Origin of the sequence: Massilia polaris, from assembly GCF_012927275.1 — a bacterium.
Lineage (GTDB): Bacteria > Pseudomonadota > Gammaproteobacteria > Burkholderiales > Burkholderiaceae_D > Telluria_A > Telluria_A polaris.
The window spans coordinates 113,755-213,160 of record NZ_JABBGG010000009.1 but is presented as its reverse complement, the minus strand read 5'-3'; the positions used below and the strand labels follow the sequence as shown (position 1 = coordinate 213,160).

92 protein-coding genes and 1 riboswitch (1 of these 93 cut by a window edge) are annotated in these 99,406 nt (G+C 63.1%); of the genes, 40 read left to right on the top strand and 52 right to left on the bottom strand.

The annotated features are described in order from the left end of the window. A partial coding sequence (locus HHL21_RS21440) for a hypothetical protein (protein WP_206085819.1) occupies positions 1-181 on the top strand: 181 nt, incomplete at its 5' end. Here the strand turns inward: HHL21_RS21440 and HHL21_RS16650 are convergent. Next, positions 156-875 carry a PEP-CTERM sorting domain-containing protein gene (locus HHL21_RS16650; protein ID WP_169467874.1) on the bottom strand — a complete coding sequence of 240 codons (720 nt, stop codon included), beginning with the start codon at positions 873-875 and terminating at the stop codon, positions 156-158. The genes HHL21_RS21440 and HHL21_RS16650 overlap by 26 nt on opposite strands. A gap of 422 nt (positions 876-1,297) precedes the next feature. Here HHL21_RS16650 and HHL21_RS16645 point away from each other — a divergent pair, with 422 nt between their 5' ends. After that, positions 1,298-3,568 carry a S9 family peptidase gene (locus HHL21_RS16645; RefSeq protein ID WP_229496492.1) on the top strand — a complete coding sequence of 757 codons (2,271 nt, stop codon included), beginning with the start codon at positions 1,298-1,300 and terminating at the stop codon, positions 3,566-3,568. A gap of 228 nt (positions 3,569-3,796) precedes the next feature. Continuing rightward, positions 3,797-3,883, top strand: a riboswitch (cyclic di-GMP riboswitch). 132 nt (positions 3,884-4,015) lie between these two features. After that, the gene (locus tag HHL21_RS16640; RefSeq protein WP_169467870.1) at positions 4,016-5,842 is read left to right on the top strand and encodes a S8 family serine peptidase; all 1,827 of its coding nucleotides are present in this window, start codon (positions 4,016-4,018) and stop codon (positions 5,840-5,842) included. Positions 5,843-5,894: 52 nt separating this feature from the next. Here the strand turns inward: HHL21_RS16640 and HHL21_RS16635 are convergent, their stop codons facing one another. Both HHL21_RS16635 and HHL21_RS16630 read right to left on the bottom strand, forming a co-directional pair. Further along, positions 5,895-7,124: a M20/M25/M40 family metallo-hydrolase gene (locus tag HHL21_RS16635; RefSeq protein ID WP_169467868.1), complete on the bottom strand. Its 1,230-nt coding sequence runs from the start codon at positions 7,122-7,124 to the stop codon at positions 5,895-5,897. 8 nt (positions 7,125-7,132) lie between these two features. Further along, a complete protein-coding gene (locus HHL21_RS16630; RefSeq protein ID WP_169467866.1) occupies positions 7,133-8,350 on the bottom strand; it encodes a urate hydroxylase PuuD in 1,218 nt (405 codons plus the stop codon). Positions 8,351-8,476: 126 nt separating this feature from the next. Between HHL21_RS16630 and HHL21_RS16625 the strand changes: the two genes are divergently transcribed. From HHL21_RS16625 to HHL21_RS16615, 3 genes are all read left to right on the top strand, one after another. Then, positions 8,477-9,415: a LysR substrate-binding domain-containing protein gene (locus HHL21_RS16625; RefSeq protein WP_169467864.1), complete on the top strand. Its 939-nt coding sequence runs from the start codon at positions 8,477-8,479 to the stop codon at positions 9,413-9,415. Positions 9,416-9,453: 38 nt separating this feature from the next. Then, positions 9,454-11,205 (top strand): allantoate amidohydrolase, encoded by a 1,752-nt coding sequence (locus tag HHL21_RS16620; protein ID WP_169467862.1) that lies wholly within the window; start codon positions 9,454-9,456, stop codon positions 11,203-11,205. A gap of 87 nt (positions 11,206-11,292) precedes the next feature. Then, a complete protein-coding gene (locus HHL21_RS16615) occupies positions 11,293-12,579 on the top strand; it encodes an MFS transporter (protein ID WP_169467860.1) in 1,287 nt (428 codons plus the stop codon). A 7-nt stretch (positions 12,580-12,586) separates the two neighbouring features. Here HHL21_RS16615 and HHL21_RS16610 read toward each other — a convergent pair whose 3' ends face one another. From HHL21_RS16610 to aptA, 7 genes are all read right to left on the bottom strand, one after another. Continuing rightward, entirely contained in the window at positions 12,587-13,828 is a 1,242-nt protein-coding gene (locus HHL21_RS16610) for a Zn-dependent hydrolase (RefSeq protein WP_169467858.1), read from the bottom strand. A gap of 30 nt (positions 13,829-13,858) precedes the next feature. Then, positions 13,859-15,250, bottom strand: a complete 1,392-nt coding sequence (hydA, locus tag HHL21_RS16605; RefSeq protein ID WP_169467856.1) for a dihydropyrimidinase — start codon at positions 15,248-15,250, stop codon at positions 13,859-13,861. A 21-nt stretch (positions 15,251-15,271) separates the two neighbouring features. Then, entirely contained in the window at positions 15,272-16,756 is a 1,485-nt protein-coding gene (locus HHL21_RS16600) for an NCS1 family nucleobase:cation symporter-1 (protein WP_169467854.1), read from the bottom strand. Positions 16,757-16,839: 83 nt separating this feature from the next. After that, a complete protein-coding gene (gene preA / locus HHL21_RS16595; protein ID WP_169467852.1) occupies positions 16,840-18,144 on the bottom strand; it encodes an NAD-dependent dihydropyrimidine dehydrogenase subunit PreA in 1,305 nt (434 codons plus the stop codon). Beyond that, on the bottom strand, positions 18,144-19,511 hold the full coding sequence (locus HHL21_RS16590; protein ID WP_169467850.1) for an NAD(P)-dependent oxidoreductase: 1,368 nt from the start codon (positions 19,509-19,511) through the stop codon (positions 18,144-18,146). Before HHL21_RS16590 ends, preA begins: the two co-directional genes overlap by 1 nt. A gap of 28 nt (positions 19,512-19,539) precedes the next feature. Further along, positions 19,540-21,042 (bottom strand): CoA-acylating methylmalonate-semialdehyde dehydrogenase, encoded by a 1,503-nt coding sequence (locus HHL21_RS16585; protein WP_169467848.1) that lies wholly within the window; start codon positions 21,040-21,042, stop codon positions 19,540-19,542. Positions 21,043-21,044: 2 nt separating this feature from the next. Beyond that, on the bottom strand, positions 21,045-22,361 hold the full coding sequence (aptA, locus tag HHL21_RS16580) for an omega-aminotransferase AptA (RefSeq protein ID WP_169467846.1): 1,317 nt from the start codon (positions 22,359-22,361) through the stop codon (positions 21,045-21,047). A gap of 169 nt (positions 22,362-22,530) precedes the next feature. Here aptA and HHL21_RS16575 point away from each other — a divergent pair, with 169 nt between their 5' ends. Then, positions 22,531-24,009 carry an aminotransferase-like domain-containing protein gene (locus HHL21_RS16575; protein WP_169467844.1) on the top strand — a complete coding sequence of 493 codons (1,479 nt, stop codon included), beginning with the start codon at positions 22,531-22,533 and terminating at the stop codon, positions 24,007-24,009. A gap of 13 nt (positions 24,010-24,022) precedes the next feature. Here the strand turns inward: HHL21_RS16575 and HHL21_RS16570 are convergent, their stop codons facing one another. Beyond that, on the bottom strand, positions 24,023-25,069 hold the full coding sequence (locus HHL21_RS16570; RefSeq protein WP_169467842.1) for an RNA-guided endonuclease InsQ/TnpB family protein: 1,047 nt from the start codon (positions 25,067-25,069) through the stop codon (positions 24,023-24,025). A gap of 158 nt (positions 25,070-25,227) precedes the next feature. Here HHL21_RS16570 and HHL21_RS16565 point away from each other — a divergent pair, with 158 nt between their 5' ends. The 7 genes from HHL21_RS16565 to HHL21_RS16535 all read left to right on the top strand — a co-directional run bounded on the left by HHL21_RS16565 (position 25,228) and on the right by HHL21_RS16535 (position 29,231). Next, a complete protein-coding gene (locus HHL21_RS16565) occupies positions 25,228-25,863 on the top strand; it encodes a TetR/AcrR family transcriptional regulator (protein ID WP_169467840.1) in 636 nt (211 codons plus the stop codon). Between the two features lie 129 nt (positions 25,864-25,992). Beyond that, on the top strand, positions 25,993-26,274 hold the full coding sequence (locus HHL21_RS16560) for a hypothetical protein (RefSeq protein ID WP_169467838.1): 282 nt from the start codon (positions 25,993-25,995) through the stop codon (positions 26,272-26,274). Position 26,275: 1 nt separating this feature from the next. Then, on the top strand, positions 26,276-27,169 hold the full coding sequence (locus tag HHL21_RS16555) for a sensor histidine kinase (RefSeq protein WP_169467836.1): 894 nt from the start codon (positions 26,276-26,278) through the stop codon (positions 27,167-27,169). Continuing rightward, on the top strand, positions 27,166-27,930 hold the full coding sequence (locus HHL21_RS16550; RefSeq protein ID WP_169467834.1) for a LytR/AlgR family response regulator transcription factor: 765 nt from the start codon (positions 27,166-27,168) through the stop codon (positions 27,928-27,930). The genes HHL21_RS16555 and HHL21_RS16550 overlap by 4 nt, the downstream gene beginning before the upstream one ends. 74 nt (positions 27,931-28,004) lie before the next feature. Then, complete coding sequence (locus tag HHL21_RS16545; protein ID WP_169467832.1) at positions 28,005-28,436, top strand: VOC family protein; 432 nt, start codon at positions 28,005-28,007, stop codon at positions 28,434-28,436. A 13-nt stretch (positions 28,437-28,449) separates the two neighbouring features. Further along, positions 28,450-28,842 (top strand): VOC family protein, encoded by a 393-nt coding sequence (locus HHL21_RS16540; RefSeq protein WP_169467831.1) that lies wholly within the window; start codon positions 28,450-28,452, stop codon positions 28,840-28,842. Then, a complete protein-coding gene (locus tag HHL21_RS16535) occupies positions 28,839-29,231 on the top strand; it encodes a YybH family protein (RefSeq protein WP_169467829.1) in 393 nt (130 codons plus the stop codon). Before HHL21_RS16540 ends, HHL21_RS16535 begins: the two co-directional genes overlap by 4 nt. A 47-nt stretch (positions 29,232-29,278) precedes the next feature. On the opposite strand, the gene HHL21_RS16530 is transcribed toward HHL21_RS16535, so the two are convergent. The 8 genes from HHL21_RS16530 to HHL21_RS16495 all read right to left on the bottom strand — a co-directional run bounded on the left by HHL21_RS16530 (position 29,279) and on the right by HHL21_RS16495 (position 38,231). Continuing rightward, on the bottom strand, positions 29,279-30,499 hold the full coding sequence (locus tag HHL21_RS16530) for a nucleoside deaminase (RefSeq protein WP_169467827.1): 1,221 nt from the start codon (positions 30,497-30,499) through the stop codon (positions 29,279-29,281). 3 nt (positions 30,500-30,502) lie between these two features. Beyond that, positions 30,503-30,907, bottom strand: a complete 405-nt coding sequence (locus HHL21_RS16525) for a cytidine deaminase (RefSeq protein WP_169467826.1) — start codon at positions 30,905-30,907, stop codon at positions 30,503-30,505. Positions 30,908-30,917: 10 nt separating this feature from the next. Then, the gene (deoA, locus tag HHL21_RS16520; RefSeq protein WP_169467824.1) at positions 30,918-32,240 is read right to left on the bottom strand and encodes a thymidine phosphorylase; all 1,323 of its coding nucleotides are present in this window, start codon (positions 32,238-32,240) and stop codon (positions 30,918-30,920) included. Positions 32,241-32,356: 116 nt separating this feature from the next. Further along, the gene (locus tag HHL21_RS16515; protein ID WP_370659745.1) at positions 32,357-34,738 is read right to left on the bottom strand and encodes an aldehyde dehydrogenase family protein; all 2,382 of its coding nucleotides are present in this window, start codon (positions 34,736-34,738) and stop codon (positions 32,357-32,359) included. Positions 34,739-34,751: 13 nt separating this feature from the next. Continuing rightward, on the bottom strand, positions 34,752-35,708 hold the full coding sequence (gene deoC, locus HHL21_RS16510; protein ID WP_169467822.1) for a deoxyribose-phosphate aldolase: 957 nt from the start codon (positions 35,706-35,708) through the stop codon (positions 34,752-34,754). Beyond that, the gene (locus tag HHL21_RS16505; protein ID WP_169467820.1) at positions 35,705-36,898 is read right to left on the bottom strand and encodes a phosphopentomutase; all 1,194 of its coding nucleotides are present in this window, start codon (positions 36,896-36,898) and stop codon (positions 35,705-35,707) included. Before HHL21_RS16505 ends, deoC begins: the two co-directional genes overlap by 4 nt. Positions 36,899-36,922: 24 nt before the next feature. Beyond that, the gene (gene xapA / locus HHL21_RS16500; RefSeq protein WP_169467818.1) at positions 36,923-37,765 is read right to left on the bottom strand and encodes a xanthosine phosphorylase; all 843 of its coding nucleotides are present in this window, start codon (positions 37,763-37,765) and stop codon (positions 36,923-36,925) included. Positions 37,766-38,045: 280 nt separating this feature from the next. Next, entirely contained in the window at positions 38,046-38,231 is a 186-nt protein-coding gene (locus tag HHL21_RS16495; protein WP_169467816.1) for a hypothetical protein, read from the bottom strand. A gap of 161 nt (positions 38,232-38,392) precedes the next feature. On the opposite strand from HHL21_RS16495, the gene HHL21_RS16490 reads away from it, so the two are divergent. The 7 genes from HHL21_RS16490 (at position 38,393) to HHL21_RS16460 (ending at position 44,975) form a co-directional block, all read left to right on the top strand. Beyond that, a complete protein-coding gene (locus tag HHL21_RS16490) occupies positions 38,393-39,535 on the top strand; it encodes a carbohydrate kinase family protein (protein ID WP_169467814.1) in 1,143 nt (380 codons plus the stop codon). Between the two features lie 2 nt (positions 39,536-39,537). Next, positions 39,538-40,467 carry a pseudouridine-5'-phosphate glycosidase gene (locus HHL21_RS16485; RefSeq protein ID WP_169467812.1) on the top strand — a complete coding sequence of 310 codons (930 nt, stop codon included), beginning with the start codon at positions 39,538-39,540 and terminating at the stop codon, positions 40,465-40,467. 15 nt (positions 40,468-40,482) lie between these two features. After that, positions 40,483-41,385, top strand: a complete 903-nt coding sequence (locus tag HHL21_RS16480) for a LysR family transcriptional regulator (protein ID WP_169467810.1) — start codon at positions 40,483-40,485, stop codon at positions 41,383-41,385. Positions 41,386-41,415: 30 nt separating this feature from the next. Next, the gene (locus HHL21_RS16475; protein WP_169467809.1) at positions 41,416-41,970 is read left to right on the top strand and encodes a GNAT family N-acetyltransferase; all 555 of its coding nucleotides are present in this window, start codon (positions 41,416-41,418) and stop codon (positions 41,968-41,970) included. A 91-nt stretch (positions 41,971-42,061) separates the two neighbouring features. Continuing rightward, positions 42,062-42,337 carry an alpha/beta hydrolase gene (locus HHL21_RS21775; RefSeq protein WP_229496490.1) on the top strand — a complete coding sequence of 92 codons (276 nt, stop codon included), beginning with the start codon at positions 42,062-42,064 and terminating at the stop codon, positions 42,335-42,337. A gap of 250 nt (positions 42,338-42,587) precedes the next feature. After that, on the top strand, positions 42,588-43,403 hold the full coding sequence (locus HHL21_RS22055; RefSeq protein ID WP_169467807.1) for a helix-turn-helix domain-containing protein: 816 nt from the start codon (positions 42,588-42,590) through the stop codon (positions 43,401-43,403). A 405-nt stretch (positions 43,404-43,808) separates the two neighbouring features. Beyond that, positions 43,809-44,975 (top strand): alpha/beta fold hydrolase, encoded by a 1,167-nt coding sequence (locus tag HHL21_RS16460; RefSeq protein WP_229496488.1) that lies wholly within the window; start codon positions 43,809-43,811, stop codon positions 44,973-44,975. Positions 44,976-44,987: 12 nt separating this feature from the next. Here the strand turns inward: HHL21_RS16460 and HHL21_RS16455 are convergent, their stop codons facing one another. From HHL21_RS16455 to HHL21_RS16430, 6 genes are all read right to left on the bottom strand, one after another. Continuing rightward, the gene (locus tag HHL21_RS16455) at positions 44,988-45,167 is read right to left on the bottom strand and encodes a hypothetical protein (protein WP_169467802.1); all 180 of its coding nucleotides are present in this window, start codon (positions 45,165-45,167) and stop codon (positions 44,988-44,990) included. Between the two features lie 88 nt (positions 45,168-45,255). After that, positions 45,256-45,900: a pyroglutamyl-peptidase I gene (gene pcp / locus HHL21_RS16450; RefSeq protein WP_169467800.1), complete on the bottom strand. Its 645-nt coding sequence runs from the start codon at positions 45,898-45,900 to the stop codon at positions 45,256-45,258. 13 nt (positions 45,901-45,913) lie between these two features. Then, on the bottom strand, positions 45,914-46,870 hold the full coding sequence (locus HHL21_RS16445) for a DUF979 domain-containing protein (protein WP_169467798.1): 957 nt from the start codon (positions 46,868-46,870) through the stop codon (positions 45,914-45,916). Further along, positions 46,867-47,559, bottom strand: coding sequence for a DUF969 domain-containing protein (locus tag HHL21_RS16440; RefSeq protein ID WP_169467797.1), 693 nt, complete (start codon positions 47,557-47,559; stop codon positions 46,867-46,869). Before HHL21_RS16440 ends, HHL21_RS16445 begins: the two co-directional genes overlap by 4 nt. A gap of 127 nt (positions 47,560-47,686) precedes the next feature. After that, on the bottom strand, positions 47,687-48,100 hold the full coding sequence (locus HHL21_RS16435; protein WP_169467795.1) for a hypothetical protein: 414 nt from the start codon (positions 48,098-48,100) through the stop codon (positions 47,687-47,689). A gap of 138 nt (positions 48,101-48,238) precedes the next feature. Next, positions 48,239-50,536, bottom strand: a complete 2,298-nt coding sequence (locus HHL21_RS16430; RefSeq protein WP_169467793.1) for a TonB-dependent receptor — start codon at positions 50,534-50,536, stop codon at positions 48,239-48,241. A 692-nt stretch (positions 50,537-51,228) separates the two neighbouring features. Here HHL21_RS16430 and HHL21_RS16425 point away from each other — a divergent pair. The 5 genes from HHL21_RS16425 to HHL21_RS16405 all read left to right on the top strand — a co-directional run bounded on the left by HHL21_RS16425 (position 51,229) and on the right by HHL21_RS16405 (position 56,710). Beyond that, a complete protein-coding gene (locus HHL21_RS16425; RefSeq protein ID WP_169467791.1) occupies positions 51,229-52,224 on the top strand; it encodes a BMP family lipoprotein in 996 nt (331 codons plus the stop codon). A gap of 88 nt (positions 52,225-52,312) precedes the next feature. Beyond that, on the top strand, positions 52,313-53,842 hold the full coding sequence (locus HHL21_RS16420) for an ABC transporter ATP-binding protein (RefSeq protein WP_169467789.1): 1,530 nt from the start codon (positions 52,313-52,315) through the stop codon (positions 53,840-53,842). Then, complete coding sequence (locus tag HHL21_RS16415) at positions 53,839-54,939, top strand: ABC transporter permease (RefSeq protein ID WP_169467787.1); 1,101 nt, start codon at positions 53,839-53,841, stop codon at positions 54,937-54,939. Before HHL21_RS16420 ends, HHL21_RS16415 begins: the two co-directional genes overlap by 4 nt. A 4-nt stretch (positions 54,940-54,943) precedes the next feature. Beyond that, positions 54,944-55,912 (top strand): ABC transporter permease, encoded by a 969-nt coding sequence (locus tag HHL21_RS16410; RefSeq protein ID WP_169467785.1) that lies wholly within the window; start codon positions 54,944-54,946, stop codon positions 55,910-55,912. 126 nt (positions 55,913-56,038) lie between these two features. After that, positions 56,039-56,710: a hypothetical protein gene (locus HHL21_RS16405; protein WP_169467783.1), complete on the top strand. Its 672-nt coding sequence runs from the start codon at positions 56,039-56,041 to the stop codon at positions 56,708-56,710. Here the strand turns inward: HHL21_RS16405 and HHL21_RS16400 are convergent. After that, on the bottom strand, positions 56,707-57,597 hold the full coding sequence (locus HHL21_RS16400) for a LysR family transcriptional regulator (protein WP_169467781.1): 891 nt from the start codon (positions 57,595-57,597) through the stop codon (positions 56,707-56,709). The genes HHL21_RS16405 and HHL21_RS16400 overlap by 4 nt on opposite strands. A gap of 94 nt (positions 57,598-57,691) precedes the next feature. Between HHL21_RS16400 and HHL21_RS16395 the strand changes: the two genes are divergently transcribed. Then, a complete protein-coding gene (locus HHL21_RS16395) occupies positions 57,692-58,477 on the top strand; it encodes a dioxygenase family protein (RefSeq protein WP_169467779.1) in 786 nt (261 codons plus the stop codon). Between the two features lie 80 nt (positions 58,478-58,557). Continuing rightward, positions 58,558-58,980, top strand: a complete 423-nt coding sequence (locus HHL21_RS16390) for a DoxX family protein (RefSeq protein WP_169467777.1) — start codon at positions 58,558-58,560, stop codon at positions 58,978-58,980. A gap of 1 nt (position 58,981) precedes the next feature. Here HHL21_RS16390 and HHL21_RS16385 read toward each other — a convergent pair whose 3' ends face one another. The 10 genes from HHL21_RS16385 to puuE all read right to left on the bottom strand — a co-directional run bounded on the left by HHL21_RS16385 (position 58,982) and on the right by puuE (position 74,677). After that, positions 58,982-59,803, bottom strand: a complete 822-nt coding sequence (locus HHL21_RS16385; protein WP_169467775.1) for a MipA/OmpV family protein — start codon at positions 59,801-59,803, stop codon at positions 58,982-58,984. A gap of 66 nt (positions 59,804-59,869) precedes the next feature. After that, the gene (locus tag HHL21_RS16380; RefSeq protein ID WP_169467773.1) at positions 59,870-60,952 is read right to left on the bottom strand and encodes a S1/P1 nuclease; all 1,083 of its coding nucleotides are present in this window, start codon (positions 60,950-60,952) and stop codon (positions 59,870-59,872) included. A gap of 18 nt (positions 60,953-60,970) precedes the next feature. Next, a complete protein-coding gene (locus tag HHL21_RS16375; protein WP_169467772.1) occupies positions 60,971-62,659 on the bottom strand; it encodes a bifunctional metallophosphatase/5'-nucleotidase in 1,689 nt (562 codons plus the stop codon). An 81-nt stretch (positions 62,660-62,740) separates the two neighbouring features. Then, the gene (locus HHL21_RS16370) at positions 62,741-65,122 is read right to left on the bottom strand and encodes a TonB-dependent receptor (RefSeq protein WP_169467770.1); all 2,382 of its coding nucleotides are present in this window, start codon (positions 65,120-65,122) and stop codon (positions 62,741-62,743) included. A gap of 533 nt (positions 65,123-65,655) precedes the next feature. Then, complete coding sequence (locus HHL21_RS16365) at positions 65,656-67,149, bottom strand: adenosine deaminase family protein (protein WP_169467768.1); 1,494 nt, start codon at positions 67,147-67,149, stop codon at positions 65,656-65,658. Between the two features lie 33 nt (positions 67,150-67,182). Further along, entirely contained in the window at positions 67,183-68,502 is a 1,320-nt protein-coding gene (gene guaD / locus HHL21_RS16360) for a guanine deaminase (RefSeq protein ID WP_169467766.1), read from the bottom strand. After that, positions 68,502-69,458: a xanthine dehydrogenase accessory protein XdhC gene (xdhC, locus tag HHL21_RS16355; protein WP_169467764.1), complete on the bottom strand. Its 957-nt coding sequence runs from the start codon at positions 69,456-69,458 to the stop codon at positions 68,502-68,504. The genes guaD and xdhC overlap by 1 nt, the downstream gene beginning before the upstream one ends. Continuing rightward, the gene (xdhB, locus tag HHL21_RS16350) at positions 69,458-71,797 is read right to left on the bottom strand and encodes a xanthine dehydrogenase molybdopterin binding subunit (protein ID WP_169467904.1); all 2,340 of its coding nucleotides are present in this window, start codon (positions 71,795-71,797) and stop codon (positions 69,458-69,460) included. Before xdhB ends, xdhC begins: the two co-directional genes overlap by 1 nt. Before the next feature lie 10 nt (positions 71,798-71,807). Beyond that, positions 71,808-73,274, bottom strand: coding sequence for a xanthine dehydrogenase small subunit (gene xdhA, locus HHL21_RS16345; protein ID WP_169467762.1), 1,467 nt, complete (start codon positions 73,272-73,274; stop codon positions 71,808-71,810). Between the two features lie 449 nt (positions 73,275-73,723). Continuing rightward, entirely contained in the window at positions 73,724-74,677 is a 954-nt protein-coding gene (gene puuE / locus HHL21_RS16340; protein WP_169467760.1) for an allantoinase PuuE, read from the bottom strand. A gap of 95 nt (positions 74,678-74,772) precedes the next feature. Here puuE and uraH point away from each other — a divergent pair, with 95 nt between their 5' ends. The 5 genes from uraH to HHL21_RS16315 all read left to right on the top strand — a co-directional run bounded on the left by uraH (position 74,773) and on the right by HHL21_RS16315 (position 80,365). Further along, on the top strand, positions 74,773-75,126 hold the full coding sequence (gene uraH / locus HHL21_RS16335; protein ID WP_169467758.1) for a hydroxyisourate hydrolase: 354 nt from the start codon (positions 74,773-74,775) through the stop codon (positions 75,124-75,126). A 66-nt stretch (positions 75,127-75,192) separates the two neighbouring features. Then, positions 75,193-75,753, top strand: coding sequence for an ATP-dependent Clp protease proteolytic subunit (locus HHL21_RS16330; RefSeq protein ID WP_169467756.1), 561 nt, complete (start codon positions 75,193-75,195; stop codon positions 75,751-75,753). A gap of 189 nt (positions 75,754-75,942) precedes the next feature. Further along, positions 75,943-77,229: an HlyC/CorC family transporter gene (locus tag HHL21_RS16325; protein WP_169467754.1), complete on the top strand. Its 1,287-nt coding sequence runs from the start codon at positions 75,943-75,945 to the stop codon at positions 77,227-77,229. 211 nt (positions 77,230-77,440) lie between these two features. Continuing rightward, positions 77,441-79,129, top strand: a complete 1,689-nt coding sequence (gene pilB, locus HHL21_RS16320; protein ID WP_308640245.1) for a type IV-A pilus assembly ATPase PilB — start codon at positions 77,441-77,443, stop codon at positions 79,127-79,129. A 9-nt stretch (positions 79,130-79,138) separates the two neighbouring features. Next, positions 79,139-80,365: a type II secretion system F family protein gene (locus HHL21_RS16315; RefSeq protein WP_169467750.1), complete on the top strand. Its 1,227-nt coding sequence runs from the start codon at positions 79,139-79,141 to the stop codon at positions 80,363-80,365. Between the two features lie 246 nt (positions 80,366-80,611). Here the strand turns inward: HHL21_RS16315 and HHL21_RS16310 are convergent, their stop codons facing one another. From HHL21_RS16310 to HHL21_RS16275, 8 genes are all read right to left on the bottom strand, one after another. Continuing rightward, positions 80,612-80,998, bottom strand: coding sequence for a hypothetical protein (locus HHL21_RS16310; RefSeq protein WP_169467748.1), 387 nt, complete (start codon positions 80,996-80,998; stop codon positions 80,612-80,614). 170 nt (positions 80,999-81,168) lie between these two features. Further along, positions 81,169-81,984, bottom strand: coding sequence for a TOBE domain-containing protein (locus HHL21_RS16305; RefSeq protein WP_169467746.1), 816 nt, complete (start codon positions 81,982-81,984; stop codon positions 81,169-81,171). Further along, positions 81,981-82,709, bottom strand: coding sequence for an ATP-binding cassette domain-containing protein (locus HHL21_RS16300; protein ID WP_169467744.1), 729 nt, complete (start codon positions 82,707-82,709; stop codon positions 81,981-81,983). Before HHL21_RS16300 ends, HHL21_RS16305 begins: the two co-directional genes overlap by 4 nt. A gap of 10 nt (positions 82,710-82,719) precedes the next feature. Further along, positions 82,720-83,391 (bottom strand): molybdate ABC transporter permease subunit, encoded by a 672-nt coding sequence (gene modB / locus HHL21_RS16295; RefSeq protein WP_169467902.1) that lies wholly within the window; start codon positions 83,389-83,391, stop codon positions 82,720-82,722. Positions 83,392-83,399: 8 nt separating this feature from the next. Then, the gene (gene modA / locus HHL21_RS16290; RefSeq protein WP_169467742.1) at positions 83,400-84,158 is read right to left on the bottom strand and encodes a molybdate ABC transporter substrate-binding protein; all 759 of its coding nucleotides are present in this window, start codon (positions 84,156-84,158) and stop codon (positions 83,400-83,402) included. A gap of 104 nt (positions 84,159-84,262) precedes the next feature. Then, the gene (locus HHL21_RS16285; RefSeq protein ID WP_169467740.1) at positions 84,263-84,964 is read right to left on the bottom strand and encodes an MBL fold metallo-hydrolase; all 702 of its coding nucleotides are present in this window, start codon (positions 84,962-84,964) and stop codon (positions 84,263-84,265) included. A 25-nt stretch (positions 84,965-84,989) separates the two neighbouring features. Then, positions 84,990-85,418, bottom strand: coding sequence for a YeeE/YedE family protein (locus HHL21_RS16280; RefSeq protein ID WP_169467738.1), 429 nt, complete (start codon positions 85,416-85,418; stop codon positions 84,990-84,992). Between the two features lie 10 nt (positions 85,419-85,428). Next, the gene (locus HHL21_RS16275) at positions 85,429-85,860 is read right to left on the bottom strand and encodes a YeeE/YedE family protein (RefSeq protein ID WP_169467736.1); all 432 of its coding nucleotides are present in this window, start codon (positions 85,858-85,860) and stop codon (positions 85,429-85,431) included. 105 nt (positions 85,861-85,965) lie between these two features. Here HHL21_RS16275 and HHL21_RS16270 point away from each other — a divergent pair, with 105 nt between their 5' ends. Then, positions 85,966-87,357 carry an acyltransferase family protein gene (locus HHL21_RS16270; protein ID WP_370659744.1) on the top strand — a complete coding sequence of 464 codons (1,392 nt, stop codon included), beginning with the start codon at positions 85,966-85,968 and terminating at the stop codon, positions 87,355-87,357. A gap of 15 nt (positions 87,358-87,372) precedes the next feature. Here HHL21_RS16270 and HHL21_RS16265 read toward each other — a convergent pair whose 3' ends face one another. Then, entirely contained in the window at positions 87,373-88,248 is an 876-nt protein-coding gene (locus HHL21_RS16265) for a class I SAM-dependent methyltransferase (protein ID WP_229496486.1), read from the bottom strand. 214 nt (positions 88,249-88,462) lie between these two features. Between HHL21_RS16265 and HHL21_RS16260 the strand changes: the two genes are divergently transcribed. The 4 genes from HHL21_RS16260 to HHL21_RS16245 all read left to right on the top strand — a co-directional run bounded on the left by HHL21_RS16260 (position 88,463) and on the right by HHL21_RS16245 (position 91,012). Beyond that, entirely contained in the window at positions 88,463-89,332 is an 870-nt protein-coding gene (locus HHL21_RS16260; protein ID WP_169467732.1) for a prepilin peptidase, read from the top strand. Positions 89,333-89,334: 2 nt separating this feature from the next. Beyond that, the gene (coaE, locus tag HHL21_RS16255) at positions 89,335-89,994 is read left to right on the top strand and encodes a dephospho-CoA kinase (RefSeq protein ID WP_169467730.1); all 660 of its coding nucleotides are present in this window, start codon (positions 89,335-89,337) and stop codon (positions 89,992-89,994) included. Positions 89,995-90,058: 64 nt separating this feature from the next. After that, positions 90,059-90,814 (top strand): cell division protein ZapD, encoded by a 756-nt coding sequence (gene zapD, locus HHL21_RS16250; protein ID WP_169467728.1) that lies wholly within the window; start codon positions 90,059-90,061, stop codon positions 90,812-90,814. 15 nt (positions 90,815-90,829) lie between these two features. Further along, a complete protein-coding gene (locus HHL21_RS16245; protein ID WP_206085817.1) occupies positions 90,830-91,012 on the top strand; it encodes a DNA gyrase inhibitor YacG in 183 nt (60 codons plus the stop codon). Positions 91,013-91,062: 50 nt separating this feature from the next. Here HHL21_RS16245 and HHL21_RS16240 read toward each other — a convergent pair whose 3' ends face one another. The 7 genes from HHL21_RS16240 to secA form a co-directional block, all read right to left on the bottom strand. Continuing rightward, the gene (locus tag HHL21_RS16240) at positions 91,063-91,476 is read right to left on the bottom strand and encodes an NUDIX domain-containing protein (RefSeq protein ID WP_169467726.1); all 414 of its coding nucleotides are present in this window, start codon (positions 91,474-91,476) and stop codon (positions 91,063-91,065) included. Further along, positions 91,473-92,348: an ATP-binding protein gene (locus HHL21_RS16235; protein WP_169467724.1), complete on the bottom strand. Its 876-nt coding sequence runs from the start codon at positions 92,346-92,348 to the stop codon at positions 91,473-91,475. Before HHL21_RS16235 ends, HHL21_RS16240 begins: the two co-directional genes overlap by 4 nt. 6 nt (positions 92,349-92,354) lie before the next feature. Then, entirely contained in the window at positions 92,355-93,593 is a 1,239-nt protein-coding gene (gene argJ, locus HHL21_RS16230) for a bifunctional glutamate N-acetyltransferase/amino-acid acetyltransferase ArgJ (RefSeq protein WP_169467722.1), read from the bottom strand. 78 nt (positions 93,594-93,671) lie between these two features. Continuing rightward, a complete protein-coding gene (locus tag HHL21_RS16225; RefSeq protein ID WP_169467720.1) occupies positions 93,672-93,902 on the bottom strand; it encodes a hypothetical protein in 231 nt (76 codons plus the stop codon). 136 nt (positions 93,903-94,038) lie between these two features. After that, the gene (locus HHL21_RS16220; protein ID WP_169467718.1) at positions 94,039-94,500 is read right to left on the bottom strand and encodes an RES family NAD+ phosphorylase; all 462 of its coding nucleotides are present in this window, start codon (positions 94,498-94,500) and stop codon (positions 94,039-94,041) included. Then, positions 94,497-94,979 carry an Xre family toxin-antitoxin system antitoxin gene (locus HHL21_RS16215; RefSeq protein WP_169467716.1) on the bottom strand — a complete coding sequence of 161 codons (483 nt, stop codon included), beginning with the start codon at positions 94,977-94,979 and terminating at the stop codon, positions 94,497-94,499. The genes HHL21_RS16220 and HHL21_RS16215 overlap by 4 nt, the downstream gene beginning before the upstream one ends. 165 nt (positions 94,980-95,144) lie before the next feature. Further along, the gene (gene secA, locus HHL21_RS16210; RefSeq protein ID WP_169467714.1) at positions 95,145-97,904 is read right to left on the bottom strand and encodes a preprotein translocase subunit SecA; all 2,760 of its coding nucleotides are present in this window, start codon (positions 97,902-97,904) and stop codon (positions 95,145-95,147) included. A 284-nt stretch (positions 97,905-98,188) separates the two neighbouring features. Here secA and HHL21_RS16205 point away from each other — a divergent pair, with 284 nt between their 5' ends. Both HHL21_RS16205 and HHL21_RS16200 read left to right on the top strand, forming a co-directional pair. Then, positions 98,189-99,295 carry a DegT/DnrJ/EryC1/StrS family aminotransferase gene (locus tag HHL21_RS16205; RefSeq protein ID WP_169467711.1) on the top strand — a complete coding sequence of 369 codons (1,107 nt, stop codon included), beginning with the start codon at positions 98,189-98,191 and terminating at the stop codon, positions 99,293-99,295. Then, on the top strand, positions 99,280-99,406 hold the start of the coding sequence (locus tag HHL21_RS16200) for a glycosyltransferase family 2 protein (protein WP_370659743.1). The gene runs 824 nt beyond the window's last position; the window shows 127 of its 951 coding nt (coding positions 1-127); the start codon lies at positions 99,280-99,282; the stop codon falls past the right edge of the window. The genes HHL21_RS16205 and HHL21_RS16200 overlap by 16 nt, the downstream gene beginning before the upstream one ends.

Here is a 99,406-nt window from a genome sequence, read left to right as displayed (position 1 = left end):
GGGCGACCAAATTGTAGCCGGCGGTGCCGGACAAATACTGCTGGACGACAGCGAGCTTAAATTGTTCGGTGTACTTCGACATGAAAAACCCCAAAAGTTGGTGTCCAACTTTTGGGGTTCAGTTCAGTTCGACCGGCGTTTTTTAGCACTGCTTCTTACGCTTTGCGGCGACGGCGCCTGAGGGCGCCCGCACCGATCAGGCCGATGCCGAGCAGTGTAAGCGTCCCTGGCTCGGGAATTTCCTGTGGACCGCAGACTTCGATCTCAGGATTGCAAGGCGGAACGGTAGTGCTGCGGAGGATGAAGAAGGTTTCAAGCCCACCCTGGGCCATTGACGTTGCTGCCGACAGGCCGATGCGGTTTAACGCTGAAACGTGGGGTTCTGCCAGCGCGGCTTGCAACAAGTCGAGCTCGAACGCGAAGCCCGACTTTCCGGTACCCGGTTGGGTATCGGGGAAGAAGATCGGGCTAAAAGCGCCTGATGTGAACAATATCGTGCCGTCCGGCGCGAAGATGTTCAGTACCAGGTCGTCGAGCGAGATCGAACCGCCACTTGGCTCTGAAGCGTTGAAGATAATACGGATATCGGCCGCATTATCAATACCGACGTCGCCAAACAATTGCGTTTTCGTCTGTACGTTGGGCCCGACGACGTTGCCGGTGGCTACGTCACCGCCGGGGGTCCAATGCACTTCCCCTGCCTCGGTACCGTCATTATCGTGAATCGTGAGGATGGTCGATACCGCACCGATTCCCGTGCCCGACAGGGAAACCAACCCTGCAGGAACAAGCGATGCTTGACTGGACGACGCTGCAACAATGCTGCCTGCAATCGCAAGAAACTTTAGCAGGACAATCCTTGATTTTTTCATCATGTTCCCCTCGTTATATGAATGAGAAACTTTTTAATCGCCATGATCGACGATCATTCATTAGGTGTGCATGAATCGTGCCAGTTTATCTAAATCGCTGATTCATTGTTACATTATTTAAAAGCATCGCTTTAACGTGGCAGCGTTGTAAATATATTCGACAAACTTAAAGCTTTTAGTAAATGTTTCGCATCGTTTAATAAGAAATATTTCCGCCCGCTCGATATGCCCACTCTCCCGCTCGACTATTGATCAGCTCGCGCATGAAACGGCAGGTGCGCTAAAATGCGCCTTGGCAATCCCGATGGCATAAGCCGTCCCAACTTTACCAGCCAGGACAAATGCGTCTCTTCGTACTCCCTTTACTCGCTGCAATCTTGGCAATTCCCGCCGCAGCCTCTACGCCAATCAGCCTCAACCAAGCCATGTCCCACCCCGACTGGATCGGCACCCCTGCGGAAGACGCATGGTGGAGCTGGGACGGCAAGCAGGTCTTCTATAAACAGAAGCGCACCGGCTCGCAGCTGCGCGACACCTTCCAGGCGATTCCCGGCAAGCCGCGCCGCGTGGGCGACGCCGAACTGTCGAACATGGACGGCCCCAACGTCACGTACAACCGCGAGCGCACCCGCGCCGTGCTGCTGCGCAACGGCGACCTGTTCGAGCGCGACCTGAAGTCCGGCGCGCTGACCCAGATCACGCGCGGCAGCAGCGGCCTGGCCGCGCCCCAGTACTCGGCCGATGGCGGCAGCATCCAGTTCCGCGTCGGCCACGAATGGCTCAGCTGGAGCCGCGCCGACCGCCTGGTGTCGCCGGTAGTGCGCCTGCGCGCCGAGAAGGATCCTGCAGCAGCGCCGGACGACGACGCGCTGCGTGCGATGCAGCTGCGCCTGATCTCGACCCTGAAGCGCCAGAAGGATGACCGCGACGCCGCGCGCGACCGCACCGAGGAAGAGCGCCGCGCCGACCTGACTCGCGCGCCAGGCCCGGTCTACCTGGGCGACAAGGTCGTCATCGACGGCAGCGCGCTGTCGCCGGACGGCCGCTGGCTGCTCGCGGTGACTGCGCCAAAGAGCGCCGACAAGGGCCGCCTCGGCAAAATGCCGCGCTATATCACCGAGTCCGGCTACGAAGAATTCGACGACCAGCGCCCGCGCGTCGGCCGCAACCTGCCGTTGGCGCATGCGCTCAAGCTGGTCGACCTGAAGACCCGCAAGGTGCACGAGCTGTCGTTCGACGTGCTGCCGGGCGTCGCCACCGATCCGCTGGCCGAACTGCGCAAAGCACAGAGTATCGACCCGCTTAAGGGCAACCGCACCGTGCGCGTGGACGACGACGGCGAGAGCATCCGCTGGAGCGCCAACGGAACCCAAGCCGCCGTGATGCTGCGCGCGGTCGACAACAAGGACCGCTGGATCGCCAAGGTCGACCTGGCCGGCATCAAGCTTAATCCAGTCCATCGCCAGAGCGATGTCGCGTGGGTCAACTCGGGCAATAACGACTTCGGCTGGCTCCCTGATAACGGCACGCTATGGTTCCTGTCCGAAGAAACCGGCTACTCGCACCTGTACACGATGAATGCGGCGAATGCAGTCCGCGCGCTCACCCGCGGCAACTGGGAAGCGACGCGCGTGCAGTGGACATCGGATGGTGCCAGCGCCTACATGCTATGCAACCCGAAGAACCCGGGCACCTATGAAGTGTGCGCGGTGTCGGCCAAAGACGGCGTGATGCGCGAAGCCACGTCGCTCGAAGGCGTCGAGCACTTCACGCTGTCGCCGGACCAGCGCAAGCTGCTGGTCGGTTACTCGTCGAGCTACATGCCGATTCAGCTGGCGACTGTGCCGGCGGCCGGCGGCGCCGCGGCCAGGCTGACTGACACGCGCACCGCCGGCTTCAAGGCGCGCACATGGGTCGAGCCGCAGAATGTGGCCGTACCGTCGACCAAAGGCGCGGGGCAGATCTGGGCCAAGCTGTATCGCCCGGCCACGCTGGAACCTGGCAAGAAGTATCCGATCGTGATGTTCGTGCACGGCGCCGGCTACCTTCAGAACGTCAGCAAGCGCTACCCGGTCTACTTCCGCGAACAGATGTTCCACAACCTGCTGGTTGAAAAAGGCTACATCGTCCTCGACATGGACTACCGCGCATCGAAGGGCTACGGGCGCGACTGGCGCACGGCGATCTACCGCCAGATGGGCTATCCGGAGCTGGAAGACTACATCGACGGCGTCAACTGGATGGCGGCAAACCACCAGGGCGACCTGAAGAACGTCGACATTTACGGCGGCAGCTACGGCGGCTTCATGACCTTCATGGCGCTGATGCGCGCACCGGACTCGTTCAAGGCGGGCGCCGCACTGCGTCCGGTGACCGACTGGACCACCTACAACCACGAGTACACATCCAACATCCTGAACACGCCTGACCTCGACCCGGACGCGTACAGGAAGTCGTCGCCGATCGAGTACGCCGACCAGTTGCGCGGCAACCTGCTGATCTCGCACGGCATGGTGGACGATAACGTGTTCTACCAGGACTCGGTGCGCATCGCGCAACGCCTGATCGAGCTTAAGAAGGACAACTGGGAGATGGCCAGCTACCCGCTCGAGCGCCACGCGTTCGTGCAGCCGGAAAGCTGGTACGACCAGTACCGAAGGATCTACCAGCTGTTCGAACGGACGCTGAAGAACTGATAACGAAGGCACCCGCGGGTGCCTTTTTTTCATATGCGGATGAAGTACACGGCGCCACCTGTTCCCGTCGTTGGACACACTTGAAAACCAGTCTGTACAGATCGTCAGGAAGATGTCGAAAAGGGTAGACAAGCGTGAATTTGTTACAAAATTTTCGAGTCCGAACGTACACAGATCACGCAATTCAATCGTGCACCATCGCCTTTTCCCTTAGCATTGCCCTTCGCAATCTGCAAAAGGCAAACCCCGCTAAAGCGGGGGACGCAAAGTCACCGGTCTACCGGGCGCACGCCCCACGACGGCAGGACTGCCAGACGCGCCATTTGTCCGCGCCACTGCGGACAAATGCGGAATAACTCCCCAAGCAATCGGCAACCAAGCCATGCTGAGCTATTTCATGCGTGATTGAGCAGTCCTGATTCGGCCTCTAATGAACAGGACAAGTCGATGAAATTTTCTCGCACGCTTCCTTCCCCAGTCATCCAGCAGCGCACCTTCAAGCTGACGTTCGGCGCCGCGCTTGCCATCTCCGCGATGACCGCGCTGGCCCCGCAGGCCCACGCGGCACGCGTGGACCGCGCCGATGAAACCGAATTTGCGCGAGGCCGCATCCTGGTCGAACCGCGCGAAGGCCTCTCCGCCGACGAATTCGAAAAGATCGTCCGTGGCCACGGTGGCCGCCGCCGCAAGCTTGGACAAAGCAACCTGCACGTCGTCGATCTGCAGGGCAATGAGCCGGACGACGACGTCGTCGAAAAGCTGCGCCGCAATCCGCACGTGAAGTACGCCGAGCGTGACCGACGCGTCAAAAGCACGATGGCCGTCAACGATCCCTACATCGGCAGCGCATGGCACCTCACCAACATCGGCGCCAACACCGCGTGGGACAGCGCGATGGGTGCGGGCGTGACGATCGCGATCCTCGACTCCGGCGTCGACCCGGCCCACCCGGACCTGAAGGCCAGCCTCGTCCCGGGCTACAACTCGTACAACAACAATACCGACACCGCCGACGTCTGCGGCCACGGCACCGCCGTCGCCGGCACTGCCGCCGCGGCCACCAATAACGGCGTCGGCGTCGCAGGCGTCGCAGGCAAGGCCAGGATCATGCCGATCCGGATCGCGTTCATGGATGCCGCCACCAACAGCTGCTACACCTACTTCAGTACCGTCGCCGCAGGCCTGACCTGGGCAGCCGACCACGGCGCGCGGGTTGCCAACGTCAGCTTCGCTGGCGTCGCGGGCAGCTCCGCCGTCCAGAGTGCAGCGCAATACATGAAGAACAAGGGCGGCCTGGTGTTCGTCTCGGCCGGCAATGCGGGCCGCGACGAAGGCTACACCCCGACCACGACGCTGGTTGCCGTGTCGGCGACCGACAACACGAACACCAAGACCAGCTGGTCGAGCTATGGCAATTTCGTTTCGCTGTCCGCGCCGGGCAGCGCCATCTGGGCGCCGGTCAAAGGCGGCAGCTATTCGACCTGGAACGGTACTTCCTTCGCCAGCCCGGTGGCCGCCGGCGTGGCGGCGCTGCTGATGTCGGCACGTCCTTTGCTGACCAGCACCCAGGTTGAATCGATGCTGTTCTCGACCGCTGTCGACCGCGGCGCAGCAGGCCGCGACGCGCTGTACGGCTACGGCCGCGTGGACGCGGCGCGCGCGATGCAAAAGGCACTCGGCGGTGCTGCCCCGGTCGCCGATATGACTGCCCCTGCCGTGTCAATCTCCGCGCCGCTGGCCAACAGCACTGCCAGCGGCAGCGTGCCGGTCAACATCAATGCCAGCGACAACGTCGGCGTGGCGCGCGTTGAACTCAAGGTCAACAGCACCGTGGTGGCGATCGACAGCGCGGCGCCGTTTGGCTTCAGCTGGAACTCGGCCGGCGCCTACAACGGCATGAACACCCTCGTCGCGACCGCATACGACGCCGCTGGTAACGTCAAGGCATCGGCGCCGGTATCCGTCAACGTCGCCAATGCGAACACAGTGGTGGCACGCGACACCACACCGCCTGCGGTCAAGATCATCAATCCGGTACCGGGCATGGTTGCCGGCACGGTCACGGTCAGCATCAATGCGTCCGACAACGCCGGCGCGGCAGGCATTTCGCAGACCCTGTACATCGACAACGTCGCCGTCGCACAGGGCAAAGGCAATGCGATGGCGTATTCGTGGGCGAGCTCAAAGGCCGCAGCCGGCCTGCACACGATCAAGGCAGTGGCCAGGGACGCCGCCGGCAACTCCGCAACCACCTGGTTCCAGGTCACCAAATAATCAGACGCGCGCTGTAAAACAAGAAACCGGGTTCACGCCCGGTTTTTTTTGGCTACTTGCCGAGGAAATCCAGCAGTGTCAGCGCCACCACCTTGGTCGCCTTGCGCAAGTCCTCCAGCGCCAGCCTCTCATCGGCCTTCTTCGCATTCGACTCGGGCACCGTACGCGGGCCGGCCCCGTACAGCACCGCCGGGATCCCGTGTTCGCCATACAGACGCGCATCCGCGTACAGCGGCGTACCCTGCGCCGTGACCTCCTCGCCGATCACCTCGCGGCCGTGCTTCTGCAACGACGCGACCAGCTTCGCGCCTTCAGGCAGCGGCCGCAACGCGCGCGACAGCAGCAGGCGGCGGGTCTCGATACGAATGCCGGGTTCTCCCTTCACTGCATCTTCGATCAGCGCCCTCACCTGCGCCTCGACCGCGACCGGATCCTCGTCCGGAATCATGCGGCGGTCCATCTTCATGACGACCTTGCCCGGCACGACATTGGTGTTGGTTCCACCTTCGATCTGGCCGACCAGCATGGTTGGCGAATCGATGCCCGGCACCTTCGACTTGATTTTTTTCAGTTCCGGTATCTGCGCGTAGAGCGCATTGAGGATCTTCGTCGCCGCCTGCAGCGCATCGTGCCCGGTCTCGGGCATGGCGCCGTGCCCCGACTTGCCATGCACGGTAATCTCCAGCTGCAGGCAGGCGTTGTGCGCCGTGACGATGTTGTAGCTGAATCCGGCCGCAATGACGAAGTCGGGCTTGGTCAGATTCTGCTCCAGCAGCCAGCCCGGCCCCAGCAGCCCGCCGAATTCCTCGTCATAGGTGAAGTGCAGTTCCACCCCGCCCTTCAATGGTACGCCCAGCGCCTCCAGCGCACGCACGGCGAAAATGTAAGTCGCGAAATCGCACTTCGACACCGCTGCCGCGCGGCCGTAGATGTAGCCGTCTTCCACCACGCCGCCATACGGCGGTTTGGTCCAGCCTTCGCCCGGCGGCACCACGTCGCCGTGCGCATTGAGCGCGATGGTCGGCCCGCCGGCGCCATACGGACGGCGCACGATCAGGTTGGTGATGCTCTCCATGCCGTAATCGCGCACCAGCTGCGCCGGCACGACGTGCTTTTCGGCGTTCCATCCGAATCCTTGCACCATGTCGGCCACGGCCTCGGCGTGCGGCGCGTTGTTGCCCGGGGGGGTGTCGGTCGGAACGCGGATCACCTGCTGGAGAAAGGCCACCTCTTCATCGAAGTGCTCGTCGATCCACGCTGTCAGTTGTTCTTGTGTCGTCATGTCGATTCCTATTTGGCGCCCGCTTCGAACCACGCCGCGACCTGCGCGCGTTCGGCGTCCGTCATGTTGGTGAGGTTCCCGATCGGCATAGCCTTGAGCTGCACCGACTGTTCATAAATCTTGACCGCGTTCTGGCGGATCGACGCCGCGTCGTGCAGCATGATGCCGGCCGGCGCGGACGCGAACCCGGGCTGGGTCGGCGCCGCCGCATGGCACGACACGCAGCGCTGCCCGATGATCTGCTGGACCGCGGCAAACTGCGCCGCCGGGTCGGCAGCGGTATCGCGTGCGGCAGGCGCCTTCGGCGCAATCGCGACGGCAAGCGCCAGCAGCAGCGCGATACCGGCAATCGGATACTTCCACTCAACGCGGCCCTTGTGGCGCAGGTTGAAGAAGTGGCGGATCAACACGCCGGCCGCCATGATCACGCCCAGCACCGCCCACGCATGCTCGTGGCGGTAGGTCATCGCGTAGTGGTTGCTGATCATGATGAACAGGACCGGCAGCGTGAAGTAGTTGTTATGGACGCTGCGCTGCTTGGCCTTCAGGCCGTGGACCGGGTCGGGCTTCTGCCCCGCCATCATCGCGTTCACCATCTTGCGCTGGCCCGGGATAATCAGCATCAGCACATTCCCGACCATCATGGTGCCGATCATCGCGCCGACGTGGATGTAGGCCGCGCGACCGCTCAGGTAATGGGTCAGCACGTACGCGCTCGCCAGCAGCAGCGTGAAGATCACGGCGCCGAACGCAAGGTCGTGCTGGCCGAGTTTCGAGCGGCACAGCAGGTCGTACACGATCCACCCCAGCACAATGCTGCCAATGCCGATGCCGATCGCCTGCCAGCTTGTGAGGTCGGCCACCGCCGTATCGACCATCATCGCCTGCGCGTTGAAGTAGTAGACGATCATCAGCAGCACGAAGCCGGACAGCCAGGTCGAGTATGCCTCCCACTTGAACCAGTGCAGTTCCTTTGGCAGTTCGCCTGGCGCGACCAGATACTTTTGCGGGTTGTAGAAGCCGCCGCCGTGGACCGCCCACAGCTCGCCCGACACGCCCTTGCTGGCCAGCTCGGAGCCCGGCGCCGGCGGGCGGATCGTGTTATCGAGCCAGACAAAATAGAACGAGGCGCCGATCCATGCGATGCCGGTGATGACGTGCAGCCACCGGACCAGCAGGTTGAGCCAGTCGAGGCCGTAGGGGAGCAGGTGTCCAAAAACTTCCATGGGAATCCTTGTTGCGGGAACAACGACAATAGTACGGCGAATTTTTACAGAAGATAAATGCTTTCGATTCCAACCACATGAAAAATCGCGTATATTCGACATAACCGATTTGATATACATTCCCCCATGGCCAGCCTTCCCCAGCACCTTGATCTCCACCTGATCCGCATCCTTTACATGTTGCTGGTCGAAAAGAATGTTTCGCGGGTGGCGCTCAAGCTCAACCAGCCGCAGCCGTCGATTTCGGCGTCGCTGCGCAAGCTGCGCGAACTGACCGGCGACCCGCTGCTGGTGCGCGGCGCGCGCGGCATGGTGCCGACCCAGCACGGCGAAAGCCTGCTCAAGCCGGCCAAGCGCATCCTCGACGAAACCGAGAGCCTGTTCGTCAAGAAGTCTCCCTTTATACCGGAACAGGAAGCGCGCACCTTCAACATCGCCGCCCCCGACTACCTCGACAGCCAGTTCCTGCCCAACGTGGTGGCGGCGCTGCGGCGCGGCTCGCCCAACAGCCGCGTGGTGATCCACAGCCTGGGGCCGGGCGTCGACTACATCCGCATGCTGTCGGACGGCGACATGGACCTCGTCATCGCCAACTGGGACGAACCGCCGCCGCACCTGCACATGTCGAAGCTGTTCGAGGACCCGATCATCTGCACCATGCGCGCGGATTCGCCCTACGCGCGGCGAACCGAGAGCGACGCGATGACTGTCGAAGACTATCTCAGCCTGCCCCACGTGGCGCCGTCGCGCATGATGCCGGGCCACCGCGGCGTCATCGACGCCTTCCTCGAGCGCGAAGGCATGCGCCGCAACGTCGCGGTCGAATCGGCCTACTTCGGCCTGATCCCGTACATGCTGACCCAGACCGACCTGGTGCTGACCACCGGCCGCCAGTTCATCCGGTTCTATGAACGCACGCTGCCGCTCAAGACGTTCACGGTGCCGGTCAAATTCCCGCCGATGCGCTTCTACCAGCTGTGGCACGAGCGCGTCCACCAGGCGCCCGAACACAAATGGCTGCGCGACCAGCTGAGCGCTGCGGCGAAGGCGCTGATCCAAAAGTAAGCGCGTACTATATGCCTCATCATCCCCGGACAGAGACCATGAGCACATTTCAAGAATTGAACGGCTGTGACCCACAGGCTTTCGTCGATACCCTGCGCGGCATCTATGAACACTCGCCATGGATTCCGGAGCGCGCGGCTGTGCAGCGCCCGTTCGCCACGCCGGTGGCGCTGAAGCTCGCCCTGCAGGGCGTGGTGTCGAACGCAAGCACGGACGAACAACTGGGCCTGATCCGCGCCCACCCGGAACTCGCGGGCAAGGCCGCTATCGCAGGCGAACTGACCACCGAATCGACGGGCGAGCAGGCCAGGTCAGGCCTGAACCTGTGCAGCGCCGACGAGTATGCGACGCTGCACAAGCTGAACGCCGACTACAACGCCAAATTCGGCTTTCCGTTCATCCTCGCGGTCAAAGGCCCGACGGGCAACGGGCTGACCCGCCAGCAGGTGATCGAGACCTTTAGCCGCCGCCTGAAGAACCAGCGCACCGACGAGATGGCCGAATGCCTGCGCCAGATCCATCGCATCGCCGAGATCCGCCTTAACGACCTGCTCAAGCTCGACCCCGGCTTCGGTCCGCTGGTGATGCAGTGGTCCGAGACAATCGGCGCGTGGAGCGAAGCCGAGAACTGCCTCACGTGCTCGTACATGACGCCGACCCACCGCCGCACCGCAGCGCAGATCGCGGACTGGATGCGCGAAGCCGGCATGACTGCGCACATCGACCCGGTCGGCAACGTGGTCGGGCGCTACGAGGCCGCCGACCCTTCGGCCAAGACGCTGATGACCGGTTCGCACTACGACACCGTGCGCGATGGCGGCAAATACGACGGTCGGCTCGGCATCCTGCTGCCGATTGCGATCGTAAGCCACCTGGATGCGCGCGGCGAACGCCTGCCCTTCCATCTGGAGATTGTCGGCTTCGCGGAAGAAGAAGGCGTGCGCTTCAAGAGCACCTTCCTGGGAAGTAATGCGATTGCCGGCCGCTTCGATATGACGCAGCTGGACCAGCTTGATGCGGACGGCGTCACGATGCGCGATGCGCTGGCCGATGCGGGCCATGACGTGAATGCCATTGCCGCCGCTGCGCGCGACCCTGCAAGCCTGCTCGGGTTTGTCGAGGTTCACATCGAACAGGGTCCGGTGCTGCTGGAGCACGGTCTGGCGGTCGGCGTCGTTACCGCGATCGCGGGCAGTTCGCGCTTTCTGGTGACACTGACCGGGCTTGCCAGCCACGCCGGCACGACGCCAATGACCATGCGCAAGGACGCCGCAGCTGCGGCGGCCGAGATCGTGCTGATGGTGGAGTCGCGCTGCAGCCAGGGGAATTCGCTGGTCGGCACGGTGGGACAGCTCGAGGTGCCAAACGGTTCGGTGAACGTCATTCCCGGTCACTGCAAGCTGTCGCTCGATATCCGCGCTGCGAGCGACGAGATGCGGCTGGCGGCGGTGGACGATGTCCTCGAAGGTATCGCCGCGATCTGCGCACGGCGCCAGGTTGAGGCGGAGATCAGGCAGGTGGTGTCGGCATCGGCGGCGCCGTGCGCGCCGTGGATGATGGACCAGCTGGGCGCAGCGGTCGAGCGCGCGGGCTTGCCGCGTTACGACCTCCCGTCGGGCGCGGGACATGACGCGATGGCGATGGCGAAGATCACGGATGTCGCGATGCTGTTTACGCGCTGCGGCAATGGCGGAATCAGCCATAACCGGCTGGAGACCATGACGGCCGATGATGCCGAGGTGACGGGTCAGGTGCTGCTGGATTTTCTCCGGGAATTTCAATCGAACTGACCCCCATCCGCGCGATGCACTGTTCGGGCATCGCGCCGTCATCTATACTCGCCATCATTTTCCCCACGGCGCAGCCTGCGTTCTGAAATGATCTATATCCCTGCTGACCAAGCCACGCCTCCCCGTATTCGCCGTAGCCAAACCCTGGCGCTCGTGCTGCTGGTGGTCTGCGGCGTTATTAATTACCTGGACCGCGCCACCCTGGCCGTGGCCAATGAGTACATTCGCGCTGACCTCGGCCTGTCACTCGGCCAAATGGGCCTGCTGCTGTCGGCATTTTCGTGGAGCTATGCGCTATGCCAGCTCCCCGTCGGCGCGCTGGTCGACAAGGTGGGGCCGCGCTGGCTGCTCGGTATCGGGCTGGTGATCTGGTCGCTGGCGCAAGCCGCGGGTGGACTGGCGGCGACCTTCGGCTGGTTCGTGATCGCGCGCATCGCGCTCGGTATCGGCGAGGCGCCGCAGTTTCCGGCGGCGGCACGGGTCGTCAGCAACTGGTTCCCGTTACGTTCGCGCGGGACACCGACCGGCATCTACAATTCGGCTTCGCCGCTCGGCGTGGCGCTCGCGCCCTTGCTGCTCTCGCCGTTGATTGTCGCGACGAGCTGGCATTGGGCCTTCTTCGTCACTGGCGCGCTTGGCTTGGTGGCGGCAGTCGTCTGGGTCGCCCTTTATCGCGATCCGGTACGCGAGCAACTGACCGCCGTCGAGCGCGCGTATCTTGAAGGGGATGACGCAGGCAAGGCGAAACCGAAAGTGGACTTTGCCGCCTGGCGCGCACTGTTCCGTCACCGCGCCACATGGGGCATGATGCTCGGCTTTTTCGGCTCGGTCTACCTCAACTGGGTCTACCTGACCTGGCTGCCAGGCTACCTGAGGACTGAACGGCATATGGACCTGGCGCAGTCCGGCATCGCGGCCTCCATACCCTTCTTTTGTGGCTTCGCTGGCGCCCTGCTGGCCGGATGGGCTTCCGATCGGGTGACCCGTGGCGCTGCCTCGCCGGTAGCCGCGCGCCGCAACGCGGTGGTGGTGGCGATGCTTGGCATGGTGGCGTTCACGATTCCGGCTGCACTGGTCGAGAGTAATGTCCTGGCCGTGGCCTGCATCTCGATCGTCATCTTCCTCGCCAACGCCTCGTCGGCCTGTTCGTGGTCGCTCGCCACGGTGGCGGCGCCTCCGAGCCGCATCGCGTCGCTCGGGGCGATCCAGAACTTCGGCGGCTTTCTTGGCGGTGCGCTTGCACCGATCCTGACCGGCTACATCGCGCAGACCTGGTCGTTCGTGCCAGCGTTGCTGACCGGCGCCGCGATCGCCTTCCTTGGCGCGATGTCGTATCACTTTTTGGTTGTCCGGCCCATTCCTGAGCAGGATTGACAGCCGCTTAGTTCGAGATCACCCGCGCCCGTTCGAGCATCGCATGCAGCAGCACGTTGCAACCCGCTTCGAGGTGGCCGGGCTGCGCGTCTTCGATCTCGTTGTGGCTGATGCCGTCCTTGCACGGCACGAAGATCATCCCCGAAGGCGCGACGCGCGCCGTATAGATGGCATCATGGCCCGCGCCGGAAACGACGTCCATGGTCGAGTAGCCGAGTTTTTCAGTCGCTGCGCGTACCGCATCGACGCAATCGGGATGGAACGGGCATGGCGGGTAGTACGACACCCGCTCGACCTTGATCGACAGCCCGGAGTCTGCGCTGGTCTTGTCGACAAAGGCCAGCATCTCTTCATGCATCGTGTTGAGCAGTTCGTCATTCACGTTGCGCAGGTCGATGCTGAACTTGACCTCGCCGGGTATCACGTTGCGGCTGTTCGGGAACACCTGCACCATGCCCACGGTCCCGCGCCCATACGGCGGATAGCGGTTCGCGATCTGCACCACCTCCTGCATGATGCGCGTCGCGACCTGCAGCGCGTCCTTGCGCAGTCCCATCGGCGTCGGCCCTGCGTGTGCCTCCATGCCGCTGACGACGCAGTCGTACCACGACAGCCCCATCACTGCCGGCACCACGCCAATAACCTTGTCCGCGTCTTCCAGCACCGGGCCCTGCTCGATATGCGTTTCAAAATACGCGCCGATCGGATGCTGTCCCGGCACCTGGTCGCCCATGTAGCCGATGCGCGCCAGTTCGTCGCGCACGCTCTTGCCTTCGGTGTCGACGGCGGCATATGCGGTATCGAGGCTGAAGGCGCCGCAGAACACGCCCGAACCCATCATCACCGGCACGAAGCGCGAGCCTTCCTCGTTGGTCCAGAACGCGACTTCGATCGGCGCTTCGGTGACGATGCCGCGGTCGTTCAGCGTACGCACGACTTCGAGGCCGGCCAGCACACCGTAGTTGCCGTCGAACTTGCCGCCGGTCGGCTGCGTATCGATATGGGAGCCGGTCATCACCGGAGGCAGCGACGGATTGCTACCCTCGCGGCGCATGAACACATTGCCGATCTGGTCGACCGTCACCGACAGGCCGGCTTCCTTCGCCCACCCGACGACCAGGTCGCGGCCCTGCTTGTCGAGGTCCGTCAGCGCCAGGCGCTTGACGCCGCCCTTCGGCGTTGCGCCGATCTTCGCCAACTCCATCAGCGAGGCCCACAGGCGGTCGCCATTGATACGCAGGTCGTTCATGTTCAGCTCCAGTAAGCGGTGATGTAAAACCTAAGCCGTGACCGGCGCGAACGCCGGGCGGTCGATATGCCTGCCCGCGCCCTCGACCGCGCGCAGTTCGCCCTTCGAGAACACCACATTGCCGGCCGAGAGCGTAGTGGTCGGGATTCCCTGCACCGTGCGGCCTTCGAATACGTTGAAGCCGCCTTTGGCGAACTGCGTCTTCGCTGAAATCGTGCGCGTGCCTTGCGGGTCCCACACCACGATATCGGCATCGGCGCCGACCGCAATCAGACCCTTGCGCGGATACATATTGAAGATCTGCGCGGCGTTGGTGGACGTGACCCGCACGAACTCGGACGGCGTCAGCTTGCCGGTGCCTACACCGGCATCCCACACCACCGACATGCGGTCCTCGACGCCGCCGCAGCCGTTCGGGATCTTGGTGAAATTGTCGGCGCCCGCAGCCTTCTGCTCCGCACAGAAGGTGCAGTGGTCGGTCGCCGTCGTATGCAGGTTGCCGCCCTGGAGGCCCTGCCACAGCGCGGCCTGGTGGTGCTTGCCGCGGAACGGCGGGCTCATGACGTGGCCACGGGCGAATTCGAGGTCGCTGCTGTAGTAGACGCTGTCGTCGATCACCAGGTGTCCCGCCAGCGCCTCGCCATACACGCGCTGACCCTTGGCGCGGGCGCGTGTGATGGCGTCCAGCGATTCGGCGCACGACACGTGGACGATGTACACCGGTGTGCCTAGCACGTTGGCAATCGCGATGGCGCGGTTGGCCGCCTCCGCTTCCACTTCAGGCGGACGCGAGAGCGGATGCGCGGACGGCCCGGTGATGCCTTTGCGGAGCAGGTCCTGCTGCAGCTGGAATACCAGCTCGCCGTTCTCGGCGTGCACGGTCGGGATGGCGCCCAGTTCAAGCGCGCGCGTGAAGCTTTTCACCAGCGTTTCGTCATCCGCCATGATCGCGTTCTTGTACGCCATGAAGTGCTTGAAGCTGTTCACGCCGTGGTCGCGCACCAGCGTGCCCATGTCGGCGTGCACCGAGTCCGCCCACCACGTTACCGCCACATGGAAGGTGTAGTCGCCGGCAGACTTCTTCGCCCAGCCGCGCCATGTGTGATACGCCTCGAGCAGCGACTGCTTCGGGTCGGGGATGACGAAGTCCATGATGGTGGTGGTGCCGCCCGCCAGCCCAGCCGCGGTGCCGGTGAAGAAATCGTCAGCGGTGACGGTGCCCATGAAGGGCAGCTGCATGTGCGTGTGGGTGTCGATCCCGCCTGGCATCACATACTGGCCCGAAGCATCGATCACCGTGGCGTGCGGCGGCGCTTCTAGGCCCTCGCCTACCGCGACGATCTTGTCGCCGAAGCACAGCACATCGGCGCGGAAAGCGCGGTCCGCGTTGACAACGGTACCGCCTCGAATAATGGTCGTCATTTGATCTCCCGTAGATTCGTTCTAGGAATGGGTTGCAGGGCGCAGCGCAGGCTGCGTGCGCCCGATCATCAGTACGCCGTAGACAATGGCGGCAATCGCCACGCCGACAAACCAGGCGTAGGTGTAAATCGTCTTGAAGATGTCGCCGACTTCAGGGAACGACGCGGGGAAAGCAGCGTTCAGGAAGCCCGGGATATTCGGCAGCACGCCCAGCACGAAGGCGACGATGGCGGCGACATTCCAGCCGTTGCGGTACGTGTACACGCCACCGTGGCGATACAGGTCGTCGACGTTCAGCGTGGTTTTGCGGATGAAGTAGTAATCGATGATCATGATGCCTGCGATCGGCCCAAGCAGCGCCGAGTAGCCGATCAGCCAGGTGAAGATGTAGCCTTGCGTCGTTTCCAGTATCTTCCACGGCATCATGACCAGCGCGATGCCGGCCGTGATGTAGCCGCCGGTGCGATACGAAATGTGCTTCGGCGAGAGCGCCGAGAAATCGTACGCCGGTCCGACCAGGTTGGCCGCGAGGTTGACGCTGACGGTATCGACCAGCAGCACGATCAGCGCGATCAGCACGGCGATGCCGGTCATGCGGCTGGCCAGGTCGACTGGGTCCCAAAGCGCCTTGCCGTAAAGGACCACGGTAGCCGAAGTGACGATGACCGCCAGCGCGGCCAGCAGTCCCATTGGTACAGGAAGGCCCACGGCCTGGCCGATCACCTGGTCGCGCTGGGTTTTGGCGAAGCGGGTGAAATCAGGGATGTTCAGCGCCAGCGTGGCCCAGAAGCCGACCATCGCCGTCAGCGAAGGCCAGAAAGTAGTCCAGAACTGGCCGGCTTTTTTGCCGCCTTCGACGAACTGCGACGGCGCGTCCAGCAGCGGGCCGAACCCGCCGGCCTTGTTGTAGACCCAGCCAAGCAGCACGAAGCAGATCAGGATCTTGAGGGGGGCTGTGTAGGTTTCGAGCTTGCGGATCGAATCGATGCCGTGTACGACGTAATACAGCTGGATCAGCCAGAAACCGAGGAAGCAGGCCAGCTGGGCGCCGTTGATGCCAAGGCCGGCGATCTTGTCGCCGCCGATCTCATACCCGAGCATCACGCCGAGCAGCGTGTAGATCATGCTGCCGCCGAACCAGGTCTGGATGCCGTACCAGCCGCACGCGACGATGGCGCGCATCAGCGCGGGAAGCCGCGCCCCGGTGGTCCCGAACGACGAACGCGCCAGCACAGCGTACGGAATGCCGTACTTGGTGCCGGCGTGGCCGATCAGCAGCATCGGGATCAGCACGATGGCGTTTGCCAGGAACACAGTGACCACGGCCTGGTAGCCGGACATGCCGCTTTCGATCAGCGTCGCAGACAGGGTGTATGCCGGGATGCACATCACCATCCCGACCCACAGCGCCGCAAAGTGGTACCAGCGCCATGTGCGCTGGGCCGCGGTGGTCGGGGCCAGGTCTTCGTTCCAAAGCTGCGTGTTCGCTGACAGGTCTTTGCTCACAGTGTTGTTCTCCGTTTTAGTCGAGGCAAAAATGCTAAGTCAGTTTAACGCAAAGCGATGGCATATTGACAGCCCGTACGCCGTTAGATAAGTACTCGCTCCGGAGTTTCAGTCGCCACGTTCTCCGCACGCGGATTCCGCGGATCCTGCGTCCAGTTCATATACGGCTTGCCAGTCTGCTGCGGCACCATGGTGATGCATGCCTCCACCGGACAGGTGATCTCGCACAGGTTGCAGCCGATGCATTCATCCTTGATCACCTCGTAAGTGCGCTCCTCGGTCTCGCTGACCAGCCGCGCGATGGCCTGGTGCGAAGTGTCCTCGCAGGCGACATAGCACTTGCCGCACTTGATGCACTTGTCCTGGTCGATCTGCGCGATCACCGCGTAGTTCATGTCCAGGTACTTCCAGTCGGTCGTGTTCGGCACTGCCTTGCCCGAGAACGCGGCGATGTTTGCATAGCCCTTCTCGTCCATCCAGCGCGACAAGCCATCCTTCATCTCCTTGACGATGCCAAAACCGTGCAGCATCGCGGCGGTACACACCTGCACCGAACTGGCGCCAAGCGCGATGAATTCGGCCGCATCGCGCCAGTTGCCGATGCCGCCAATGCCGGAAATCGGCAAACCGTGGGTTTCAGGGTCGCGGGCGATTTCGGCCACCATGTTCAGCGCGATCGGCTTGACCGCCGAACCGCAGTAGCCGCCGTGGGTGCTGGCGTTGCCGACGATCGGGAACGCCACCATGCGGTCGAGGTCGAGGTGGGTGATCGAATTGATCGTATTAATCAGCGACACCGCATCGGCGCCGCCGGCCTTCGCGGCACGCGCCGGCTTGCGCACGTCGGTGATATTTGGTGTCAGCTTGACGATGACCGGCAGGCGCGTGTGCTGCTTGCACCAGCGCGTGACCAGCTCGACGTATTCGGGGACCTGGCCGACGGCCGCGCCCATGCCGCGTTCCGGCATGCCGTGCGGGCAGCCAAAGTTAAGCTCGATGCCGTCCGCGCCGGTCGCCTCGATCTTCGGCAGGATATCGGCCCAGTAATGCTCTTCGCATGGCAGCATCAGCGAGACGATCATCGCGCGGTCGGGCCAGTCCTTCTTCACCTGGGTGATTTCGCGCAGGTTGATTTCCAGGCTGCGGTCGGTGATCAGCTCGATATTGTTAAAGCCGAGGACTTCGCGGTTCTTTCCGTAGTGCGCGGAGTAGCGCGACGAGACGTTGACGGCCGCCGGGTCCTCGCCCAGCGTCTTCCACACCACGCCGCCCCATCCTGCTTCGAAGGCGCGCACCACGTTGTAGGCTTTATCGGTTGGCGGCGCGGAGGCCAGCCAGAATGGGTTCGGCGCCTTGATGCCGCAGAATTCGATGCTCAGGTCAGCCATTATGCAGCCTCCAGTCGGGATTGGATGTCGTTGTGGATGACGATGGCCGCCAGCTTTCCGTGCTGGACCGCCTGCACCGTCAGGTCCTGTCCTGGCGCCACGCAATCGCCGCCGGCATACACGCCCGGCACCGATGTGCGGAACAGGCCGTCGACGCGGATCTTCTCGCCGTCGCGCGACAGCTGCTGCGACATCTGGTCGGACAACGCCGCCGGTTCCATGCCCTGCCCGATCGCCTTGAACACCGCGTCGGCCGCGATTTCAAGGAAGGCGCTGGTGCCAGTCAGCTTGCCGTCCTCCATGCGGGTGCGTTCGAAGCGCATGCCGCGCACGCGCCCGTCATCGTCCAGCAGCACCGCGTCGGGCGCCGCCCAGGTCTTGATGCGCACGAAATTCGCCTTGGCGATTTCCTGTTCGTGATGGGTCGCGCTCATCGACTCCGGACCGCGCCGGTACACCAGGGTCACGTCCTCGGCGCCGAGGCGCTGGATCTGCACGGCCATGTCGATGGCGGTATTACCGGCGCCGATCACGATGGCGCGCTTCGGCACCGGCAGCGTCGACAGATCGTCAGCCTGGCGCAGTGCGGCGATGTATTCGACCGCGGCTGTCAGGCCGGGCGCATCCTCGCCCGTCAGCCCGAGCTGGCGGCTGGCGTTCAGTCCGATGCCGAGGAAGACCGCGTCGTACTGCGCATGCAGGTCCCGCAGCTGGAGGTTGTCGCCGAGCCTGAAACCATTCCGGATCTCGATGCCGCCGATCTGCAGCAGGAACTCGACTTCTTTCTGCGCGAAGTTATCGGTCAGTTTGTATTTGGCGATGCCGTATTCATTCAGGCCGCCCGCTTTTTCGCGCGCCTCGAACACGACGACGTCGTTGCCCAGCATGGCCAGGCGGTGGGCGCACGACAAGCCGGCAGGGCCGGCGCCGACCACCGCGATGGTCTTGCCGGTCGAAGCCGCACGCTGGAACGGATGCGAAGCAAAGGTGGCGTTATCGATTGCGTGGCGCTGCAGCAGGCCGATGGCGACGGGACGCTGCTCCGCGTCGTGGTTGCGCACGCAAGCCTGCTCGCACAGGATCTCGGTCGGGCACACCCGCGCGCACGCGCCGCCCATGATGTTCTGCTTCAGGATGCCGGCGGCGGCCCCATTGATATTACCGTCGTGGATATTGCGGATGAAGCTCGCGACATCGATTTCGGTCGGGCACGCCCGCATGCACGGAGCGTCGTAACAGTACAGGCAGCGCGCAGCTTCGATGGCTGCCTGCCGCTGCGTCAGCGCGGGTGCGAGGTCGGTGAACTGCGCCGACAGCTCGCTGTCGGGCGCCGCGGCTTGCGGCAAGTGCTTGAGAGATTCAATCATGTTCCACCCTGTTTCAAGAACGCTCTTGTTACTTCATCTGCGGGAACGAAAACTCGGCGCCGGCGCTTGCCGTATTCGGCCAGCGCTGCATCACTGCCTTGTGGCGCGTGTAGAAACGCACGCCTTCCGGACCGTATGCGTGATGGTCGCCGAACAGGCTGCGCTTCCATCCGCCGAAACTGTTGAAGGCCATCGGCACCGGCAGCGGCACGTTGACGCCCACCATGCCGACCTGGATCTGGCGCACGAACTCGCGGGCGGTGTGTCCGTCGCGCGTGAAGATGGCCACGCCATTGCCGTACTCGTTGGCATTGATCAGATTGACCGCCGTCGCCACATCCGGCGCGCGCACGATGCACAGCACCGGCCCGAAGATCTCTTCCTTATAGATAGTCATGTCCGCCGTCACGTGGTCGAACAAGGTGCCGCCCACAAAGAAGCCGTTTTCGCGATCGGCCACCTTGCATCCGCGTCCATCGACCAGCAGAGTCGCGCCTTGCTCCACGCCTTCGCCGATCAGCTTCTCGATGCGCTGCTTCGCTGCGGCAGTGACGACCGGGCCCATTTCAGAGTCGTGCGCCATGCCGTCGCCGATCTTCAGTGCGGCGGTGCGTTCGGCCATCGCGCTGGCCAGCTTGTCGCCGGCGTCGCCAACCGCGACCACAACCGAGATCGCCATGCAGCGTTCGCCGGCCGAACCGTAAGCCGCGCCGACCAGCGCGTCGACCGCCATGTCCATGTCGGCGTCCGGCATGACCACCATATGGTTCTTGGCGCCGCCCAATGCCTGCACGCGTTTGCCGGATGCGCTGCCGCGCGAGTAGATGTATTCGGCAATCGGGGTAGAGCCGACAAAACTGAGCGCCTGCACTTCCGGATGATCGAGCAGCGCATCGACGGTGACCTTGTCGCCCTGGATGACGTTGAACACGCCGTCGGGCAGGCCGGCTTCCTTCAGCAGCTTCGCATGCAGCAGCGATGGCGACGGATCGCGTTCGGACGGCTTGAGCACGAAGGTATTCCCGCACGCGATCGCGACCGGGAACATCCACATCGGCACCATGACCGGGAAGTTAAACGGCGTGATGCCGGCGACGACGCCGAGCGGCTGGCGCATCGACCACGCGTCGATGCCGCGCGCGATCTGGTCGGTGAACTCGCCCTTCAGCAGCTGCGGAATGCCGACCGCGAATTCGACCATCTCGATGCCGCGCGCGACTTCGCCCTTGGCGTCGGCGAAGGTCTTGCCGTGTTCGCGCGTGAGCATCGCGGCGAATTCGTCGATGTGCTGCTGGCACAGCTGCAGGTATTTAAACAGCACCCGGGCGCGCGTCAGCGGGGGCGTGGCGGCCCACGATGGAAAGGCTGCTGAAGCCGCGGCGACGGCCGCGTCGACGTCTTCCTTCGTGCCGAGCGCCACGCGCGCACATGGCTCGCCCATCGCAGGGTTGAACACGTCGGCGTGGCGGCCTTTGGTGGTATCCACCTTGGCGCCGTTGATGAAATGGGTAATCGTGTCGAGGTCAGTCATGGTCAGTCCAGGTTTTTCAGTACAGCGGCAAGCTTGCCGAACAATTCGTCGATGTGCTTCTTCTCGATGACGAGCGGTGGCGACAACGCGATGATGTCGCCCGTGGTGCGGATAAGGAGCCCTTCGGCGAACGCCTTCTTGAACGCAGCGAAGGCGCGCGCGCCCGGCTTGCCGGCGATCGGTTCGAGTTCGATACCTGCCACCAGGCCGATGGTGCGGATGTCGATCACATGCGGCAGACCCTTGAGCGAGTGCACCGCGTCGGTCCAGTATTCCAGCATGCCCCTGGCGTTATCGAGGATCTTCTGCTCTTCGAATACCTCCAGCGTGGCCAGCGACGCGGCGCAGGCCAGCGGGTGGCCCGAATAGGTATAGCCGTGGAACAGCTCGATGCCGGCCGGGCAGTCCATGAAGGCATCGTGGATATGCTTCTTGCTGAACACCGCGCCCATTGGCACGACGCCGTTGGTCAGGCCCTTGGCGCAGGTGACCAGGTCCGGCTCGACGTCAAAGTAGTCGAAGGCGAACGGCGTGGTCAGGCGGCCGAAGCCGGTGATCACTTCATCGAAGATCAGCAGGATGCCGTGCTTGGTGCACAGTTCGCGCAGGCGCTTCAGGTAGCCCTTTGGCGGAATCAGCACGCCGGTCGAACCCGCGACAGGTTCGACGATGACGGCGGCGATGGTGGACGCGTCATGCAAGGCCACGATGCGTTCGAGTTCGTCGGCCAGGTTGGCGCCGTGTTCCGGCTCGCAGCGGCTGTACGCGTTCTTCTCGAGGTTGTGGGTGTGCGGCAGGTGGTCGACACCGGGCAGCAGCGGACCGAAGGTTTTGCGGTTGCCGCCGATGCCGCCGACCGAGATGCCGCCGAAGCCGACGCCGTGGTAGCCGCGCTCGCGACCGATCAGGCGCGTGCGGCCGCCCTCGCCGCGTGCGCGGTGGTAGGCCAGCGCCATCTTCAGCGCGGTGTCGACGGCTTCGGAGCCGGAGTTTGTGTAGAACACATGGCCGAAGCGGCGGCCGGTGTAGTCCATCAGCTTTTCAGCGAGGTCGAACGCGGCCGGGTGGCCCATCTGGAAGGTCGGCGCGAAGTCGAGCTGGCCGACCATCTCGCGCACGGCGGCGACAATTTTCGGCTGCGCGTGGCCGCACGGTACGCACCACAGGCCGGCGGTACCGTCCAACACGGAGTTGCCGTCGACGTCCTTGTAATACATGCCTTCGGCGGACACGAGCAGGCGCGGATTGGCCTTGAAATCTCGGTTATTGGTAAACGGCATCCAAAACGACGACATTGATTCTGGGCGGGTCTCATTCATGCTGCTCTCCAGTTTTTACGAGCGAAAAATAATTTACCAGTTGGCAAAATCTTGATGCAATAATAGTAAGCAACACATCAACGGCACAGATACACAAACCGCAAAAGCTGCCAACCGTATTGGTAGCCCAATCTGTACAGTTTTGCGGGTGCCGCAAAAGGAGTTGTGAATGGAAGAATCGGCGGCATCGGATGAGGAATTTCCAACTGGCAGCGGCAAATCGGCCTGGCCCGTGTTGGCGATCGAGCGCAACAAACGCGGCAGCCTGGTCGATCAGATTGTGGCAGCGATCACGCGGATGGTAAACGAGCGCGAATTGCGGATCGGCACGAAAATGCCTTCGGTTAGACAATTCGCAAAGTGTAACGGCATTTCCACTTTCACCGTCGTCGAATCGTACGACCGCCTGCTGAACCTGGGACTGCTGTCCTCGCGCCGCGGTTCCGGATTTTTTGTCGCACGCAATGAGGCCGCGGCGGCTGCGCAACCCCATGTGGTGCCTGCCACCCCGGCCGCCATCGACGCCCTCACCCCCGACCTGTATTCCGGCGTCTCCGATGCGCTCCCAGTCGGCGCCGGCTGGCTGCCGCCCGAATGGTATGGCGAGACCACCATCCTCGACTGCGTGCGCCACGCGATGAAAATCCCGGCCAACCGCCTGCGCGGCTACGGCCACCCGCTCGGCTTTCCGACGCTGCGCCAGCATATGGCCAGCAGCATGGAAGAAGACCTGTTCTCGGTCGAACCGGACCAGATCCTGCTGACCCACGGCGCCACCCACGCCTTCGACCTGATCCTGCGCACGCTGACCAAGCCGGGCGACACTGTACTGGTGGAGGATCCCGGCTACAGCAACCTGCTGTCGCTGATCCGCCACCACGGCTGCATCCCGGTCGGCATCCCGCGTGGCGATGCGGGGCTCGATTTCGACGTTCTCGAAGCGCAGGCGAAAGCCACGCAGCCGAAGCTCATGTTCGTCAACACCGTGCTGCAAAACCCGCTCGGCACCACCCTCAGCCAGGCCCAGGCCCACCGCCTGCTCGGCGTGGCGGAGCAGTTCGATTTCTGGCTGGTGGAAGACGACATCTACCGCGAACTGGCGGCGCGCGGGGAGGCGTCGCTGGCTGCGATGGACGGACTGCGCCGCGTGATCCGGGTCGGCAGTTTTTCGAAGACGCTGTCGCCGGTGCTGCGGGTCGGCTCGATCTGCGCATCGCGCTCGCTGGTGCCTGAACTACTGCGCATCAAAATGCTGACCGGGCTGACCACCTCCGAGATCAACGAGCGCGCCGTGTACCACGCCATCTCCGCGCGTCCTTACAAGCGCATGGTGGAAAAACTGGTGGACCAGTTGCGCTCCGGGCGAGAGCGAACCATCGAGCGCCTGGGTGACGTCGGCATGGCGCCGGTGGCGCGTCCGCGCGGCGGCATGTTCGTCAGCGCCGGCTGGCCGGAAGCGCCGAGCGCACAGTGGAACGGCAAGACGATCGCCGACCGCGCGCTGAAGCAGGGCATCCTGCTGTCCCCCAACGAGTTCTTCATGCTGCGCCAGCCCGAGTCGGTCTGGTTCCGCTTCAATGTAGCCTATGCGGCCGATGCGCCGCTGCTGACCGCGTTCCTGAAATCGGTGCGCGAGGAGATGCATTGACGTCCTCCCCGACCTAATCGTCGGGGATTCCTACAGCTAGCGTCGCACGTCCGCGACGGAGAATATTTAGCGCAGCATTGAGATCACGATCATGTACCGTTCCGCAATCACAGCAACGCCATTCTCTTATTCCAAGGTCTGCGATACCTTTCGGCCGCGAATCGGGAACAGCGCCGCAATCCGAGCAGATCTGGGTGGTGAAACGTTCGTTCACTTCTTCAAACCAGGCGCCATGCTTAACAGCCTTGTACGCCAGTTGTGTGCGGAAGGACGACCAGCCGACATCGTAGACGGACTTCGCCATGCTGGTTTTGGCGAGCGCGGATGCATTGATATTACCGACCACGATATAGTCGAACGCGCCGACGATGGCGCTGGTGCAGGAGTGCAGGTAATGGCGGCGGCGATTGGCAATCCGGGCGTGGATCGCAGCGATCCGCTTCTTCTTACGCGCGCGCTGGGCCACCGCCAGCGCCGCCTCGCTGGCACGGTAGATGTGCGGCGCCGCGATGCGGCTACCGTCGCTCAGTGTGGCCAGGTCTTTCAGGCCAAGATCGATTCCCACAGCGCGCACCGGCAAGCGGGCTGGAGCCGCCTGCACTTCAAGGACGATATTGAGGAACCAGTTGCCGCGCCGGTCGCGCGAGAAGTTGGTCCCATCGGTGATCTTACCCTCGGGCAGCGCGCGCGAATGGAATACGCGGAAGGTATTGCCGGCGAAGCGGAAGGCATTGCCTTCGCGTTTCAGTTCACGTCCTTTCAACGGCACCCAGCCCAGCGACTTCCTGCCGCGATAGCGAAGGTAGGGCCGATGCGACCCGGAGCGCGACTTGGCGTACTGCTGGCATACGTCGTTGACCGTACCCGAGTGAAGGCCAAGCTCCTTGCTGCACCCCGTGGTGAGCTTGATCAGGTCAAAACCGGTATGCCAGCGGCGACCGAAACGCAGTGCGTCCTTTTGCCTGTCGTTACAGTAGTTCCACACGAAGTTGACTGTCCTGGCCTGCTTGTTCAGCAAGCCGGCCAGCGACTTTACGCGGTAACGGTAAACCAGTTTCATCCAGGTTCGACCGCAATCGTCGACCATGGTTCCACACCTACAACCAAGGCATCGACTGCTGCGGCATGTCTTTTTACGGGGCCCGAATTGCTGCGCAATTCGCAGTCGGCTCCTTTCACTCCTCGCCCTGAAGGACGAGGTTTCTCGGAGCAAATCTGATGACCGTCCCCGTCAAACGCCGCGTGATCAACCGCGACAAGCTCGAAGCGGACATCCTCGCCGAAGCCGTGCGCGTGTTCGCCGAATGCGGCTATGAAGGCGCCTCGGTCGCGGCCATCGCCGAAAATGCCGGGCTGTCGAAGCAGAACCTGATGTACTACTTCCCCACCAAGCAGGCCTTGTACGAGCGGGTCCTGGACAGCGTGCTGGATGACTGGCTCGAACGCATGGACAAGCTGGCCGACCGCGAACGCGATCCGCGCGACGTGCTGCGCTCGTACATCCAGGCCAAGATGCGCTTTTCGCGCGAGCAGCCGCTGGCCTCGCGCGTGTATGCGCTCGAAGTGATCGGCGGCGCCCAGCTGTATGGACAGCAGATCCGCGAGCGGGTGGTGCCGCTGCTACGCAAGGATATCGACGTGTTCGAAGGCTGGATCCGCGAGGGCCGCATCGCGCCGGTGAACGCGACGCACCTGCTGTTCGCGATCTGGCACATGACCCAGGCCTACGCGGATTTTTCCGCGCAGATGAACCTTGTGTTGAATCGTGAGCAACTCAGCAGCGACGACTTCGACGATGGCGAAACATTAATTGCAAACATGGTGCTGTCGGCAGTCGCCATCCCTCCCGCCTGAAGGGCGCGCGATTAATCCCGTCCAGCAACCGGTCAACCCTCCTAATATGCATTTCGTCGGACTCGTGTGGATGCTGGCGCGGCCCGGCGTTACAGTGGCCTCATTGATCCATTCCACTGGGAGACCGTAATGAAAAACGCAAGTTTCGACGCCTTTGCCGCCCTGCTCGCCGACATGGGCAACGCATTCATCCGTGCCGGCCGCTACGTGGCGCGCGCCATGGCGTCCATGTCCTGGCCGGCGCTGCTGGTCAGCTGCGTCGCACTGGCACTGGCGATCACCATCATTCCGCTGGCGCTGTTCCTGTTCGTGATCTTCATGACGGCGCGTATGGTGGTCATCGCCTGCGCCAGCCGCAAACGCCGCGGCCCGGCCACGCCATACCGCACCGTCGGCGACGCAGGAGAATAAAATGAGCGCCCGTAGCCTGAACCGGATTGTCGACCTGCTGCGCGAAATCGTGGCGGAGGCCGCGGTGGTGTGGTGGCGCTTCTTCGACTGGCTGGCGATGGTCGAATGGCGCCAGCTGGCGATCATCGCCTTCCTCGTGTTCGCGTTCGGCCTCATGTCAGGTTATTCGGAGCCTGCGATCTGGTTCGTGTTCGTGTCGTTCGGCGTCAAGGTGCTGGCCGGCGGCAAGCGCAAGGCCGAACTGCAGGCCAAGGAGGCGACCAAGCAGGCCGATGTCTCGGAACTGGAGCGCCGCCTGATGGAGGCGCAGATGGCGGCGCTGCAGGCGCAGGTCGAGCCGCACTTCTTGTTCAACACACTGGCCTTGATCGGCCAGCTGATCGAAACCGATCCGCCGCAGGCCGCGCGCATTCACGCGAACCTGATCGAGTACCTGCGCTCGACCCTGCCGCAAATGCGCGCGCCCAACGGCGGCACCCTGCGCCACCAGGTGGAACTGGCGCGCGCCTACCTGGCCATCATGCAGGCGCGGATGAAGGAACGCCTCGAATTCCGCTTCGATGTGCCCGACTATCTCGAGAGCGCCGTGTTCCCGCCGACGATGCTGCAGATCCTGATCGAGAATTCGATCAAGCACGGGCTGGAGCCGAAGATCGCAGGCGGCCGCATCGACGTGCGCGCCACCCTGATCGACGGCACCATGCACGTCGACGTGCAGGACAACGGCATTGGATTTAACATGCATGCAGGAGAAGGCGTCGGCCTGGCCAACATCCGCGAACGCCTGCGGCTGCTGTACGGAAGCCGCGCCGAGCTGGCGATCGAGATGCCGGCCGAAGGCGGCGCGCTGGCCTCGATCCGCGTCCCTTACATCGTTACGGAGAAAGCAGCATGACTGTCACCGCACTGATCGTCGACGACGAATCGCCGATGCGCGACCAGCTGCGCGCGCGGCTGGCCGAGGTGTGGCCGGAACTCGGCATCGCCGGCGAGGCCGCCAACGGCATCGAAGCGATGGAGATGACCGCGCGCCTGAAGCCGGACATCGTCTTCCTCGACATCCGCATGCCCGGCCCCAGCGGCATCGAAACCGCGCGCCAGCTGTACAGCCAGAGCCACGTGGTGTTCGTTACCGCCTACGACCAGTACGCGGTCGAAGCGTTCGAGCACGGCGCGATGGACTACCTGCTCAAGCCAGTCGCGGCCGACCGCCTGCGCCTGACCTGCGACCGCCTGCGCCAGCGCATCGGCAAGCCGCCGGCCGACATCGACCAGAAGCTGGCGGCGCTGGCCCAAATCCTCGAGCGTGGACAGGGCGCGAAGCCGCAGCAGTACCTGCGCTGGATCCAGGCGCAGGTCGGCACCAGCCTGCGCATGATCAGCACCAAAGAAATATTATTCTTCCAGTCGGACGACAAGTACACGCTGGTGCAAACCGCGTCGGCCGAACTCTTGATCCGCAAAACGCTCAAGGAGCTGGCCGACGAACTCGATCCGGACGAGTTCTGGCGCATCCACCGCTCCACCCTGGTGCGTGTGGACGCCATCGTCGAGGTCACGCGCGACGACCGCGGGCGCCAGATGGTCAAACTACGCAATCATCCGCGCGAACTTGAGGTCAGCCGGAATCACGCCAGCCGGTTCCAGCAGATGTGACCCGCAACGGGCGCGCTCCAATCAAATAATGAACTAATATATACCTTGGTTTTCATGTTTGAGAGGAGATTGATATGTCAGTCGCACCCAGGCAAACCAGCTCCAACGTCATCCCCTGCCTTCGCTACCGCGACGCGCCGGCGGCGATCGAATGGCTGTGCGCCACCTTCGGATTCGAGCAGCACCTGGTCGTTCCCGGCGAAGGCAACACCATCGTCCACGCCCAGCTGGCGTTCGGCAACGGCATGATCATGCTCGGCTCTGCCAGCAACGTCGACAGCGAATACGCAAAACTCATCAGGCAGCCCGGCGATATCGGCGGGGCGCAGACCCAGACCGTGTATGTGGTCGTCGAGGACGCCGACGCCGTCTACGGCCGCGTGCTCGACGCGCGCGCGCAGATCGTCATGGACATCAAGGACGAGGATTACGGCGGCCGCGGCTTCAGCTGCCGCGATCCCGAAGGCCACGTCTGGACCTTCGGCACCTACGACCCATTTGCGTAAGAAGGAGAACCGCATGTCCCGCGCAGTCCACTTCGAGATCCAGGCGTCCAATCCGCAGGCGCTGATCGACTACTACACCGGCCTGTTCGGCTGGTCGTTCAACAAATGGGAAGGCGGCGAGTACTGGCTGATCCACACCGGGCCGGAGGAAAAGCCCGGCATCAACGGCGGCCTGCTGCCGCGGCGCGGACCGGTCCCGGAAGCGATGGCGGCGGTGAATGCCTTCGTCATCACGGTCGATGTCGCGGACCTCGATGCGGCGCTGGACAGGGCCGCCGCGGAAGGATCGGGCGGCGCGATTGTCGTTCCTAAAATGCCGGTGCCCGGAATCGGCTGGCTTGGCTACGCCAGGGACCCGGATGGGAACATTTTCGGCATGATGCAAGAAGACCCGGAGGCAGCGTGAACCAGGATGAACAGGATATCCGCCAGTTGATTGAATCGTGGCTTAGCGCCACGCAGGCAGGCGATGTGACGGCGGTGCTGTCGCTGATGGCGGAGGACGCGATGTTCCTGTCTGCAGGCCAGCAGCCGATGGTCGGACGCGACGCGTTCGCGCGCGGCTTGAGCAAAGTGCTGTCGGAACATGTGATCGAATCGACCAGCGAGATAGCGGAGATCGAGGTATCGGGCGATCTGGCGTACTGCCGCACCAAGCTGACGATCACGATTACGTCAAAGCATGGCAATCTGCCGATGCTGCGCAGCGGCGATACACTGTCGATACTGCGCAAGGGCGCGGATGGCAGGTGGGTATTGACGCGGGACGCCAACATGCTGGCTTCCGCCGCCTGAACTGCCATTAACTGTAGGGTGGATGAGCGCGCAGCGCGTAATCCACCCTACGACTTGGCCAACGCCTCGATAAGGGCCTGGCTCTCGACCCGCACCGGCCTGATCCTGATCACATCCCGATACAACGGCGGCATCGCCGCACACACCGCGTCCAGCTCCTGCTGCGGCACGGTCGGCTGCACATATTGGAGCTGCCGTGGATTATGCTCCGGCAGCGGCCCTTCCATGGTCGACCCATACGCGCCCAGGTCCATAAAACCCTGCGCGTCCTTCCCCGGCCCGCGCGCAAACACAAACGTGCCATCGCGCGGATGTGCAAGGTACTGCCCGATCTCCATCTGCTCCTGTGCCGAGGCATCGCGCATCAGCATGTAGCGTAGCTGTGCGTACTGCCGCGTGCATTCCATGAACGCCGTGCAGATCGCCGACTGCGTCCGCCGTCCCGGCACGCACAGGAGAAGATTACCGAAGGCGTCCAGCAGCGCGACAGCATCGCCCCCGCCTCCCTGCTCACTGTCCCTGGCAACAGCGGCGAGCATGAACGGCGCCAGCCCGGCGTCAGGCGCCTGCGGCTCGCACCGATAGGTCAAGGCCTCCGGATACAGGCTGCGGAGCTTGCGCACCAGCGGATGCCAAGGCGCCAGCGTTGCGGGATCGCGCAACTGGTCCTGCGCCACATCGCTGCTGCACAACGCCTGCACCTTTTCTTCGGTCGCCTCGAACGCAAGCGAACACAATGCCTGCGTGCCCTCTGCGATGGTCTTGCCGATAAAGAGCCCGCGCGGCGGCGAGCCCCAGCCCTCGCGGGCGTATGCCGACGCACCCAGCACAGGTGGATAGTAAAACGAACTCGCAGCGCGCGCCCGCAGCGGTTCCGGCAAGGCGGAAAAGCTGCCGTTCGCTTCATAGTTGATACCCGCTTTCGGGTCCATGGCCGCGACGACCACGTTGAATCCTGCCGACAGAATCGCCCCGGTGCACATCGCGCACGGGTCGAGCGACGTGACGATGGTGATTTCTTCCGGCGGCGGCAAAGCGGCGCCCTTCGCGCGCTCGGCGAAATACCAGTCGATCAGCTGGCGTTCGCCGTGCGCGGTCGGGTCGAACACCAGGCCTTCGCGCACGACGTTGTTCTGCAGGGACTTGAGCACGTTTCCCTGCTGATCGAGCAGCAGCCCGCCGACGCCGAACGTCCCTTGCGTCTTGGCGGCTACCGCCTCGTTGGCCGCGATGGCGACCGCGGCCTGTACATCGATGGTTTTCCTCAAAGCTTACTTCTTCAGGTCCCAGCCGCCGAATGCGTTTGGCAGTTGCTCCGCGGCCGTGGTTTCGAAGATGTCGCCCTTCAGGTTGGTCAGCACGACCGCCAGGTCGTTGCCGCCCAACTCGAGGATCACCTGGCGGCAGGCGCCGCACGGTGCGATCGGGCCTTCGGTGTCGCCGATGACTGCCAGCGCGGTGAAGTCGCCCGGCTTGTAGCCGTGCGCGACCGCGCTGAACATCGCCGTGCGTTCGCCGCAGTTGCACAAGCCGTAGGATGCGTTTTCCACATTACAGCCGCGGAAGATACGGCCATCCTTGCACTCCAGCGCCGCGCCGACCTTGAAGTTGGAGTAAGGCGTGTAAGCCAGTTCACGCGCTGCGCGTGCTTCGTCGATCAGTTTTTGGTATTTCATGCTGTTCCTCTTAAGGACGGATGGTGCGGTAGATGATCGGGTTCGGTGCTGGCTTCTGCGCGCCGATCTTGTAGGCAGCCCGCACCTCGCGGACCGCCTGCTCGACTGCTGCCTGCGTGCGTGCGTGGACCATCGCCAGCGGCTGGCCGACGGCGATCGCGTCGCCCAGTTCCGCCAGGCCGGTCAGGCCGACGGCGAAGTCGATCGCGTCTTCCGGACGGCGGCGGCCGCCGCCAAGGCTGACCACGGCCAGGCCGAGGCCGCGCGTGTCGGTCTGGGTCGCAAAGCCGGCTTCCAGTGCAGGAACCGGCACCACGATTGGCGCTTTTTCGAGGTAGGCATCCGGACGCTCGACCAGGTCGGCCGGGCCGCCCAGCGCCGCGACCATGCGCGCGAAGCGCTCGGCCGCTTCACCCGAATCGAGGCCAGCCTGCAGCTTGGCGCGCGCTTCGGTTTCGTTGGCGGCCAGCTTGCCGAGGATGAGCATCTCGGCGCACAGCGCCATCGTCACTTCATGCAGGCGCGCCGGACGCGAACGGCCGGTCAGGTAGTCCATCGCCAGGCGCACTTCAAGCGCGTTGCCGGCGACCGGTCCGAGCGACTCGTTCATCTCGGTCAGCAGGGCCGACGTGCGGGTGCCAGCGCCGTTGCCGACGGCGACAATGCTCTCCGCCAGTTCGACCGATTTTTCGTAGCTTGGCATGAAGGCGCCGGAGCCGACCTTCACGTCCATCACCAGCGCGTCGAGGCCCGCGGCCAGCTTCTTCGACAGGATCGAGCCGGTGATCATCGCCACCGATTCCACCGTCGCGGTGGTGTCGCGGATGCTGTAGAAGCGCTTGTCCGACGGCGCCAGCTGCGCGGTCTGGCCGATGATGGCCACGCCGATATCCTTGACCACCTTGCGGAACAGCTCAGGGTCGGGCACGGTGCAGTAGCCGGGGATCGAATCGAACTTGTCGAGGGTGCCGCCGGTGTGGCCGAGGCCACGGCCGGAGATCATCGGCACGAAGCCGCCGCAGGCAGCGATCATCGGGCCGAGCATCAGCGAGACCACGTCGCCGACGCCGCCGGTGGAGTGCTTGTCGACGACCGGGCCTGGCAGGTTCAGCGAACGCCATTCCATGACCTGGCCGGAATCGCGCATCGCCAGCGTGAAGGCGACGCGTTCGTCCATGTTCATGTCGTTGAAATAGACGGCCATCGCGAACGCGGCGATCTGGCCTTCGGTGACGCTGCCGTCAGGGATGCCGCTGACGAAGAACTTGATTTCTTCTGCGCTCAGGGCGCCGCCATCGCGCTTTTTGCGGATGATTTCTTGGGTTAAAAACATTTTATCAGCTCCAAAACGTCGTTCCCGCGAAAGCGGGAATCCATACGTCGCTGGCATGCAGGGTCAGTATGGATTCCCGCGTTCGCGGGAATGACGGTGTTCGATGTGTCCGGACGTTATACGCCGTACGGAATCCAGACGTTCTTGACCTGGCTTGCGTGCGCCAGCACCGCGCGGCCGCCTGCCTGCTTCGTGTCGAACCAGTCGCGGCCCTTCGCGCCGCCGACCCAGGTGCGCTTGAGCGATGCAGCCGACAGGCGCTCGACTTCCGCGCAGCCTTCGGCCGAACCGTCGTGGCGCCACACCGCGTCCACGTCAGCGTGCGACGCCAGCGTCTTGGCCAGTTCGTCGGCGCTGCCGGTCACGATGTTCAGCGCGCCGCCCGGCAGGTCGGACGTATCCAGCACCTGGTACAGGTCGGTGGCCGACAGCGGGAACGCTTCCGAAGGCACCGCCACAACGCGGTTACCCAGCGCCAGCGCCGGTGCGACCAGCGAGATGAAGCCGAGCAGCGGGTTCTCGTTCGGGCAGATGATGCCGATCACGCCAACCGGCTCGTTCAGCGCGACGGTGATGCCGTGCATCGGCGGCTGGTGCGCCAGGCCGTCGTACTTGTCGGCCCACGCCGCGTAGTAGAACAGGCGCTCGATCGATGCCTGAACTTCGCGCTGCGGGTCTTTCGAACCCGTCATCGCGGCAAGGCGGGCTGCGAATTCGTCAGCGCGGATCGCGAGGTTTTCAGCGATGTAGTACAGCACCTGCGCGCGGTTGTGCGAGGTGGCCTTGGCCCAGCCGGACGCCTTGTGCGCAGCTTCAACCGCGTTACGGATGTCCTTGCGGTTGCCTTCGCCGACGTCGGCGAGGAACTGGCCGCTGGCGCCGTTGATGGCGCGGCTGTAGGCGCCGTCAGGGCGTGCCTGCTTGCCGCCGATGTACAGCTTGGCGGTGCGGTCGATCGCGAACGGTGCATCGCTGTCGGCCTGCTTGGCCTTGCCCGTGGCTTCAACCACAGGCGCGGCCGGGCGTGCATCTTCCGACAGCGCCGTCATGTACTCGTACATGCCTTCGCGGCCGCCTTCACGGCCGAAGCCGGATTCCTTGTATCCGCCGAAGCCGCAGGCTGCGTCGAACTGGTTGGCGGTGTTGATCCATACGACGCCGGCCTTGATCTGCGGCGCGACGTCCAGCGCGAGGCTGATCGACTCGGACCACACGCACGCGGCGAGGCCGTACACGGTGTTGTTCGCCAGCTGGACCGCTTCACCCGGGGTGCGGAAGCTCATCGCCACCAGCACAGGGCCGAAGACTTCGGTCTGCGCGATACCGGCCGACGTCGATGCGCCGGTGATCAGGGTCGGCGGGAACCACGAACCGTCAGCCGGCATTTCGCATGCGGCCGGCTGGTAGATCGTGCAGCCTTCGGCGCGTGCCGATTCGACCAGGCCGTGGATGCGCTGGCGCTGAACCGGATCGACCAGTGCGCCGATGTCCATCGACTTGTCGAGCGGCGAGCCGAGGCGCAGGTTGTCCATGCGCGAACGCAGCTTGGCGTAGAAGCGTTCTTCAATCGATTCCTGCACCAGCAGGCGCGAACCGGCGCAGCAAACCTGGCCCTGGTTGAACCAGATCGAATCGACCAGGCCTTCGACGGCTGCGTCGAGGTCCGCGTCTTCAAAGACGATGAATGGCGATTTGCCGCCCAATTCCAGCGACAGCTTCTTGCCGCTGCCTGCCGTGGCCTGGCGAATGATGCGGCCAACCTCGGTCGAGCCGGTGAAGGCGATCTTGTCGATGCCCGCATGGTTGACGATCGCTTCGCCTACGCGGCCGTCGCCGGTGACGATGTTGACGACGCCTGCCGGTACGCCTGCCTGCTGGCAGATCTCGGCGAACAGCAGCGCGGTCAGCGAAGTGAATTCGGCCGGCTTGAAGACGATGGTGTTACCGGCTGCCATGGCAGGCGCGATTTTCCAGGCCAGCATCAGCAGCGGGAAGTTCCAGGGAACGATCTGGCCGACGACGCCAACGGCGCGGTAGTCGGCGAATTCTTCCGACTGCAGCTGCGCCCAGCCTGCGTGATGATAGAAGTGGCGTGCGGCCAGCGGCAGGTCGGCATCGCGCGTTTCGCGGATGGTCTTGCCGTTGTCGAGGGTTTCGAGCACCGCGAACAGGCGTGCGTGCTTTTGCAGCAGGCGTGCCAGCGCGTACATGACGCGCGCACGGCCATGGCCGCCGAGGGCTACCCAGCCCGGCTGCGCGCGGCGCGCGGCTTCCACGGCGCGGTCGACGTCGCTGCCGGCGGCCTGCGTTACCTGCGCCAGTTCCTTGCCGTCGGCAGGGTTCACCGAAGCGAAGGTGTCTGCCGCCTGCGTCCATGCGTTGTCGATGAACAGGCCGAAGCGGCGCTCATGCTGGTCCAGCCACGCTTGCGTTTCTTTGGTGCTCTCGGGTGCTGGGCCGTAGTCCATAGTCTGAAGAATCTCGTTAATTGTTGGCATGACGAATCCGTGTTTAAGGTTGCGCGTGGCGGTGGCTCGCCGAGTAGTTACCAGTGACGTAGTGTTCGAGCTGGCGCTCGATGTCGGTCAGCAGGCTCGAAGCACCGATGCGGAACAGGTGGGGTTCCAGCCATTCATTGCCCAGTTCTTCCTTCATGACGGTCAGGTACTGCAGCGCGCTCTTCGCGGTGCTGACGCCGCCGGCCGGCTTGTAGCCAACCTGGAAGCCGGTCTGTTCGTAGTATTCGCGGATCGCCCGCACCATCACCAGCGATACCGGGATGGTGGCGTTGACGCCTTCCTTGCCGGTCGAGGTCTTGATGAAGTCGGAGCCCGCCATCATGCAGACCCACGACGCCTTGGCGACGTTTTCGAGCGTGACCAGGTCGCCGGTGGCGAGGATCGCCTTGACGTGGGCATCGCCGCAAGCCTTGCGGTAGGCCAGCATCTCATCGTACAGCGCCGTCCAGTTGCCGGTCAGGACGTGCTGGCGGGTGATGACGATGTCGATTTCGGTGGCGCCTGCGGCGACCGACAGCTCGATCTCGCGCAGCTTGGTCTCTAAACTCGACAGGCCGGCCGGGAACGCGGTCGACACGGCGGCGATCGGCAAGCGGCCGTTCAGTACCTTGAGCGCGGGCGCGATCATCTCGTGGTACACGCACACGGCGCCGGTGGTCAGCCCCTGCACGCCCAGCGCGTCCATCAGGTCGGTGCGCAGCGGGCGCAGCGCCTTCATGCACAGGCGCTCGACGCGGCCCGGCGTATCGTCGCCGCCGAGGGTGGTCAGGTCGATGCACTGGATCGCCTTGACCAGCCACGCAGCCTGGTATTCCTTCTTGACGGTGCGGCGGTTCGCCAGGCTGGCGGCGCGGCGGTCGGCGGCGTTGCGGTTGACTTTGATCTGGTTGACCCAGCCGAGGTCGAGGCCGGCGGCCTCATTGCGTTTGAATGCGGAGTTATGGGTCATAGCAGACTGGTTCCGTTGGAAAGTGGTGTGACGCCGAGATGCCTGGCCAGCGTGGCGCCGATGTCGGCGAAGGTTTCGGAGATCGGCAGTTCCTGCGGCTTGACAGCCGGGCCGAAGAAAATCATCGGGATGTGTTCGCGGGTATGGTCCGAACCAGGCCAGCTCGGGTCGCAGCCGTGGTCGGCGGTGACGACAACCATGTCGCCCTCCTTCAGTTTGGCGATGAACTCCGGCAGGCGCGCGTCGAGTTCGTGCAGCGCGTTCGAGTAGCCCTTGATGTCGCGGCGGTGGCCGAACATCATGTCGAAGTCGACGAAGTTCACGAAGGTCAGCGACTTGTCGCCGACTTCATCGGTGACCTTCAGCAGCGCGTCGAACAAGGCCATGTTGTCGGCGCCCTTGACCATGCGCGACACGCCCTGGGCTGCGAAGATATCGCTGATCTTGCCCAGCGCGACAACCTCGCCGCCCTCTTCCTTGACGTGGTCGAGCAGCGTCTTGGCTGGCGGCGGCACCGCGTAGTCGTGGCGGTTGCTGGTGCGGCGATAGTCGCCGTTCGCGCCGACGAACGGGCGCGCGATGACGCGGCCGATGTTGTACGGCTTGACCAGCTCATACGCCGCTTCGCACATCGCGTACAGCTTGTCGAGGCCGAAGTGCTCTTCGTGGGCCGCGATCTGGAACACCGAGTCGGACGAGGTGTACAGGATCGGCTTGCCGGTGGCGACGGATTCGTCGCCGTGCAGGTTGATGATCTCGGTGCCCGATGCGTGGCAGTTGCCGAGGAAGCCAGGCACGCCGCTCAGTTGCTGCAGCTTGTCGGTCAGCTCTTTCGGGAACGACGGCACGGTGCGCGGGAAGTAGCCCCAGTCGAAATCGACCGGCACGCCGGCGATTTCCCAGTGGCCGCTCTGGGTGTCCTTGCCGGTCGAGCGCTCGCGCGCCGCGCTCCAGGCGCCGGTGAAGCCGTCGCGCTGGTCGAAGCCGGCGGCCCACTCGCCGCTCGCCTTGTGGGCGGCAGCCGCGAGGCCGAGGCGTTCCAGGTTAGGCAGCGACATCGGCTTGCCTTCTTTGGCGGCCCACTCGGCGATATGGCCGAAGGTGTTGGCGCCGACGTCGCCGTAGGTGACGGCGTCCGGCGTGGCCCCGAGGCCGAATGAGTCAAGCAGGAGGATGAATGCGCGGGACATGGTATCGCTCGATATAAAAATGGGTCAGGTTGCGGCGCGTGGCTCTTTCGCCACGCGTGCCAGGAACGCCAGGATCAGCGCGACCAGGTCCTTGGCGCCGATGGAGGCGTACTTCAGGGTCTGCTCGTGCGACAGCTGGAACGGCGACAGGCCTTCGGCCAGGTTGGTGATAACCGAAACGCCGGCCACCCTCAGGCCGCAGTGGCGCGCCGAAATCACTTCAGGCACCACCGACATGCCGACCGTGTCGGCGCCCAGGCGCGACATCATGCGGATCTCGGCGGCGGTTTCGAAGTTAGGGCCAGGGTAGGCGACGAACACGCCTTCGTGCAGCGTGATGCCGTTTGCCGCGGCGGTGTCCTTGACGACGTTGCGGATGTCCGCGTCGTAGGCGTTGGACATGCTAAAGAAGCGCGGACCGAAGCGGTCGTCGTTCGCGCCGATCATCGGGGTGCCCGGCAGCAGGTTGATATGGTCGGTGATGACCACCAGGCTGCCCGCGTCGACTTCAGGACGCAGCGAACCGGCGGCATTGGTCACGAACAGCATCTCGCAGCCGAGCAGCTTCATGGTGCGCACGGCGCTGGTCATCACGCCCATGCCGTAGCCTTCGTAGAAGTGGCCGCGGCCCTTCATGCATGCCACCTCCACGCCCGCCAGCGTGCCGAGCACCAGTTCGCCGGCGTGGCCGTGCACGGTGCTGATCGGGAAGCCTGGCAGTTCGTCGAAGCCGATCGAAACGGCGTCGGTCATCTGCTCGGCCAGCACGCCCAGTCCGGAACCGAGGATCATGGCCACGCGCGGCGCGAAACCGGGCTTGCGGGCTTTGATGATATCGACGGCTTCAAAAGGGGTATTGTTGGACATGGTCTTCCTTGATGTTTTCGGCGTTGAGGTGGTAGCGGCCCGGTCGTGCCGGTCATGCGAATACGGCAGTCGCCGGACACATGGGTCCGTACTGCGGTAGTGGGAATGGGCTTGCTAGACATTATAACTATGCATTATTCTCGATATGTATGGCAAATACCATTTTTCTTCACTATTTATATGGCTGAGATATAAATAGTCGAGATCGCCCTGTTGCGGTCAGCCAGGGCTCAACAATCAATGCGGGCGCAGCCGGGGCGGCGGCGCCAGTTTGGCCGGATCAGCGTCCCTGCGGACGGTGCAGCTTGGTCGAGCTGTCGTTTTCGCGCGCATCCTTGATGCGGACATCGTCGCCGGCGTTCGCGCCGGTCTTGACGTCGTCATTGTGCAGGCGCTCGTTGCGCTCGCGCTGGATCTCGGCCTCGATGCGGGAATTCGGCTGGAGGCCGGCAGTGGTCTTGTTCATCATGTTCCTGGCAGTATATGGCGGCGTCCATCAAGTATCTGGATTTATTCCCGGCCCAACCGTTCGTTTGCCCACAGATTGGTGCAGCCGGTGGGAAAAGTCGATTGACTTCGCGCAAACAAATGTCTACCATTTCAAACACTTGTTTAACGACTGCTCATGTGACCGACCTTTCCAAAAAGGACCAGTTGTTCGAACTGATCCGCGCAAACCCTTTCATCTCGCAGCACGACCTCGGCGTGCAGCTCGGCTTGTCGCGTTCCGCCGTCGCCGGCCACATCGCGGGCCTGATCCGCGAACGCCGCCTGCTCGGCCGGGCCTATGTGCTGGCCGACCGGCGCGCCATCATGTGCATCGGCGCGGCCAACCTCGACCGCAAGCTGCGCTCCCTCGGCGCCGTCCAGATGGGCACCTCGAACCCGGCCCGCCAGCACGAGTCGTTCGGCGGCGTCGCCCGCAACATCGCCGAGAACCTGGCGCGCCTCGGCACGCCGGCCGGCCTGATCACGGCGGTCGGCGATGACGCATCCGGCGCCGCGCTGATGGCGCAGGCCGAAGCCGTCGGTATCGACACGGGCGGCAGCCTGCGGTTGGCCGGCACCGGCAGCGGCACCTACACCGCGGTGCTCGACCAGCAAGGCGACATGCTGCTGGCCCTCGCCGACATGGCCCTGTACGACCAGCTCACGCCGGACGCCCTCTCCCGCACGCAGCAGCAGCGCGCCAACGCTGCGCTCACCGTGGCCGACATGAACCTTCCGATCGACACGCTGCGGTCGCTCCTCGACGATGCCGAGCGCTTCGGCGTGCCGCTCATCGTGGTCGCCGTGTCGCAGCCGAAAATGGACCGCCTGCCCGCCAGCCTGGCCGGCGTTCGCCTGTTGATCCTGAACGAAGGCGAACTGGAAACGCGGGTCGGCCACGCGGTCGGCTCCGCTGCCGCGCTGGCGACAGCCTGCGCCACGATCCAGGCGCAGGGCGCGCAAGACATCATCGTCACGCGCGGCGCCCGCGGCGTCAGCCACACCAGCCCAGGCGGCATCGCCCACCTTGACGCCCTCGACGCCACCGTCGTCGACGTAACCGGCGCGGGCGACGCCTTCGCAGCGGCCGTCAGCTGGACCCTTTACCAGGGCAGCGACGACCTCGCCCTCGCGTGCCGCCGCGGCCTGGTCCTGTCCGCGATGACCGTGGCCTGCGCCCAGACCGTCTGCCCTTCCCTCGCCCCCGATACGCTCGACGCGATCGCGGCCCCCCTTCCCACGGCGGACGGCCAGCCGTTCAACGCCCTTTACCAGGAATGACCATGCACCAGTTTCTAATGTTCTCCCCAGAAGTCGCAGCGGCACGCTCCGCCGGCAAGCCAGTCGTAGCGCTCGAATCGACCATCATCTCGCACGGCATGCCGTACCCGCAAAACGTCACCACGGCGAAGGAAGTCGAGCAGATCATCCGCGACGCCGGCGCCGTGCCTGCCACCATCGCCATCATCGAAGGCAAAATCTGCATCGGCCTGTCCGAAGAACAGCTGGAGCTGCTCGGTAATTCGCCCGACGCGATGAAGGTCAGCCGGCGCGACCTGCCGTTCGTCCTGTCGACCCGCAAGCTGGGCGCCACCACCGTGGCCGCGACCATGATCTGCGCGGCGCTGGCCGGCATCCGCGTATTCGTCACCGGCGGCATCGGCGGCGTGCACCGCGGCGCGGAAACCAGCTTCGACATCTCGGCCGACCTGCAGGAACTGGCGCAAACCAGCGTTGCCGTGGTCTGCGCGGGCGTCAAATCGATCCTCGACATCGGCCTCACGCTCGAATACCTTGAGACCCATGGCGTACCGGTGATCAGTGTCGGCCAGCCGGGCTTCCCGGCGTTCTTCACGCGCGACAGCGGCTACAAGGCCGACTTCCAGCTCGACACCGCGCTGGAGCAGGCGGCCTTCATCAACACCAAATGGCAGCTTGGCCTGCGCGGCGGCGTCGTCGTCAGCAATCCGGTGCCCGAGATGTTCGCGATGCCGAAAGCCGAAATCGACGACATCACCGAACAGGCGCTCGACGAGGCCGACAAGGGCGGCGTCACGGGCAAGGCAGTCACGCCTTTCCTGCTAAACCGCATCAAGCAGCTCACCGAAGGCCGAAGCCTGATGACAAACATCGCCCTGGTGAAGCACAATGCACTGGTTGGCGCCAAGCTGGCGGCCGCAATGCACGACCTGCCGGGAATGCAGCCAATCTGACCAGGAAACACCGTAATGTCGATCGACCTCAAGCAGCTGAAGTACTTCCTCGCCGTCGCTGAAGAAAAAAGCTTCAGCCGTGCGGCTGAACGCCTGCACATCTCGCAGCCTCCGCTGTCGCAGCAGATCATGAAGCTGGAGAGCGAACTTGGCGTGAAGCTGTTCGCCCGCACCACCCGCACCTTTGAGCTGACGGTGGCGGGCAAGGCGCTGATGGGCGAAGCGTCCGACATGCTGGCCAAGATGCGGATGACGATCGACACGATCCGCCAGATCGACCGTGGTGAAGTCGGCCGGCTGCGGGTCGGCATCGTGGGGTCCGCGATGTGGGGCCCGATCCCGAGCCTGCTGGAAGAATTCCAGACCAAATTCCCGCGCGTGACGTGGACGCTGCACGAGCTGGGCCCGACCGTCCAATATGAAGCGCTGCGCGCCAAGCAGATCGACGTTGGATTCTGGCGCGAGCCGAAGATGAACGACGACGAGCTAAGGAACGACAACCTGCGCCAGGAGCTGTGCTTCCGCGAGAACGTGTGCGTGGCGGTGAACGAGCACCACCCGCTGGCCACGCGTCCGCACATCGAGCTGACGGACCTGGCCAACGAGCCAATGCTGACCCTGGCCCTCGACAAGTCGGCCTTCCCGCGCTACCTGATCCAGTGCTGCGTCAACGCGGGCTTCCAGCCGACGATTTTCCAGGAAGCGAACGAGCCGCAGACCTTGCTGGCGATGGTCGGCGTCGGCCTTGGCGTCGCGCTGATGCCCGAGACGACCGGCAGGATCGGCTGGCCGGGCGTACGCTTCCTGCCCATCAAAACCAATCCGCCGTCGGCAAACCTGTACATTGCATACACGACGCAGGATGACGCACCGGTCATACGCGCATTCCTGAATATCCTGAATCCCACACCGCCTTAGCCCACCAGCAGCCGATCTAACATTACAGCCATGGCCAGTTCTAAGACCATTTCTACAACACGCCTCACCCTGCGCCCGCCGTGCAGGGGCGACGAGGACGCGTTATTCGCCCTGCATTCGGATGCGGAGGTGATGCGCTACTTCAGCGAACCGCCGTGGACCGATCCTGAGCGCGCCACGCGCCAGGTCGATGACGACGCAGCCGCATTCGAACGCGGCGACTACGTCCGCTTCGCGATCGTATTGAACGAAACCCAGCACCTGATCGGTAACTGCACCCTGTTCGCGCTGCACCGGCAGAACCGCCGCGCCGAAATCGGCTACGCACTGCAACGGCAGCACTGGGGTAAGGGTTACATGAATGAAGCGCTCAGCGCCTTACTGGCGCACTGCTTCGATGACCTCGACCTGAATCGCCTCGAAGCCGATATCGACCCGCGCAACGCGGCGTCACGAGGGTGCCTCGAACGTTTAGGCTTTGTCTGCGAGGGCCTGCTGCGCGAGCGCTGGATCGTCGGCGGAGAAGTCTGCGACTCCGCGCTGTATGGCTTGCTGAGGCGGGACTGGAAAGCCCGGACGGCCTGACTGGCCTTTTGACAGGCTCTGCCAAGACAGCTAAGGTGCGAACATCCAAACTGTCGGAGCAACCTGGAATTCTTCGTTAATCGCAGCCCTGATGTTTAGCCTCGTCGGCCTGACCAATTCCGCACACGCTGCCGACAAAACGCCTTACCTCATGAAAAGCACCGAGGTAGTCGATGTCCGGGCCATCCGCCTCAATCGGGACTATCAGCTGTTCGTGAGCCTGCCCCCATCGTACGAAAAATCGACCAGGCGCTATCCCGTCGTATGCGTCACCGACGCCGACTACGCGTTCCCACTGATCCGCAGCATCGCCAGGCGGCTCGGAACCGGCATGCACGGTGTCGAAGAGATCATGCCGTCGCAGTAGTGCGCCAGGGCCGGCCGCAGGTTGTGGGCGCACATGATCGCAGCCAGCCATCGGCACTGACGACCGAAGCGTTATGTCGAATCGGTGAACTGTACGTGATCGAAGCGGACATCCGAGACAAGCCGCCGCATGAGCGACAGCTTCATGGCTCTCGATCAGCCGGACAATGCAGTTCCTGACGGCAATGTTGCGCTAACAACTTGTCTGCTCTAACAACTGTCTGCTCTATCGTGACTGGCACGGTGTTGTGGTGGACTGGCACGACTGGAAAAGCGATGGCTACGCAAGTTCCCCTGCCCTCGATCATGATGTCGTCGCCTTGCGCATATCAGGAACAGTGCGTCTGATGCAGGCCCGAGATGGCAAGACCCACCCCTCGATAGCGATGCCTGGCAACGTGACGCTCGATCCGCGTGGGATGGAGTCGAAATGGTCATGGGATAAGCCAGGCGCGGTCGCGATCGTACGTATTCCTCCCACACTGTTGCTTGATGCGGCCGAGTCCGCACTAAAGGCGCCCCCGGCTGCGATTGAACTGCCGAATTGCTTTGGCCGGAAGGATGTTTTCGTCGAACGCATCATTACTTTGTTTTTGGATGAGCTGCGAGCACCGCCCCATCCGGCGCAGACCTACATCACTCAAGCGCTGTCCAGCGCTCTAGCCTGCCACATAGTATGCCGCTTCAACAGTCAAGGCTTGCCGGTCCAGCCGGTGCCGGTCGACATGCACACACGCGCCGTACAACGCGTGAAAGACTATATCCAGGAAAATCTGGAACAACATATCACCCTCGACACCCTGGCATCATTGGCAAATGTCAGCCGGTTTCACTTTGCGCGCATGTTCCGCCAGAGTGCAGGTGTCAGCGCCATGACATTTCTGGAACGGGCGCGCATGGCGCGCGCCCAGGCACTGATACGGGTAGGCGGCATTCCGCTTGCCCAGGTCGCGATGCTGGTCGGTTATGCCGATCAAAGCTATTTCACTCGGCGCTTCCGCTTGCATGTCGGGGTGACGCCCGCGGCCTACGCACGCGAATTCGGAGGCAGGCGCCGCCGGCCTTGACCTTCGCTGCAAACCGGCGATGACGGGCAGGCTCAGCATTCAGCCGGGCCACATCCGAATTTGATGCCGATTCCCGCCTGTGCGGTAATGACGGGCTTAACTAAGCGGCATTACGGCCTGATGGTGGATACATCGTCCTCGCCGACGAGGATCACCGGTCAGTCGCGCCGGTGAGCAGATGGTCACACTACATCTATCAATTGACGCGGCGAGAGCGGACCATCCGGCGCTGTCACTTCTGACAGTAGTGGAAAAGCATCGCTCCTCCTACAATCCGGAATCGACCACGTCCCGCCCACGAAGGAGTCCATGTTGAGCATCCCCCTCAAGCGCCTGTTCAGCGCCGCCGTTATCGCCGCCGCCCTGTCCACGTCCCCTGCCGTCCATGCGAACGAACCGGCCGACATGATCAGCGTCGCGGGACACCAGGTCAATATGGTTCGGATGGGCGCAGGCCCGTATACCGTCATTTTCGAATCCGGCTTCGCATCGGACCTGACCGTGTGGCGCAACGTCGCCCCTGCGGTTGCCAAGTCGGCGCAAGTGGTCGCCTACTCGCGCGCCGGACACGGAAAGTCGCAGGCTCGCGCGGGCGAGCGTACCGTATCGGCCAATACGACGGACCTCGAACAGATGATCGTCGCCGCACAGCTGCGCCCGCCCTTCATCCTGGTCGGGCATTCGTACGGCGGCTTCCTGATCCGCGACTTCGCGGCGAAGCACCCGGCCCAGGTGGCGGGCATGGTCTTCGTCGATGCCAGCGACGAACGCATCGAGGTCGAACTGCGCAAGATCGATCCGGCAAAGACGGCGCAGGACATCAAGATGAGCGAGAGCTATACGCCGCCGAAGTTCAAGGCGGAGTTAAAGCATGTGCAGGCTATTTTCGACAGCGGCAGGCTGACGACTGCCGGCGCGCTTCCCGATGTTCCGGTCGCCGTCCTTACCTCGTCGATGAAGCACGAGAATCCCGAATTCTTCCTTAACTCCCCGGAGGGCATGAAAGCGTGGCGCAGCCTACACGAGCACTTCTTCCGCCAGTTCAGTACAGGCGTCCACACGGTGACGGCAAACGCTGGGCACAACATCCAACTTGAGCAGCCCCAGCTCGTCATCGCCGCCATCGAGCAGGTCATCTCACTCGCCAGCGATCAGGAAAAGCGCCGGCTGTACGCGCAGGCGCGCGCCACGCTCTTCAGCCAATTGGATCGAGTTCCGGAATTGCTGAAGGCCGGACGGGAAGCCGACGCGGGCAAAGTGGTGGCGGAGGCGATCAGCGCCAGCAAATTCAGTGAAGCCGATATCAATCGGATCGGGTACGAGTTGTTGGGCAAACGCGAGCAACCGCAGGTGGCTGAACTGGTGCTCAAGGCGAATGCGCTGACCCACGAGCAATCGGATAATGCGCAGGACAGTTATGGCGAGGTACTGCTCGGCGCGAAGAAAGCGGCGGAAGCCAAGGCGCAGTTCGAGAATGCGATTGCGATCGCGGAGAAGCAGGGTAAGAGTAAGCGCGTGCTCGGTGGCTACCGCAGCAATTTGGCCAAGGCCAAACAGGCGCTCGCACAGTAGGGATCGTAGAGGCTAGTGGCCCGAAGCCGCGCGTTTTTCCCGCGCAGCCTTGATGACATTTTTCCACGCGATCACCTCAACGAAGAGAGCCAACAGGATGAAGCCTGCGAAAAAATCCCTCGACATGCCGACAACGTAAAGGAAAGCCGCAATAGCAAAACACACGGCGGCGGTCAGGTGTGGACGTTTCATTAGATGCCCTTTGGACGGCGTTTATCGAGATATGGGAAAACTTGGAATCACTTCTTGACCACGCCGAATCGTGCGCGACTGGCGTCCCTTAATGTGTGGCGCCGCCGACTTCGCTGATATCGACCGCCGGCGCCAGTGCCGCATCGACCGCAATCTTCAACCCTCTTACGACTTCGGCCAGCGACATGCTCGCAGCGCCTGGATGCGCAGCTGCCTGCTGCGGCAGGTAAGGAATGTGGATGAAGCCAGCCTTGATGCCTGATCCTTCGGTGTGGTGCATCAATCCGTAGAACACGTGGTTGCATACGAAGGTGCCGGCGGTCTGCGACACCGACGCCGGCAGTCCCGCATCACGCAAGGCACGCACGATAGCCTTGATCGGCAGCGTCGAGAAATAGGCAGCGGGACCATCCGCCACAATCGGCTTGTCGACCAGCTGTTTTTTCGCGTTATCCGGAATCGGCGCGTCGTCGACGTTTATCGCGACTCGTTCGACCGACATGTCCACCCTGCCGCCAGCCTGGCCGACGGCGATCACCACGTCCGGCTGCAGCGATGCGATCGCGTCCTTCAGCACTTCCTGCGCGTGGCCGAATACACAAGGCAGCTGGAGCACTTCGACGACAAAGCCCTCCCCTTCCCAACCGGCCAGCGCGCGCACGGCTTCCCATGCGGGGTTGATGGTCTCCTTGTTGAATGGCTCGAAGCCGGTCAGCAGCACTGTCTTGGTCATGGCAATCGCCTCGTTACATGTTCATCAAAAAATACAGCAGCAGGATGTTCGCACCCAGCAGGGGCAGCGCCGTCGGGATCTGCGCCTTGATCACCGCGTTCTTGTCGGGCAGTTCAAGCAGTACGGCCGGAACGATGTTGAAGTTGGCGGCCATTGGCGTCATCAGGGTTCCGCAATATGCGCTGAACATCCCGATGGCCGCCATCACTGCGGGATTGGCGTCATACACCCCGATCAGGATCGGAATGCCGACGCCACCCGCCATGACAGGGAAGGCCGCGAAACCATTTCCCATTACGATAGTGAACAGCGCCATCCCGATGCAGTACACCGCGACGGCGATAAACCGCGAATCCATCGCGACGTACGAGGTGGCGATATGCGCCACTGCCTTGCCCACGCCCGCCTCGGAGAACAGCAGCCCGAGCACCGCCAGCATGTGCGGCAGGACCAGCGCCCAGCCAATCGAGTCGACCAGGCGGCGCCATTCGCGCATGCCCTGCACTGGCGTCGCGCGGGTCAGCCAGCACGCTGCGGCCACTGCCAGCAGCGATGCGCAGCCAAGCGCCACCAGCGTCAGGTGCTTTTGCTCGAACAGCAGCATGCCGTTGATGGTCACGTCCTTGAGCAGCGTCGAGCCGAGCATCGTCACGATGGGGATGATCAGCGCGGGGATGAACAGGCGGTTACCAAGGCGCTTTGCACTGGCGCGGCGTTCGCCTTCGGGCAGGAAGCCATACTTGCCCAGCGCGATGCCGCCGAAGCCGGCGATCAGGGCCATCAGCACCATGATGGCGCCTGCGGCCACCGGCGGAATGCGTTCGCCGGCCAGGTACACGACGGCGTACAGGCCCCAGAACAGCGCGGTGGTGAAGCGCTTCGGGTTGTGCTTGTCGCGCAGCGTCATGAAGGCGGCGATCGTCAGCATCGCGCCCAGCACGAGGTAGAAGTAGTCGAGCAGGATGATCATTGCGCTGCTCCCGCGCGGCGGATCTGGCCGTCAAGGCGGCCGAGACGCCATGCATGGATGATGAACGCCGTAATCGCCGTCGGTATGCCCCACAGCGCCATGTGCAGCGGATTGACTGCGATGCCTTCGGCGTTGAGGATGGTCTGCATCAGCACGATCGCGCCGAAAGCCACGAATATGTCCTCGCCGAAGAACAGCCCGACGTTGTCGGTCGCCGCAGCCATCGCGCGGATCTGGTAGCGCATTTTCTCAGGCAGCGAGGCGTTCTGCAGTTCGGCGGCCGCTTCAGCCATCGGCGCAACCAGCGGCCGCACCATTGACGCGTGTCCGCCAAGGCTGGTCAGTCCGCCGGCAGCGGTCAGTTCGCGCACGAACAGGTAAAAGATCAGCAAGCGGCCGGCGGTCGCGGAGCGGATTTTGGCGATCGAGGCCTGCGCGTGTTCTTTGAGGCCGAAGCGTTCGAGCAGGCCGATGGCAGCCAAAGGCAGCAACAGGATCAGCGGCAGGTTGCGGGTTTTGATGAAGGCGGTGCCGATGGAAGCGAGGATGGTTTCGACCGGCATCGCGGCGGCGACGCCGGTAACGCCGCAAGCGGCTACCACCACCAGTACCGGGTGCGCGCGCAGGACGAAACCAAGCACGATGACTGCCACGCCGGCCAGGGGCCACAAGTTGACTGCTGATTGCATTGATTCTCCACTGCGGGAAAGGGGCGGCGAAGATATTACCATCGAGCAGCAGCCATCGACTCGTTGCTGTTCCTAAATATAAAAAAACCCGCTTCGGGGCGGGTTAGAGTGTGAAACAAGAGAAGGCCTATTTTGCCGGCAATGCCGTCGGCGCAGCTTGCGCGCCTGGTTGGACCGGGACGGCGATGACAACGGGCGCTGGCGCGGCCGCGCTTGCCTTTGGGATTGCATTATTCAGGACGAACGTCATCACGGTGATCGCTGCGACGCCCAGCAATGCGGCAGTCGCCACAACCCACTTTATTGTTGCGTTCGCACTTTCCTGGATGTCGGCCCTGGTGGCGGTGACATCGAGGCGCATTTCGATCTTGCCAAGTCGAACGTCGATTGCACGCAGCTCCGTGCCTGCCTCGACAAAGAACTCCGCCAGCTTTGCGATCCGGGCTTCCATCTCTCCATCATAGGGAGGTCCTCCTCCGTCCGCAACCGGATTCCTCGGTGCGCCGTCCTTGCCATCTTCTGGGAATTTTTTAATGGTCATGGCTCTAGCATAATCATGTCGACTGGGACCAGGTTTAACGCTTACCCGCCCTACGTGGTAAGCACGATGCCTTTACGGCGGGCGTAAAAAAGCCCGCGCACCGAAAGGTCCGCGGGCTTTTTAAGGAACTGCTATCGCTTAGAACGATGCCTTCATCTGAACGCCGAGGGTGCGCGGTTCGTTGACCATGCCGGTCAGGTTGTTGAAGTCGATCGCGCCGACGGTCTGCAACTTGTCGGTGATGTTGCGTGCGAATGCCGCCACTTCGTAGTTATCCCACTTGTAGCCGACACGCAGGCCGCCTTCCACCAGCGACTTGGCCTTGTATTCCTTCGCTTCGTACAGGAACATGTTGTACGTGCTGCGGTACGCCCAGTCGGTGTAAGCATAGAGCTCGCCATTGCCGATCGGGGTGCTGTAACGCAGCGTGACGTTACCTTGCCACTTCGGCGCACGCGGCAGCGGGTTGCCGTTCAGGCGCTGGGTGTAGGCGAAGGGACCAGGCACGCCGGTCGGGGTGCAGCCGTTCAGGTTATTGGTATTCGGCTGGTTGCCGCAGGTCTGGACGTACAGGCTGGCGTCCTTGATCTCGGTGTCGTTATAGCTGCCGCCAAGCGTCATGCGCAACGACTCGGACAGGTTGGCCTGGAAGTCCAGTTCCACGCCCTGGCCGGTGGCCTTGTCAGCATTGATCAGCTGGTTCAGGTTGATCGTGCCCGAGGTCGCGGTGAGCTGCTTGTCCTTGACGCGGTACTGGAATACGCTGGCCGACAGGCGCGCGCGATTGTTGAACAAATCTTGCTTGATGCCGGCTTCATACGACAGCGCCTTTTCCGCATCGGCAAACGACGGCACGCTGCTCAGGAAGATCAGGCGGCCCACCATGCTCGGTGCACGGTAGCCGGTCGCGATGCGGCCGAACAGGTTGGTGTTCGGGGTCAGCGCATAAGTACCCGACAGGTCCCAACTCACGTTGTTCGACGAATTGTTGATGAGGAAGGGGCCGGAGGTGGTCGCCTCAACGCGTTTCGCCGAGAAGTCCTTCTTGTCGCTGGTGTAGCGCAGGCCGCCGCGCAGTTTCAGCTTGTCCGATACCGTGTAATTCAGCGAACCGAAGGCCGCCCACGATTTCGTGTCCTGGGTCTGGGTCGCAAAGTTCGGACCTTGCGGATTTCCCGGTGCCAGCGTCGCGAATTCGATACTGTCGATCTGGATGTCTTCGCTAAAGTAGAACAGGCCACCGATCCACTGGAGCGGTCCCTTGTTGTTCGATTCGACCCGGAACTCCTGGGTGAACTGCTTGTGCTCCGGCAGCACGTCAGCCGTTTCGACCGTGAACGGGATGTAGGCAGGCTGGCCTGGATAGTTCGGGCCCATCGGCGGGGCATACACAGCGCCGAAGCCGCCGTCAACGTCGCCGCGGCTGAAGAAGTCCGCGGTCTCGTAACCGGTGATCGAGTGCAGGGTGATGCCTTCCATGTCCCAGCGCAGGCGCATGCTGGCGCCTTTGGTCTTCAGGGTCTGCTCGTTGCCGCCGTCGGTCTCGTAGGTGTCGTAGTCGAAACCATCCACGAGGTCGTTCGTACCCTTCTTCATGATGTTCGCGCGGAACAGCGTGGCGCTGCCCTTCATGTCGCGCGCATGCACGTTGAACAGGGCGCTGAAGTCGCGCGTCGGCTTGACCAGCAACTGCAGGCGCGCGGCGTGGTCGCCGTAGCCTTCGAAGTCTTTGGTCTTTGCATTTGGACGCGGATTGTGAACGCGGTCGTCGCGGTTCTGCGACTGCACCGAGATGCGCGCGGCCATCGTGTCGCTGATCGGCAGGTTGACCGCGCCTTCGGCATTGACGGCGCTTTCGTTGCCGAAGCCGAGCGTTGCGTAGCCTTCGGTCTTGCCGATGACTGGCTTGGCCGAGTCGAACTTGATCACGCCAGCGGGCGAGTTACGGCCGAACAGCGTGCCCTGCGGGCCGCGCAGCACTTCAACCTGGTCCACGTCGAACACAGGGAAGCCTTTCAGCATCGGGCTTTCCTGCACGATGTCGTCGACCACCAGGCCGACCGGCTGCGATGCGTTCAGGTCGAAATCGGTGTTGCCCTGGCCGCGGATGTAGAAGCGCGGGAACGAGCGGCCGTAGTCGGATTCGATGGTCAGGCTTGGCGAACGGCCCGACAGGAAGCGGATGTCCTGGCCGCCGGAGGTCAGCACGTCGAGTTTTTCACCCTTCAGGGTGGTGATCGCCATCGGCACGTCCTTGATATTCTCGGAACGGCGCTGCGCCGTCACGATCACGGTCTCGAGCTGGCCCGGCTGGGCTTTCTCGGTGGCTGCGGTGGCTTCCTGCGCCATTGCAGCGTGCAGCGGGAAGGCGCTGGCGATGGCCAGGGCGATCAGCGAACGTGCGGCTGTGCTCGATTGCTTGCTCTTGTTATGCATTGTGGAGTTCCCTTTTTGAAATAATCAATCTCGACGGCACCGGCATCTTCCCGGCAAGCGCTTATGCAGCGCACAAATTTCGGCGTGATTCTAGCCGCACCAACGGGGTTTTTCTTTTTAATAAGCAAAGAAAAATCGATGCTAGCACGTCCAAAAGTGGTGTAAATATCTTTTCATTTATACTTCATCGATATAAATGACAAAGCAAAAACATATTTGCCATACATATAAACCATGATGCATAGTTCCGAAACTCAGCTGTTCGCGCGCGCACAACCCGCGCCGGCTAAGGGTTTCTATGGTTTTCGGTGCGATGCCAGGCAGGTGGCGTGGCGGACCAGCAGGATGTTGCGATTTTGCAAAAACTGAGGGAATACTCTAGTAGTCACAAGCAACAATGTCTGTTGCGTCATTACGACAATACCTACTTTTTGCTGGATTGATATTGCCCAAAAGAACTGCTTCGAGACAATAGAACAGAACGGGGCTACGGCGCCCCGAAGCCGCCGTCATGCGACGGTTACGCTCGATACAATTGGTAACCCAGCCGTGGGCGCCTGACTGTCACAATTCGATCCGGCTGGCGCCAATTTGCTGGCCTTGCTTGCCTAGTCCGTTTAAGCTTACGCAGTCTTCGTCCCAACGCAGCAGTAGCGCCGGGTACAATATCGAAATTCCAGGAGTTCACTTATATGAAATTTAAGCACCTCAGCATGACGATGGCCGTACTCTGCGTGACCGCCGGCGCTTCCGCTGCCACGCCGAAGCTGGGCATCGTCTACGATGCGGGCGGCAAGTTCGACAAGTCGTTCAACCAGTCCGCGTTCGAAGGCGCAGAGCGTTTCAAAAAAGAGACCGGCATTAAATACATCGAAGTCCAGGCCAGCAGCGACACCCAGGCCGAGCAAGTCATGCGCGGCCTGGCCCGCAAAAAGCTCGACCTGATCGCAGCGGTGGGCTTCTCGCAAACGCAGGCCGTGCAGAAGGTCGCGCAGGAATTCCCGAACGTGCGCTTCGTGCTGATCGATGCGGTCGCCAAGGGTAACAACGTCAGCTCGATCCTGTTCAAGGAAGAAGAAGGCTCCTACCTCGTCGGCGTCGCGGCAGCGATGGCGTCGAAATCCAAGAAGATCGGCTTTGTCGGCGGCATGGACATCCCGTTGATCCGCGCTTTCGCCTGCGGCTACAACCAGGGCGCCAAAGCGGTCAACCCGAAGATCGAAACGATGCAGAACATGGTCGGCACCACCGCCGCTGCATGGAACGATCCAGCCAAGGGCGGCGAGCTGGCGCGTGCGCAGTTCGACCGCGGCGTCGACGTGGTATTCGCGGTCGCCGGCGGCAGCGGCATGGGCACGCTGCAGATGGCCAAGGAAAAAGGCAAGCTGGGTATCGGCGTCGACTCCAACCAGAACTACCTCCACCCGGGCAGCATGCTGACCTCGATGGTCAAGCGCGTCGACCTGGCGATCTACGACTCGTTCAAGCAGATGCAGAACGGCACCTGGAAGGCAGGCGTCTCGCACCGCGGCCTGAAAGAAGGCGGCGTCGACTGGGTAGTGGACAAGGACAACCGCGCGGTTGTCACGCCGGCGATCGAGAAGAAGGTCAATGAAGTAAAGACCAACATCATCAACGGCAAGATCAAGGTAGTCGACTACCGCGTAGCGGGCAGCTGCCCGGTCTGATTTTCACCCGCGTTAAAAAAGCGCGCCGCGCCGGTTATCCGGCCCGGCGCGCTTTTGAATATATCACCACCACTTACCACTGACCTCTATGCAGCCAGCCGTAGAATTTCGCAATATCAGCAAGGCCTTCGGGGCCGTGCAGGCGAACGCCGGCGTCAGCTTCTCCATCGCCAAGGGCTCGATCCATGGCGTGATTGGGGAAAACGGCGCGGGCAAGTCCACTTTGATGAGCATCCTGTACGGCTACTACAACGCCGACAGCGGTGAGACGCTGATCGACGGCCACGAGCGCAATATCCGCACCAGCCACGAAGCGATCGAACTGGGCATCGGCATGGTGCACCAGCACTTCATGCTGGTCGAGAATTTCACCGTCCTCGATAACGTCATGCTCGGCACCGAAGGCGGATTCAAGCTGGCTGCCAAGCGCAGCGAGACCGAGGCGAAGCTGCGCGAGATCTGCGCGCGCTACCGCCTCGACGTCGACCCGCTGGCGAAAATCGAAGACCTGTCGGTCGGCGCGCAGCAGCGCGTCGAGATCCTCAAGCAGATCTACCGCAGCGCCGAGATCCTGATCCTCGACGAACCGACCGCGGTGCTGACGGCGCAGGAAACCGCGTCGCTGTTCGAGATCCTGCGGCTGTTCAAGGAACAGGGCAAGACCATCATCCTGATCACCCACAAGCTCGGCGAGATCATGGAAATCACCGACCAGGTGACGGTGATGCGCGCCGGCCGCGTGATCGGCACTGTGGCTACCGCCACCACCTCGAAGGAAGAACTGGCCAACATGATGGTCGGCCGCCCGATCCAGAGCGAACTGCCGCGCGCCCCTTACAACCCTGGCGCGCCGGTCATGACGGTCAAGAGCCTGCAGCTGACCGACAAGCAGGGCGTGCGCCTGCTGGCCGACATCGACTTCACCTTGCGCGCCGGCGAAATCGTCGCAATCGCGGGCGTCTCGGGCAACGGCCAAAGCGAACTGCTGCAGATTTTGTCGGGAATGCGCCTGCCGACGTCCGGCAACGTTGAATTCCTCGGCAGCGACCTGCCCTACGCAAAGCGCGGCGACGCCGACGGCCTGCCGAAGGTGTTCCGCGACCTGGGCATCGCCCACATTCCGGAAGACCGCCTGCGCGACGGCGTGATCAAAGACTTTTCGGTCATGCAGAACACCGTGTTCGGCTACCAGGACCGCGTCACGAACCGCGCCGGCCTGTTCGACTTCGAGGCGATCGCGGCGCGCTGCGCCGGCCTGCTCAAGGCTTTCGACGTGCGCCCTTCCGACCCTGAACTGCGCATCGGCCTGCTCTCGGGCGGCAACCAGCAGAAGGTGGTGATCGCGCGCGAAGTGTCGGCCAAGCCGAAGCTGATGCTGGTCGGCCAGCCGACCCGCGGCGTCGACATCGGCACCATCGAAAGCATCCACACCCAATTGCTGAAGATGCGCGACGAAGGCGTCGCCATCCTGCTGGTGTCGGTGGAACTGGAAGAAGTGCGGGCGCTGGCCGACCGCATCATCGTCATGTCGGGCGGACGCATCACCGGCGAACTTAAGATTGAAGAATTCGACACCACCCGCCTCGGCCTGCTGATGGGCGGAATGCATAAATCATGAAAATCACTGAACTCCCACGCTGGGCCACAGGTTTCGTCCTGCCCGTCCTGAACCTGGTATCCGCGCTGCTGGTCGCCGCGCTGGTGATCCACCTGCTGGGCGAAAGCCCGACCGAATCGCTGGCGATCCTGATCGACAGCGCGGTGCTCAATCCGGAAGGCCTGGCCTACACGCTGTTCTACGCCAGCACCTTCATCTTCACCGGCCTGTCGGTGTCGATCGCGATGAAGGCAGGCCTGTTCAACATCGGCAGCGAAGGCCAGCTGTACCTCGGCGGCCTCGGGCTGACCGTCGTCATGCTCACCCTCGACCAGACCCTCCCTGCCTTCCTGCTGATCCCGGCCGCGATGCTGGGCGCGGCGGTGTTCGGCGCCGGCTGGGCGTTCCTGCCCGGCTACCTTCAGGCCAAACGCGGAAGCCATGTGGTGGTCACGACGATCATGTTCAACTTCATCGCCGCCAGCCTGATGAACTTCATCATCGTCAAATACCTGATCCCTGAAGGCCAGCAGAATCCGGCCAGCCGCGTGTTTTCCGCCGCCGGCGAAATGCCGCGCCTGGGCCAGTGGTTCCCGGCGCTGGGCGACACCCCGCTTAACGTCAGCTTCATCATCGCGATCATCGCGCTGGCGATCTACGGCGTGATGATGTGGCGTTCGTCGTGGGGCTACAAGCTGCGCGCCACTGGCCTGAACCAGAGCGCGGCGCACTACGCCGGCGTGTCGATCAGCCGCATGATCATCGTCGCGATGCTGATCTCCGGCGCCCTCGCCGGCCTCGGCGCGGTCAATTCGATCATGGGCTCGACCCACTACCTGTCGCTGAACTTCCCGGCAGGCGCGGGCTTTGTCGGCATCGCGATTGCGCTGATGGGACGCCAGCACCCGGTCGGCATCTTCCTGTCGTCGGTGCTGTTCGGCGCGCTGATCCAGGGCGGCTTCGACCTGTCGCTGGAGAAACCGAACATCCCGCAAGAGACCTTCATCTTCATCCAGGGCCTGATCATCTTGTTCTGCGGCGCGATGGAAAACCTGTACGGCCCCGCGATCCTCAGGATGATCAACATGACGCGCACGACGGCGCCGGTGAAAGGATAAAGCCATGTTCGAAGACTTCCACTTAGCCAGCATCGTCGTATCGACCATCCGCAATGCGCCGGTACTGATTTTCGCGGCGATGGCCGGCCTGTTCGCTGAACGCAGCGGCGTGATCGACCTCGCGCTCGAGGGCAAGATGCTCGCCAGCGCCTTTGTCTCCGCCGCCGTCGCTTACACCACGCAGAACGCCTGGTACGGCGTGGCTGCAGGCGTCGCCGTATCGGCCGCGCTGGCGCTGCTGCAGGGTTATGTCAGCATCACGCAAAAGGGCAACCAGCTGGTGGGTGGCATCGCGATCAACATCGCCATGAGCGGCCTGACCTTCGTTCTGGCGCAGTTCTTCTACCAGCAGGGCGGCCGCACGCCGGACCTGGGCGAAGCGCGCCTGCTCGACATCGTATTGCCAGGCACCGCGGCGCTGGCCGACGTGCCCTTCCTCGGCTGGTTCTACGGCCATGTGATCGGCGGCCATTCGGCGCTGGTGTACCTGGCGTTCGCGCTGATCCCGCTGGTGCACTGGGTGATTTACCACAGCCGCTTCGGCCTGCGCCTGCGCGCCTGCGGCGAGAACCCGCATGCGGCCGACGCAGCGGGCATCAGCGTCGAGCGCACCCGCTACATGGCGATGCTCGTGTGCGGCATCCTGTGCTCGTTCTCGGGCGCTTACCTGGCGATTGTGCAGAGCGGCTTCTTCCTGCGCGATATGTCGGCAGGCGCGGGCTACCTGGCGCTGACAGCAATGGTGTTCGGTAACTGGCGCCCGGTGTACACGGCCCTCGGCTGCGTCATGTTCGGCTTCTTCAGCGCCGTGCAGATCCAGATCGAAGGCGTCGATTTGCCGGGCATCGGCCGCATTCCGGGCTCGCTGATCCAGATGATCCCATACGTTGTCACCGTGATCGTGCTGGCTGGCCTGATGGCCAAGTCGGTGGCGCCGAAAGCCATCGGCAAGCCGTTCGTCAAGTCGCGCTGACCAGGAAAGGCGGGGGCCGTGCGCCCCCGCTTGCAGGATTGTTCTAGACTTTGGGTACTGTTTAAGTGGGCGTAGCACTGAAACATGAAAACCCAACTGTTAGAAGACATCGGCGAAAATCATTCCGTGCCGATAATCCCCCCCAAGAATACACATGCGACCGCAGGCAAGTGGCATGCGGGATCGTGGCGTCACCGCGACACGGCCGCTGCGGCGGCTCCCTTTGCGGAACCTGCGCCGCCATCCCCTCCGCCCCCTGCCCACAGTCTGAACCCCGATCCGCTGGCTGAGTGCTGGGCGATCGCGAATCCCGACGTCGAAGCGTCCTGGTTCGAACGCTGGGGACGCAGCGCAGCAGCGTGGAGCGGGGGCCTTGCGGCAGCCGTGCTGGTCGCAGGCGGCGCGGCATGGGTGTACAACGACAGCAAGACCAGCCAGGCACTGTCCGTTGCGTCAGCCGCGCTCGACACGCCGCTCCCCGCGTACGTGACGCGCGCTCCGATCGGCCCCGTTGAACCAATCGCCGTGCAGGCATCCGAACTGCCGCCGCTTGCCATCGACTTTCAAGCAGCGGTTCCGGATTTCTCACCGGCGCCGGTCGCCGCCAAGCGCAGCCGCGTACGCGCTATTGCGAAGGTCCCTCGCCGTACGCCGCCGCCTGCGCCTGATCCAGCGGCCATCCGCCAATCCCAAAAGGCCGAGACGCTGCGCCAGTGCCGCGCGGCCGGCTATCACGCCGGGCAGTGCATCAAGCGCTCGTGCGTAGCCACGCCTTACGGCATCGCCTGCAAGGGCTAGGCCGCAGGCCTGAACGCTTCCGCGAGAAAGTCGATCAGGTAGCGCAGTTTCAGCGGCAGGTGGCGGCGCGACGCGTAGAGCGCGTACACACCCAGTTCACCGGTACGGTATTCCGGCAGGATTTCAACCAGCTCACCGGAGCGCAAGTCGCCGCCGACCAGGAAGTCCGGCTGCAAAATCACGCCCTGCCCGCGCAGCGCGGCGGCGCGGCAGGTGTCGCCGTTATTCGCGTACAGGCGCGGGCTGACCTTGACCGTCACTTCTCCATCGGGGCCATCAAAGGTCCATTCGTCGCGGAATGCGCCGTAGGTGTAGGCGACGACATCGTGTTGCGCCAGTTCGCGCGCGTGCTGCGGGGTGCCGCGCCGTTCAAGATACGAAGGCGCCGCGCACAGCACCAGCCGCGTGGTCGCCAGCCGGCGCGCGATCAGCGACGGCTGCATGACGCTCGAGATGCGGATCGCGAGGTCGAAGCCATCCTCGACCAGGTCGACCGCCCGGTCCGATAACGACACGTCCAGCCTGACCTTCGGATAGCGCTCGAGGAAGTCGCCCCACAACGGCGCCAGGTGCAGGATGCCGAAGGTGACGGGGGCGCTGACCCGCAGCAGGCCGCTGGCCTCCACGCTGCGGGTACTCAGGTCGCCCTCGGCTTCCTCCAGCGCCGCCAGCAGCTCGGTGCAGTGGTAGTAGAAAGCGTGGCCGTCGTCGGTCATCGACAGGCTGCGCGTGGTGCGGTTGAGCAGGCGCACGCCCAGGCGGTCTTCCAGTTCGCTGACATAGCGCGACACCGCCGCTTTCGAGCTGCCCAGCGCCTCCGCCGCGCGCACAAAGCTGCCGGCGTCCACCACTGCCACGAAAGCCTGCATTTCCTGGAACTTATCCATTATCTCTAAATGTGGAACAAAGTATCTCATTAAAGCATATTTATCTCATTTATAGAGACAGATACACTGGATGCATGACTTCAAGGAGGCCTGTATGAGCACCTTACCGACACTATTCGTATCCCACGGCGCGCCGACGCTCGCCATCGTCGACAGTCCCGCCAACCGCTTCCTGCGCGAGCTGGGCCGGACGCTGCCGCGTCCGAAAGCGATCCTGGTCGCCTCGGCGCACTGGGAGTCGCGCGGCGGTCCCGCCGTCAGCCTGGCGACCAAGCCGGAAACCATCCACGACTTCGGCGGTTTTCCCGCCGCGCTGTTTGCGATCCAGTACCCGGCGCCCGGCGCGCCAGAGGTAGCCGCGCGCGCCGCATCGCTGCTGACGCAGGCCGGCCTCGCGGTCGCGCAGAGCCCGACCCGTGGCCTCGACCACGGCGCCTGGGTGCCGCTGCACCTGATGTATCCGGATGCCGACATCCCGGTCGCGCAGATCTCGATCGTGCGCGGCGGCTCACCGGCGGAGCATGAACGCATCGGCCGCGCACTGGCGTCGCTGCGCGAGCAAGGCGTGTTAATCATCGGTTCCGGTTCGCTGACCCACAACTTGTACGAGTTCCGCGGCCAGCCGATTGACGTCCCTGCTCCGGACTGGGTCAGCGGCTTCGGCGACTGGATGAAGGCACGGCTCGACGACAACGACCTGCAGGCGCTGCGCGAATACCGCACCCGCGCGCCGCACGCCGAGCGCAATCACCCGACCGACGAGCACCTGATGCCGCTCTATGTCGCGATGGGCGCGGCGGGTGACAACGCGCGGGCCGCGCGTCTCCACGCCAGCTACGAGTACGGCATCCTGGCGATGGACGCCTACGCTTTCACATGAACCCACTAACGTCCCCGGCAAGGGTAGAATATGCCGCGGTGCCGTTCTTATTAATAAATCAATTAACAAAAGGAATCGACATGCAAACCACTGTAACCACCACCTCCAACGACGACCTCGGCAAACTCGTCATCCGCGCGGCCGTCGCCCTCATGGTGCTGCTGCACGGGATCTCCAAGCTTACCGGCGGCATCGACGGCATCACCGGAATGGTGACCAACGCCGGCCTGCCGGCCATCCTTGCCTACGGCGTGTACGTCGGCGAAGTGATCGCCCCGATCCTGGTGCTGATCGGCCTGTGGACCCGCGCTGCCGCCGTCGTCATGGTGATCAACATGGTCGTCGCGATCGTCCTCGCCCACATGGGCGACCTCGCCAAAATGAACGACATGGGCGGCTGGGCGCTTGAACTGCAAGGCATGTTCCTGTTCGGTGCAATCGCCGTGGCATTGCTTGGCGCCGGCCGTTACAGCATCGGCGGCATCAACGGCAAGTGGAACTAAGCTAGTCGTTGGCGCGGCGCGATGAGCGCGCCAGCGTCCACATAAATCCGATACCAGCCGAAGCCCCGCTGTTCTTCCTGAACAGCGGGCTTTCTTCATTGGCCGAGCGCGCGTAGTTCTCGTACCAGAGATAGCCGAACACGCGCACGTCCGGGCTGATCTTGCGGGCAGCGAAGCCGCCTGCGCGCACCAGCACCAGCCCCTTTTTCGCATCGTACGCGGGCCGCTGCGCGGTCGCGAACTCAGGCCGCACCTCGTAGAAGTAGCTATTCAGCTTTTCGTTTGCCGCGACAAAACCGACGTGCAGGTCGCCGTTCCACCCGGTGCCGCTATCGGCCATCTCGTACACCAGGCGCGGCGCGAAATTCCATCCCTGGTTGCGCAGCCCTCCCCTGCCTTCAATGACGGTGCGCAGCGGCAGGTCGAGCCGCAGGCGGCTGAACTCGCGCCGCAACAGCGTCAGTTTCAGCCGCGGTCCGAATTCGACCAGCGTGCCGAGATCGGGCATGCCCGCGCGCGCATCGACATCGTCGGACCGGGATGGCAGCGAGGCCGCGAAGCCGACATCGAATTCGGCGCGGTCGCTGCGGAACAGACGCGCGCCGATGCCCGATTCATCGGACCGGAAAATTTTGCCGCGGTAGATGGGCGCCGGAAGGACCAGCAGGCGCGACGAGCGGTCATCGGCGCCGGGATAGGCAGGCGTGGAAACCGCGCCGCCGACGACGCCGATTTCCCACAGAGGACGGTCTTGCTGGGCCGCTGCCGCACTGGGCAGCGCCAGCAGTGCGCCGCACAACAACGCACGCATGAAGTCAAGCATCGGGTGCCTCCGTTCAGATTCTGATTCGACCCGAAGCCACCGTCTGAGTTGCCAGCCGGCGTTTGCTTACGGCCAAATTGCCTTCAATACCGCTGCCAGGTTGTGGCCACCCTTGATCAGCTGCGTTTTGGCAATGGCCGAGCTCGGAACCGGATAGTTCGGCGTGGTTTCCAGGTTGAAGGTGTAATACGTTTCGCCCTTGCGGTTGGTCTGCGCAGTGATCTTGCCGGGCTTTACGTCATCATACGCCCGCTTGGCCACCTCAAGCGAATCGTTCGCCCACTCGTAAGGCCAGATGGACGGGTCTGTTGCGGTATTGATCGGAAGCACCGGGCAGATTTCGCAGTTGCTGAAGTTGTCAGGGTTGCCCAACACTTTCTGCGCGAACTCGTCCGGCGTTTTTGTGGCAATGCGGCGCATCGCGTAGTTGACCAAGGTACTGTCCCAGTACGAGTGGAACGGACGCGTGGTCCACTTCTTCGCGCCTTCCGGCAGTGGCTTGTCTTCGCCGGGGATCAGTGCCTTCGACAGCGCCGACAGCTTGTCGTCGTCGAGCAGCAGGTTGTTACCGCCGCGCGAATCGAAGATGTTCACCGCGTCGACTTCCGCACGCGACTTCGGCACGACGAAGCTGCCGTCCTTGCCGACGTAGGCCGCACCCACATGCAGCGGCTGGTGGATGTCGCCGGTCATGTGGGCGATCAGCAGCAGCGCCTGCCGCCTTGTGAAATTGTGCGGATTCGCACCGGGGCCGGTCTTGCCCTGCAGGACGGCGATGGCCTGGCTCAGCGTCTGCACGATGTCGTGCTCCGTGGTGCCGACGTGGCCGTGGTGGTAATGCAGGCTCTGGAACGGGATATTGACGTAGTGGTACTCGTCGTGTTTCGGATTGACTGCCGTGTATTCAGCCTGTTCCGGCGTCGCGGCTGGGTAGCCCACGCCGGCCTTGGCTTCATCGGCCCAGTTGGTGATCGACTCGAGCGTCTCGCCCGGCAGCAGCAGCGCCTGCACCTGCTTTTCCGCGTTGCTGCCCTTGATCAGCTTCTGGGCGATCGAGCCGACCACGCGGTGGCCCTCATGGCCCCATGCAAGCGCGTCAAACGACGCAAAGGCGCTGGACAGCGCGAGTACGCAAACTAGTTTTTTCATTGCTCGTTCTTTCAGGAGTTATTTTGTGGTCTCGACGCGGCCAGCGACGGCGCTGCTGCCCGCCGGCTTGCCGGCGCGGTCGTTGTCGGACAGGTAGCGTACGAAGGCATCGAGGTCGAGCATCTGTGTGTTGCGTTTGTTGGCCGCTTGCGCGAATGCCGTGAAGCCGTCGCCGCCTTCGGCCAGGAAATTATTAACTGCCACGCGGTAGGTCTTTGCTTCGTCCAGCGCAACACCATCCAGCTTGACGCTGCCCGGCACCACGCGCTGCCCTTTCGGCCTGGCGCCGTCCCAGCGGTAGGCGAAGCCGCGCGAAGGATGCAGCATCGCGGCCTGGCTGTCGGCGTGCTTGCGGATCCACTGCTGTTCGAGCGCCGTGCGCAGCTGCGCACCGGTCATGTCCATCACGACGATGGTGTTCGAAAACGGCAGCACGACCTGTGCCTGGCCGTAGGTGGTGACAAGGTTGTCGCCGGCCTCGAGGTCCTTGCGCATGCCGCCGCCGTTCATGAAGGCGATCTGCACGCCCTCGTCTTTGCTGGCTTCGAGGACCGCATCGGCGATCAGGTTGCCAAGCGGTGCTTCGCCTGCCGCATTGAGCTTGCGCGGAATCGATTTGGCGCCGAGGCGCGCGACCGGGCGCGCCAGTGCGCTCTCGCTGCGCTCCCTGACCTGCTTCAGGTAGCCGGCCAGGCGCGGGTCGGCCGGATATTCGCCCGGCTTGACCACGACATTGCGCACGGTGATGCCGCGCAGCGCGCGCGACTGAGGATCGACCGCCAGCTTGATGCGCGACAGGACGTGCCCGCCCATCTCGGCCTGTGTAATGGTGCGACCGTCCACCTTGCACTGGAATCCCTGGTGCGTGTGGCCGCTGATGATCAGTTTCAGTTCCGGGTCGAGGCGCTTGGCGATGCTGACGATCGGGCCCTTGAGATTTTTGCAGTCAGGCTCGTTGAAGGCTTCATCGGTGTGGCCGCCTTCGTGGATCAGCACCACGAACACGGTCGCGCCCTTGGCGCGTACTTCGGCCAGCGCCTTGTTGATCGAGTCGGCTTCGTCGAGGAACGACAGCCCCGCGATGCCCGACGCCAGCACCACCGATGGCGTATCCTTCAACACGGCGCCGATGTAGGCCACCTTGACGCCCTTGGCTTCTTCGATTTTATAAGCCGGCAGGAGTGTCTTGCCGGTGGCCGTATCGATCACGTTCGCGGCCAGGTAGGTAAACGAGGCGCCGCGGTAGTCCGGATCGAGCTTGCAGGCCTTGTCGGCGCGGTGCGACTCGCAGCCGCCATGCTGCTGGCGCAGCAGCTCCGTGCGGCCCTGGTCGAACTCGTGGTTGCCCGCCGAGCTGGCGTTCATGCCCAGCATCGACAGCGCGGTCAAGCTCGCTTCATCAGCCCACATCGACGACATCGCCGGGCTGGCGCCAACCAGGTCGCCGGCACCGACGAACATCAGGTCCTTGTCTTCAGCGCGCCAGGCCTGCAGCGCGGCGCCGATGGCATCGATGCCGCCAGCCTGGACGGTCGCCTGCTGCCCGTTGATCTTGTAATTGAATTTGCCGCCTTCGAGGTGGCCGTGGAAGTCGTTCAGCGCGACCACGTTCAGTTCAAGCGGCGCTTGCGGGCGCGTGGCGCAGCCACTGGCCAGCAGGATGGTAGCCAGCAGGATCGCGCTGCGGCCGGGCGGGAAAATACGCATGGGGTGTCAATACCTTTTGCTATGCACAAGTAAAAACAGGCCCCGAAGGGCCTGTCGAATTATGTCACATCATCGTGCGGCTTAGATGTCGACCGACAGCGTGACCGAAGCGAAGCGTGGCGCGCCGAGGTAGTAGAACACAGTGCGTGCCGATGCGCCTGGGTAGGCAACAGCATTGGTCACACTCTGCGACGACGGGTTGCGGTACTGCTTGCTCGTGATGTTGCTGACGTTGACGTTCAGCTTCGGACGCTTGAAGATGCCGAAGTTAGCGAAGGTGTAGCCGCCGTCGATGCCGAACACGGTGTAGCCTGGAACGACTTCGTCGTTGGTCAGGGTAGCCTGCTGCTTGCCGGTGGCTTTCGCCTTGCCGCGAATCCAGAACGCGCCTTGCTGGTACTCAGCCGACAGGCCAGCCTTGTGGCGTGGGGTCAGTGGCATTTCCTTGCCAGCGGTCGGCAGGAACGCGGTTGCGCTTACGCGCAGGTCGTTTTCAACTTCGCTCTTGCTGTAACCGTAAGAACCGTAGAACGACCAGCCGTGGAACGGGGTGTTGCCTGCTTCGATTTCGAAACCGTTGTTCTTGACCTTGCCGACGTTGGTCAGGGTGCTGGTCAGGGTGTTCGGATCGAACGCGGTGGCCTGGCGGTCACGGAAGTTGATCGAGTAGACGTTGAACGAACCGATCCACTTGTTGGTCTGGTGACGGATACCGACGTCGAGGTTGTACGAAGTCTCTTCCTTCACGTCGCCAACCAGGGCGGCTACGCCATTGGTCACCTTGACGTTCGAACCGGTGGTCGCGAACACGAAGTTCGGCGGCGCCTTCATGTTCTTGGCGATCGAAGCGTACAGCTGGTCGTCAGCGGTCAGCTTGAAGCGGGCGCCCAGCTGCGGCAGCACGTCGTTGTAAGTCTTCTTGATCTGGTAGGTAACGCCCGAGTTGGTGCCTTCGTTGGCGATGTTGGTGAAGTCGCGCTTGATGTGCGGGGTGCGCACGCCGAAATTCACGGTCAGGCGGTCGTCCATCATCGTGACGGTATCTTGCAGGAATGCCTGATACGCGGTGGAGATCGTCCTCCAGTTACGCGACTGGTAAGCCACGCCGTCCGGACGCAGGATCTCGCCGTCTTGCAGGAAGTAGTCGACCGGGGTGCCGTCGTCGCGCACGCGCACTGCGGTACCGGTCTGGTCGTGCTTGGCGCGCTCGAACCAGAAGCCGCCCAGGATCGTGTGGTTGCCGACCGAGTAGGTCAGCGACGAGGTGATGCCAGGACGCTGGGTGTGGGTGACGCTGGCGTTGGCGACGATGATGGTGTCGAGCGTATCGCCGTCGCCATTGATGTCCGCTGCTGCGCCGATCTTGCCGGTGGCCGGGTTCAGGAAGCCGGTTTCCGACAGCAGCTTCTGCTGGACGCCGCCGTTGCCGAAGCCGTACCAGTAGTAAGGCAGCACTTTCAGGTCGAGGTTGTCGGCCAGGCGGAACTTGGCTTCAGCCGAAGCGATGCCGTTCTTGAACGGGTTGGTCGACAGCTTGTAGTACTGTGGCGATGGGCCGGTTTCCTTCTGTGCGGTGCCCTTCACTGGCGTCAGGTGGCCTGGGGTGAAGTCGCGCGCGAATTCGTGGTAGTAGCCGAACTTGTTCAGGTCGCTCAGGCTCCAGCTGCCGATGTTGTTGTTCAGTGCATCGTTCCACAGCAGGGTGGCGTGGACGTAGTTGAAACGATCCCAGTCGTAGTTGAAGCCAGCGTCGATGTGGTCGCGCTTGGCGCCGCCCTGGCCCTTCCACTTGTCGGCTTCAGCGCGCGACACGGAGATGAACGCCTTCGAACGGCCATCGGCCAGACGGCCGGTGTCGTAGCGCAGGAAGGTCTTGTAGCTGTTGAGCTGACCGAGGGTCTGCATCACGCGGAAGCGCTGGGTGTTTTCCGGGTTGCAGGTGATGATGCCGAAGTTACCGCCGGTAGCGCCAACTTGCGGGGAGTCGACGTCGGTCGAACCCTGGGTCACGAACTGGCTGCAGGTGTTTTCCTGGTCGACGTATTCTTGCGGGAATACCGAGAAGCTGCCCGAGTCGTTGACTGGTACGCCGTTGATGGTCGCGCCGATTTGGTCGCTGTTGAAGCCGCGCAGGGTCAGGCCGCCACCGAACAGGCCGGTCGAGTCGTGGTTGAAGCTGTTAACCGCTGGCATCATTTCCAGGGCTTCATAGGCGTTACCGGTCGGGCGCTGTTTTTCCAGCTCTTCCGCGGTAATCGTCGAACGTGCTTTAGGAGCATCCTCTGCAACCATCAGGCCCATACCGATTTTCTTGCCGGTGATGATGACTTCATTCACTTTCGGTACGTCCGTCGCCGCCGGGGCCGTTTGCGCATTTGCCGACAGGCTCAGGCAAGCCAGCTGGCATGCCACAGCCAACAGGCTCAGGCGCAATGTCGGATTTGGGTTCAAAGCAGATTGCATTAAAAAACTCCCTAGAGTGTTATTGTAAATACTGCTGCTGCAAGCGAAACGCCTGCGGCGAAAGGTAGGGCGGCGCCCAGAGTACGGCAGTGTACTGTTCTTATATTTCCTGTCTGTTACACAACCAAAATGACTTTTGCGCAACAGGGATTTCCGCACTCATCGCTCGGACTATGCATTAAGGAAAGTTGCAAGACAAATACGATTTTTTTGCTTTATTTATATGAAGTTAATATAAATTCATGATAAATTTGCCGTGCTGTCATAGCTAAAGACGGGCACCGCGAACAAGGCGCGATTATAAATGAGTCAATTCTCCTTGAAATTGTTTCTAGGAAAAAATGGGAAAAGTTGTCTCGACAACAGCAATTGTGTCGCAGGATGACCACAGGTTCGCACTGCGGCGGTGCGGCGTCGGCGTGGGTAAAGACGGCCTCGGGCGACTGGTATTGAACCGGGCTGGGCGGTAAATGGGCGTAAAAAAACCGGGCCCGACAATGGCCCGGTTTTTCATGAAGCTGGATGCGGCGGTATCAGTGCTTTTTGGCTTTGGCGGCCAGCGCGGCGATGTCGGCTTCGAACTTCGCGTAGCGCGCGTCGAGCTGCGCGGTCAGGCGCTTCTTTTCCTGGGCCGGGAGGAAGGCGTAGCGCAGGCTGTTGTATGACGCTCTCTTGACCTCGCTGTAATCCGGCTTGTAGCGGCTTGCGAACAGCACGTATTCGTTTGACAGCGTATGCCGCGTCACGCCGGCGTCGTCGGTCGAGATCACATATGGCACGCCATACTTACGGTAAAGCGTCAGCGGATGGTTGTCGCCCTTGATGCCGCTGATGAAGGCGTTGCTGGTCAGGTTGATCTCGACCGGAATGTCCTTGTCGCGCATCGTCTTCATGATCGCGATCGCGTTCGCCTCGTGCGCCAGGTCGATGCCATGGCCGATGCGGTCGGCGCCGGCCACGTTCAGGGCTTCGTCGATGTGGAACTTCAGGCCTTCCGGCGGCACGTCGCCGAGCGCCAGCTCGCCCGCATGCAGCGCCAGCTTCACCCCCGGGTAGCGCGTCTTGAGGAACCTGAACATCTTCATGTGCAGGGTGTAGTCGCGCATCGAGATGTGCGAGCTTTCCTGGCCGACGATGTTCAGCCCAACCACCAGCCCGCCCTGCGCGGCCGCCTTGAAGCCCCCTGCCATCGAGGAAAACACGCGCGATGGCGACTGCAGGCGGAATACGTACGACTGGTAGCGCATCGTGAAATTGGCGTCGTCGACGCCGGCGTGCGATGCGGCGATCGTGCCGGTGTAGTCAGCGACGCTCTGGCTGAACTTCGCGTCGTTGTCGAGGACGGCCAGCCATGCGGCCATCGCCTCGTCGAGCGCGGCGTCGCTGGCGCCGGCCTGGCGCACCCTGGCGTCGAAGTCGGGGCTGTCGCCCTGCGGGGCCGATTTGAACATGGTCTCGATGTATGAGACGTTTTCCTCGACCGCGCGCTTCTTCAGCGTCAGCAGGCCTTCGTTGAAATTGGTGTTCGAGACCGCGCCGAAGTACATGAAGGTCTGGAAGAAACGCTGGTCAGGCGGCGGCTGTACCGCGCCGTGGTTGTCGAAGTCCTTGGTCGACCAGCGCTGCAGCAGTTCGCGGTAGAGGTTGTCGTTGGCGATCACTTCGCCGGTCGACAGGCAGCTGCGCTCGGACTGCGGCAGCGCGCGCTGGGCAGCGACCTTGTCCTGTTTCGTTTCAATCTGGTAGCTGCCCATGTCGACGCACCAGCCCTGCTTGTCGATCCAGTCGAGATACTGCTCGGCATAGATGGCGCCCGAATAGTGGTGGTGCAGGTCCGCGCCCTTTGGCATGCGGGTGAAGAACAAGGTCAGCTCCGACGTTTTCGGCGTCTCGCCCGCGATCAGCGAAGCATAGTGGCGCGCGGTGAGAACCTCGTTGGCCTTGGCCGATGGTGCGCGCGCTTGGACGGCCGGCTGCGCGGCGGCGAACGCCAGGGCGATCGCCAGGCTGCGAATCTTGATGTGCATTGTTCTTCTCTCGGTGTGTGGAACTGCCAAAAATTATGCAGGCAGGCGCTCGTGCACTTTTCGCCCGGCGGCGTAGGTCGCGCTCACCGCGCGGTCGTCGCCGAGCAGCGCCAGCACAAACAGCAGTTCATCGAGGTTGGCGCAGCGCTCCGTGCGGCGCGCCAGCAGCGGCGTACACGCAGGATCGAGCACGATGAAGTCCGCCTCTGTCCCCGGCGCGAAGCTGCCGATGCTGTCCTCGAGTTGCATGCTGCGTGCCGCACCGAGCGTAGCGAGGTAGAACATGCGCGCCGCCGGCAGGTAGCTGCCCTTCAAGCGCGCTACTTTATAGGCTTCATTCATTGTTTGCAACATCGAGAACGAAGTGCCGCCGCCCACGTCCGTCGCCAGCGAGAGATGGACCCTGGCCGCATCGGCCTTCTCGAAATCGAACAGCCCGCTGCCGAGGAAGAAGTTGGAGGTCGGGCAGATCGCGGCGGCCGCGCCGGTTTCGGCCATGCGCGCGAAGTCGGCGTCGTCGAGCCAGATGCAGTGGCCGAACATCGACCGCGCGCGCATCAGGCCATGGCTGTCGTACACGTCAAGATAACTGCGCGACTTGGGATACAGCTCGCGTACCCAGGCGCATTCGGCGTGGTTTTCCGATACGTGGGTCTGGATGAAGGTGTCCGGATAAGCGGCCGCCAGTTCGCCGGCCAGCGCCAGCTGGGCCTCGCTCGATGTCGGCGCGAAGCGCGGCGTGATCGCATACAGCGAACGTCCGCGTTTGTGCCATTTGCGGATCAGGTCTTCGCTTTCGCGCGCCCCACCCTCCGCGGTATCGCACAGGAAGTCCGGGCAGTGGCGGTCCATCAGGATCTTACCGGCCACCATGCGCAGGTTGCGCGCCTCGCTGGCCTCGAAGAAGGCGTCGACCGATTCCTTGTGGACGGTGCAGTAGACCATCGCGGTGGTGGTCCCGCAGCGCAGCAACTCGTCGAGGAAGAACTCGGCCACCTCGCGCGCGTGCTGCTGGTCGCCGAACTGGCGCTCGGTCGGGAAGGTATACTTCTCGAGCCACGGCAGCAGGCTTGGGGCCGGCGAGGCGATCATGTCGGTCTGCGGGAAGTGCAGGTGCGTGTCGATAAAGCCGGGCATGATCAGCTTGCCGCGGTAGTCGTGCACGGCGACTCCCTCCGGCAGCGTCGCGGCAAGCGTGGCGTAGTCGCCCGCCGCCTGGACCTTGTCGCCGTCGACGATCAGCAGCCCGTCCTCGTGCCAGCTGAACGCATCTGGCGTGAAGGCCGGGTCGGCGTGGAAGTGCAGCACGCTTGCGCGGTAGGCTTGCAGTTTGTTTGGTGGAGCTATCGACATCAGGTTCTTTCTCGTTCAATCTTGGGCAGGGAAGCTTCCTGCGCTTCCCATACGCCCAGCAGCTGGGCGCATACCGACGCCGCGATGACCGCAGGCGCCTTGTTCGTAATTCCGGGCAGCCCGATCGGGCATACCATCGCTTCAATGCGGGCCGGGTCGACGCCCTTGTCGCGCAAGCGGTGTTCGAACTGCTTGCGCTTGGTGTGCGAACCGATCAGGCCAAACCAGCCGACACCTTTCCGCGCCATGATCGCTTCGGTCAAACGCTGGTCAAGCGCGTGGCTGTGCGTCATGACGAGGTAGCTCGCCCCTTCCGGCGCGGCGGCGACCAGCGCTTCCGGCATGTCGGTGGCTTCGACCGTTACGTTCGCCGGCACATCCCTCGGGAACATGTCGTCGCGCTCGTCCACCCAGCTTACTGTACATGGCAAGTCCGCCAGGGCGCGCACAATCGCCGCGCCGACATGGCCTGCACCAAACAGTACCAGGTGCGAACGCGGGGCGAATACGGCATCGGCCAGCCAGCGGCGCCCAGTCTCGTCCCGCATGACATGGCTACCCCGGCCGCGCACAAACGCGGGCGCCGGCGAACCGGCAATCCGCGCGCCCGTCGCATCGAACAGCGCGGCGTCGGGAGCGCCGTCGATTGCCACCATGCGCCAGCTGTCCTCCCGCGCGCGTTCGCGCAGCAGCGCTGCCAGCTCGGTATCGGTCCGTTCGAACAGCAAGTGGACCACGCCGCCACAGCACTGCCCCAGACCCGGACCGAGTGCGAACCGTTCGAAGTGGCGTGCACGTTCGCCCGCCAGCATTGTCCGCGCGATTTCGATGGCGCGCAGTTCGAGGTGGCCGCCGCCGATCGTGCCGGTCACCGTGTCCGCATCCACAAGCATCCTTGTGCCGGGATCGCGCGGGACCGACCCTTCGGCAATGGCGACCGTGACCAGCACTTCCATCACCCGGCCGTTTGCAGTGCCGCTTCCACAGCGGCGATCGACTTCAGGATCTCCTCGCTGGTCGCGGGGGCGTTCAGCGGCGGGTTGACCTTGTGGCCGCCGACGCTGGACACCGCATCGCGAATCGCGAAGAACACAGAGAACGGAAGCAGCAGCGGCGGCTCGCCCACCGCCTTCGAGCGGTGGATGCTGTCTTCCACATTGCCATTGTCGAACAGGCGCACGCGGAAGTCTTCCGGACAGTCTGATACACCGGGAATCTTGTAGGTCGACGGTGCGTGCGTCATCAGCTTGCCGCCGTCGTTCCACCACAGCTGTTCGGTCGTCAGCCAGCCCATGCCCTGGATGAAGGCGCCTTCGACCTGGCCGATGTCGATGGCCGGGTTCAGCGACCGGCCCGCATCATACAGCGCGTCGGCGCGCAGCAGCTTCCATTCGCCGGTCAGCGTATCGACCACGACTTCAGACACGGCCGCGCCGTAGGCGTAGTACGAGAACGGGTGGCCCTTCATGGTTTTCGGATCCCAGTGCAGGCCCGGCGTCGCGTAGAAGCCGTCGGACCAGAGCTGCACGCGGGCCAGATATGCCTTCTGGACCAGGATCGGGAACGGTTCTTCATGGCCGTTGACGAACACGGTATCGGCCGCAAAGCGAACGTCCGCCACCTCGCCGCCGTACAGCTTGACCGCGTACGCCGCCAGCCGTTCGCGGATCTGGCGCGCGGCATCCTGCGCGGCCTTGCCGTTCAGGTCTGCGCCGGTTGACGCGGCGGTTGCCGAGGTGTTCGACACTTTGCTGGTGTCGGTGGCGGTGGCGCGCACGTGCGACAGGTCGACGCCCAGTTCATGGGCGACCACCTGCATCACCTTGGTGTTGATGCCCTGCCCCATCTCGGTGCCGCCGTGGTTGACGATGATCGAGCCGTCGACATACACGTGCACCAGCGCGCCGGCCTGGTTCAGGTGGGTGACGTTGAACGCGATGCCGAACTTCACCGGCGTGAGCGCCAGGCCTTTCTTCAGCACTGGACTCGAGGCATTGAACGCGCCAATCGCCTCGCGGCGCGTGCGGTATTCGCTGCTCTCTTCCAGTTCCGCCACCAGTTCATGGATAACGTTATCGACCACCACCTGCCCGTACGGCGTAACGTTGTTGTCAGTCTTCCCGTAGAAGTTGACGCGGCGGATATCCAGCGAATCGCGTCCGAGATTGCGCGCGATTTCGTCGATCACGTATTCGATCGCGATCGCACCCTGCGGGCCGCCGAAGCCACGGAACGCGGTGTTCGACTGCGTGTTGGTCTTGCCGCAGGCGGCCCGGATGTCGACATCGGACAGGTAATACGTATTATCGAAGTGGCAGACCGCGCGTGTGGCGACAGGCCCGGACAGGTCGGCCGAATAACCGGCGCGGCTGACCATGTCGACTTTCGCCGCGATGATCTTTCCGTCGTCGCCGTATCCGACTTCGTATTCGTAATAGAAGCAGTGGCGCTTGCCGGTGACGAGCATGTCGTCGTCGCGGTCGGCGCGCAGCTTGACGGGACGCGTCAGGTGATTGGCCGCGATGGCGGATGCGGCGCACCACAGGGCAGATTGCGACTCCTTGCCGCCAAAGCCGCCGCCCATGCGCCTGCATTCAACCACGATGTTGTGCGAGTGGACGCCGAGCGCATGCGCGACCACATGCTGCATCTCGCTCGGGTGCTGGGTCGAGCACTGCACCAGCATGCCCTTGTTCTCCTTCGGGATCGCGTAGGCGACCTGGCCTTCGAGGTAGAACTGCTCCTGTCCGCCGACATACAGCTCGCCCTTGACCGAGTGCGGCGCGCGTTCGAAAGCAGCCTGGTAATCGCCGCGCGCAAGGTGCATCGGCGGCAGCACGTACGACCCGGCCGCCCTGGCCGCTTGCGGCGTCAAGATCGCCGGCAGTTCGTCGTACGTGACCTTCGCGAGGCGGGCGGCGCGGCGCGCGTTGTCGTGCGTGTCGGCGACGACGATGAACAGCGGCTGCCCCACGTACATCACGATGCCGTCGGCGAAAATCGGGTCGTCGTGGATGATCGGGCCGCAGTCGTTGGTGCCCGGGATGTCCTCGGCGGTGTAGACGGCAACCACGCCGCGGCTGGCGCGCACCGGCGCCAGGTCCATCGACACAATCATCGCGTGCGGCTTGGCGGACAGTCCCAGCGCGCCATGCAGCGTGCCCTGCACTTCCGGGATATCGTCGGTGTAGGTCGCCTGACCGAGCACGTGCAGTTCGGCCGATTCGTGCGGGCGCGGCTTGCCGACCACGCTCCACGCGGCGGACTTCAGGGCTTGCGAACCTGCGTCGTTCATCATGTACTCCTTAAGCGCGCACTGCAAAAGCGTTGACTTCGTTACTCGCCAGCGGTGCATCCTGGCGCGTCTCGAACCAGTAGCGCTTGAGCAGGTTCTGCGCCGCCTTCATGCGGTATTCGCCGGACGCGCGCATGTCCGACAGCGGCTTGTAATCCTGCGCCATCGCGGCCATCGCCGCACTGACTGTCGCTTCCGTCCAGCGCTGGCCGCGCACCGCGCCTTCCGCCGCGGTAGCGCGCTGCGGCGTTGCGGCCATGCCGCCGAAAGCGATACGCGCGTCGGTCACCACGTCGCCGTCGAAGGTGAAAGCGAACGCCGCGCATACCGCGGAGATATCCTGGTCGAAGCGCTTTGCCAGCTTGTAGGTGCGCAGGCGCACGCCATCGCGCGGCACGGGCACGCGCAGCGCCTGCACGAATTCGCCGGCCTGCAAATCCTTCTGCTGATAGCCGAGGTAGAAGTCTTCCAGCGGCATCACCCGTTCGCCCGCCGGCCCGCGCAGCACCAGCTGGGCGCCAACCGCGATCAGCCACGGCATCGAGTCGCCGATCGGCGAACCGTTTGCCACGTTGCCGCCGAGGGTTCCGGCATTGCGGATCGGGAGCGATGCGAAGCGCTGCCACATTTCCGACAATTCTTCCGGATAGTGGCGGCACAGCGCCTTGTACGCTTCTTCCAGCGTGACGCCCGCGCCAATCTCGATCATGCCGGCGGTATCAACGACGGTTTTCAGTTCATCGACGTGGCCGAGGTAGATGATGTCGCCGAGGTCGCGCATCTGCTTGGTGACCCACAGGCCGACGTCGGTCGACCCGGCCAGCAGCAGCGCCGAAGGATTCTCCGCGCGCAGCTTTACCAGTTCGTCGATGCGGCGCGGCGCATGGAACTGCTGTCCGGCGACGCTGTAGGTCGCCATCTTCTCGCGCCGCAGCGACGCCAGCTGACGCGTGAGCGCGCCACGGTCGAACGACACCGTCGGCAGTTCGCCCATGCGCATGGCCGCGTCGATGATCGGACGGTAGCCGGTGCAGCGGCACAGGTTGCCCGACAGCGCGTCGTTAACCTGGCAGCGCGTCGGGCGCGCGCCTTCCTGCTTCAGGTACATGCCCCACAGCGACATCACGAAGCCCGGCGTGCAGAAGCCGCATTGCGAGCCGTGGCATTCGACCATCGCCTGCTGGACCGGGTGCAGCGTGCCGTCCGGCAGCTGCATGTCTTCGACGGTGAACAGGGCCTTGCCGTCCAGCGTAGGGACCAGCTGGATGCAGGAGTTGACCGCCTTCATCTGGAGTTGGCCGTTGTCGAGGGAACCGATGACAACCGTGCAGGCGCCGCAGTCGCCCTCGGCACAGCCTTCCTTGGTGCCGGTGCAATGCAGTTCCTCGCGCAAATGCTGCAAGACAGTCTGCGTCGGCGACGCAGTGCTGACCTCGCGCACCGCGCCCTGATAGTAGAAACGAATCGGTTCTGACATTCTTGCCTCGGCTTTATCCCAGCTTACAAGGCTAACATCGGCGACATGGGCATGTATATAAATATACTGATGTCCGTTATCAGCCAAACTCAATGAGACAGGACTTACCTGTCCGGGCAATACTTCATCAGATTTACTCCGAGAAACCTGGTCCTTCAGGACGGGGAGTGAAAGGAGCCGGGCGCGTAGCGCCCGCAACCGTCAAAGTGAAAAAATGTTTTGAACTTTGGTGTTGGGACATGGTCAAACTCCATAAGTGCTTCAGTATGCCATTACGCGCTGGGGGCATGAGTCACCTATCGTTTTTTCCGATCCGCAGTCGCCTTTAGGCGAGGTCGAGAGATATCCTGCGGATTGAATAAGAAGCTGGGCTACTTTCAGTCCGGCTTCCGTCTGGGGCATCAGACGCCAGCAGTGGGAATCCCCTTCCGTTTACGAAGGGGAGGATGTCAATCTATGCACGGATGCGTCGAATGCCAGTGCCGCGCGATATCGATCCGGCGCGTGATCCAGACCTTGTCGTGCTGCTGGACGTAGTCGAGGAAGCGCGCCAGCGCGGCGGCCCGGCCCGGCCGCCCGACAATACGGCAATGCAACCCGACCGAGAGCATCTTCGGCTGGTTCAGCCCGTCCGGATCGCCCTCGGCATATAAAACGTCGAACGCATCCTTCAGGTAATCGAAGAACTGGGTGCCGGAGTTAAAGCCCTGCATCGCGGCGAAGCGCATGTCGTTGGTGTCGAGGGTGTACGGCACCACCAGGTGCGGCTTGACGGCAGCCGTCCCATTCGCGTCCGCATACTCGACCTTCTGCCAGAACGGCAGGTCGTCGCCATAGTGGTCGGCGTCGTAGACAAACCCGCCGTGCTCCACCACCAGCTTGCGCGTCGCCGGCGAATCGCGCCCGGTATACCAGCCCAGCGGCGCTTCGCCGGTCAGCTCGCGGATGATCTGCACCGCTTCCTGCATGTGGGCCCGTTCGGTCGCCTCGTCGATGTTCTGGTACGAGATCCACTTCAGGCCGTGGCAGGCGATTTCATGGCCCAGCTCACGGAAGGCTGCGACCGCTTCCGGATTGCGCTTGAGCGCCATCGACACGCCAAACACCGTCAGCGGCAGCTTGCGGTCCTCGAACATCCGCAGCAGGCGCCACAGCCCGGCGCGCGAGCCGTATTCATACAGGGACTCCATGCTCATATGCCGCATCGGGAACGCCTGCGCACCGATGATCTCGGACAGGAAGGTCTCGGACGCCGCATCGCCGTGCAGCACATTATTCTCGCCACCCTCTTCGTAGTTCAGCACGAACTGCAAGGCAATGCGCGCCTTTCCCGGCCAACGGGGATGCGGCGGAGTCCGGCCGTAGCCGATCATGTCGCGCGGGTAGTTATCGTAGGTGTTCATCGATGTCGCTGGGATGTGGGATATAAGCTTCATCATATATTGCCTGGCCAACAAGGGTATATGATCTCGTTCACATACTATCTATAGGTGACCCGATGGGCAAACTCAGCACCCACGTGCTCGACACGACGCAAGGCAAGCCAGGCGCAGGCGTCAAGGTGGAGCTGTACGCGGTCAGCGAAGGCCAGCGCAGGCTGATCAAGACCGAGACCACGAACCAGGATGGCCGCTGCACCAGCCCCCTGCTCGAAGGCGAAGCGATGCAGCCCGGGCAGTATGAACTAGTGTTTGCCGCGGGCGACTATTTCGCCGCCCAGGGTGTCGACCTGCCCTCGCCGCGCTTCATCGACCGCGTGACGATCGCCTTCGGCATCGCCGACGCAAGCCAGAACTATCACGTGCCGCTGGTGGTGACGCCGTGGTCGTATTCGACCTACCGCGGCAGCTGAGCTCGTCAGCCGGGCGATGCAAATTCGTCAAACTTGCTATCCTTGGGCATTCGCTCGGGAGAGAAAATGTCCTTGCATATAGTTCACTTTATCGGCCCCATCAACCACCACTCCGCGTGCACGATCCGCAACCTGTGCCTGCAGGCGCTGCAAAGCGGCGCCAGCGAGATCGAGCTGCACATGTCCACCGAAGGCGGCAACATGACCGCCGGCTTTGCGCTGTACTTTTTCCTCAAGTCGCTGCCGCTGCCGCTGACCACGCATAACGTGGGCAGCATCGAATCGGTCGGCATCGTCATTTTCCTCGCCGGCGGCAAGCGCTACGCCTGCCCGGGCACCCGTTTCCTGGTCCATCCCCTGCATTGGGGCTTCGGCAACCTGGTGGCGGCCGACCACTCCCGCGTCAGCGAATGGCGCGACTGCCTCGACTTCGACGCCGAGCGCTACGCCCTCGCCTTCGACGAGGCCACCAGCGGCTGCGCCGGCCACGTCGATATCCGCCCCAACCTGGTCGGCAACGCCCGCCTGTTCGACGCCGACCAGGCGCTCGCCGCCGGCATCATCCACAAGGCCGTCCAGGCCAGGCTGCCCGAAGCCGGCCGGACGTCGCACTGGTGGAACGCCTGACGCACAGGCAGGTTGAATGAATGCGCTACGCACTCTTCCGCCGAATTCCAAGCCGTGTACAAACTTGCATCAATCCTCCCCTTCCTCTAAAATCCAAAGCTCAGCGGTAGCCCGATGGCCCGCCCCGCCTGGCCCCGGCCCACGACGCGTGCCGACCAGTTTCATGTGCAAGTTTTCTTACGGTGAACCTTGGATACCGTGCCGCTTTGGGTGCTTCTTCTCGCACTCGCCTTCCTGATCCTGTCCTCGGCCTTTTTCGCGATGGCGGAAACGGCGCTGATGTCGGCCAATAAGTTCCGCCTTCGCTCGATGGCCAAACGCGGCCACCGCGGCGCGCGTTCGACCTTGTGGCTGCTCGACCGCACCGACAAGCTGCTGTCGCTGATCCTGATCGCCAACACGGTCGTCAACGCCGCCGCCACCGCGCTCGTCACCGGCATCGCCATCCTGTTCTTCGGCTACGACGAAGGCATGATCGCGCTGGCCATCGGCGCGCTGGTGTTCCTGCTGGTCGTGTTCGCTGAAATCACCCCCAAGCGCATTGGCGCGCGCTACCCGGAAAACATCTCGCTGTCGGCCGCGACCGTGCTGCGTCCGCTGATGGCCGTCTCGCAGCCGCTGATCTGGTTCGTCAACCTGTTCGTTTCGGCCATGCTGTCGATGCTGCGCTTCCAACGCATCAACCCGGACGCACAGCGCGTCTCGCCCGAGGAACTGCGTTCGATCGTGCTCGAAGGCGGCAACTTTATTCCGCAAAAGCACAAGAGCATTTTGCTCAACCTGCTCGACCTGGAAAACATCTCGGTCGAGGACATCATGACGCCGCGCGCCCAGATCGAGGCGCTGAACCTGGCCGTGCCGGTCGACGAAATCAAGCGCCAGCTGACCACCTGCTATCACAATAAGCTGCCGGTCTACGAAGGCGAGATCAACCGCATCGCCGGCATCCTGCATGTGCGCCACGCGGTCGCCCTGCTCAATGAAGAGGAAGAACTGACCGTCCAGCATTTCCGCGACCTGCTCAGCACGCCCTATTTCATCCCGGAAGACACCAGCGCGCTGGCCCAGCTGCAGTATTTCCAGGAAAACAAGGAGCGCCTCGGCATCATCGTCGACGAATACGGCGAAGTGCAGGGCCTGGTGACGCTCGACGACATCATCGAGGAACTGATCGGCGAATTCACCACCTCGGTGCCGGGCGCCTCGCGCAGCGAGACCTTCGCCTGGGACCCGAAAGGCGAATGCCTGCTCGACGGCGCCACCCCGCTGCGCGACATCAACAAGCAGCTGGGGCTCGGCTTCTCGCTGGACGGCCCGAAAACGCTGAACGGCCTGCTGCTCGAACAGCTGCAGGAAATCCCGGATGCCCCGATCGCCGTCAAGATGGGCAACTGCGTCATCGAAGTGCTGCACGTGCAGAACCAGGCCATCAAAGTCGCCCGGCTGCAGCGTCTGCCGCCAAAACAGTTCATCTAAGCTAACTTTGTGTCGCGGTGCCATTTCGTCTACGTGGTATCTACGCCTCTGCCCCGGAGACAACTCTTTACAAATGAGATGCCCAGAGGCATGATCTGTGGCAACACGCCGTATCGGGCCATTCCTGGCACGGCGCCATTGTCGTCCCTTGATCACTTAACCATGCGCGTATATGGCAGCAGTCCTCCCTAACACGGCTTCAGGCATACCGATGTCGGGATTGGCACGTGCGCTGGTGCAGGCCGGACGCTTGCCGGCCGCCCAGGCCGACGCGCTGCAAAAACAGGCTGCCGCCGACAAGCTTCCCTTCATCGACGCGCTGCTTGCCGGCGGCGGCATCGACGCGCGCGCGCTCGCCGCGTTCTGCGCGGAGACCTTCGGGTATCCGCTGATGGACCTGCAGACGCTGGACCTGGACGCGCTGCCGCCCAAGGCGATCGACGACAAGCTGATGCAGGGACAGCGCGTGGTGGCGCTGGCCAAGCGCGGCAACAAGCTGTCGGTCGCCATCTCGGACCCGACCAATACCCAGGCCCTCGACCAGATCAAGTTCCAGAGCGAAGCATCGGTCGAACCGGTGATCGTGGCGCACGACGCCCTGGTCGCCCTGCTCGCCAAGCTGATGAAGAGCGCCGAGCAGACCCTGAGCGACATGGTCGGCGACGACCAGGACATCCAGTTTGCCGAAGAAGACACCCAGGCCGCACCGCTGGCCGATCCCGGCAACGACATCGAAGACGCGCCGATCGTCAAGTTCCTGAACAAGATCCTGATGGACGCGGTCAACATGGGCGCCTCGGACATCCACTTCGAGCCGTTCGAAAAGTTCTACCGCATCCGCCTGCGGGTCGACGGCATTCTGCGCGAGCATGCCCAGCCGCCGATCACGATCCGCGACAAGCTGGTCTCGCGCATCAAGGTGCTGGCCAAGCTCGACATCTCCGAAAAGCGCGTGCCGCAGGACGGCCGTATGCGCCTGATCCTGTCGCCGGTCAAGGCGATCGACTTCCGGGTCAGCACGCTGCCCACGCTGTTCGGCGAAAAGACCGTCATGCGTATCCTCGACGCGACCCAGGCCCAGATGGGCATCGACGCGCTCGGCTACGACCCGGACCAGAAAGAACTGCTGCTCGACGCCATCCAGCGCCCGTACGGCATGGTGCTGGTGACCGGCCCGACCGGCTCCGGCAAGACCGTCTCGCTGTACACCTGCCTGAACGTCATCAACAAGCCCGGCATCAACATCTCGACCGCGGAAGACCCGGCCGAGATCAACCTGCCGGGCGTGAACCAGGTCAACGTCAACGACAAGGCCGGCCTGACCTTCCCGGTCGCGCTGAAATCGTTCCTGCGCCAGGACCCGGACATCATCATGGTCGGCGAGATCCGCGACCTTGAAACGGCGGACATCGCGATCAAAGCCGCGCAGACCGGCCACATGGTTTTCTCGACCCTGCACACCAACGACGCGCCGTCGACGCTGACGCGCCTGATGAACATGGGCGTGGCGCCGTTCAACATCGCCTCGTCGGTGATCATGATCACCGCGCAGCGCCTGGCGCGCCGCCTGTGCACCTGCAAGCAGCCGGCCGAAACCAGCCGCGAAGTGTTGCTGGCGGCGGGCTTCCGCGACAACGAACTGGAAGGCGACTGGAAGGCGTACCGCCCGGTCGGCTGCGAGCGTTGCCTGGGCAGCGGCTACAAGGGCCGGGTCGGCATCTACCAGATCATGCCGATCACCCCGGCGATCGAAAAAATCATTCTTGCGCACGGCAATTCGATGGAAATCGCGGCGCAGTCGGAGGCGGAGGGCGTCAAGTCCTTGCGCCGTTCAGGCCTGATGAAGGTAAAGCAGGGATTGACCAGCCTGGAAGAAGTGCTCGGCTGCACCAACGAATAGGGAACATACATGGCAACGTCACAATCGAAATCGGCCGGCGCGGTCAAGGAAAACATCTACAGCTGGGAAGGCAAGGACAAATCCGGCAAGACCGTGCGCGGCGAACTGCGCGCCGGCGGCGAAGCCATCGTCAACGTCACCCTGCGCCGCCAGGGCGTGATGGTGACCAAGGTAAAGAAGAAGGTCCACCGTAGCGGCAAGAAGATTACCGACAAGGACATCTCGATGTTCACGCGCCAGCTGGCGACGATGATGAAGGCCGGCGTGCCGCTGCTGCAATCGTTCGACATCGTCGGCAAGGGCCACGCCAACCCGTCGATGGCCAAGCTGATCATGGACCTGCGCAGCGACATCGAGACCGGCACCAGCCTGAACAATGCGTTCCGCAAATACCCGCTCTACTTCGACCCGCTGTTCTGCAACCTGGTCGGCGCCGGCGAACAGGCAGGCATCCTGGAAGACCTGCTGACCCGCCTCGCGATCTACAAGGAAAAGACGATCGCGATCAAGGCCAAGATCAAGTCGGCCCTGATGTACCCGATTTCGATCCTGGCCATCGCGTTCGTGGTGACGGCCGTCATCATGATCTGGGTGGTGCCTGCGTTCAAATCCGTGTTCCAGAGCTTCGGCGCCAACCTGCCTGCCCCGACCCTGATGGTGATGGCGATTTCCGAATTCTTCGTGCAATGGTGGTACCTGATATTCGGCAGCATCTTCGGCGTGCTGTACTTCTTCTTCCAGGCATGGCAGCGCTCGCTGAAGGTGCAACGCTTCATGGACATTACCTTGCTCAAGACGCCGATCTTCGGCGCCGTGATCCGCAAGGCGACGATCGCCCGCTGGACCCGCACGCTGGCGACCATGTTCGCGGCCGGCGTGCCGCTGGTCGAAGCCCTCGACTCGGTCGGTGGCGCGGCCGGCAACGCGGTGTACCTCGACGCCACGCGCAAGATCCAGAACGAAGTCTCGACCGGCACCAGCCTGACGGCGGCAATGCAAAACGCCAACGTGTTCCCGAACATGGTGACGCAGATGGTGCAGATCGGCGAAGAATCCGGCTCGCTCGACGCGATGCTCGGCAAGGTGGCCGACTTCTACGAAGAAGAAGTCGACGAGGCCGTCGGCGCGCTGTCGTCGCTGATGGAACCGCTGATCATGGTGATCCTGGGCGTGCTGATCGGCGGCCTGGTGATCGCGATGTACCTGCCAATCTTCAAGCTCGGCTCGGTGGTGTAAGTCTGCGGTCTGGGGCGGCAAAAAAAACGAAAATGGAGTCGACACGTCGGCTCCATTTTCTTTTGCAAGAACGAATAATCGCCAACGTAGGGCGGATAAGCAGAGCGCATCCGCCGATTCTGCTTGGGTTCGGCTCGTGCATTTATCCATGCGAGATTTCTCTCACCTCGTCTTCCGCCGCAGCAAGCACGAGTCGTGGCGCGGACACTAATAAATCCTGCGGTCGCTTCCCACCAAAAAAGCTATTTACGGACTGGAACCAGTAGGCCATCCCCAACCGTCTTTTGTCGTTCCAAGCACTCGCATTATTGCAGCCAGCGTCTCTAGTGGCCGGTAGCCGTCGCCCGGATCGAGGCCAAAGCTTGGATAGTAATCGACACCATTATGTCGAATGGTAAAAATAGCCCCCTCACGTGTTTGTCTATGGCGTTTTCTGAGCACTTCGTGCATGAAGGGCGGCAGGCTACTGAGCGTTTCGAAGATTGATTCCGCTTGACGTCCCGCACCGTAAGGCAAGGCGAAAGCAACAACATGCTCCGCGTCAAGTCCGGACAGCCAACTGCGAACTTCTGCCGGTGAACCGGCTATCGCAGCGACATCACGCCTCCCTGGCCGTTTCACAGTTTCGCTCATAGTCGCTACCTCGGGAGATTGGTCGCCTATCCGCGATCATAATCCAGATAATCTAATTCTTCCGGTCGATTCCGCAACCGTTTATTGCCACCAAACCCTTTACGGCAACCGAGGCGACGTCCGCCATGCCTTTGCTGATGGAACCGCCAGCTTTTCGTAAAAGAGCCTGGTCACTCCGGAATCGCGAGAATCACGCTCGATGCATTGAAGATGGCCGACACCGCTTTCCCGGACGCCAGCCCAAGGCCGATACTGCTTTCCCTGGTCACTATGGCGGTGACTGCGCCCGCGCCCGGCAAGTCGATCACGACTTCGGTATTCACAGCGCCTTCCTGAAGGCGTCCGATGGTGCCGGTCAGGCGGTTGCTCGCAGAGAAGCGGCTGGTGTCGTCTCCGAGCGCCAGAATGATCGACGACGCCTTGATCAGCGCGATGGCGTCGGAGCCAACACGCAGCCCAAGTTCCGCCGTGCTGGCATGCGTGATCACCGCGACGATCTTGTGGCCTCCCGCGACGTCGAGCTCAATCTCGTCGTTGACCGCACCTGGCCTGACCGAGCTGACCTTGCCGAAAAACTGATTGCGCGCACTGGTTTTCATGCTGACTCTCCTGATGAGCAAATAGTCGTTGGCGAGGTCGCCGCCCTGCCGTCCCAGTTGTTCGACAAAGCGCTGGTGCTCTCGTTCGACGATCTGGAAATTGCGCACCAGCTGTTCGCCGCGCGCGGTCAGCCGGGTGCCGCCGCCGCCCTTGCCGCCAGCCAGGCGCTCGACCAGCGGTTCGCCGGCCAGGTTGTTCATCATGTCGATCGCATCCCAAGCACCCTTGTAGCTCATCTTGACGGCTTTGGCGGCGTGGGTGATCGAGCCGCATTCGGCAATTTTCGCCAGCAAGGCCATGCGTGCCGGACCGCCGAAGTTTTCTCCGTCGACCGTCAGCCAGAGCGATCCTTGCAGCGCCAGCAGCTTGTCTTTTTGCTGCGTCATTGCGGACCCAGCGAAAGGTGGTACTCGTCGCTTGCCGTTTCGTCGACGACCGGCGCGCCGTCCGGCTGCACGATGCCTTCGTGCAGGCGAACGATGTGTTCGCCGAACACCTCGGCATCGGCCGGATCGTGGGTGATCAGCACCATCGGGATCTGCAGGTGGCGCTGCAGCCGGTCCAGTTCGTCGCGCAGCAGCACACGCAGGTGCGGGTCCAGCGCCGCGAACGGTTCGTCGAGCAGCAGCGCGGACGGGTTAGGCACCAGTGCGCGGGCCAGCGCCACGCGCTGCCGCTGCCCGCCCGACAGTTCGGACGGCGACTGATGCGCCAGGTGTTCGAGGTGGAAGGCGTGCAGCCAGTAGTCCACCGCATCGCTGTGCGCCGCGGCGCCGGGGTTCAGCCAGCCGCGCGCCTGGCCGAAGGCGATGTTCTGGCGCACGTTCAGATGCGGAAACAGCGCATAGTCCTGGAACAGATAGCCGACGCGGCGCGCCTGGGCCGCCAGGTCGATCCGCTTGCCTGAATCGAACAGCACGGTATCGCCAACACTGATGCGGCCCTGGTCCGGCCGCATCAGCCCGGCGATCGCTTTCAAGGTCAGGGTCTTGCCGGAGCCGGACGGACCGAAGATGACGACGCGCTGGCTGTCGGACTGGAAGCGTACCCGCAGATCGAAAGTCCGCTTTCCCGAGCGAAGCGTCTTGTGGATGTCGATATCGAAATGCACGATGCTTCCTTTAATGACCGGCGGTGTGACCGGGGGCCAGGCGCCCGGCGGTCAGCAGCACGGCAATGCAGACAACCGAGGTGATGATCACCAGCAGGTTTGCCACATCGTCCTGGCCGGCCTGCACCGCCTCGTACACGGCGATCGACAGCGTTTGCGTGCGGCCCGGAATGCTCCCCGCCACCATCAGCGTGGCGCCGAACTCGCCCAGCGCACGCGCGAACGCCAGCAGCACGCCGGCGAGGATGCCGCGCCAGGCGAGCGGCAACGTAACCCGGAAGAACACCGCCCATTCGGACAGCCCAAGCACGCGCGCGGCATCTTCCAGGCGGCCGTCGATCGCTTCGAAAGCGGCACGCGCCGGTTTCAGCACCAGCGGGAACGCGACGATCGACGCCGCGATGACCGCGCCTTGCCAGGTGAAGATAAGGTGGATGCCGAACGTGTCTTCCAGCCACGCGCCGAACGCGCTCTTGCGTCCGAGGACGACCAGCAGGTAGTAGCCGAGTACGGTCGGAGGCATGACCATGGGCAGCGTCAGGATGCTGTCGAGAAGGTCGCGGCCGGGGAAGCGCCGGCGCGCCAGCAAGTAGCCCACCGCGACACCCAGCACCAGGTTGATCGCGGTCGCCGTGCAGGCGACTTTCAGCGACAATGCCAGTGCGGTCCATGCCGCGCCCATATCGACCGTCACGGCTTCAGGAAACCGTACCTGGCCAGCATCGCTTGGGCAGCGGGCGACATGACATACGCGACGAAGCGCCCGGCCTCGGCACTGTTGGCGCCGGCGCTGGTTTTCGCGATCGGATAGCTGATCGTGGTCGCGAGCGGAACGTCGAGCACCACCCTTACCTTGTCCTTGAACAGGGCTGCATCGGTCGCGTACACGAACCCCGCCTCCGCTTCGCCGCGCGCCACATAGTCGAGCGCCTGGCGCACGTTGGTGGCATGCACCAGTTTTGGCGCGAGCAGAACCCATAGCTTCGCGGACTCGAGGGCGTGACGCGTATAGCGCCCGACCGGGACGCTGGCCGGGTTGCCGACGGCAATGCGCTGGACGGCCGGCTGGCGCAAATCGTCGAGGCTATTCACTTTGTTGGCGCCGTCGAGCGGCACGATCATGACCAGCCTGTTGCGGACGAAATCCTTCCGGTCGCTTGCGGCAACCGCCCCCAGCCTGACTGCCTCGTCCATCGTTTCCTGGTCGGCCGATGCAAACACATCGACCGGGGCGCCTTTGGCGATTTGCTGGAGCAATGCACCCGATGCGCCGAAGTTCAGCAGGATCCTCGAACCTGGATACTGCGCTTCGTAGCCGCGCGCGATGTCCTTGAAAGCATCGGTCAGGCTCGCCGCCGCCGATACCGTCAGTTCGCCCGCATGCACAAAGCCACCAAGGCTAAATGACAGCAGGGCCAGGGCCAGCCGCTTGATAATCGACGCGTGCATCTCCGCTTCCTTTAAAAAGCCGCTACGTCCACCAGTATACCTGCGTTATATAGTTAAGTATATTTCGGCGCGATTTCGGCGGATGGAATGCACGCGCAGCTGCTTTAAATGCTGTGAACCAGGCCAAGGTTCTGGTTGGCCGGCACCGCGATCTCGAGCAGTTTCGGCTTCGGCAGGTTCAGGCCGGCCATCAGTTCGGCGAACTGTTCGCGGCTGCGGTTGGCGAGGCGCGCGTTGTGCAGCTTCTCCCACCCGATCGTCGATACCGACTGCCCCTTGTAGTCGTGCCCCGGCCACATGCGGGTGTCGGCCGGCAGCGCAAACAGCTTCCTCGTCACGCTGTCATACAGGTCGCCTGAACTGCCGCTCTGGAAGTCGGTCCGGCCGCAGCCGTCGATCAGCAGGGTATCGCCGGTAAAGACATTGCCGCGCCACAGGTAGCTCATGCTGCCGGCCGTGTGGCCCGGCGTATGCAGCACATGGATTTCCTCGCCGTCGCCGAAGCGGATCACATCGCCGTCGTTAAGCTGGATCTCCGCCGGCGGAATGCCGCAGCCGCTCGGCACGGCCGCCTTGGCGCCGGTGATCTGGCGCAGCTTGCCGGCCGAGGTCACATGGTCGGCGTGCGCGTGCGTCTCCAGGATGAACGCGAGCTTGAGTCCCAGCCGCCGCAGGTGGCTCAGATCGCGCTCGCAGTGCTGGTCGACCGGGTCGATGATGACGGCGTCGACGCTGCCCGGCGCGGACAGGATGTAGGTGAAGGTCGATGACTCGGCATCGAACAGCTGGATCGGGTTCAGGTTCATCAGAAGTCTCCGTGTAATTATTCTTTTATGCGGCCTGGCGCGATGCGCGCCACTCCAGCAGTTCGAAGATCGCCATCCCCGCAAGCATCGCGGCGGTGAAGATCAAGGGCTTGGCGCCGCCGCTGGCAAGCGACGCGAGCGCCGGACTAGGGCAAAAGCCCGCAAGGCCCCAGCCCGCGCCGAAGGCGAGGCCGCCGAGCACCAGGCGGCGGTCGATGTGCGAGGCGGACGGCAGGTGCATCTCTTCCCCGAGCAGCGACCGCGTGCGGCCTTTGGCAAAGCGGAACGCCACCAGTCCGACGAGGATCGCGCCGGCCATCACGAACGCCAGCGACGGGTCCCATGACCCGGCCAAATCGAGGAAACCCAGCACCTTGGACGGGTCGGTCATGCCGGAGACAATCAGGCCGATACCGAACAGGAGCCCAACTGCGAAAGCCATCAGGATGTGCATGGTGTCCTCCTCAAGCGATGACGTGGCGGATCAGGAACACAGTGGCGAAACCGGCTGCCATGAAGGCGGCGGTCGCCGCCAGCGAGCGTGGCGACAGGCGCGACAGGCCGCAGACCCCATGGCCACTGGTGCAGCCGGACCCGTAGCGGGTTCCCGCCCCGACCAGCAAGCCCGCGGCCACCAGCGCCGCGGTATCCGCATCGATGGTCACCGCCGGCAGCGGCGCGAACATGCTGTAAGCAAGCGGCGCAAGCACAAGGCCCGACAGGAACGCGGCGCGCCAGGAGATATCGCCTCTCGCCGGCCGCAGCAGGCCGCCGAGAATCCCGCTGATGCCGGCGATGCGGCCGTTGAACAGGATTAGCAATGCGGCCGCGAGGCCGATCAACAGGCCTCCCGCCAGCGACGTCCACGGTGTGAAGTTGTTCCAGTCGATCATCATTTTCCCCACCCTTCCTTGCCTCGGGTCGAATTGTCCGACTTTCTTTCCCATTGGTAAATGACCTTCTGGAAATCGCCGCGAAAATTGATTGAATTGCACAATTGCGTGAAGGCACTGCGGTATACTGCGCACAAGCAACTATCGGCCCCACATGAACTCGATAACCCTATTGCCGTCCTTGCGCCACCCGCGAGCGCAGGCAGTGTTAATCTCTCCCACCACCCCAAATACCGTCCCGACATCGACGGCCTGCGCGCCATCGCCGTGCTGGCGGTTGTGCTGTTCCATGCCTTTCCCGCGCTGATCCCCGGCGGGTTTATCGGCGTCGACATCTTCTTCGTCATTTCCGGCTTCCTGATTACCAGCATCATCGCGAGAGAGCTGGAACACGGCAAGTTCACCTTCGCGCGATTCTACGCCCGCCGGATCAAACGTATCTTCCCGGCCCTGCTGCTGGTAATGGCGGCCTGCCTTGCATTTGCATGGTTCGCGCTGTTCCCGGACGAGCTGAAGCAGCTCGGTCTGCACCTCGCGGGCGGCGCCGGCTTCGTCTCCAACCTCGTGCTGTGGCAGGAAGTCGGCTACTTCGACCGCGGCGCCGATACCAAGCCGCTGCTGCATTTATGGTCGCTGGCGATCGAGGAGCAGTTCTACATCGTGTGGCCGGTGGTACTGCTGCTCGCATCCAGGCTGCGGCTTAACCTGCTGCTGGTCAGCGCCGGCCTGGCGCTGCTGTCGTTCGCCGTCAACGTGGGCGGGATCGCCGCGTTCCCGAGCGCGACCTTCTACTCCCCCGCCAGCCGCGCGTGGGAACTGCTGCTTGGCGCGGTGCTGGCGTGTTCGCTGCTCAGGACGCAGCCGGTTGTCCTGTTCGCGCGCGCCGCGGCCGCCGTCTCGCCGAACCTGCGTTCGGCCGCGGGCGCGCTGCTGCTCGCCATCGGCTTTGCCATCATCTCGCGCGAGCACCAGTTCCCCGGCTGGTATGCCTTGCTGCCGACCGTCGGCGCGCTGCTGATGATCGGCGCCGGCCCGCAGTCCTGGTTCAACCGCTTCGTGCTGTCGAACCGGCTGCTGGTCTGGTTTGGCCTGATCAGCTATCCGCTCTACCTGTGGCACTGGCCGCTGCTGGCGTTTGCGCACATCGTCGAATCGGGCACGCCCGCGCCGCAGCTGCGCGCCGCGCTGGTGGCGCTGGCCATCGCACTATCCACCGGAACGCGGACGCCATGTGCGTTGCCACGCGCCGAGGTTGACAAGCAGACGCCCCAGAACGAGGCACACGTCGCCAGCCTGCTGCGTGATTTCCCAGGCGTCAAACGGTTCCGCACCAGGCAGCTGATGTGCGACGACAAGCTGTGCTGGGCCATGAAGGACGGCAACCTGCTGTATCGCGACAATAACCACCTGAGCTACGAAGGCGATCTCTACATCGGCGAGAAATTCGCCGAGTGGCATGCGTCACGAGGCGCTAAACAGGGCGGGAACCGCCCTGACTAAGGCTCCGGCGGATTATTATCGCTTTCGGTAGGTGCAAACAACGATATCGCTCGGCATGAGCTTCAGGAACGGGATAGCGCAGCGCAAAATAAGGCATTGGGTATATAGCGCAACTGGGTGAACCTGCCCGACAAAGCGGAGCCTTTCCAGCAATCCCCCGCTACTTAATGAGCTTAAATGGCGCGACTGCAGTGGCTGGAAGCGGTGACGCGTTACCAACGCGTCGAGGTTTTTCTCGTTGAAATAATGGACATGTGGTGACGGCAAATCCTTCTGCCACATGCGCTCGAACGGACCGTGCCAGTTAAACCGGGCGCACACTTTTGCGATCCGATAGAACACCCCGCTGCTCCTCGGTAGATTCAACACGAGGAGGCCATCTGGACTGAGCTGGTCATAACTTGCTTGCAGCGCGCGATTAATGTCGGGAATGTGCTCGATCACGTCGTTGAACACAATCACGTCAAACAATTCGCTTTGGTTCAGCACGTCCGGGAAGTAACCGATACGCACAGGCAGGCCGCGGTCGCGCGCGCGCTCGGCGACAGCGGTATCCGGCTCGACGCCGACGACGTCGAAGCGCTTGCTTGCTTCGTCGAGAAACCAGCCATGGGCACTGCCGACATCAAGAAGGCGCTTTGCGGAAACCGGAACAAGCCGGTTGATCAGGTCAACGATCACTTTGAAGTTTTCCGCCCGTAAGCTCTTGAGCGCGACCTCGCGATCCAATTCATCAACGCGGGTATGTGCACCCGCCTCGTTAATCACCGGGGCAAGGTCCGCACTCTCATAACGGCAGCTCGGACAAAACCGGTGCCAATCGAATAAACCTGCTTTTGTAGAACCGTCGCATACAAGACATTTCATTCTTATCGCTTCCTGATCATCCATCAATCGTCAAATATGTCACAGTTGCTACTAAATTAACATTAATCTTTTGTAAAATCACGTCCGCATAAAAGAATGTCATTAGCGGCCGTAACCGGCCTCGCACACGCTGAAGAAATTTGCCGATTGGCAAGCATAGGGGGTGCCAAGCGGGCCGGAAAGCCCCTACAATAGGATGATGTAGGGCACTACCCATTTGACTCGACTGTGGAGCACCATGCTACCGGAAACACTTTTGTTCGCACCCGCCGGGTCTGGCGGCGCAGCGCTTGCCGCCGCCCTGTTCGGCCTCCTGATCGGCAGCTTCCTGAATGTGGTCATCTACCGCATCCCGAAAATGATGCAGCGCGAGTCGGACAACTACGTCGCCAGCGAAAGCGGCAAGGAGCTTCCCCACACCGACCGCTTCAACCTGATGGTGCCGCGCTCTGCCTGCCCGCACTGCGGCCACCAGATCACCGCGATCGAAAACATCCCCGTCGTCAGCTGGCTCGCACTGCGCGGCAAATGCCGCTCCTGCAAGGCGCCGATCTCGCCGCGCTATCCAGCCATTGAACTCCTGACCGGCGTAGTCTCCGCGCTGATGGTATGGACCTTCGGCAGCGGCGCGACGGGCTTGGCCGCCCTGGTGTTCGCGTGGCTGCTGATCGCGATGACCTTCATCGACTTCGACACCCAGTTGCTGCCCGACGACCTGACCTACCCGCTGCTGTGGCTCGGTTTGCTGGTCAACCTGAACGGCATGTTCGTGCCGCTGCACGAAGCCGTCATCGGCGCGGCCGCCGGCTACCTGGTCTTGTGGGGCATCTACTGGCTGTTCAAGCTGGTGACCGGCAAGGAAGGCATGGGCTACGGCGACTTCAAGCTGCTGGCCGCGCTGGGCGCATGGCTCGGCTGGACCATGCTGCCAACGATTATCCTGCTGTCGTCGGTGGTTGGCGCCGTGGTCGGCATCAGCCTGATCGTATTCACCAAACACGGACGCGAAAAGCCGATCCCGTTCGGCCCTTACCTGGCCGCGGCCGGACTGATCGCCCTGCTGTTCGGAACCCGCCTCACCGGGTTCACCCAGGGCTTACTGGCTTAATCATGGCAACCGGCGCCGCCAGCACTCCCCACCGCCGGTTCAGCGTCGGCCTGACGGGCGGCATCGGCTGCGGCAAGACGACCGTGGCCAATATGTTCGCCGCGCTCGGCGCCGCGGTGGTCGACACCGACGAAATCGCCCACTCCCTGACTGCGCCGCATGGCGCCGCGATGCCCGCCATCCTCGACGAGTTTGGCGCCGGCTTCGCCACGCCTGAAGGCGCGCTTGACCGCGCCGCGATGCGCGCGCTGGTCTTCTCCGACAGCACCGCGCGCCACCGGCTTGAAGCGATCCTGCATCCGCGCATCCGAGACGCCGCCTACGCGGCCGCCGCCATCGCCACCGGGCCGTACCTTATTTTCGTGGTGCCGCTGCTGATTGAATCGGGCACGTGGAGCGAGCGCGTCGACCGGATACTCGCAATCGACTGTCCGGAACAAGTGCAGGTCGCGCGCGTGATGGCGCGTAACGGCATGAGCGAGCAGCAGGTCCGCGCGATCATGGCGACCCAGGTCACGCGCGCGGAAAGGCTCGCCGCAGCGGACGACGTGGTCGTCAATGAAGGCGGCCTGGACGCACTGGGGCCGCAAATCGCGTCTTTACACGCGAAATATCTGGGGTTTTCCGAAAGAATGTCCCGATTACCGCTTGAGCATTTGTAATTTTGCGTCGCTTCGTTCAGAATCACGTGATTGTCGTTCAGCCTACATTTACAGGGATGTCATTTTGATCGTCTACGAATATCCTTTCAACGAGCGGATTCGCACGTTGTTGCGGCTGGAAGACCTGTACGAGAAGTTCAAGTTCTTTGTGAACCAGGAACATGCAATGCAACACCACGTTGCATTGGCGACCATCTTCGACATGCTCGAAGTTGCCGGCCGCGCCGACCTCAAATCCGACCTGCTGCAGGAACTTGAGCGCCAGAGGCAGAGCCTGCTAAGCTTCCGCTCCAACCCGAAGGTCGTGCCCGAGATGCTCGACGCCGTGCTCAACGAACTCGAAACCGTCAGCAGCGCGCTGGTCGCGGCGCAGGGCAAGACGGGACAGAACATCCGCGACAACGAATGGCTGATGAGCATCCGTGGCCGCACCATCATTCCAGGCGGCGCCTGCGAGTTCGACCTGCCCTCGTATTACGCCTGGCAGCAGCGCCCTGCACAACAGCGCTACGACGACATCGCCAACTGGTTCGCGCCGCTGGCGCCGCTGTTCGATGCGCTGTCGCTGGTGCTGCGCCTGTTGCGCGATTCGGGCGGCCCGGTCAAAATGATCGCCCTCGCGGGAAGCTACCAGCAGATGTTGCAGGGGAAGGTGTACCAGATGCTGCGCCTGACCCTGGACGAATCGATCGGCGCGATCCCCGAGATATCCGCCAACAAATACATGTTGTGGGTTCGCTTCACAACGCAGGGCGGCGAATTGAAACCGAAGCCGCTGGAAGACGATGTGCCGTTCGAGCTCACGCTTTGCAACTTTTAACGCTGTGAGTTAATCATGCCAGTAGTAGCCTGCCCCACCTGCGGCAAAAAGGTCGAATGGACCGAAGCCAACAAGTACCGCCCGTTTTGTTCGGAGCGCTGCAAACAGATCGATCTCGGCGCATGGGCCGAAGAGAAGTTCGTGATTCCAGGGCCGTCGATTGATGACGAACCGCCGCCGGATAAGGACAATGGGTAAGGTACGTTGAAATCGGCGGATGCGCTCACGCTTATCCGCCATTGCCCGCATCAAGCCTGCGCGTAACGTAGCCGATCCAGCCACTCCAACAACGGTATCGTCGCCGGCAACAACGGCTCCACTCCCACCGTCCCCTGCCACGCAAACGCCTGTCCCTCAAGGCTCTGCGGCTCGCCACGCCACTCGCGGCTGATGAAGAAGTGCAGCCTCACATGCGCGTGTTCATACACATGCTCGACCCCGCACCACTCCTCCGCGCTGGCCACCTCGATTCCCAGTTCCTCGACAAACTCGCGCTTGAGCGCTTCGAGTATCGACTCGCCCGCATCGACTTTACCGCCGGGGAATTCCCAGTAGCCCGCATACGGCTTGCCTTCCGGCCGCTGCCCGAGCAGGACATCGCCATTCGGCTTCATCAAAATACCAACCGCCACATCGATCGGGCGTGCTTGTGCTTCATTCATTTAGGGTGTTTTCCTGCGTAGTCTTTTGCGAACTGCCAGGCGACGCGGCCCGAGCGCGAGCCGCGCTGCAAAGCCCACTGCAGCGCCTCGGTGCGCGCCGCCTCGACCTGCTGCGCATCGCAGCCGAAGCTGCCCAGCCAGTGCGCCGCGATGTCGAGATAGTCGTCCTGCTTGAAGGGATAGAACGACAGCCACAGCCCAAAACGCTCCGACAGCGAGATCTTCTCTTCGACCGTCTCGCCGGGATGCAGGTCGCCGTCGCTGCCAGTTTTGTAGGTGGCGTTATCGGACATCCGCTCCGGCATCAGGTGGCGGCGATTGGAGGTCGCGTAAATCAGCACGTTATCGGACTGCGCCGAGATGCCGCCGTCCAGCGCCACCTTGAGCGCCTTGTAGCCGCTCTCGCCTTCCTCGAACGACAGGTCGTCGCAGAAGATGACGAAGCGCTCCGGCCGCCCAGCCACCAGGTCGACGATGTCGGCCAGTTCGGCCAGGTCTTCCTTGTCCACTTCGATCAGGCGCAGGCCGTCGCTGGCGAACTGGTTCAGGCAAGCCTTGATCAACGACGATTTGCCAGTACCGCGCGCGCCGGTCAGCAGCACGTTGTTGGCCGGGCGGCCCTGCACGAACTGGCGCGTGTTCTGCTCGATCTGCTGCTTTTGAGTGGCAATGTTGTGCAGGTCGTCGAGGCTGATCGACGACACGTGCATCACCGGCTGCAGGTAGCTGGCGCCGCCACCGGTGCGCTTGCGCCAGCGGAAGGCAATGCTGCGCTTCCAGTCCGGTTCGCGCGGATAACTGGGCGGCAGCACCGCCTCCACCCGCTGCAGCAACGCTTCCGCGCGCAGCAGGAACTGGTCGAGTGGCGTCATGTGGACTTACGAGCGGTAGTCGGCGTTGATGGTGACGTAGTCGTGCGACAGGTCGCAGGTCCAGACGGTGGCGGTGGCGTCGCCGCGCGCCAGCTTGACGCGCACGGTGATCTCGCTCTGCTTCATCACGCGCTGGCCGTCCGCTTCCTGGTAGTCCGGATTGCGGCCGCCGTTCTTGGCGACCCAGACGTCGTCTAGGTACATGTCCAGCTTCGTGACGTCGAGGTCGTCCACGCCCGCGTAGCCGATAGCTGCGAGGATGCGGCCCAGGTTAGGGTCGGATGCGAAGAATGCGGTCTTGACCAGCGGCGAGTGCGCGATCGAGTAGGCGATCTTGCGGCACTCTTCGACGCTGGCGCCCTCTTCCACCGTGATGGTGATGAACTTGGTCGCGCCTTCGCCGTCGCGGATGATCTGCTGCGCCAGGTTGCGCGAGATGTCGGTGACCGCTTCCTTCAGCGCTTCGTATTCCGGCGTGCCGGCCGAGTCGATCACCAGGCTGCCGGCGCCGGTGGCGATCAGCATGAAGGAATCGTTGGTCGAGGTGTCGCCGTCGATGGTGATGCAGTTGAACGAGTGATCCGCAGCGTGGCGCACCAGCTGGTCGAGCACCGGCTGCGCGACCTTGGCGTCGAACGCGAGGTAGCCCAGCATGGTCGCCATGTTCGGCTTGATCATGCCGGCGCCCTTGCTGATGCCGGTCATGGTGACGGTGTGGCCGCCGATGGTGACGGTGCGCGACGCCGCCTTCGGCTGCGTGTCGGTCGTCATGATCGCTTCGGCCGCGTTGTACCAGTTGTCGAGCTGGAGATTCGCGACCGCGTCAGGCAGGCCGGCGACGACCTTTGCCACTGGCAGCGGTTCGAGGATCACGCCGGTCGAAAACGGCAGGATCTGCTGCGGGTGGCAATCGAGCAGCTTGGCCAGCGCCGCGCAGGTAGCCTGCGCATCCGCCAGGCCGCTGTCGCCGGTGCCCGCGTTGGCGTTGCCGGTGTTGACCAAGAGCGCCACGATCTTCTCGCCGCCGCTTGACGCCGCCGCCAGGTTCGCCTTGCTGACCTGGACCGGCGCAGCGCAGAAGCGGTTCTTGGTGAAGACGCCCGACACGGTGGCCGTCGGCGCCAGCTTCATCACCAGCACGTCCTTGCGGTCCGGCTTCTTGATGCAGGCTTCGGCAAAGCCGATTTCGATACCGTGGACGGGCTTCAGGTCTTCGGCGACGGGGAGTGGGGAATTGACGGCCATGGCAGGATCTCTAGCGTAAGAAATGAAGCCGCTATTGTACCGCCTGATGCAAAAAAGGTACGCATGGCCGCCGTGGGATCAGCGTGATGCGCTCGACCAGACCTGCATGCACTGCGACCCGGTCCAGCTGATGCCTTCCGGGCAGGTGCACAGCTTGTCTTCGAGTTTGGTGTTGGCCGGGCACTGGGCCTGTTCCTGCGCCTTGAGGCTGCCGCCCACCTGGGGTTCATGGCGCGGCGGCTGGACACCCCACCACAACGCCACCAGTAAACCTGCAACGACAACACCCGCGGTGCGAATCGAGTTCATGGCATCCTCCGAAGTTATGGAACGATGCGCTTAGATTGCAGTAAGGGGGCTGGACGGAGTTGCGCGTCGTCAACTTCGTGTCATGGCGAGAACAAGCGAAACCGCTGAGCCACATTTGTCACGATGAGCAGCGCGACTAAGCGTGTTCGAACAGGCGCTTGTCGAAGCTAAATTCCCTTGCCACAGAAAGGCGAACACGGTTGTACGTAGCGTGCCGTGCGTTCAGAACAACGTTATTTTCTTCCGGGACGACCACCGACGGAACCTTCATTGCAAGCTCAGTCACTGCGGCGATCCAGGCGCCCCCGAAAGCTTGGGCCGAGCGTGATGTCGGCAAGGTATCCCAACCGGCAGGCAAGTCCTCCCGGTTGGGAACGTATATCGACGCAGAGTCCGGTATGTCGACCGCAATAAGGACAAGTGGCGGCAACGGAGCGAAGCCGAGGTGGACAAATTTTTCAAGTGCGCACAGAGAAATGGAGGTACTCGAATAAAGGGCTGGCGAACCGACCGGATTCCAGCGACCGCCAAATTGCGTAGTTCCGATGCATCGCTTGTCGAGCGCATACTTTCGTTGTTCAATGCGCCAAAGCCTCATAGGACCCCGCCGCACGCGATGGCATTCAGAACCTGCCGCACGGCCATGGCGCCCGGCTCTGTATCGAGATAGTCCATAGGCGCGGTATCGTGGAAGGTGCGATTCGTTGTGCGAAGCCATGTTTTCGCAGCCTCTGCGTCATCGAATACTTCTTCTGCCATCGCCGTGACGTCCGCGAGGCGCCAAAGTCCCTCTGATGCGACGGAGTCCATAGGGGCGCCGCGTTTGACCAGCGTATGCGCGGCAGCTTCAGGAAGACGCACGATGGCCTGGATGCGCTTGAGCGGCACATTGAAATACGTCCCGGCATCCATTAGTACGCTTGCCGAAAAACCTGCGCGAATTGCCGCAATCGCTTCTTGCCGATCCCTCGCTAACTCATGCACGAGCTCGGCAAACGCATTGTTGGCCTTAACGGTTTCAGCGAGCGGTTGACCACCATTCTGTGGCAACTTCACGGGCCCCGGTTTGACTCTCATGATCCCCTCCGTTCTGCAGAATAGCGTACGCGAATTGGCAGTGACCTGCAATCGGCGCGCGCAATCGGAACGAAGGCCCAGCACACGGTTGTTGGTTTGCCGGCCAATGAAAAAGGGAGGAAGAACTTTCGCTCTCCCTCCCTTTTTTCTAACCCGCAGGCCGCGTTAAGCGAGCTTGCCGTGGCACTGCTTGAACTTCTTGCCGCTGCCGCAAGGGCATGGGTCGTTGCGGCCGACCTTGATGCCCATGTAGCCTTCGTCGGCCGCCATCGCTGGCGCCGTCGTCGGGGCCAGCAGCTCTTCCGGCCCCGCATCCGGATTGAAGTCCGCGTGCTGGAAGTTGAGGTTCTCGACGTGCGACTGCGCCATCGCCGCTTCGGCCGCGTCGATCTCGTCGCGCGACTGGATGCGTACCGTCATGATGGTGCGAACGACTTCGTTCTTGATCATGTCGAGCATCGCGCCGAACAGCTCGAACGCTTCGCGCTTGTATTCCTGCTTCGGGTTCTTCTGCGCATAGCCACGCAGGTGGATACCCTGGCGAAGGTGGTCCAGCGCCGCGAGGTGTTCGCGCCAGTGGGTGTCCACGCTTTGCAGCATGACGTTGCGCTCGAAACCGCCGAACGATTCCTTGCCGACGATCGCGACCTTCGCCGCGTACGATTCTTCCGCCGCAGCCAGCACGCGCTCGAGGATGTCTTCGTCGTTCAGGTTGTTGTCCGCGGCCAGCATGTCGGCCAGCGGCATGTCGAGCTGCCATTCGTTGGCCAGGGTCGATTGCAACGTCGCGATGTCCCACTGCTCTTCCACCGATTCGGCTGGCACGTGAGTGCGCACCAGGTCGGTGAACACGCCCGCGCGCAGCGATGCGATCAGCTCCGAAATGTCGGTCGCTTCGAGCAGTTCGTTACGCTGGGTGTAGATGACCTTGCGCTGGTCGTTGGCGACGTCGTCGTATTCGAGCAGCTGCTTGCGGATGTCGAAGTTGCGCGCTTCAACCTTGCGCTGCGCCGATTCGATCGAGCGCGAGACGATGCCCGCTTCGATCGGTTCGCCTTCCGGCATCTTCAAACGGTCCATGATCGCGCGCACGCGGTCGCCGGCGAAGATGCGCAGCAGCGCGTCGTCGAGCGACAGGTAGAAGCGCGACGAGCCCGGGTCGCCCTGGCGGCCGGAACGGCCACGCAGCTGGTTGTCGACGCGGCGCGATTCGTGGCGCTCGGTGCCGATGATATGCAGGCCGCCTTGTGCCACGACCAAGTCGTGCAGCGACTGCCATTCGTCACGCAGCTTGTCCGATTGCGATGCCTTGTCGGCGTTCGCCAGTTCGGCGTTCGCTTCGATGATCTGGATCTGCTTTTCGACGTTACCGCCCAAAACGATGTCGGTACCGCGGCCCGCCATGTTCGTCGCGATGGTGACCATCTTCGGACGGCCCGCCTGCGCGATGATTTCCGCTTCGCGTGCGTGCTGCTTCGCGTTCAGGACGTTGTGCTCGATGCCGTTCTTGGTCAGGATACCCGACAGCAGTTCCGAGTTTTCGATCGAGGTGGTACCAACCAGCACCGGCTGGCCGCGCTCGCAGCAGTCGCGGATATCGACCAGCATGGCCTGGTATTTCTCGTCGGCCGATTTGTAGACCTGGTCCTGGCGGTCCTTGCGCTGCGAAGGACGGTTCGGCGGGATCACCACGGTTTCGAGGCCGTAGATTTCCTGGAATTCGTACGCTTCGGTGTCGGCGGTACCGGTCATGCCGGCCAGCTTGCCGTACATGCGGAAGTAGTTCTGGAAGGTGATCGAGGCCAGCGTCTGGTTCTCGTTCTGGATGCGCACACCCTCCTTCGCTTCGACAGCCTGGTGCAGGCCGTCCGACCAGCGGCGGCCCGTCATCAGGCGGCCGGTGAATTCGTCGACGATCACCACTTCATTGTTCTGCACCACGTACTGCTGGTCCTTGTGGTACAGCGCGTGCGCGCGCAGCGCCGCGTACAGGTGGTGGATCAGCGTGATGTTGGCCGCGTCGTACAGCGATGCGCCTTCCGGCAGCAGGCCCATCTTGGTCAGGATCTCTTCGGCGTGCTCGTGACCGCGCTCGGTCAGCAGCACGGAGTGCGCCTTCTCGTCCTTGGTGTAGTCGCCCGGGACCTGCACTTCGCCCTTGCCGTCCGGCGTCTCTTCGCCGATCTGCAGGGTCAGCATGCCCGGCACTTCGTTCAGCTTGTAGTACAGCTCGGTGTGGTTCTCGGCCTGGCCGGAGATGATCAGCGGGGTGCGCGCTTCGTCGATCAGGATCGAGTCGACTTCATCGACGATCGAGAAGTTCAGGCCGCGCTGCACGCGCTCGCTGGCCTCGTAGACCATGTTGTCGCGCAGGTAGTCGAAGCCGAACTCGTTGTTGGTGCCGTAGGTGATGTCGGAGGCGTAGGCCTTCTGCTTGGTGTCGTGGTCCATCTGCGACAGGTTGATACCGGTCGACAGGCCCAGCCAGCTGTACAGGCGTCCCATCCACTCGGCGTCGCGCTGTGCCAGGTAGTCGTTGACCGTAATCACGTGCACGCCCTTGCCGGACAGCGCGTTGAGGTAGGCCGGCAGCGTCGCCATCAGCGTCTTGCCCTCGCCCGTGCCCATTTCGGCGATCTTGCCAAAGTGCAGGACCATGCCGCCGATCATCTGGACGTCGAAGTGGCGCATCTTGAGCACCCGGCGGGCCGCCTCGCGGCACACGGCGAATGCTTCGGGCAGGATGTCGTCCAGCGCCTCGCCCGCAGCGACGCGCCCTTTGAATTCGGGAGTCTTCGCCTGGAGTTCAGCGTCCGACAGCTTTTCGATCTGCGGTTCGAGTGCGTTGATCTCGCGAACCGTTTTTTGATATTGCTTGAGCAGCCGCTGGTTGCGGCTACCGAAAATCTGAGTCAGTAATGACATGCTTGAATTCTTGAAAAAGACGCCGAAAAAGAAACCCGGGTGATGGCAAAATTACATCACCCTGAGGCCGACTATGGCAAAAAGACAGTGATTTTATCATGCGATCCCGTGCCAAATGGGGATAGTACGTTAGATAACAAGATGCAAGTATGAAGCGGGCCGCCCCGGACGGCCGCGCGGCCCCGCCAGCCCACAGATGAGCTATTTGCTGGTATCCTTCCGTGCTTGCTGCAAGCGTATGATTTTGCAAAGATTTTCTGACACTACCGCCGGGGCTACCTCGCATGTTACAAATTAATAGTCTGGCCGCTAAAATCGGCCGTTTCGAGGCGCCGATCCAGCAGGCGCTGGCCCGCGTCACGGCCAGCGGCTGGCTGGTCCTCGGCCCGGAAGTACGCCAGTTCGAGCAGGCCTTTGCCGCCTATGTCGGCGCCGGTTATTGCGTTGGCCTTGCCAACGGCACCGATGCGCTCGAACTCGGTTTGCGCGCATTGGGCGTCGCCTCCGGGCAGCGCGTCGCCACTGTTGCGAACGCAGGCATGTACGCCAGCACCGCCATCCTGGCCATCGGCGCCGCGCCGGAATTCATGGACGTCGACCCTGCCACCCAGGTCACCACGCTCGCCGAAGTGGAGCGCGTGCTCGACGCCGGCGTTGCAGCTGTCGTCGTCACCCATCTGTATGGCCAGGCGATCCGCGATATCGCGCACATCGCGGCGCTGTGCGCGGCGCGCGGCGTGCCGCTGCTGGAAGATTGCGCCCAGGCGCACGGCGCCCGCATCGACGGCCGCTGCACCGGCAGCTTCGGTGACGCCGCCGCCTTCAGCTTTTATCCGACCAAGAATCTCGGCGCGCTCGGCGACGGCGGCGCCGTGGTCACCAGCAGCGAAAGGCTGGCCGCGCGCGTGGCGCAGCTGCGCCAGTACGGCTGGAGCGCCAAATACCAGGTCGAGCTTGCGGGCGCGCGCAACAGCCGGCTCGACGAGATGCAGGCGGCCCTGCTGTCGGTCTTCCTGCCCGCGCTCGACGCCGACAACGCGCGCCGCCGCGCCGTCGTACGCGCATACGCGAGCCGCATCCGCCATGCCGGCGTTCAGCTGCCCGCATTCGATGGCGGCGGCGACAGCTACGTGGCGCACCTGTGCGTGGTGCGCAGCCTGGACCGCGACGGCTTGCGCGCCCACCTGCGCGAACAAGGCATCGGCAGCGATGTCCATTACCCGATCCCCGACCACCGCCAGCCGCTGTTCGGCGAGCGCTTTGCCGCCGTACGGCTGCCGCACACGGAACGCCTGGCGGGAGAGGTGCTGACCTTGCCGTGCTACCCGGAGATGACCGACGCCCAGGTGGACCAGGTCATCGAGGCGGTCAACCAGTGGCAGGCCGCGTGATCTGCTCGGTAGTCATCCCCGTCTACAAAAACGAGGAATCGATCCCGCGCCTGCTGTCGGCGCTGGCAGACATGAACGACAGCCTGCGCGGCCAGCTCGAAGTAGTGTTCG

Excerpts from the sequence above, each read along its gene's own strand:
- uraH (WP_169467758.1), top strand. The coding sequence starts at position 74,773 with ATGGGCAAACTCAGCACCCACGTGCTCGACACGACGCAAGGCAAGCCA.
- HHL21_RS16525 (WP_169467826.1), bottom strand. The coding sequence starts at position 30,907 with ATGAAATACCAAAAACTGATCGACGAAGCACGCGCAGCGCGTGAACTG.
- HHL21_RS16420 (WP_169467789.1), top strand. The coding sequence starts at position 52,313 with ATGCAGCCAGCCGTAGAATTTCGCAATATCAGCAAGGCCTTCGGGGCC.
- HHL21_RS16280 (WP_169467738.1), bottom strand. The coding sequence starts at position 85,418 with ATGCACATCCTGATGGCTTTCGCAGTTGGGCTCCTGTTCGGTATCGGC.
- HHL21_RS16550 (WP_169467834.1), top strand. The coding sequence starts at position 27,166 with ATGACTGTCACCGCACTGATCGTCGACGACGAATCGCCGATGCGCGAC.
- preA (WP_169467852.1), bottom strand. The coding sequence starts at position 18,144 with ATGGCTGACCTGAGCATCGAATTCTGCGGCATCAAGGCGCCGAACCCA.
- deoC (WP_169467822.1), bottom strand. The coding sequence starts at position 35,708 with ATGACCCATAACTCCGCATTCAAACGCAATGAGGCCGCCGGCCTCGAC.
- HHL21_RS16440 (WP_169467797.1), bottom strand. The coding sequence starts at position 47,559 with ATGCAATCAGCAGTCAACTTGTGGCCCCTGGCCGGCGTGGCAGTCATC.
- HHL21_RS16590 (WP_169467850.1), bottom strand. The coding sequence starts at position 19,511 with ATGATTGAATCTCTCAAGCACTTGCCGCAAGCCGCGGCGCCCGACAGC.
- HHL21_RS16390 (WP_169467777.1), top strand. The coding sequence starts at position 58,558 with ATGCAAACCACTGTAACCACCACCTCCAACGACGACCTCGGCAAACTC.
- HHL21_RS16560 (WP_169467838.1), top strand. The coding sequence starts at position 25,993 with ATGAAAAACGCAAGTTTCGACGCCTTTGCCGCCCTGCTCGCCGACATG.
- HHL21_RS16575 (WP_169467844.1), top strand. The coding sequence starts at position 22,531 with ATGGAAGAATCGGCGGCATCGGATGAGGAATTTCCAACTGGCAGCGGC.
- xdhA (WP_169467762.1), bottom strand. The coding sequence starts at position 73,274 with ATGTCAGAACCGATTCGTTTCTACTATCAGGGCGCGGTGCGCGAGGTC.
- HHL21_RS16380 (WP_169467773.1), bottom strand. The coding sequence starts at position 60,952 with ATGAAAAAACTAGTTTGCGTACTCGCGCTGTCCAGCGCCTTTGCGTCG.
- pcp (WP_169467800.1), bottom strand. The coding sequence starts at position 45,900 with ATGACCAAGACAGTGCTGCTGACCGGCTTCGAGCCATTCAACAAGGAG.
- HHL21_RS16260 (WP_169467732.1), top strand. The coding sequence starts at position 88,463 with ATGCTACCGGAAACACTTTTGTTCGCACCCGCCGGGTCTGGCGGCGCA.
- modA (WP_169467742.1), bottom strand. The coding sequence starts at position 84,158 with ATGCACGCGTCGATTATCAAGCGGCTGGCCCTGGCCCTGCTGTCATTT.
- HHL21_RS16505 (WP_169467820.1), bottom strand. The coding sequence starts at position 36,898 with ATGTCCCGCGCATTCATCCTCCTGCTTGACTCATTCGGCCTCGGGGCC.
- xdhC (WP_169467764.1), bottom strand. The coding sequence starts at position 69,458 with ATGGAAGTGCTGGTCACGGTCGCCATTGCCGAAGGGTCGGTCCCGCGC.
- HHL21_RS16645 (WP_229496492.1), top strand. The coding sequence starts at position 1,298 with ATGTCCCACCCCGACTGGATCGGCACCCCTGCGGAAGACGCATGGTGG.
- HHL21_RS16545 (WP_169467832.1), top strand. The coding sequence starts at position 28,005 with ATGTCAGTCGCACCCAGGCAAACCAGCTCCAACGTCATCCCCTGCCTT.
- HHL21_RS16475 (WP_169467809.1), top strand. The coding sequence starts at position 41,416 with ATGGCCAGTTCTAAGACCATTTCTACAACACGCCTCACCCTGCGCCCG.
- modB (WP_169467902.1), bottom strand. The coding sequence starts at position 83,391 with ATGGGCGCGGCATGGACCGCACTGGCATTGTCGCTGAAAGTCGCCTGC.
- HHL21_RS16265 (WP_229496486.1), bottom strand. The coding sequence starts at position 88,248 with ATGGATGATCAGGAAGCGATAAGAATGAAATGTCTTGTATGCGACGGT.
- HHL21_RS16430 (WP_169467793.1), bottom strand. The coding sequence starts at position 50,536 with ATGCATAACAAGAGCAAGCAATCGAGCACAGCCGCACGTTCGCTGATC.
- HHL21_RS16425 (WP_169467791.1), top strand. The coding sequence starts at position 51,229 with ATGAAATTTAAGCACCTCAGCATGACGATGGCCGTACTCTGCGTGACC.
- HHL21_RS16485 (WP_169467812.1), top strand. The coding sequence starts at position 39,538 with ATGCACCAGTTTCTAATGTTCTCCCCAGAAGTCGCAGCGGCACGCTCC.
- HHL21_RS16245 (WP_206085817.1), top strand. The coding sequence starts at position 90,830 with ATGCCAGTAGTAGCCTGCCCCACCTGCGGCAAAAAGGTCGAATGGACC.
- aptA (WP_169467846.1), bottom strand. The coding sequence starts at position 22,361 with ATGAATGAGACCCGCCCAGAATCAATGTCGTCGTTTTGGATGCCGTTT.
- HHL21_RS16410 (WP_169467785.1), top strand. The coding sequence starts at position 54,944 with ATGTTCGAAGACTTCCACTTAGCCAGCATCGTCGTATCGACCATCCGC.
- HHL21_RS16445 (WP_169467798.1), bottom strand. The coding sequence starts at position 46,870 with ATGATCATCCTGCTCGACTACTTCTACCTCGTGCTGGGCGCGATGCTG.
- HHL21_RS16610 (WP_169467858.1), bottom strand. The coding sequence starts at position 13,828 with ATGAACGACCTGCGTATCAATGGCGACCGCCTGTGGGCCTCGCTGATG.
- HHL21_RS16365 (WP_169467768.1), bottom strand. The coding sequence starts at position 67,149 with ATGCACATCAAGATTCGCAGCCTGGCGATCGCCCTGGCGTTCGCCGCC.
- xdhB (WP_169467904.1), bottom strand. The coding sequence starts at position 71,797 with ATGAACGACGCAGGTTCGCAAGCCCTGAAGTCCGCCGCGTGGAGCGTG.
- secA (WP_169467714.1), bottom strand. The coding sequence starts at position 97,904 with ATGTCATTACTGACTCAGATTTTCGGTAGCCGCAACCAGCGGCTGCTC.
- HHL21_RS16415 (WP_169467787.1), top strand. The coding sequence starts at position 53,839 with ATGAAAATCACTGAACTCCCACGCTGGGCCACAGGTTTCGTCCTGCCC.
- HHL21_RS16565 (WP_169467840.1), top strand. The coding sequence starts at position 25,228 with ATGACCGTCCCCGTCAAACGCCGCGTGATCAACCGCGACAAGCTCGAA.
- HHL21_RS16215 (WP_169467716.1), bottom strand. The coding sequence starts at position 94,979 with ATGAGAGTCAAACCGGGGCCCGTGAAGTTGCCACAGAATGGTGGTCAA.
- HHL21_RS16650 (WP_169467874.1), bottom strand. The coding sequence starts at position 875 with ATGATGAAAAAATCAAGGATTGTCCTGCTAAAGTTTCTTGCGATTGCA.
- HHL21_RS16540 (WP_169467831.1), top strand. The coding sequence starts at position 28,450 with ATGTCCCGCGCAGTCCACTTCGAGATCCAGGCGTCCAATCCGCAGGCG.
- HHL21_RS16275 (WP_169467736.1), bottom strand. The coding sequence starts at position 85,860 with ATGATGATCGACTGGAACAACTTCACACCGTGGACGTCGCTGGCGGGA.
- HHL21_RS16555 (WP_169467836.1), top strand. The coding sequence starts at position 26,276 with ATGAGCGCCCGTAGCCTGAACCGGATTGTCGACCTGCTGCGCGAAATC.
- HHL21_RS16370 (WP_169467770.1), bottom strand. The coding sequence starts at position 65,122 with ATGCAATCTGCTTTGAACCCAAATCCGACATTGCGCCTGAGCCTGTTG.
- HHL21_RS16315 (WP_169467750.1), top strand. The coding sequence starts at position 79,139 with ATGGCAACGTCACAATCGAAATCGGCCGGCGCGGTCAAGGAAAACATC.
- HHL21_RS16620 (WP_169467862.1), top strand. The coding sequence starts at position 9,454 with ATGAGCACATTTCAAGAATTGAACGGCTGTGACCCACAGGCTTTCGTC.
- coaE (WP_169467730.1), top strand. The coding sequence starts at position 89,335 with ATGGCAACCGGCGCCGCCAGCACTCCCCACCGCCGGTTCAGCGTCGGC.
- HHL21_RS16480 (WP_169467810.1), top strand. The coding sequence starts at position 40,483 with ATGTCGATCGACCTCAAGCAGCTGAAGTACTTCCTCGCCGTCGCTGAA.
- HHL21_RS16375 (WP_169467772.1), bottom strand. The coding sequence starts at position 62,659 with ATGCGTATTTTCCCGCCCGGCCGCAGCGCGATCCTGCTGGCTACCATC.
- xapA (WP_169467818.1), bottom strand. The coding sequence starts at position 37,765 with ATGTCCAACAATACCCCTTTTGAAGCCGTCGATATCATCAAAGCCCGC.
- HHL21_RS16435 (WP_169467795.1), bottom strand. The coding sequence starts at position 48,100 with ATGACCATTAAAAAATTCCCAGAAGATGGCAAGGACGGCGCACCGAGG.
- HHL21_RS16515 (WP_370659745.1), bottom strand. The coding sequence starts at position 34,738 with ATGCCAACAATTAACGAGATTCTTCAGACTATGGACTACGGCCCAGCA.
- HHL21_RS16625 (WP_169467864.1), top strand. The coding sequence starts at position 8,477 with ATGGCCAGCCTTCCCCAGCACCTTGATCTCCACCTGATCCGCATCCTT.
- HHL21_RS16235 (WP_169467724.1), bottom strand. The coding sequence starts at position 92,348 with ATGACGCCACTCGACCAGTTCCTGCTGCGCGCGGAAGCGTTGCTGCAG.
- HHL21_RS21775 (WP_229496490.1), top strand. The coding sequence starts at position 42,062 with ATGTTTAGCCTCGTCGGCCTGACCAATTCCGCACACGCTGCCGACAAA.
- HHL21_RS16220 (WP_169467718.1), bottom strand. The coding sequence starts at position 94,500 with ATGAGGCTTTGGCGCATTGAACAACGAAAGTATGCGCTCGACAAGCGA.
- HHL21_RS16285 (WP_169467740.1), bottom strand. The coding sequence starts at position 84,964 with ATGAACCTGAACCCGATCCAGCTGTTCGATGCCGAGTCATCGACCTTC.
- HHL21_RS16460 (WP_229496488.1), top strand. The coding sequence starts at position 43,809 with ATGATCAGCGTCGCGGGACACCAGGTCAATATGGTTCGGATGGGCGCA.
- HHL21_RS16310 (WP_169467748.1), bottom strand. The coding sequence starts at position 80,998 with ATGAGCGAAACTGTGAAACGGCCAGGGAGGCGTGATGTCGCTGCGATA.
- HHL21_RS16305 (WP_169467746.1), bottom strand. The coding sequence starts at position 81,984 with ATGACGCAGCAAAAAGACAAGCTGCTGGCGCTGCAAGGATCGCTCTGG.
- HHL21_RS16385 (WP_169467775.1), bottom strand. The coding sequence starts at position 59,803 with ATGCTTGACTTCATGCGTGCGTTGTTGTGCGGCGCACTGCTGGCGCTG.
- HHL21_RS16630 (WP_169467866.1), bottom strand. The coding sequence starts at position 8,350 with ATGGAAGTTTTTGGACACCTGCTCCCCTACGGCCTCGACTGGCTCAAC.
- HHL21_RS16400 (WP_169467781.1), bottom strand. The coding sequence starts at position 57,597 with ATGGATAAGTTCCAGGAAATGCAGGCTTTCGTGGCAGTGGTGGACGCC.
- deoA (WP_169467824.1), bottom strand. The coding sequence starts at position 32,240 with ATGTTTTTAACCCAAGAAATCATCCGCAAAAAGCGCGATGGCGGCGCC.
- argJ (WP_169467722.1), bottom strand. The coding sequence starts at position 93,593 with ATGGCCGTCAATTCCCCACTCCCCGTCGCCGAAGACCTGAAGCCCGTC.
- HHL21_RS16225 (WP_169467720.1), bottom strand. The coding sequence starts at position 93,902 with ATGAACTCGATTCGCACCGCGGGTGTTGTCGTTGCAGGTTTACTGGTG.
- HHL21_RS16495 (WP_169467816.1), bottom strand. The coding sequence starts at position 38,231 with ATGAACAAGACCACTGCCGGCCTCCAGCCGAATTCCCGCATCGAGGCC.
- HHL21_RS16330 (WP_169467756.1), top strand. The coding sequence starts at position 75,193 with ATGTCCTTGCATATAGTTCACTTTATCGGCCCCATCAACCACCACTCC.
- HHL21_RS16455 (WP_169467802.1), bottom strand. The coding sequence starts at position 45,167 with ATGAAACGTCCACACCTGACCGCCGCCGTGTGTTTTGCTATTGCGGCT.
- hydA (WP_169467856.1), bottom strand. The coding sequence starts at position 15,250 with ATGACGACCATTATTCGAGGCGGTACCGTTGTCAACGCGGACCGCGCT.
- HHL21_RS16615 (WP_169467860.1), top strand. The coding sequence starts at position 11,293 with ATGATCTATATCCCTGCTGACCAAGCCACGCCTCCCCGTATTCGCCGT.
- HHL21_RS16240 (WP_169467726.1), bottom strand. The coding sequence starts at position 91,476 with ATGAATGAAGCACAAGCACGCCCGATCGATGTGGCGGTTGGTATTTTG.
- HHL21_RS16635 (WP_169467868.1), bottom strand. The coding sequence starts at position 7,124 with ATGACGACACAAGAACAACTGACAGCGTGGATCGACGAGCACTTCGAT.
- pilB (WP_308640245.1), top strand. The coding sequence starts at position 77,441 with ATGTCGGGATTGGCACGTGCGCTGGTGCAGGCCGGACGCTTGCCGGCC.
- HHL21_RS16585 (WP_169467848.1), bottom strand. The coding sequence starts at position 21,042 with ATGACTGACCTCGACACGATTACCCATTTCATCAACGGCGCCAAGGTG.
- HHL21_RS16640 (WP_169467870.1), top strand. The coding sequence starts at position 4,016 with ATGAAATTTTCTCGCACGCTTCCTTCCCCAGTCATCCAGCAGCGCACC.
- guaD (WP_169467766.1), bottom strand. The coding sequence starts at position 68,502 with ATGTCGATAGCTCCACCAAACAAACTGCAAGCCTACCGCGCAAGCGTG.
- HHL21_RS16395 (WP_169467779.1), top strand. The coding sequence starts at position 57,692 with ATGAGCACCTTACCGACACTATTCGTATCCCACGGCGCGCCGACGCTC.
- HHL21_RS16570 (WP_169467842.1), bottom strand. The coding sequence starts at position 25,069 with ATGAAACTGGTTTACCGTTACCGCGTAAAGTCGCTGGCCGGCTTGCTG.
- HHL21_RS16205 (WP_169467711.1), top strand. The coding sequence starts at position 98,189 with ATGTTACAAATTAATAGTCTGGCCGCTAAAATCGGCCGTTTCGAGGCG.
- puuE (WP_169467760.1), bottom strand. The coding sequence starts at position 74,677 with ATGAACACCTACGATAACTACCCGCGCGACATGATCGGCTACGGCCGG.